The 101,264-nt window shown below is 72.1% G+C and carries 77 protein-coding genes, 1 tRNA gene and 1 pseudogene (1 of these 79 only partly in view); 34 read left to right on the plus strand and 45 right to left on the minus strand.

Annotated features, from left to right (window positions below):
• Positions 1-193 carry the 3' portion of an Lrp/AsnC family transcriptional regulator gene (locus tag AB0K67_RS11330; RefSeq protein WP_364056622.1) on the plus strand. 254 nt of this gene lie to the left of the window's left edge, so 193 of the gene's 447 nt are visible here — the last part of the coding sequence; its start codon lies beyond the left edge, outside the window; it ends in the stop codon at positions 191-193.
• A gap of 17 nt (positions 194-210) precedes the next feature.
• On the opposite strand, the gene AB0K67_RS11335 is transcribed toward AB0K67_RS11330, so the two are convergent.
• Positions 211-1,743 carry a hypothetical protein gene (locus AB0K67_RS11335; protein ID WP_364056625.1) on the minus strand — a complete coding sequence of 511 codons (1,533 nt, stop codon included), beginning with the start codon at positions 1,741-1,743 and terminating at the stop codon, positions 211-213.
• A gap of 110 nt (positions 1,744-1,853) precedes the next feature.
• Positions 1,854-2,507, minus strand: coding sequence for a nucleoside monophosphate kinase (locus tag AB0K67_RS11340; protein ID WP_364056628.1), 654 nt, complete (start codon positions 2,505-2,507; stop codon positions 1,854-1,856).
• 183 nt (positions 2,508-2,690) lie between these two features.
• Between AB0K67_RS11340 and AB0K67_RS11345 the strand changes: the two genes are divergently transcribed.
• From AB0K67_RS11345 to AB0K67_RS11370, 6 genes are all read left to right on the plus strand, one after another.
• A complete protein-coding gene (locus tag AB0K67_RS11345; protein WP_364056631.1) occupies positions 2,691-3,971 on the plus strand; it encodes a C39 family peptidase in 1,281 nt (426 codons plus the stop codon).
• Positions 3,972-4,170: 199 nt separating this feature from the next.
• Positions 4,171-8,640: a hypothetical protein gene (locus AB0K67_RS11350; protein WP_364057539.1), complete on the plus strand. Its 4,470-nt coding sequence runs from the start codon at positions 4,171-4,173 to the stop codon at positions 8,638-8,640.
• Between the two features lie 327 nt (positions 8,641-8,967).
• Complete coding sequence (locus AB0K67_RS11355) at positions 8,968-11,214, plus strand: pectinesterase family protein (protein WP_364056634.1); 2,247 nt, start codon at positions 8,968-8,970, stop codon at positions 11,212-11,214.
• An 86-nt stretch (positions 11,215-11,300) separates the two neighbouring features.
• Entirely contained in the window at positions 11,301-12,119 is an 819-nt protein-coding gene (locus AB0K67_RS11360) for a helix-turn-helix transcriptional regulator (protein ID WP_364056637.1), read from the plus strand.
• A 466-nt stretch (positions 12,120-12,585) separates the two neighbouring features.
• Complete coding sequence (locus tag AB0K67_RS11365) at positions 12,586-13,437, plus strand: oxidoreductase (RefSeq protein WP_364056640.1); 852 nt, start codon at positions 12,586-12,588, stop codon at positions 13,435-13,437.
• A gap of 9 nt (positions 13,438-13,446) precedes the next feature.
• Complete coding sequence (locus tag AB0K67_RS11370) at positions 13,447-14,169, plus strand: SDR family oxidoreductase (RefSeq protein WP_364056643.1); 723 nt, start codon at positions 13,447-13,449, stop codon at positions 14,167-14,169.
• A 693-nt stretch (positions 14,170-14,862) separates the two neighbouring features.
• Here AB0K67_RS11370 and AB0K67_RS11375 read toward each other — a convergent pair.
• From AB0K67_RS11375 to AB0K67_RS11385, 3 genes are all read right to left on the minus strand, one after another.
• Positions 14,863-17,574 (minus strand): hypothetical protein, encoded by a 2,712-nt coding sequence (locus AB0K67_RS11375; protein ID WP_364056646.1) that lies wholly within the window; start codon positions 17,572-17,574, stop codon positions 14,863-14,865.
• Positions 17,575-18,014: 440 nt separating this feature from the next.
• The gene (locus tag AB0K67_RS11380; RefSeq protein ID WP_364056649.1) at positions 18,015-18,860 is read right to left on the minus strand and encodes a discoidin domain-containing protein; all 846 of its coding nucleotides are present in this window, start codon (positions 18,858-18,860) and stop codon (positions 18,015-18,017) included.
• The gene (locus tag AB0K67_RS11385; protein WP_364056651.1) at positions 18,829-19,830 is read right to left on the minus strand and encodes a hypothetical protein; all 1,002 of its coding nucleotides are present in this window, start codon (positions 19,828-19,830) and stop codon (positions 18,829-18,831) included. The genes AB0K67_RS11380 and AB0K67_RS11385 overlap by 32 nt, the downstream gene beginning before the upstream one ends.
• A gap of 365 nt (positions 19,831-20,195) precedes the next feature.
• Between AB0K67_RS11385 and AB0K67_RS11390 the strand changes: the two genes are divergently transcribed.
• Entirely contained in the window at positions 20,196-21,203 is a 1,008-nt protein-coding gene (locus AB0K67_RS11390) for a hypothetical protein (RefSeq protein WP_364056654.1), read from the plus strand.
• A 347-nt stretch (positions 21,204-21,550) separates the two neighbouring features.
• Here AB0K67_RS11390 and AB0K67_RS11395 read toward each other — a convergent pair whose 3' ends face one another.
• From AB0K67_RS11395 to AB0K67_RS11415, 5 genes are all read right to left on the minus strand, one after another.
• Entirely contained in the window at positions 21,551-23,707 is a 2,157-nt protein-coding gene (locus AB0K67_RS11395; RefSeq protein WP_364056657.1) for a translation factor GTPase family protein, read from the minus strand.
• Between the two features lie 400 nt (positions 23,708-24,107).
• Positions 24,108-24,368 (minus strand): hypothetical protein, encoded by a 261-nt coding sequence (locus tag AB0K67_RS11400; RefSeq protein ID WP_364056660.1) that lies wholly within the window; start codon positions 24,366-24,368, stop codon positions 24,108-24,110.
• A 186-nt stretch (positions 24,369-24,554) separates the two neighbouring features.
• Complete coding sequence (locus tag AB0K67_RS11405; protein WP_364056663.1) at positions 24,555-27,062, minus strand: PEP/pyruvate-binding domain-containing protein; 2,508 nt, start codon at positions 27,060-27,062, stop codon at positions 24,555-24,557.
• A 1-nt stretch (position 27,063) separates the two neighbouring features.
• Entirely contained in the window at positions 27,064-27,783 is a 720-nt protein-coding gene (locus AB0K67_RS11410; protein ID WP_364056666.1) for a helix-turn-helix domain-containing protein, read from the minus strand.
• Between the two features lie 68 nt (positions 27,784-27,851).
• Positions 27,852-33,017, minus strand: a complete 5,166-nt coding sequence (locus AB0K67_RS11415) for a tetratricopeptide repeat protein (RefSeq protein WP_364056669.1) — start codon at positions 33,015-33,017, stop codon at positions 27,852-27,854.
• A gap of 122 nt (positions 33,018-33,139) precedes the next feature.
• Between AB0K67_RS11415 and AB0K67_RS11420 the strand changes: the two genes are divergently transcribed.
• The 3 genes from AB0K67_RS11420 to AB0K67_RS11430 all read left to right on the plus strand — a co-directional run bounded on the left by AB0K67_RS11420 (position 33,140) and on the right by AB0K67_RS11430 (position 34,895).
• Complete coding sequence (locus AB0K67_RS11420; RefSeq protein WP_364056672.1) at positions 33,140-33,685, plus strand: hypothetical protein; 546 nt, start codon at positions 33,140-33,142, stop codon at positions 33,683-33,685.
• A 57-nt stretch (positions 33,686-33,742) separates the two neighbouring features.
• The gene (locus AB0K67_RS11425) at positions 33,743-34,138 is read left to right on the plus strand and encodes a hypothetical protein (protein ID WP_364056675.1); all 396 of its coding nucleotides are present in this window, start codon (positions 33,743-33,745) and stop codon (positions 34,136-34,138) included.
• Between the two features lie 79 nt (positions 34,139-34,217).
• Positions 34,218-34,895, plus strand: coding sequence for a DUF6766 family protein (locus AB0K67_RS11430; protein ID WP_364056678.1), 678 nt, complete (start codon positions 34,218-34,220; stop codon positions 34,893-34,895).
• 52 nt (positions 34,896-34,947) lie between these two features.
• On the opposite strand, the pseudogene AB0K67_RS11435 reads toward AB0K67_RS11430, so the two are convergent.
• Positions 34,948-35,661: pseudogene (locus AB0K67_RS11435) on the minus strand (pyridoxal-phosphate dependent enzyme); the annotation flags it as partial.
• A 43-nt stretch (positions 35,662-35,704) separates the two neighbouring features.
• Here AB0K67_RS11435 and galK point away from each other — a divergent pair.
• Positions 35,705-36,820, plus strand: a complete 1,116-nt coding sequence (galK, locus tag AB0K67_RS11440; protein ID WP_364056681.1) for a galactokinase — start codon at positions 35,705-35,707, stop codon at positions 36,818-36,820.
• A 49-nt stretch (positions 36,821-36,869) separates the two neighbouring features.
• Here the strand turns inward: galK and AB0K67_RS11445 are convergent, their stop codons facing one another.
• From AB0K67_RS11445 to AB0K67_RS11455, 3 genes are all read right to left on the minus strand, one after another.
• Positions 36,870-37,646 (minus strand): enoyl-CoA hydratase-related protein, encoded by a 777-nt coding sequence (locus AB0K67_RS11445; protein WP_364056684.1) that lies wholly within the window; start codon positions 37,644-37,646, stop codon positions 36,870-36,872.
• Positions 37,647-37,694: 48 nt separating this feature from the next.
• The gene (locus tag AB0K67_RS11450; protein WP_364056687.1) at positions 37,695-38,933 is read right to left on the minus strand and encodes a nitric oxide synthase oxygenase; all 1,239 of its coding nucleotides are present in this window, start codon (positions 38,931-38,933) and stop codon (positions 37,695-37,697) included.
• 869 nt (positions 38,934-39,802) lie between these two features.
• A tRNA-Asn gene (locus tag AB0K67_RS11455) sits at positions 39,803-39,874 on the minus strand.
• 127 nt (positions 39,875-40,001) lie between these two features.
• Between AB0K67_RS11455 and AB0K67_RS11460 the strand changes: the two genes are divergently transcribed.
• Positions 40,002-40,319, plus strand: coding sequence for a YtxH domain-containing protein (locus tag AB0K67_RS11460; protein WP_364056690.1), 318 nt, complete (start codon positions 40,002-40,004; stop codon positions 40,317-40,319).
• Between the two features lie 113 nt (positions 40,320-40,432).
• Here AB0K67_RS11460 and AB0K67_RS11465 read toward each other — a convergent pair whose 3' ends face one another.
• Genes AB0K67_RS11465 through AB0K67_RS11475 form a run of 3 tightly spaced genes read right to left on the minus strand, consistent with a single transcriptional unit; the run spans position 40,433 to position 42,368 of the window.
• Positions 40,433-40,906, minus strand: a complete 474-nt coding sequence (locus AB0K67_RS11465; protein ID WP_364056693.1) for a hypothetical protein — start codon at positions 40,904-40,906, stop codon at positions 40,433-40,435.
• The gene (locus AB0K67_RS11470; protein ID WP_364056696.1) at positions 40,903-42,177 is read right to left on the minus strand and encodes a hypothetical protein; all 1,275 of its coding nucleotides are present in this window, start codon (positions 42,175-42,177) and stop codon (positions 40,903-40,905) included. Before AB0K67_RS11470 ends, AB0K67_RS11465 begins: the two co-directional genes overlap by 4 nt.
• Before the next feature lie 32 nt (positions 42,178-42,209).
• Positions 42,210-42,368, minus strand: coding sequence for a hypothetical protein (locus AB0K67_RS11475; protein WP_364056699.1), 159 nt, complete (start codon positions 42,366-42,368; stop codon positions 42,210-42,212).
• Positions 42,369-42,545: 177 nt separating this feature from the next.
• Here AB0K67_RS11475 and AB0K67_RS11480 point away from each other — a divergent pair, with 177 nt between their 5' ends.
• Entirely contained in the window at positions 42,546-43,721 is a 1,176-nt protein-coding gene (locus AB0K67_RS11480; RefSeq protein ID WP_364056702.1) for a hypothetical protein, read from the plus strand.
• 46 nt (positions 43,722-43,767) lie between these two features.
• Here AB0K67_RS11480 and AB0K67_RS11485 read toward each other — a convergent pair whose 3' ends face one another.
• Complete coding sequence (locus tag AB0K67_RS11485) at positions 43,768-43,959, minus strand: hypothetical protein (protein ID WP_364056705.1); 192 nt, start codon at positions 43,957-43,959, stop codon at positions 43,768-43,770.
• On the opposite strand from AB0K67_RS11485, the gene AB0K67_RS11490 reads away from it, so the two are divergent.
• Genes AB0K67_RS11490 through AB0K67_RS11515 form a run of 6 tightly spaced genes read left to right on the plus strand, consistent with a single transcriptional unit; the run spans position 43,949 to position 50,845 of the window.
• The gene (locus AB0K67_RS11490; RefSeq protein WP_364056708.1) at positions 43,949-45,895 is read left to right on the plus strand and encodes a tetratricopeptide repeat protein; all 1,947 of its coding nucleotides are present in this window, start codon (positions 43,949-43,951) and stop codon (positions 45,893-45,895) included. The two genes, AB0K67_RS11485 and AB0K67_RS11490, sit on opposite strands and share 11 nt — an antisense overlap.
• Positions 45,896-45,930: 35 nt before the next feature.
• Positions 45,931-46,731 (plus strand): protein phosphatase 2C domain-containing protein, encoded by an 801-nt coding sequence (locus tag AB0K67_RS11495; RefSeq protein ID WP_364056711.1) that lies wholly within the window; start codon positions 45,931-45,933, stop codon positions 46,729-46,731.
• Positions 46,724-48,010 (plus strand): VWA domain-containing protein, encoded by a 1,287-nt coding sequence (locus AB0K67_RS11500; protein WP_364056714.1) that lies wholly within the window; start codon positions 46,724-46,726, stop codon positions 48,008-48,010. The genes AB0K67_RS11495 and AB0K67_RS11500 overlap by 8 nt, the downstream gene beginning before the upstream one ends.
• Positions 48,010-48,663: an FHA domain-containing protein gene (locus AB0K67_RS11505; RefSeq protein WP_364056717.1), complete on the plus strand. Its 654-nt coding sequence runs from the start codon at positions 48,010-48,012 to the stop codon at positions 48,661-48,663. The genes AB0K67_RS11500 and AB0K67_RS11505 overlap by 1 nt, the downstream gene beginning before the upstream one ends.
• Positions 48,660-50,045: a hypothetical protein gene (locus tag AB0K67_RS11510; protein WP_364056720.1), complete on the plus strand. Its 1,386-nt coding sequence runs from the start codon at positions 48,660-48,662 to the stop codon at positions 50,043-50,045. Before AB0K67_RS11505 ends, AB0K67_RS11510 begins: the two co-directional genes overlap by 4 nt.
• Positions 50,042-50,845: a transporter substrate-binding domain-containing protein gene (locus AB0K67_RS11515; protein ID WP_364056723.1), complete on the plus strand. Its 804-nt coding sequence runs from the start codon at positions 50,042-50,044 to the stop codon at positions 50,843-50,845. Before AB0K67_RS11510 ends, AB0K67_RS11515 begins: the two co-directional genes overlap by 4 nt.
• 64 nt (positions 50,846-50,909) lie before the next feature.
• On the opposite strand, the gene rpoD is transcribed toward AB0K67_RS11515, so the two are convergent.
• Positions 50,910-52,046, minus strand: a complete 1,137-nt coding sequence (gene rpoD / locus AB0K67_RS11520; protein WP_364057542.1) for an RNA polymerase sigma factor RpoD — start codon at positions 52,044-52,046, stop codon at positions 50,910-50,912.
• A gap of 1,522 nt (positions 52,047-53,568) precedes the next feature.
• Positions 53,569-55,410, minus strand: coding sequence for a DNA primase (dnaG, locus tag AB0K67_RS11525; protein ID WP_364056726.1), 1,842 nt, complete (start codon positions 55,408-55,410; stop codon positions 53,569-53,571).
• 253 nt (positions 55,411-55,663) lie between these two features.
• Here dnaG and AB0K67_RS11530 point away from each other — a divergent pair, with 253 nt between their 5' ends.
• Positions 55,664-56,581 (plus strand): peptidoglycan DD-metalloendopeptidase family protein, encoded by a 918-nt coding sequence (locus tag AB0K67_RS11530; protein WP_364056729.1) that lies wholly within the window; start codon positions 55,664-55,666, stop codon positions 56,579-56,581.
• A 69-nt stretch (positions 56,582-56,650) separates the two neighbouring features.
• Here AB0K67_RS11530 and AB0K67_RS11535 read toward each other — a convergent pair whose 3' ends face one another.
• Positions 56,651-57,871, minus strand: coding sequence for a deoxyguanosinetriphosphate triphosphohydrolase (locus AB0K67_RS11535; protein WP_364056732.1), 1,221 nt, complete (start codon positions 57,869-57,871; stop codon positions 56,651-56,653).
• 101 nt (positions 57,872-57,972) lie between these two features.
• Between AB0K67_RS11535 and AB0K67_RS11540 the strand changes: the two genes are divergently transcribed.
• From AB0K67_RS11540 to AB0K67_RS11550, 3 genes are all read left to right on the plus strand, one after another.
• Positions 57,973-59,451 (plus strand): M48 family metallopeptidase, encoded by a 1,479-nt coding sequence (locus AB0K67_RS11540; RefSeq protein ID WP_364056735.1) that lies wholly within the window; start codon positions 57,973-57,975, stop codon positions 59,449-59,451.
• A gap of 249 nt (positions 59,452-59,700) precedes the next feature.
• On the plus strand, positions 59,701-60,381 hold the full coding sequence (locus tag AB0K67_RS11545) for a hypothetical protein (RefSeq protein WP_364056738.1): 681 nt from the start codon (positions 59,701-59,703) through the stop codon (positions 60,379-60,381).
• Between the two features lie 226 nt (positions 60,382-60,607).
• Complete coding sequence (locus tag AB0K67_RS11550) at positions 60,608-61,150, plus strand: GNAT family protein (protein WP_364056741.1); 543 nt, start codon at positions 60,608-60,610, stop codon at positions 61,148-61,150.
• 15 nt (positions 61,151-61,165) lie between these two features.
• Here the strand turns inward: AB0K67_RS11550 and AB0K67_RS11555 are convergent, their stop codons facing one another.
• The gene (locus AB0K67_RS11555) at positions 61,166-61,627 is read right to left on the minus strand and encodes a MarR family winged helix-turn-helix transcriptional regulator (RefSeq protein ID WP_364056744.1); all 462 of its coding nucleotides are present in this window, start codon (positions 61,625-61,627) and stop codon (positions 61,166-61,168) included.
• Positions 61,628-61,726: 99 nt separating this feature from the next.
• On the opposite strand from AB0K67_RS11555, the gene AB0K67_RS11560 reads away from it, so the two are divergent.
• Complete coding sequence (locus AB0K67_RS11560; protein WP_364056747.1) at positions 61,727-62,503, plus strand: alpha/beta hydrolase; 777 nt, start codon at positions 61,727-61,729, stop codon at positions 62,501-62,503.
• 119 nt (positions 62,504-62,622) lie between these two features.
• Here AB0K67_RS11560 and ppdK read toward each other — a convergent pair whose 3' ends face one another.
• From ppdK to AB0K67_RS11610, 10 genes are all read right to left on the minus strand, one after another.
• Entirely contained in the window at positions 62,623-65,259 is a 2,637-nt protein-coding gene (gene ppdK, locus AB0K67_RS11565) for a pyruvate, phosphate dikinase (protein WP_364056750.1), read from the minus strand.
• Between the two features lie 371 nt (positions 65,260-65,630).
• The gene (locus AB0K67_RS11570) at positions 65,631-66,812 is read right to left on the minus strand and encodes a HAMP domain-containing sensor histidine kinase (RefSeq protein ID WP_364056753.1); all 1,182 of its coding nucleotides are present in this window, start codon (positions 66,810-66,812) and stop codon (positions 65,631-65,633) included.
• A complete protein-coding gene (locus tag AB0K67_RS11575; protein ID WP_364056756.1) occupies positions 66,809-67,477 on the minus strand; it encodes a response regulator transcription factor in 669 nt (222 codons plus the stop codon). The genes AB0K67_RS11570 and AB0K67_RS11575 overlap by 4 nt, the downstream gene beginning before the upstream one ends.
• A 10-nt stretch (positions 67,478-67,487) precedes the next feature.
• Entirely contained in the window at positions 67,488-68,132 is a 645-nt protein-coding gene (locus tag AB0K67_RS11580; RefSeq protein ID WP_364056759.1) for a trypsin-like peptidase domain-containing protein, read from the minus strand.
• A 1,406-nt stretch (positions 68,133-69,538) separates the two neighbouring features.
• The gene (locus tag AB0K67_RS11585; RefSeq protein ID WP_364056762.1) at positions 69,539-70,483 is read right to left on the minus strand and encodes a VWA domain-containing protein; all 945 of its coding nucleotides are present in this window, start codon (positions 70,481-70,483) and stop codon (positions 69,539-69,541) included.
• Positions 70,480-71,439, minus strand: coding sequence for a DUF58 domain-containing protein (locus tag AB0K67_RS11590; protein WP_364056765.1), 960 nt, complete (start codon positions 71,437-71,439; stop codon positions 70,480-70,482). Before AB0K67_RS11590 ends, AB0K67_RS11585 begins: the two co-directional genes overlap by 4 nt.
• Entirely contained in the window at positions 71,436-72,503 is a 1,068-nt protein-coding gene (locus AB0K67_RS11595) for a MoxR family ATPase (protein ID WP_364056768.1), read from the minus strand. The genes AB0K67_RS11590 and AB0K67_RS11595 overlap by 4 nt, the downstream gene beginning before the upstream one ends.
• Positions 72,500-72,646 (minus strand): hypothetical protein, encoded by a 147-nt coding sequence (locus AB0K67_RS11600; protein WP_364056771.1) that lies wholly within the window; start codon positions 72,644-72,646, stop codon positions 72,500-72,502. The genes AB0K67_RS11595 and AB0K67_RS11600 overlap by 4 nt, the downstream gene beginning before the upstream one ends.
• A 274-nt stretch (positions 72,647-72,920) precedes the next feature.
• The gene (locus tag AB0K67_RS11605; protein ID WP_364056774.1) at positions 72,921-74,306 is read right to left on the minus strand and encodes a glycine--tRNA ligase; all 1,386 of its coding nucleotides are present in this window, start codon (positions 74,304-74,306) and stop codon (positions 72,921-72,923) included.
• Between the two features lie 89 nt (positions 74,307-74,395).
• On the minus strand, positions 74,396-74,725 hold the full coding sequence (locus tag AB0K67_RS11610) for an antibiotic biosynthesis monooxygenase family protein (RefSeq protein ID WP_364056777.1): 330 nt from the start codon (positions 74,723-74,725) through the stop codon (positions 74,396-74,398).
• 59 nt (positions 74,726-74,784) lie between these two features.
• Between AB0K67_RS11610 and AB0K67_RS11615 the strand changes: the two genes are divergently transcribed.
• Positions 74,785-75,168, plus strand: a complete 384-nt coding sequence (locus AB0K67_RS11615; protein ID WP_364056780.1) for a DUF6703 family protein — start codon at positions 74,785-74,787, stop codon at positions 75,166-75,168.
• Between the two features lie 12 nt (positions 75,169-75,180).
• Here the strand turns inward: AB0K67_RS11615 and AB0K67_RS11620 are convergent, their stop codons facing one another.
• The 6 genes from AB0K67_RS11620 to sucC are packed head-to-tail and all read right to left on the minus strand — an operon-like array spanning position 75,181 to position 82,123.
• A complete protein-coding gene (locus tag AB0K67_RS11620; protein ID WP_364056783.1) occupies positions 75,181-76,731 on the minus strand; it encodes an aldehyde dehydrogenase family protein in 1,551 nt (516 codons plus the stop codon).
• A gap of 14 nt (positions 76,732-76,745) precedes the next feature.
• Positions 76,746-78,467: a glyoxylate carboligase gene (gcl, locus tag AB0K67_RS11625; RefSeq protein WP_364056786.1), complete on the minus strand. Its 1,722-nt coding sequence runs from the start codon at positions 78,465-78,467 to the stop codon at positions 76,746-76,748.
• Positions 78,464-79,324, minus strand: coding sequence for a 2-hydroxy-3-oxopropionate reductase (locus AB0K67_RS11630; protein ID WP_364056789.1), 861 nt, complete (start codon positions 79,322-79,324; stop codon positions 78,464-78,466). The genes gcl and AB0K67_RS11630 overlap by 4 nt, the downstream gene beginning before the upstream one ends.
• Entirely contained in the window at positions 79,321-80,106 is a 786-nt protein-coding gene (locus AB0K67_RS11635; RefSeq protein WP_364056792.1) for a TIM barrel protein, read from the minus strand. The genes AB0K67_RS11630 and AB0K67_RS11635 overlap by 4 nt, the downstream gene beginning before the upstream one ends.
• On the minus strand, positions 80,103-80,990 hold the full coding sequence (sucD, locus tag AB0K67_RS11640) for a succinate--CoA ligase subunit alpha (protein WP_364056795.1): 888 nt from the start codon (positions 80,988-80,990) through the stop codon (positions 80,103-80,105). The genes AB0K67_RS11635 and sucD overlap by 4 nt, the downstream gene beginning before the upstream one ends.
• A complete protein-coding gene (gene sucC, locus AB0K67_RS11645) occupies positions 80,990-82,123 on the minus strand; it encodes an ADP-forming succinate--CoA ligase subunit beta (RefSeq protein ID WP_364056798.1) in 1,134 nt (377 codons plus the stop codon). The genes sucD and sucC overlap by 1 nt, the downstream gene beginning before the upstream one ends.
• Positions 82,124-82,212: 89 nt before the next feature.
• Between sucC and AB0K67_RS11650 the strand changes: the two genes are divergently transcribed.
• The 3 genes from AB0K67_RS11650 (at position 82,213) to AB0K67_RS11660 (ending at position 84,767) form a co-directional block, all read left to right on the plus strand.
• Entirely contained in the window at positions 82,213-83,466 is a 1,254-nt protein-coding gene (locus tag AB0K67_RS11650; protein ID WP_364056801.1) for an MFS transporter, read from the plus strand.
• Positions 83,467-83,709: 243 nt separating this feature from the next.
• Positions 83,710-84,447, plus strand: a complete 738-nt coding sequence (locus AB0K67_RS11655) for a GntR family transcriptional regulator (RefSeq protein WP_364056804.1) — start codon at positions 83,710-83,712, stop codon at positions 84,445-84,447.
• 143 nt (positions 84,448-84,590) lie between these two features.
• Positions 84,591-84,767: a hypothetical protein gene (locus tag AB0K67_RS11660; RefSeq protein WP_364056807.1), complete on the plus strand. Its 177-nt coding sequence runs from the start codon at positions 84,591-84,593 to the stop codon at positions 84,765-84,767.
• A 123-nt stretch (positions 84,768-84,890) separates the two neighbouring features.
• Here the strand turns inward: AB0K67_RS11660 and AB0K67_RS11665 are convergent, their stop codons facing one another.
• From AB0K67_RS11665 to AB0K67_RS11695, 7 genes are all read right to left on the minus strand, one after another.
• Complete coding sequence (locus AB0K67_RS11665; RefSeq protein WP_364056809.1) at positions 84,891-85,883, minus strand: TerC family protein; 993 nt, start codon at positions 85,881-85,883, stop codon at positions 84,891-84,893.
• Positions 85,880-86,368, minus strand: coding sequence for a hypothetical protein (locus tag AB0K67_RS11670; RefSeq protein ID WP_364056811.1), 489 nt, complete (start codon positions 86,366-86,368; stop codon positions 85,880-85,882). The genes AB0K67_RS11665 and AB0K67_RS11670 overlap by 4 nt, the downstream gene beginning before the upstream one ends.
• Positions 86,368-87,774: an Nramp family divalent metal transporter gene (locus tag AB0K67_RS11675; protein WP_364056813.1), complete on the minus strand. Its 1,407-nt coding sequence runs from the start codon at positions 87,772-87,774 to the stop codon at positions 86,368-86,370. The genes AB0K67_RS11670 and AB0K67_RS11675 overlap by 1 nt, the downstream gene beginning before the upstream one ends.
• 164 nt (positions 87,775-87,938) lie before the next feature.
• Positions 87,939-90,053, minus strand: coding sequence for an acetate--CoA ligase family protein (locus AB0K67_RS11680; protein WP_364056816.1), 2,115 nt, complete (start codon positions 90,051-90,053; stop codon positions 87,939-87,941).
• Positions 90,053-91,276 (minus strand): formyl-CoA transferase, encoded by a 1,224-nt coding sequence (frc, locus tag AB0K67_RS11685; protein ID WP_364056819.1) that lies wholly within the window; start codon positions 91,274-91,276, stop codon positions 90,053-90,055. Before frc ends, AB0K67_RS11680 begins: the two co-directional genes overlap by 1 nt.
• 13 nt (positions 91,277-91,289) lie before the next feature.
• Entirely contained in the window at positions 91,290-92,960 is a 1,671-nt protein-coding gene (locus AB0K67_RS11690) for a thiamine pyrophosphate-binding protein (protein ID WP_364056822.1), read from the minus strand.
• A gap of 99 nt (positions 92,961-93,059) precedes the next feature.
• Positions 93,060-94,310 carry a molybdopterin molybdotransferase MoeA gene (locus tag AB0K67_RS11695; protein ID WP_364056825.1) on the minus strand — a complete coding sequence of 417 codons (1,251 nt, stop codon included), beginning with the start codon at positions 94,308-94,310 and terminating at the stop codon, positions 93,060-93,062.
• Positions 94,311-94,509: 199 nt separating this feature from the next.
• On the opposite strand from AB0K67_RS11695, the gene AB0K67_RS11700 reads away from it, so the two are divergent.
• From AB0K67_RS11700 to fdhD, 5 genes are read left to right on the plus strand one after another with little or no spacing between them, the layout of a single operon-like run.
• Entirely contained in the window at positions 94,510-95,487 is a 978-nt protein-coding gene (locus AB0K67_RS11700) for a 2-dehydropantoate 2-reductase (RefSeq protein WP_364056828.1), read from the plus strand.
• A gap of 38 nt (positions 95,488-95,525) precedes the next feature.
• Positions 95,526-97,427, plus strand: coding sequence for a molybdopterin-dependent oxidoreductase (locus AB0K67_RS11705; RefSeq protein WP_364056831.1), 1,902 nt, complete (start codon positions 95,526-95,528; stop codon positions 97,425-97,427).
• A gap of 4 nt (positions 97,428-97,431) precedes the next feature.
• A complete protein-coding gene (locus AB0K67_RS11710; RefSeq protein WP_364056834.1) occupies positions 97,432-99,291 on the plus strand; it encodes an NAD(P)H-dependent oxidoreductase subunit E in 1,860 nt (619 codons plus the stop codon).
• Complete coding sequence (locus AB0K67_RS11715; RefSeq protein WP_364056837.1) at positions 99,288-100,130, plus strand: 2Fe-2S iron-sulfur cluster-binding protein; 843 nt, start codon at positions 99,288-99,290, stop codon at positions 100,128-100,130. Before AB0K67_RS11710 ends, AB0K67_RS11715 begins: the two co-directional genes overlap by 4 nt.
• Positions 100,123-100,995: a formate dehydrogenase accessory sulfurtransferase FdhD gene (gene fdhD, locus AB0K67_RS11720; protein WP_364056840.1), complete on the plus strand. Its 873-nt coding sequence runs from the start codon at positions 100,123-100,125 to the stop codon at positions 100,993-100,995. The genes AB0K67_RS11715 and fdhD overlap by 8 nt, the downstream gene beginning before the upstream one ends.
• Positions 100,996-101,264: the final 269 nt, after the last annotated feature.

The raw sequence follows: 101,264 nt of genomic DNA on the forward strand, positions 1-101,264 counted from the left end.
CACCGCCACCGACGTGCCGGAGGTGCAGGAGGTGTTCACGATCGCGGGCGACCCCGACGCGCTGATCCACGTACGGGTGCGCGACCTCGGCCACCTGCAGCAGGTCATCGACCGGCTGCGCAGGGCCGGGGACGTCACGGGCACCAAGACCCTGCTGGTCCTCGGCTCGTGGAGCCGCGACGTGCTGGGCTGAAAGCTCCGGGGCGCAGGTCAGGAGGTGCGCCTGTCCTGGTGGGAGAAGGAGCGCACGAGCAGGCCGATCGCGAGCAGCACCGCCACCCCCAGGCCCAGCATCCAGACCGACGCGCCGGTCACCGGGAGCTGCCCGGCCTCGTGGTGCGCGGGCGGCGGCACCTCGCCCGCGGCGGCGGGGGTGTCCCTGCCGCGCTCGCGGCGGTGCTCGTCCTGCTCCGCGTGCTCGTGCTTGCCGTCCTTGCGCTCCGCTTCCGGGGTCGCGGTGGGGGTGGGCTCGGGCGTCTCCTCCGCCTCCGTGGTGCTCTCCGGCTCCGGCGCCGCCGCCACGACCGTGTCGGCGCAGACGTGGTTGTCGGCGGTGTTCTCCTCGCCGTCGCCCGTGGTGACCGACGCGCAGATCGTCAGCGGGCCCGCCTCGTGCGGGGTCAGGCTGAAGGCGTACGTCCTGCTCTCCCCCGGCGCGAGCGGGCCGAGCGGGCAGGTGAGCGCGGGGCCGGTCTGCGGGCACTCCGCCGGGCGCTGCGCGATCGTCGCCCTGCCGCCGTCGGCCGGGTTGTGCAGGGAGACGTTCGCCGCTCGCGAGGGGCCGTGGTTGGTCACCGTCAGCCGGTACGGGACCGGCTCCCCGTGGCCCACCTCCTTCGGCGCGCCCTCCTGGCGTACCTCGACCTCCGCGACCGCCCGCGCCCTGGTCGTCAGCTCGGCCTCGTCGGGGGTCGCGTCGGGGGCGGTGACGGAGGCGCGGATGGCCAGGTTCGTACCGTTCCGCAGCGCCGGGTCCGTGGTGACCGGCAGCTCGAACGTCACGCTCTGCCCCGCCGGGAGCGCCATGCCGGGGCCGCCGCAGGTGAGCGTGCGGCCGGTGAGCCGGCAACCGTCGGGGAGCGGGCCCGGGGTGAGGTCGCGGTCGAGCAGGCCGGTGGCGACGACGCCCGTGGCGTCCGTGACGCCCGCGTTGGTGACGGTCAGGACGTAGGCCGCGTCGTCCCCGATGATCACGGGGTCGGGGGTGAGCTCCTGGGCGACGCGCAGGTGCGCCGGCACTTTGGGGGTCCCGGACGTGCTCGGCCTGGGTGCGGGCGGGCCGCCCCGCCGTCCTCCCTGTTCGCCGTCCTGTCCGTACGTCTGGTTCCAGCCGCGCGGGCCCGGCTGGCCGGGCAGCGGTCCGTACGGGGAGCTGCGCACGACGCCGTCCGGGCCGAGCGCGCTCTTGGCCGCGCTGCCGGGTGCGCGACCCCAGCCGGAGCCGCGAGCGGCCCAACCGGGTGCGGGACCGAAACCGGCGCCGCCGGCGGCCCCGCCGGACCGGGGACCGAAGCCCGGCTCACGAGCGGCCGCGCCGGACCGGGGACCGAGGCCCGGCTCACGGGCGGCTCCTCCGGGCGCGGACCGGCCCTTCTCAGCGGCGGGCCAGAGGTCGGCGTCCGGGACGGGTGCGTGTATCGCAGGCGGGGTGGAGTTCGCAGGAAGTGCCGTGGTCGCCGCCCAGGCGGCGCTGCCCAGCGCGGCGAGCGAAATGATGATCGCCGCGATCCCGGGCCTGCTCATGTCGTACCCCCGCCCTATGCGCTTGTCTCGACCCGGTGGCGATCCTCCTGCCGGCCGGTCAGGTCGCGGGGGCGGTCCGACCGCAACGATGCGCCGCCATGACCGACTCTTTAGCCGTCGCCCCGGTAGGGCGGCAGGTTGAAGCGGGCGCGGATGGTGCGCTGCACCTCCAGCTTGTCGGCGCGGGCGTCGATGGTCAGCACGTACTCCTTGCGCCGGAACAGTTCCAGCACCGGCCCGGTCTTGCCGTGGTAGTCGGCCAGCCGCCTGGCGAGCGCGTCGGGGGTGTCGTCCGGCCTGGTCACCAGCTCGCCGCCGCACACGTCGCAGCGGCCCTCCTCCTCGGGCCGGTGGGCGATGAGGTTGTAGTCCATGCCGCAGCGCGAGCACAGCCGCCGGGCCAGTACCCGCCTGCGCACCTCCTCGTCGGGCAGGTCGAGGTGGATGACGCCGTCGATGTCGTAGCTCTCCAGGAAGAACTCGGCCTGGCGGCGGTTGCGCGGGAAGCCGTCGATGATGAAGCCGTAGTTCCAGTCGTGCAGGTCGAGCCGGTCCTTCACGACGTCCTCCACGAGGTCGTCGCCGACCAGCTCGCCGGCCGCGACGAGGCGGCGTACCTGGGCGCCGAGCTTGGTGTGGTTCTTGACGTGCCAGCGGAAGATGTCGCCGACGCTGATGTGGACGAGGTCGAGGTCGCCGGCGAGCATGGCGCTCTGGGTGCCCTTGCCGCTGCCCTGCACCCCCATGATCACGTATTTCCGCATGTCGAGCGCTCCCGTCCTGTCGTAGGCATGCTCACCCGCGTATCGGCGATCATGCGCGGAGAGACGCACGAACCGTCGTGCGGGGACGAGGTGCCGCCCGATTACGTAGATCTGCCGATGGTTTTGCGCAGGCGGCGCGCATACTGTCGGCCCTGCCGAGCGCCTTCGAAGCAGGGTGGGTTCATGCGCGCGCTGACCGTGTTCCTGTCGTTCCGGTGGTTCCTGTCGTTCACGTCGCTCGCGTCCACGTGCGCCATGGCAGCGGCCTGCGCCGCCCCCGCGGGCGCGAGACAGGCCGCGGCGACGCCCGACGTGGTGTTCCAGCGGGCCGACTTCACCACGGGCACCGCCGAGGGCACGACGGCGTCGGAGGGGCTGGCGTTCGGGGAGGCCGCGGGCACGGTCTCCTACACCGACGCGCTGGGCACCAAGACGTGGGAGTACGCCCGCTGGACCGGCCCTGAGCAGGCCATCGGCTTCCCGGCCACCGAGCTGATCGCGTCGTGGACGGCCGACGTGCCGCCGGGGAGCTGGCTGCAGGTACAGGCCAGGGGCAGGAACGCCGGGGGCCTGACCCGGTGGTATGCGCTGGGCCGCTGGTCGTATGCGGAGGGCGACGTGCTGCGCACCTCGGTGCCCGGGCAGTCGGACGCGGATGCGAAGGTGGCCGTGGACACACTGGTCGCGGCGGCCGGCAAGCCGCTCAGCGGCTACCAGCTCCGGCTGACCCTCTATCGGCGGCCCGGCTCGGACGTCGTCCCCCGGGTGCGTACGTCCGGCGTGATGAGCTCCAACGTGCCCCGCCGCGAGAGCGTGCCGGTCAGCCCCGGCGGCGGCGCGTGGGGCAAGGAGCTGGCGGTGCCGCGCCGCTCCCAGAACATCCACAAGGGCCACTACCCCGAGTGGAACGGCGGCGGCGAGGCGTGGTGCAGCCCGACCTCGACCACGATGGTGATGGGTTATTGGGGCGTCCGGCCGAGCGAGCAGGACACCGCCTGGGTGTCAGGCTCCGACCCGAACCCCGAGGTCGATCACGCCGCGCGCTACACCTACGACCATGCCTACAAGGGCACCGGCAACTGGCCGTTCAACACCGCGTACGCGGGCCGGTACGGCCTCGACGGGTTCGTCACCAGGCTGCGCTCGCTGACCGAGCTGGAGCGGCTGATCAGCGCGGGCGTGCCGGTGATCACCTCGCAGTCGTTCAAGGAGGATGAGCTGCCGGGCGCGGGCTATGGCACGGACGGCCACCTCATGGTGGTCGTCGGCTTCACCGAGGACGGCGACGTGATCGCCAACGACCCGGCGTCGCCGAGCAACGCGGCCGTGCGCAGGGTCTATCCGCGGGCCGCGTTCGAGAACGTGTGGCTGCGCGGTTCGAGCAGCGGCGGGGTGGCGTACGTGATCCATCCGCGGGGTCACCGGCTGCCCGCCACGACCCCCGGGCTGCCGGCCAATTGGTGACGCAGATTGCCCGTCATGATGTGCCCGAATATGCGGGGATAACTGCTGGTCAGCGGGTGTTCGTGCCCCTCGACGGCCGCCCCGGAGCTGCGTACATTGTCATCCGACAAACGCCGAACTCGACGAGCCTTGCGCGGTGGAACGCCGGATGACCGAGGACGAACCAGCCACGATCGAGAAGACTCGGCCCGTGCGCGACATGCGATGGAACGGTCCACCGCTGCTGCTGTCCGACGCCGGGGCCCGGGTGCTGCTGGCCGGCACGGCCACGCACCGGCCCGCCTCCCGGCTGCCGCACGCGCCCGCCGTGGCCGCCACGCTCGACGACGTCGCCCGCTGCCTGGTGGAGCGGGCCGGGCTGTCCCCGGATCGGCTCGACGTGCTGCTCGACCCGGCCGGTCCGGCCGAGCTGGGCACGGCGCTGGAGCGGGCGGCGCGCGAGGCGACGAGCGTGCTGATGTTCCACTTCGTCGGCCATGCCCTGTTCGGGCCGGGCGACGAGCTCTACCTCGCCACCGGCGCCACCGCCGACCTGTCGGAGGGCACGGCGGGCTATCAGGCGCTGCCGTACGCGCTGGTGCGGCGGATCATGGCCGGGTCGCGGGCCGGGCTCGCGGTCGTGGTGCTCGACTGCTGCTTCAGCGGCGGCGGGCGGCCGGTGCCCGCCAAGCTCATGGAGCAGTCGCTGGCCTGGCCGGGGGCGTACGTGCTGGCCGCGACGAGCAAGGAGCCCAACTCGTGGGCGCTGCCCGGCGTGCGGCACACCGCGCTCAGCGGCGGGCTGCTGCGGCTGCTGCACGAGGGCGATCCTGAGGGGCCTGCCGCGTTCACGCTCGACCACGTGCACCACCGCCTGGCCCGGTCGCTGCCCGCCGCCGGGTTCCCGCGTCCCCGGCGGGAGGCGATCGAGCTGGAGGAGCTGCCGCCGCTGGCCGTCAACCCGGCCCACGCGGCGCCCCGGGTCCGGCAGCGGCCGGTGGCCACGCCCGGCGACCCCGGCAGCCCTTACCGGGGGCTGGCCGCGTACGGGGCCGAGCACGCCGGGGTGTTCGCCGGGCGTGAGGAGGCGACGCGGTCGCTGGTCGCGCGCGTCCGTCAGGCGCTGCGGGCGGCCCGGCCGCCGATGGTGCTCGGCGCGCAGGCGTTCGACGGCGCGGGGCCGCTCGTGCTCACCGGCCCTTCGGGGTGCGGCAAGACGTCGTTGCTGCGCGCGGGGCTGCTGCCCGCACTGAGGGACGAGGTGGGGCGGTGCATCGCGCTGACCCCCGGTGCCGAGCCGACGGCGGCGCTGGCCGCCGAGCTGGCCGCGCTGAGCGGCGCCGATCCCGTACGCCTGCGCGCGATCATCGAGTCCGACCCCGCCGCGGCCCGTCGCGGGCTGCCCGGACCCACGCTGGTGGTGGTCGACCAGTTCGAAGAGGTGTTCACCGCGTGCGGCGACGAGACGGCGCGGCGGCGGTTCGTCGCGGCGCTGGCCGAGCTGTCCGGGTCGGCGGCGGTGGTGATCGCGGTACGCGGTGACTTCTTCGCGCGCTGCGCGGCCTACCCGGGGCTGCTCCAGGCGCTGCGGCGGCCGGAGGTCGTGCCGCCGCTGTCGCCCGCCGGGGTGCGCAGGGTCATCGAGGAGCCGGCCGCGCGGGCCGGGCTCGCCGTCGAACCGGGGCTGGTCGAGCTGATCCTGGACGATCTGCGCCGGGTCGATGAGGACCCGTTGCCGAAGCTGTCGCAGGCGCTGCTGGCCACCTGGCGGCGGCGCACCGGCGGGGTGCTCACCATGGAGGGCTACCGCGCGGCCGGCGGGGTCGCGCGGGCGATCGCGATGAGCGGCGAGGAGACGCTGCGGGGGCTCGGCGCGGAGTTCGAGCCGGTGGCGCGCGGGCTGCTCGAACGTCTCGTCTTCGTGGACGAGCAGGCGGGCGCGCTGCCCAGGCGGGTGCCGGTGGCCGAGCTGAGCCCGGGGCCCGAGTCGGTGGCGGGGCAGGTGCTGGCCGAGCTGGTCAGGGCGCGGCTGGTCACCGTGGAGCGCGACGAGGCGCGGCTCGTCCACGAGGCGCTGGTGCGGGCCTGGCCCCGGCTGGCGAGCTGGGCGGAGGCGCGGCGGGCGCGGCTGCTCGTACGGGGGCGGCTGGCGGAGGACGCCGCCCTGTGGCGGGAGGACGGCAGGAACCCGTCGTACCTGTACGCCGGTGACCGCCTCGCCACGGCGGAGACCGTCGTCGGCCTCGCGCAAGCCGGCCGCCGTGAGACGGCGCGACGGGCGGAAAGCGCGGCGCGGCGGACGCGAACGGCCGGGGCGGACGCGCTCGCGCAGTGGGCCGAAGAGGACGTGCGGCGGGCCGGGGAGGGCGTGCCGGAGGCCGGCCAGGACGCACGGGACGTCCGTGATGCGAGCCCTATCGAGCGGGAGTTCCTGGTGGCCTCGCGCCGCCGCCAGGACCGCAGGAGGCTGATCGCCCGCGGCACCATCGCCGCGCTCTCCCTCCTCGTCCTGGTCGGGGCGGCGGGCGGCGTGGTGGCGGTGGTGCAGGGCGGCCGGGCCGACGCGCGGGCCATGGAGGCGGCGAGGATGCGCGACGAGGCGCTGTCCCGCGAGGTCGCGGCGGCGGCGAGCCGCGCGGGCGACACCTCGCTCGGCTCCCAGCTCGCGCTCGCGGCCTACCGCCTGTCGCCGACGCCGGAGGCGCGCGGCGCGCTGCTCGGCTCGCTCTCGCGTCCGATCGGGGCGCGGCTGATCGGCCACACCGCCCCAGTCGAGCAGGTGGTCTTCCGTCCCGACGGCCGCGTGGCCGTGACCGCGTCCGGCGACTTCACCGCCCGGCTGTGGAACGTCGCGGACCCGCTGCGTCCCCAGGCGCTGGGCGTGGTGGGCGGCCACATCGGCGGAGTGCGCGCGGCGGCGTTCGCCGAGGGCGGGAAGGTGCTGGCGACGGGGTCGGCCGACGGCACGGCCCGGCTCTGGGACGTCTCCGACACCGCGAGCCCGCGCCCGCTGGCCACGCTCGAAGGCCACAAGGAGCCGGTCGGCTCGGTGGCGTTCGCGCCGGAGGGCGACGTCTTGATCACCGCCTCTCCCGACGGCACGGCCCGGCTGTGGAACGTGACAAACCCCCGCAAAGCCGAGGAGCTGTCGGTCGTCCGCCAGGACGCCGACTTCACCGGGGCGGTCTTCAGCCCCGACGGCCGCACGGCCGCGCTGGCCACCGCCGCGGGCACGATCACGATCCTCGACGTACGCAGCCCCTCGACGCCGGTCACGCTGGCGATCCTGACCTCGACGCACGGCGGCCTGCGCGGGCTCGCGTTCTCCCCCGACGGCCGCACGCTGGCGGCGGCCTCGGCGACCGGCACGATCGAGCTGTGGGACGTCGCCGCCGCCGAGCAGTCGGGCACCGCCAAGGGCAGCGGCGCGGCGGTGCACGACGTCGCGTTCAGCCCCGACGGCACGCTGCTCGCCGCCGCCTCGGCGGACGCCGACGTCCGGCTGTGGAGCCTGGACGACCCGGCGGCGCCGGAGATGGTGGGGACTCTGGCCGGGTCTCCCGACGCGGTGACGGGGGTGGCGTTCAGCCCCGACGGGCGGCACCTGGCCACCTCGGGTGCCGACGGGATCGCCCGCCTGTGGAACGTCGCCGACGCCGCCCGCCTCACCCCCCGCGCCCGCCTGGCGCGGCACACCGGCGAGGTGAACGCGGTGGCGATCTCCAAGGGCGGCACCGTGCTGGCCAGCGCGTCCGACGACGACACGGTCCGGCTGTGGGACCTCTCCGACCCGGCGGCCGCCGTCCCGCACTCCACGCTCACCGGCCACACCGAGGCGGTGCTGACGGCGGCGTTCAGCCCCGACGACGACCACCTGGTGACCGCTTCGCGGGACGGCACCGCCCGTCTCTGGGACGTCTCATCGCCGGAGGCGCCCAAGCCGCTCGGCACGATCACCGGCGGCATCCGTTCGGCCGCGTTCGGGGCGGACGAGCGTACGGTGCTGACGACCTCGTCCGACGGCCGCGCGGCCCTGTGGAACGTCGAATCCCCCGCCGCGCCCGCCCGCCTCGCCAACCTCGGCCCCGCCGAGATCCGGCTGACCGCCGCCGCGTTCCGCCCGGACGGCAAGCTCGTGGCGACTGGCTCGGGCACCTCGTCCGTACGGCTCTGGGACGTCTCCAAGCCGGCCCGCCCGCGCTCGGTCGCCACGTTCACCGCGCACACCGGCGAGGTGCTCGGCCTGCGGTTCAGCGGCGACGGCGCGACGCTGGCCACCGCGTCGTCTGACGGCACGGTCCGGCTGTGGGACGTCTCCGACACCGCGAACCCGCGCCGCCTGTCGGAGCTGACCGGCCACGCCGCCGACGTGGTGAGCGTGGCGTTCGCGGCCGACGACCGCAGGCTCGTCACGGCCTCCGACGACCGGACCGTACGCGTGTGGGACGTGGTCGATCCGTCCGCTCCGGCGCTCTGGGCGGTGTTCGCGGGCTCGCGGCCGGTGCGCGACGCCGTGCCGGGACCCGACGGCACCGTACTGGCCGGCGCGTCGGGCAGCGCCGTACAGCTTCATGGGCTGAACGTGGAGCAGGCGAGCGCGCGGATCTGCGAAGAGGCCGGCACGTCGATCACCCGCGCCGAGTGGGACCGCCACTTCCCCGGCCGCCCGTACACGCCTCCGTGCCCCTGAAAAACGCCCGCCCGTACACGCCTCCGCGCCCCTGAAAAACGCCCGCCCGGACGCACCTCCCCGCCCCTGACAAGCGGCCGCCCGGACGCACCTGACGCCCCCGAGAAGCGCCCGCCTGTCCTCGCCTCCGCCCTCATGAGGAGCGGCGCCCGGACACGCCTCCGCCCCCTCAAGAAGCGGTTGCAATCGCTTGTTGCTGCAACTTCGCCTCGGAAGTGCAGTTTCACTGCAGGCCATTGACGAAGTGAGGGCTTTCGGCGAACGTTTCATGCAAACGATTGCCGCACGTCCCGAGGTTGCGCCATGCGACTTCCGTCACTCCCCCCATTGATCGCCCTGACGGTGATCGCCGCTCTCACCCCCCTCTCCCCCGCCACCGCCGCGACCGCTGGCAGGTCCACGATCGTGGTCGCCGCCGACGGCTCAGGCGACTACACGACCGTGCAGGACGCCGTGGACGCCGTGCCCTCCGGCAACCGGCGGCCGGTCACGATCCTGGTCCGCAAGGGCACCTACCGGCAGAAGGTCGTCATCCCGGCCGACAAGCCGTACATCACGCTGGCCGGCGACACCAAGGACCCGCGCGACGTGGTGCTCACGTACGACGTGTCGGCCGGCACGCCGAAGCCGGACGGCTCCGGCACGTACGGCACGTCGGGCAGCGCGTCGTACACGATCGAGGCCCCCGACTTCACCGCCCGCAACCTCACCTTCGAGAACGCCTACGACGAGGCCGCGAACGGCAACAGCCAGGCCGTCGCGGTCAGGACGACCGGCGACCGGCAGGTCTACGACAACGTCAGGTTCCTCGGCAACCAGGACACGCTGTACGCCAACACCCCGTCCGCCACGACCGTCGCCCGCCAGTACTTCCACAACTGCTACGTCGAGGGCGACGTGGACTTCATCTTCGGCCGCGCGACGGCGGTGTTCGACCGCTGCGTCATCAAGGCGCTGAGCCGGGGCAGCTCCGACAACAACGGCTACGTGACCGCCGCCAGCACCGAGATCACCAACCCGTACGGCTTCCTCATCTACCGCAGCCACCTGACCAGCAACGCGCCGGCCCGCACCTTCCATCTGGGCCGCCCGTGGCCGGCGGGCGGCTCGACCACGGCACGCGGGCAGGTGCTGGTGCGCGAGTCGTGGCTCGGCCAGCAGTTCAAGGACGCGCCGTGGACCGACATGTCGGGCCTGAACTGGCGGGACGCCCGCCTGTCCGAGTACCGCAATCACGGCCCCGGTGCCACCGTCAACGACGACCGCCCGCAGCTCGACCCGCGTGAGGCCGCGAAGTACACGCCTGAGCGCTACCTGGCGGGCCGCGACGGCTGGAACCCGGTCCGCCGGCCGAGCCCCGAGCCCAGGCCAGAGCCGGGCCGCGAGGTGCTGCCCAAGGGCGACGGCTGGGCGGCGGCCACGACCGGCACCACCGGCGGCTCGGCCGCCCGTCCCGAGGACGTGCACGTCGTCACGAACCGGACGCAGCTCATCGCCGCGCTCGGCGATCCCGCCGACAACACCCCGAAGATCGTGTACATCAGGGGCGCGATCGACGCCGACACCGACGCCGCGGGCAACCCGCTGACCTGCGACGACTACGCCGTGGACGGCTACAGCCTGGAGGCCTACCTGGCGGCCTACGACCCGGAGGTGTGGGGCCGCGACCGGGTGCCGTCGGGGCCGCTTGAGGATGCGCGCCGGGCGTCGTACGCGAAGATGGCCGAGCACGTCACGATCACCGTCGGTTCCAATGTCACGATCATCGGCCTGGGACGCGACGCCGCGCTGAAGAGCTTCGGCCTGCGCATCACGAACGCCGACAACGTGATCGTCCGCAACCTCACCATCACCGACACCGCCGACTGCTTCCCGCAGTGGGACCCGACCGACGGCGAGGAGGGCAACTGGAACGCCTCCTTCGACAACGTCGAGGTGTCCGGCTCGACCCACGTGTGGCTCGACCACAACACGCTGAACGACGGCGACAACCCCGACTCCGGGCAGCCGCGCTACTTCGGCCGGCCGTACCAGGTGCACGACGGGCTGCTCGACGTCGTACGCGGATCCGACCTCGTCACGATGTCGTGGAACCACCTCAGCGGCCACGACAAGGTGACGCTGATCGGCAACACCGACGACCCGGCACGCTACGACGAGCAGGACAAGCTGCGCGTCACCCTGCACCACAACTACTTCGAGGGCCTCGGGCAGCGCACGCCCCGGGTGCGGTGGGGACGCGTGCACGTCTACAACAACTACTACCGGGGCGGCGACACGCACGCGTACAGCATCGGCGTAGGCGCGGGCTCCAAGGTCTACGCCGAGGCGAACGCGTTCGACGGCATCGCCGCTGACAAGGTGCTCAGCGTGTTCGGCGGCACGGCCATCACCGCCAAGGGCAACCTGGTGAACGGGCGGACGGTGGACGTGGTGGCCGCGTACGAGGCCGCCACCGGCACCACGCTCGGCCGCGACGTCGGCTGGACCCCCGAGCCGGCTCCGCGCATGCACCCGGCGAACGCACTGCGGGGTCTGGTGCCGGCGGGCGCGGGCGCCGGCCACCGCCTGTGAACCCCCAATGATCGGCTCTGAGGGTGGGAGTATCACGCCCACCCTCAGAGCCTGTGAACAGGGCGTTCCTGGCCTAGCCTGAAGGCATGGAGACGGAGAACCTGCTCGGGCAGTTCCTGCGAGCGCGCCGCGAGCTACTCCAACCGGAGGACATCGGCATGCCGGTCGGCGCGCGCCGCCGCGTGTCGGGGCTGCGCCGGGAGGAGGTGGCGCAGCTCGCCGGAGTCAGCACCGACTACTACATCAGGCTTGAACAAGGCCGCGAACGGCACCCGTCGGACCAGGTGGTCGACGCGCTCGCCAGGGCGCTGGAGCTGGACGACGACGCCGCGGCCCACCTGCACCGCCTGGCCCACCCGGCCGTGGACAACCGCCGCACCGCCCGCGGTCCTGAACGCGTCGGCGACGCCCTGCTGCGCATGATGGCCGCCTGGCCGCAGACCCCGGCCGTGGTGCTGGGGCGGCGCCTGACCGTACTGGCCGCCAACACCCTGGGCAAGGCCCTGTTCGCCGGCCACACCTACAGCGACGACCTGGTACGGCTGGTCTTCCTCGACCCGGACGCGCGGACGTTCTATCCCGACTGGGAGCGAGCCGCGCTCAACACCGTGGGTGCGCTGCGCGCGAACATCGGCACCGACTACGACGACCCCGACCTGATCGAGCTGGTGGGCGAGCTGTCGCTGAAGAGCGCCGAGTTCCGCGAGCTGTGGGCCCGCCACGACGTCCGCCAGAAGACCCACGAGACCAAGCGAATCCACCACCCGCTGGTGGGCGAGCTGATCCTGCACTACGAGTCGCTGACCGTGAACAGCGCACCCGGCCGGCAACTCGTCGTCTACCAGGCCGAGCCCGGCAGCCCGTCGGAGGAGCGCCTGTCGCTGCTCGGCAGCCTCACCGCCTGACCCGCCTGTTTCCCTGCCTTGTGACCCGCCTGATTCCCGGCCCGATGACCCGCCTGATTCCCGGCCCGTGACCCGCCTGTTTCCCGGCCCGATGACCGGCACCGCTCGGCCAGATGCCCTGACCGGGCTCGGCCAGACGCCCTGACCGGCGCCGCCTGAGCCTGGACCGGGCGCTAGCCGCCGTCACATGCGTGCCTGACCGGCGCCGGATCCACATAGCCACCCGCACCGTCATCACCCGCACCGCTATTTGCGCGACCGCGGCATGACCGCCGCGTCGCCATCCCGGCATGCCCGCGTACCCGACGGCACGTCGGTTCGTCTGCCGCTGCGACGTACGAACCGGATGCACCGCCACGGCGACGGGTTCGCCACAACGACCACACAACGACCCACAACAACTCACAACGACTCACAACGACAACGAACGCGCCACGACAACAACCGCATTGGAGCTTCGCATCACATGAGCAAGCAAGACGGAACCCCTGTCTGGTTCATCACCGGATGCTCGTCCGGCCTGGGGCGGGCGCTGGCCGCCGCCGCCCTCGACCGAGGTCATCGAGCCGCCGTCACCGCCCGCTCGCCCGAGCAGGTCGCCGACCTGGTGGAGGCGCACGCCGGCCGCGCCATCGCCCTGCCTCTCGACGTCACCGACCGGTATCAGGTCGCGCGGGCGGTGGCTGCGGCGGAGTCGGCGTTCGGGCGTATCGACGTGCTGGTCAACAACGCCGGGTACGGCTATCTCGCCGCCCTGGAGGAAGGCGAGGACGACGAGGTCAGAGCGCTGTTCGAGACGAACGTGCACGGCCTGGTCGACGTCACCAAGGCCGTGCTGCCCGGCATGCGCGCCCGCCGTACCGGCCACATCGTGAACATCTCGTCGCTGGGCGGCCTGGCCGCGTTCGGCGCGACCGGCTACTACCACGCCACGAAGTTCGCCGTGGAGGGGCTGTCGGAGTCGCTCGCGGCCGAGGTAGGGCCGCTCGGCATCAAGGTCACGATCGTGGAGCCGGGCGCGTTCCGTACGAACTGGTCCGGGCCGTCGATGCGGCAGTCCAAGATCCGCATCGACGACTACGACGAGACGGCCGGTGCCCGGCGCGCGTCCACGCTGGCCACCTACGGCAAGCAGCCCGGCGACCCCGACCGCGCCGCCGCGGCGATCATCACGGCGGTCGCGTCGCCGGAACCGCCGCTGCGGCTGCTGCTCGGCAAGGCCGCCTACGACATCGCCACCGACCGGCTCACCACGTTGCGGGCCGGTTTCGACACCTGGCGCGAGCTGACGCTCAGCGCCGACTACCCGGCCTCCTAGGAGGAGACAGTGAGCAAGATCGTTCTCATCACCGGCGCGAGCAGCGGCATCGGCGAGGCCACCGCACGCCGCCTGGCCGCCGACGGCCACATCGTGGTGCTCGGCGCACGCCGCGAAGACCGGCTCGCGGAGATCGCGAAGGCCATCGAGGCGGACGGCGGCACCGCCGACGTCCGGCGGCTGGACGTGTCCGACCGCCAGGACGTCGCCGCCTTCGCCGACGAGGTCTTCGAGCGGTACGGCCGCATCGACGTGCTCGTCAACAACGCGGGCGTGATGCCGCTGTCCCGGCTGGACGCGCTGCTGGTGGACGAGTGGGAGCGGATGATCGACGTGAACGTTCGCGGCCTGCTGTACGGGATCGCCGCCGCGCTGCCCCACTTCAAGCGGCAGGGCTCGGGGCACTTCGTCACCGTCGCCTCGATCGGCGCGCACCAGGTGGTGCCGACGAGCGCCGTCTACAGCGGCACCAAGTACGCCGCCTGGGCCATCACCGAGGGCCTGCGCCAGGAGATGGACCCGTCGATCAGGGTCACCACGATCTCGCCCGGCGTCGTGGAGTCGGAGCTGGCCGACTCCATCACCGACCCGGGCGCCCGGGAGATGATGCGCACCTATCGGGCGAACAGCATCTCGCCGGACGCCATCGGCGGCGCCATCGCGTACGCCATCGGCCAGCCGCCCGACGTGGACGTCAACGAGATCATCATCCGGCCGACCCGGCAACGCTGAGACCTCCTTACCCACCCCTCATACGCCGCCCGCCTCCGTGGGAGTCACGCATCCGGCGGGCTTCACACCGCGCGCACGTGGCACTGGCCGAGGCTCAAGCCGAACCCACCCGCCCCGACCTCCGCCACCGGGCGTGCCCAACGCCAGATCGCCCCTGCGCCACTCACCCGGCTTCGGGCGGCCTCGCACCGGAGCGATCTCGTACCACCGGCACCCGCCCTCGGGCGGGCGTCCTTCCGGCAGGTCCCACCGGTCGCGGCCGGTGTGCGCAAGGGCGTCCCTTCGCCCCATCGCCGCGCGCTGTTTCACAGCCGCGCACTGTCGTTCCAGCTCCGCGCACGCCGCCCGCGCCTGGCACTGGGCGGCGCGCGTCCTCCCGGCAGCTCCCGCGCCGCCCGCACCTGACGCCAGGCGACGCGCGCCCATCCGGCAGATCCCGCCGCCCGCACCCGACACCAGGCGGCGCGCGCCACCCAGCAGGCCCCACACCGCCCACACCCGACACCAAGCGACGCGCGCCCATCGGCAGGTCCCGCTCGGCTCGCGCCTGGCACTGGGCGGCCCCGCCTTCAACACACCCTGTGCCAAGCCCACCTCCGGGCAGGGGCTCAGGAGGTGTGCCACGGCCTCGAGGGGTTCGCCTGGAAGGGCGGCTCGGCCGGCGGGTGGGCGTTGCCAGGTTCCTGGAGCCGGTCAGAGGTGGGGGCCGCTGTGCGGGAGGCCCTCGCCTTCCGGTTCGAGCGCGTACGCGATGCCCGCGTCGACGTCGCTGTCGAAGCCGGTGCGGTAGGCCGCCGCATACGCGCTGTCGCCGAGGGCGGCCCTGGCGTGCGTCTCGCACGCTCGCCTGGCCGCCACCCACTCGGGAACGCTGGCCTGCGCCTGGCCGTGGTTGCTCCACACTCGCTGGGCCAGCCCGAGCAGCCGGGCCGCGCGCCCGGCCTGCCCCGCCGCGCCGGCCGCCAGCGCCAGCAGATCGACGGTCAGCCCGATGCCGAAGCTGTCGTGCAGCCGCCGCTTGGTCCGTAAAGCCGCCTGCCCGTAGCGAACGGCGGCGGCCAGCCGTCCGCTGCTCAGCTCGGCCTGTCCGCGCAGGAAATCGCCGTGGGAACGCATGAGCTGCTCGCCGCGCCCGTCGCACAGCGTCCGCAGGTCCTCGAGTACGGCGATGGCCTCGTCGAGCCGCCCGGCCACGGTCAGCGCATGCGCCCGGCACAGCAGTGCGAGCAGGCCGGCGATGGTGGGCGGCTCGTCGTTCCACCGGTCGCGGTACGCGGGCTCTGACTCGGCCAGGACTCGCGCCAGGTCGCCGCGGATCACCCCGGCGGCCGACCTGAGCGCCCTGACGCAGGTGGCGGCGTACGCGCCGAACCCGCCCGGGACCAGGGCAGCACGCCCGTAGATGCCCGCGAGGTCACCGCCCGTGACGGGGTAGCCGCGAGTGCCCGCATGGCTGTAGCTCGCGGTAGAGGCCCCAGGAGCACCGGCGTCGCCGTAGATGCCGGCGCCATCGCCGGAGGTCGCAGCCGGACCTTCGAAAGCTGCGCGCGCGTGGCCGCCAGAGGTGGCAGCCGAACCGCCGGAAAGCGCACCTGGACCACCGAAGTTCACAGCCCAATCCCCGGGGGTCGCGGATAGGCCGCCAGAAGTCGCGGCCGCATCGCCGGAGGTTCCGGGCGGGCCACCAGAAGTCGGGGGCAGGCCACCGTAGGTCGAGGACGGACCTCCGGGAATCGACGCCGAGTCACTAGAAGCCGCAGGCGGGTGACCAGTAGTCGCGGACGGCTGGCCGGGAGGCGCAGGCGAATGGCCAGAAGCCGCGGACACCTGACCAGGCACCACAGACGAATGGCCAGAAGCCGCGGACACCTGACCAGGCACCACAGACGAATGGCCAGAAGCCGCGGCCACCTGACCAGGAACCGCAGGCGGATGGCCAGGAGTCGACTGGGGATCGCCGGAAGTCGTGCGCAGGTCGTGGGCGACGGTGGCGATCTGGGTGGCGCGGGTTTCGGCGCCGTGGGCGTCGCCCTGGGAGGCGGCCAGCAGGCCATCGGCCCACAGCGTCTGTACGAGGGCGGGTTCCGGGCGCCGGGCGAGGGCGAGCGCCTGCTGGAGGTAGTGGCGGCCCTCCTTGGCGTGGCCGCAGCCGTACCAGAAGAAGGCCAGCACGCCGGCCAGCTCGAGTGCGGGCGTGGCGTCCTCGGCGGCCAGCGCCACTTCAAGCGCCGCCCGCAGGTTGTCGTGTTCGCCGACCATGCGGTCGTACCAGGAAAGCTGGCCGGGCCCCAGCCAGCCGGCGGCGCCCTTGATGGCCAGCGACAGGTAGTGCTCGCGGTGGCGCTGCTTGAAACGTTCCTCCTCGCCGAGGTCGCGCAGCCGGCGGGCGCCGTACTCGCGCAGCGTGTCGAGCATGCGGTAACGCTCACCCGCGCCGGTCGGCAGCCACGTCAGCACCGAATCCTCGGCCAGGGCGTCGAGCAGCAGCCCGATCTCGGACTCCGGGAGCCGCTCGTCGGCGCACACCCGGCGGGCGGCCTCGGTGTCGAAGTCGCCGGCGAACACCGACAGCCGCGCCCACAGCAGCCGCTCGGCGGGCTCGCACAGCTCGTGGCTCCACCCGACCGCCGTGCGCAGGGCGCGGTGCCAGGGCGGGTCGTGCGGGCTGCCGGGGTCGGCGTCGAGGGCGGCGAACCGGTCGTCGAGCCGGTCGGCGAGGTAGCTGACGGGCAGGTCGCGCAGCCGGGCGGCGGCCAGCTCGATCGCCAGCGGGATGCCTTCGAGCCGCCGGCACAGGCGTACGACGGCCTCGGGGTTCTCGCTTCCCAGGTCGAAGCCGGGCACGACGTCGGCGGCGCGCTCGGCGAGCAGCGTCACGGCGTCGCCCACGAGCGCCGTGGTGCCGGCGGGCGGGACCGGCAGCGGCTCGATCACGACCAGCGTCTCGCCCGCCACTTCGAGCGGGCGGCGGCTGGTGGCGAGCACGCGCAGCCCCGGTACGGCGGTGAGCAGCGCGGCGACGACCTCGCCGCAGGGGCCGGCGAGGTGTTCGCAGGAGTCGAGGACGATCAGCAGCTCGCGTCCGGACAGGTGCTCGGCCAGCACCTCCGTCATGGGCCGGGCGGTCTGGTCGGCCAGCCGGAGCGCTCCGGCGATCGCGTGCGGAACGAGACCTCCGTCGTTCAACGCGGATAAACCCACCAGCCAGGCTCCCCCGCCGAACTCGGACCGCAGCTCGGCCGCCGCACGCAGAGCCACGCGTGACTTGCCGACGCCGCCGATGCCCGTGAGCGTCACCAGGCGGGAGTGGCGCACGGCGGTACGCACCACGTCCAGCTCGGCGCGGCGGCCGACCAGGCTGGTCAGCTCGGGTGGAAGGTTGCCCGCCTGCCACTTGCCTGCCATCGCGATCGCCACCCATCCGGCCGGGAGTGTGACAGCAGCTTGCCCCACGACGGCCTGCTCGGTCACCACAGGTAAGGGAGCAACTACTCCGCTGCTGGAGATGGTCCGCCCGGGCTGCGGGTGGCGTCAAGAGCGTTCCCCTTCCGGCAGGGGATCGGCAGGGGATCGGCAGGGGAACCTGCCGATCCGGCCGTGGAGGACGGAGAAAACGCTCGGCGGAGGGCTCGCCCACGGGCGTGCGCGATGGGTGAGGGGCGGGCGTTGGGAACCGGCGCCCGCCCCAAGTGAGGGGCGAGCGTGGGAACCGGCGCCCGCCCCAAGTGAGGGGCGAGCGTGGGAACCGGCATCCGCCCCAGGTGAGGGGCGGGCGTCGGGAACCGGCGTCCGCCCGGGGTGAGGGGCGGGGGCGCGCCCGCGGGCCTGGGCGCGCCCCCGCTTTCTCAAGTCCCGTAGGCCTTGACCTCCAAGAGGCCCACGGAACTGGTCCCGTTGCCGGTGAGCAGCACCCGCAGGCGGGTGGTGTTCACGGCGGTGAAGGTGACGGTGTTGTCGGCGTCCTTGGCCAGCGTGTACGCCGACGCGCCCGGCACGTCCGCGTACGCGCTGCCGTTCCAGTACTGCAGCTTCCACGACGCCGGCATGTCGATGCCCTGGTCGTCGTCGAAGAAGTACACCTCGGCCCGGTTCAGGGTGCGGGCGGACGGCCAGGTGAGCTCGACCCACTGCTGCCCGGTCTCCGGCCAGCGGCCCCAGCGCGGGTTCACGGTGTCGTTGGAGGAGGGCGGGTCGATGCCGTCGTTGACGGCGGCCACGCTCTCCCACGGCGAGGTGTACGACGCGGTGGCCACGGCCGACTGCGCGAGGTTGGACGGCTGCGGGGTGCCGCCGCCGCGGTTGTGCACCTTGATCTCGGTGAGCCCGGTACGCGCCCCGGAGACGGCGTTGAACACCACCCGCATCCGCTGAGCGTTCACGGCGTTGAACCGCACCACGTTGTAGTTGCCGCGCGGCGTCGCCGGGTTCTTGACCTGGGAGGAGGCGCTGACCCAGGTGCTGCCGTCGTGGTACTGGACGTCGTACGAGGCCGGCGCCCGGTAGGTGCCGCTGGCCTGGCGGCTGTCCTTGAAGTACAGCCGTACCTCGTCGAAGGTGCGGGCGGAGCCGAAGTTCAGCTCGTACCAGTCCTGGCCGGCGGTGGCGGTGCCGCCCCAGAACGGCTCGTTGATGGGGAAGCCGTCGACCGCGGTGGTCACGTCACCGGTGGCCGGGTCCCACGTGAACGGCACCAGGTCCGAGACCGTGGCGGCGCGGGTGCCGTTGACCGTAGATGGAGTAGCCCTCGGGCACGCCCGGGTAGCGGACCACGCCGTCGGCCGGGTCGTCCCAGACGATGGTGAGGTCGGCGTTGCGGTAGCGCAGGTTGTTGACCGTGAAGTGGGTCCAGCCGATGTGGATCGGCGACAGCTCCACCTTGGCGTCGTTGCGCGGCCGCAGCCCGGCGACGTCCTCGGTGATCGTCCAGTTGCTGCTGCCGAGGATGTTGTGGTGGATCCAGGAGCGGTACGTGATGGAGGAGCCGTTCCAGTCGGCCCAGAACTCGTTGGCGTCGGGCCACTGGGTGTTGCCGCCGATGTACTGCGCCCAGGCGTTCCAGGAGAGCAGCTTCTTGTACCAGGTGGCGTCGATCCACTCGTTGGGGTAGTTGCGCAGCACCGACGACAGCAGGCGGAACTGCACGGTGGAGTTGATGGTGGAGAAGTTGTTGCTGCCGGTGCCGGAGGCCGCCTTGTCGGCCTGGTTGGCGGTGTAGAAGGGGAAGATCGGGTACTGCGCCGGGTCGTCGAACAGGCGCAGCGCCTGCTTGTACGTCGCGGTGTTCGGGATCGCGCCGACCGCGAACGGGTAGTAGTTGTTGATCTCCTTCCACGGCACCCACTCGTTGGTGGACTTCAGGCGGTGCTCGAAGAGCTGCCGGTTGGGGTTCCAGAGAACGTTGAGTATGGCGTTCTGGATCCGGGTGGCGAGCGTGCGCATCTCGTTCGCCTTGGCGGTGTTGCCGGCCGCCTCGTACGCCTGCGCGGCGAGGAGCGCACCGCTGTACTGGTAGGCGGACTCGGCGCGGTCCATCCTGCCGGGCTTCCAGTGGAACGACACGGCGTCGGCGGTGGTGATCGGCGGGCCCGCGAGTGCGGGCCGCGGAGTGCCGAGGAGGAGCAGGAGTGCCGCGGCGACGGCCGCCGCCCATCGTCGTCTCATGTGGTGGCCCCTAGCTGGTTTATGTGAGCGCTAACATCATGGATTCGAGACTCCCTCAAAGGTTTTCGGGAAGATAGATCGGGCCGGTCAAGGCCGTCAATGAGCCGTTGCAACGTCCTGCATGTGCTCTGACATGCTCGATTCGGTGACCATGGGCGCCGATCTGGCGGCTCATGCTTGTTCACATTTTCGTATCACCGAAAAGGCTTTCGGTGTGTCGGCTGAGATCCCTTCGCGCTTGGCAATGGTCTTCGGTGCGTTTGCGCAGGTCAAAAGGGGTGGAACGGGGTGCGCGGCGTTGCCGGGAAGGTCGCACTTCTCGTGAGAAATTCCGAACAGTAGCTCCTGACCTTGAGGGACGTCTCATGGGACACGATCACCAGGACCGCCAGGTCAGCCGGCGACGGCTCATCACCGGCATCGGCTCGCTCGGCCTCGGCGGCCTCCTGACCGCGGGCGACCCCCGCGCGGCGGGCACGGTCGCCGACAGCTCGGCGGCGGGAACGGTCACGGGTAGCACGACGGCGCGGTCCGGCGACGGACCGGCTGCCCGGACCGGCACCGGATCGGGCGCCGGCTCCGCGACCGGCACCGGATCGGGCGCCGGCTCCGCGACCGGGACCGGCAGTGGAGCGGCCTCCGGCGCGACGTCCGCTGTGGGGCCCGCCGCCGGGTCCGCAGGCAGCGCCTTCGATCCCGATACGCACGCCAAGGCCCAGGCGCTGCTGTCCAAGGCACAGATGTGCAAGCTGACGCCCGGCACCAAGCAGGGCCCCTACTACTTCGAGACCGGCTCCGTACGCAGCGACCTGCGCGAGGACCGGCAGGGCGTGCGGCTGCGGCTGGCGCTCAAGGTGCAGGACGGCGCCACCTGCCGGCCACTGCCCGGCGCGGCCGTCGAGGTCTGGCACTGCGACGCCTCCGGCCTCTACTCCGGCGCCGAGCGGCAGTCGCGCCTGGTGCTGACCGGCGGGGACAAGGTGCGGGTCAGGCCCGGCACCGTGTTCACCGACATCACCCCGTCCGACGGGCGGCGCTACCTGCGCGGCGTGCAGCTCACCGACCGCGACGGCATCGTCCGCTTCACCACCATCTGGCCGGGCTGGTACCCGGGGCGTACCGTGCACGTTCACGTGATGGTCGTCGTCGGGGACCACCGGGCGCTGTGCACCGAGATCATGTTCGACGAGAAGCTGAACAGGAAGGTGCTCGCCACACCCCCGTACCGCGCGGGACACAAGCGGCCCAGGGACACCTTCAACGGCAACGACCCGATTTTCAGGGACGACATGCTGGCCTACGTCGTCGAGGACGGCGACGGCTACCTCGCCGCCGCCGTCCTCGCCACCGACCACGACGAACGCCCCGTCTGACCCACAGCGGTCGCCCGACCCACCTTCCGGTCCACACCGGCGCCTGGGCCGCCCCGGCATCCGGCCCACCCTCGATCCACACCAGCGCCCGGCCCGCCCCGGTCCACACCGGCGTCCGGCCTGCCCCGGCATCCGGCCCGCCCCCGGTCCGCACCGGTTGCACGGCCCGCGCCAGGTCCGCACCGGTGTCCGCCCCCTACGCGCGTCCGGGCACGCGCCGGAGCCCGGCGCCTACGGGTGGCCGGCCCGCGCATGGGCAGGCCCGGCTCGCACGGGTGCTCGGCTCCTGATGGGTGAGCCGGCCCGCACGCGAAGCCGCGCCCGCGTTCGGCCTACCCCCGCGCGGGCTACACCCGCCGCACGACATGCAGCAGGTACTCTTTCCTGTCGAGCGGGTTGTGGTCGGTACGTGGGCGTTCGGGGATCGGGCCGCGTACCGGCTCGTAGTGGGAGAAGGCGGACTCCAGCACGCCCTCACCCCGCGTCAGCCCCGGCAACCGCCGCTCCAGCTCGTGCACCCTGGCCGCCGGGATCTCGCCTTCCACCAGCGCCGCATGCCGGGTGCGCGGCACCGCGCCCAGCCTGGTCAGCACCGGCAGCACCGAGCTGAGCAGGTCGGGCGGCAGGTCGAGGCGGAAGCTGTGCATCGGCTCGTACACGGTGGTCCCGGCCTGGCGCAGCGCCGCCATCAGCACCAGCGGCACCAGGTTGCGGAAGTCGCCGGCGGTGCTCGACATGCTCTTGTCGAAGACGCCGCCGGAGTGGCTCTGCCTGGCCCAGTAGCCCGAGTGGGTCAGCGTGACCACGCAGTCCAGCACCTCCCAGCCGTGCAGGCCCTGCTTGAGCGTCTCGCGCACGGTCTCCTCGACCGTTCGCATGAACGCGTACGGCAGCGATCCCAGCTCCACCTCCAGCCGGAACTTCACTCCGCTGCCGGGCGGGCCGGGCTCGACCCGCAGGCCGACCGTCGCGAGGAACGGGTTCGGCTCCTTGCCGATCAGCTCGTACGCCGCCCCGGTGCCCGACGGGCGCTCGACGCAGATCGTGGTCGTCTCGCGGAACGTCACCTCCAGGCCGTACTCCTCGGCCAGCGTGTCCTGGATGACCTCCTTCTGCACCTCGCCGTAGAGCGAGACCGACACCTCCTGGCGTACGTCGTCCTGGCGCACCGCGATCAGCGGGTCCTGCTCGGCGAGCTGCGCGAGCGCGAGGTGCAGCGCGGCCCGGTCCTGCGGCCGCCGGGGCACCACCACGGTCTCCAGCGTCGGGGGCGCGAAGTACCCACCGCCCCCGCCGTCCCTTCCAGGGGCGGGGCCTGGGGGGCCGGGCGGGATGGCACGGCGGGACTCGGCGTGACCGTTGAGGCCCGGGCCAGGGTGGCCCAGGGGGTCGGCGCGGTGGGCGCCGGAATGACCGTTGAACCGCGAGCCGGCGTGGCCGGGCGGGACGGCGCGACAGGACTCAGCGTGACCGTTGAGGCCCGGGCCAGGGTGGCCGGCGAGGTGGACGGGGTCGCAGATGCGGACGTCCGTCAGGCCCCAGACGCGGGCGATGCGGCCCGCGGGCACCTCCTGCCGCCGCTGGTCCGTGCCGGAGTCGAAGACGCTGATCGCGGTGACCCTGCCCGCCCGATCTCCGAAGCGCAGCCGGTCGCGGACGCGCAGCGTGCCGCCGAACATCCGTACGTACGCGACCTTCTCCCCCGCCGGGCCCCGCTCGACCTTGAAGACGGTCCCCGACGGCGGCCCTTCCGGGTCGCCGGGCGCGGCGGGCAGCAGCTCGTCGATGCCCGCCATCAGCGCCTCCACCCCGGCCCCGATGATCGCCGAGCCGAAGAACACCGGGTGCACCGCGGCCTGCGCGGTCTGCGCCCGCAGCTCAGCGCGGAGCCGGTCGGGGGTGATCGAGCCCTCATCGGTCACGTACGCGGCCAGCAACGCGTCGTCCCGCCGGGTCAGGACGTCCAGTAGCCGGTCGGTGAAGGCGGGCTCGCCGTCGTACGGGGTGAACCCGGCCTCGGGAGTGCCGAGGTTCGCGGTCGTGCCCATGGGGACCACGGCCGGCGAGATCTTGACGGCCAGCTCGGCGAGCACGTCATCGGCGCGGGCGCCACGACGGTCGATCTTGTTGACGAAGACGAGCGTGGGGATGCCGAGGCGGCGCAGCGTACGCATGAGCACGCGCGTCTGCGCCTGCACCCCCTCCACGGCCGAGACGACCAGAATGGCGCCGTCGAGCACGTTGAGCACCCGCTCCACCTCGGCGATGAAGTCTGGGTGTCCCGGGGTGTCGATCAGGTTGACGGTGGTGCCGCCGACAGCGAACGAGACGACGGCCGACTTGATGGTGATGCCGCGCCGGCGTTCAAGTGCCAGGACGTCGGTCCTGGTGGTGCCGTCATCGACGCTGCCGGCCTCGTCGATGGCTCCGGCGGCGTACAGCAGCCGCTCGGTCAGGCTGGTCTTACCGGCGTCTACATGCGCCAGAATCCCCAAGTTGAGCACACGCAACGAACGTCATGTCCTTCGGTGAGACGACTCCTTCTTGCTGGGAAGACATGACAGTTGTGCGCATTTCCGCTCCTCGGGTCGGCCGGATCGCGATCCAGCACACCAAACGAGCACGACAGGCGGCAATCGAATTTCCGGTCTGGGCGCCTGCGCGCATGAAGTTTTCGGCCCCGCGGCTCCGCGGCTCCGCAGCCCCGCAGCCCCCGCGGCCCCCGCGGCCCGACAGGCCCCCAGTCCTTCGGCCCTCAGCCCGGCTGACCCTCACTCCCCCGCCCCTCGGCCCGGCTGACCCTCAGTCCCTCGACCCGACAGGCCCTCAGTCCCTCAGCCCGGCTAACCCTCAGCCCTCAACCGTGCTAATCCTCAGCCCTCAGCCCGGCTAACCCTCAGTCCCTCAGCCCGGCTGGCCCTCGGTTACCCAGCCCCAGCGGGTGCGGAGCCAGTTCAGCGTGGCGCGCCGTGACTGCTCGCGGCGGTCCTGGAGGTGCGGCGCGTGGGCGGGGCCGGGTTGCGCCGCCGTGCGCGTCCAGTAGCCGGCCAGCGCCACCAGCAGCGCGTCCACCTGCTCAGGCGGCGCGTCCCTGCCCAGGGGATGCGTGGTGAAGACCTCCTCGGGGTCGGGCTCGCCCAGGTCGGACTCCAGCAGCAGGCACACCAGGTCGGTCCAAGGCGGTCCGGCGCAGGCGCGGCCCCAGTGCGAACATGGCCATCTGGAACAGCGCGCAGTACTCCTCCGGCTCCCGTTCGTCCTCGAAGTTCGACTCTTCGATCACGCCATTCACGGGATCACACGCCGGCGGCCGAGACAACCGGTTCGACGCGGCTTTCCCTGCCGGATGCGCTACCGGAGCACCTCGACGGTGCCGCGTTCGCCGTCCACCCTGATCCGGTCGCCGTCGCGCACCCGCATGGTCGCGTTGCCGGTGCCGACGACGGCGGGGATGCCGAGTTCGCGGGCCACGATGGAGGCGTGCGACAGCGGCGCCCCCATGTCGGTGACGACGGCGGCGGCGCGGGGGAACATCGGGGTCCAGCCGACGTTGGTGAGCGTGGTGACGAGTATCTCGCCGGGCTGAAGCCGGTCGCCGTCCTCGGGCCCGGCGATCACGCGGGCGACGCCCTCGACCACGCCGGGCGCGCCGGGGAAGCCGGTGATGGCATCGCTCTCGGCCACGGAAGGCGCGGAAGGCGCGGTGGCGCGGGCGTCGTACAGGTCGGCGCGGCGGGCGGGGTCGGCGGCCCAGCGTACGGGGTCGAACGGCCCGACGATCAGCGCCGGGTACGGCGGCAGGGCCGCATACCGCTCGTACGTGGCCCGCCGCGACGGCACCTTCTCCAGGACGGACCGGTCGCCGCGCAGGAGATCGAGCAGCTCGTCCAGGTAGAGGTAGAAGACGTCGTCGCCGGCCCCGGACAGCTCGCCCGCCCGTACGGTGAAGGCGCGCAGCACCCAGAACGTGCGGACCGATTCGGAGCGTGCGGATTCCCGGTCGCGCACGACGGCGCTCCACCGCCGCACCCGCGCCCGCATCGGGGCGGCCTTGCGCGGGTGGCTGCGGGCGAAGCGGGCCCACGCCTCCTCCCTGGCGGCGCGCTGGCGTTCCAGCAGCGCCTCGGTGTCTTTCCGCAGGTCGCGCAGGCCGGCGAGCTGGGCGTCGATCCACTGCGCGTCCTCGCCGGGCCGCGGGAAGGACACCTCGAACTCGTGCGGGCCGCGATGCCCGTACGTGCGGGCGAACTCGTCCCTGCCGATCTCGCCGGCGGCCAGCTTGGACAGGCCGGTGAGCAGGCCCATGCTGGCCAGCCCGCCGTCGGCGTTGACGCCGGTCAGCATGGCTTCGGCGTCGATGTCGCCGACCAGGTCGCGCAGCCGGTGGCGGGTCATGACGAGGGTGGCGTTGCCCTGACGTCCTGCGGCCTCCAGCATCTGGAAGGAGGTGACCGCGTGCGGCCTGATCTCGCGTTCCCACAGGTCGGCCAGCTCGACGGGGGTGGCGGTGGCGGCGACGCGCTCGCGCAGCTCCTCGCACCGGGCGGGCGAGGCGGCGAGGAACGCGTGCATGGTCTTGATGTTGCGGCGGACGCGCCGCCGGATGCCGACGGCCACGGGCAGCACCCGCCTGATGATCTCCCACCGTGACAGGCCGACCAGCGGCACGTCCAGGCCGGGCGGCAGCTTGCCGAAGGTCTGCTCGATCGCGCCGAGCAGCCGCCGCACGCCGATGGCGGTGGCGACGGAGTGGACGACGCTGAGGTTCATGTAGAACCGGCCGCCGATGTTGCCGACGAGGTCGAAGCCGGGCAGGGTGCTCGCCGACATGGCCTCGGCGATGAACAGCCGCACGTACGACCAGGTGATGGGGGTCATCACGTCGGGGATGGCCTCGCCCAGGTTGCCGCCGGTCCACAGGTGGCCGCCCTTGAGGCTGTCGTTCCACTCCTCCAGCGGCGCGGGGAGCCCGGTGATGGGGCGGGCCTGGACGATGGCGAACGCGCCGTCGCGCCTGGCCCACTCGATGTCCATGGGGACGCCGTACAGCGCCTGGATGCGGGCGCCGAGCCCGGCCAGCGTCTCGGCTTCGGCGTCGTCAAGCACGGGCGCGGCGCGCCGCTCCTCGGGGACCGGGCGCTCCTCGGTGCCGGTGGCGGTGCGCACGGTCATGACCTTCTTGTCTCCGGTACGCGACTCGGCGACCCGGCCGCCGCGCACCGTGATCACGTCGGGCGTGACCTGCCCGCCGACGACGGCCTCGCCGAGCCCCCACGAGGCGTTGATGACGGTCGCGTCGCGGTCGCCGCTGACCGGGTCGGCGGTGAACAGCACGCCGGCCGCGTCGGCGTCCACCAGCTTCTGGACGACGACGGCCAGCGCCACGTCGTCGTGCGGCACGCCCTGCCGGTCGCGGTAGGCGATGGCGCGGGGGTTCCACAGCGAGGCCCAGCACCGCCTGACCGCGTCCAGCAGCGCGCCGGGGCCTTTGACGTTGAGGAAGGAGTCCTGCTGGCCGGCGAACGACATGCCGGGCAGGTCCTCGGCGGTGGCGGACGAGCGCACGGCCACGGGCACACCGTCGCCGAGCTCCGCGTACGCGCGCAGGATCGGTTCCGCGAGCCGCTCGGGCACCTCGCGGGCGGCGAACAGCGCCGGGATCGAGCCGGGGTCGCCGGCGGCGGCGCGCAGGATCTCGTCGCGGAAGCCCGCGACGAACGCGCGGTAGGCGTCGGTGGTGATGCAGAACCCACCGGGGACGGGCAGCCCGGCCCTGCTCAGCCGGGCCAGCGACGCGCCTTTGCCGCCGGCGGTGGCGAGGTCGGCGGCGGGGTCGTCGAGGGGGAGCACGGCGCGCATCTCATGCCTCCAGGGAAAGGGCCAGCTTGCGCTGGGCGGCCTCGGCCATGCCGTCGAGAAGGCGGCGGGTGGCGAGCGCGACGACCTGCTCGCCGCCGGGCGGCAGCGGTTCGCCGATGCCGAGCGCCCGGTCGATGGTGGTGGCGACCAGCTCGGCGATCCGCTCGTCGGGCAGTTTCGCGTCCTCGGGCCTGACGTCCGGCAGGAACAGGAACCCGTAGACGATCGAGGAGATGACGATCACCTGGTCGCGCGGCTCTCCGTGGACGGCGCCGATCGCGGCCAGCTCTTCGACGTACGCGTCGAGCGGCCCGCCGAGCGGGAGCTGCGGCCCGCTCTCGCGCTTGCGGCGGGCGAGCTTGCCGAGCACCTCGGAGTCACCGCGCAGCATGGCCCGCATGAGCGGCCTGCCGAGCAGCGTCAGCGCGAAGCGGCCGAACAGCTCGCCCGGCGTGGTGAACCCGCACTCGGGCTCGCGCTCGCGCAGCTCGGCCACCATGTGAACCCGCTCGCGCCGCAGCAGCGCGGTGAACAGCTCGTCGCGGGTCTTCCAGTGCAGGTAGATGGTGCCTTTGGCGACGCCGGCGCGCTGGGCGACGTCGTCGATCGTGGTCTTGTCGTACCCCCACTTGAGTATCAGCTCGGTGGCCGCGTCGAGGATCCGGTGCGCCCGTTCCAGCCGGCGCGCCGGATCCTGCGGTGGCCGTCCAGCCCTGCCCATGATGAACTCACCTCATTTGTTTGACCAAATGAGGTTATTCAGTCATTTAATTGTGCGCAAGCGGAGGCTCACCCGATCTTGCTGAGCAGCGCCTCCGCTTCGGGGGCGAACGACGGGTCGCCGGTCTCGACCGCCCTGGTCAGCAGGGTGCGGGCCAGGTCCAGGTCGCCGCGCTCGTACCGGATCTCGCCCATGCGGCAGGCGGCCTCGGCGACCAGCTCGGCCTGCTCGGTCAGCCCCAGCGTCAGCTCGTAGAAGCGCAGCGCCCCGTCGCGGTCGCCCAGCCAATAGCACAGCTCGCCGAGGTGCGCCGCCGCGAGCCCGGACTCGGAGTCGCCCGAGTCGATCACCCGCTGGTACCAGGTCAGCGCCTCGGGGAAGTCGCGCTCGCGCTTGGCCAGCGCGCCCAGGTACATCGCGGCCAGCGCGCTGATGTGCCCGTCCGCCTCCTCGGCCGCCCTGCGGTACCAGGCGCGCGCCTGCGCCGCGTCCTCGTCGTGGTACGTCTGCCCGAGCGCGATCATCGCCCGTGCCGCGAGGTCGGCGTCGCCGGACTCCAGCACCCGCAGGTAGACCTCGCGGCCCTCGTCCACCCGCCCGGCGTCGGCGAGGCGCTGGGCGTACAGGGTGAGCGCGGTCGGATCGCCGTCTCGCGCCGCCTCGCGCAGCGTGCGCAGCGACGCCTCCAGGTCGCCCTGCTGCTCCTGCAGCATGCCGAGCAGGCCGCCGAACACGCCGCGCGCCGGGCTTTCGGCGTCGCGCGCCTGCCGCTCGGCCAGGGAGTAGACGGCCTCGGTGTCGCCGTCGGCGTCCAGCAGCTCCAGGAGCCGCCCGTCCGCGACGAATCGCACGTCGGGGTCGTCGTGGCGGCTCAGCCGCTCGTACGTCTCCCGCGCCCGGCCCTTCTCGCCCAGCTCGGCCAGCCGCTGAGCCGCCTCCAGCTCCGCGTACGGGCCGGTCCCGGCCAGCGCGAAGTAGCCGGGCACCGCGTCGGGGTCGGCGCACCGGCCGCCCAGCGCGCGGGCGGTGTCGGCGGCCCGCTCGCCCATCAGCGCGAGCGCCCGCTGCGCCAGCGCGTGCTCGCCGCGCTCGCACGCCTCGTGCGACAGGCCGGTCAGCGACTCGATCCCCAGGTCGTCCACGGGGGTGCCGAGGGCCAGCGCGAACGCCTGGGCGGCGGCGCCGAGGTCGCCGTCCTCGTACGCGAGCACGCCGAGCCGCACGCCCGCGCGGCCCACGGCGGCCGGGTGCCGGGAGCCCGCCGCGACGCGCAGCTCGCGCGCGGCCCCTGCGCGGTCGCCCAGCTCCTCCAGCACGCCCGCCAGGTCCACGCGCAGGGAGGCGGCCAGCTCGCCGGGCGCGGCCTCGACGCCCCGCGCGAACGCGGCGGCCGCCTCCTCCTTGCGGCCCCTGAGCGCCAGCGAGGCTCCCCGCGCCCAGTGGCCCGTGGCCGCCGTCTCCGGGTCGCCGCTCTCCACCGCCAGGGCTGCCTCGGTCTCGAGTGTGTCGTGGTCCTGCTCGCGTACGAGGAGGGTGAGCAGCTCGCGGCGGGACTCCAGGTCGCCGCTCGCCGCCGCTCCCTCCAGCACCTCGCGGGCCCGCTCCGGCTCGCCGCGCTGCTGGAGCAGCCGGGCGGCCAGCGCTCCGGTACGGGGCAGCCCGGCCATCGCGGCCTCGACCGCGCCGTCCAGGTCGCCGCGGCGGTGGCGGACGATCGCGATGTCGTGCCAGGCCACGGCCGCCGCCTCCGGATGCTCGGCGGCCCGCAGGAAGAACAGCTCGGACCTGCAGTGGTCGCCGTCGGCGGCCAGCAGCGCGCCGAGCTCGAACGCGGCCCTCGCCTCGCCGTCCGCGACGAGCGGGCGCAGCAGCCGCTCCGCCTGGTCCCTGTCGAGGTCGGTGGCCACGTCCAGGACGTGACCGACCGCCTCGTCGCGTTCGGGCCCCTCGGGGATCTCGGCCAGCAGGGCGTGCACGCGGGCCACGTCACCGTCCCGCAGCGCGAACAGCAGCGCCGCCAGCGGACGCGAGCCGGTCAGCTCGGCCAGCGCCGCCTCCGCGCCCGCCCGATCGCCCTCGGCGTCCAGCACCCACGGCAGCTCGTCGGCCGCCGCCCTGCCGAGCAGGTGCCGCGCCGTCGCCCCGACCAAGCGCTGCGCCCGGCCCTTCGCCGGCACCGCCGTCCTGCCGTCCGGCGACGACGCCGTGCTGCTGCCCGTGGGCGCCGCCGTGCCGCCATCCGCCGCCGGCATCGATTCTTTGCCTTCCGCAGGCGCGGACGTGCCGGCGTCCGCCAGGGCCGCCGCGCGTTCCAGCGCGAACTCCGCCGACTCGGCGTCCCCGGCGGCCCGCAGGCTGCGGCCGGCGACGAGCATGGTCTCCGCCTCCGAGCCGGGGTCGAGGGCCGCCGCGCGTTCGAAGGCCGCCTTGGCCTCCTCCAGCTCTCCGGTCTCGGCCAGCAGCACGCCGAGCAGGCGCTCCGCACGCGCCGTCGCGGGCACCCGCCAGGGGCCGCGCACGTCCGCGCCGCGCTCCGGAGCGCCGTCCTGCAAGACAGCGCCGTCCTGCGAGACAGCGCCGTCCTGGGAGGCGAGGTCCCGGGAAGCGGGATCCTGGGAGGCGGCAGCGTCCTGGGCGGCGGCGGTCAGGGTGGCGAGGGCCGCAGGGGCGTCGCCGCGTTCGTGCAGCCGCTCGGCCACCAGCACCGGGCCGTCGGCGCCGAACGAGGCGGTCAGCCGCTCCAAAGCGTCCGGCACCCGGCCGGCGTCCACGAGCGTCCGCCCGAGCAGGAGCGCCGCGTCCCGGTCGTCGCCGGGCAGGCGGGAGAGCACGTTCACGGCCTCGTCGTGCTCCCCGAGGTCGTGCAGCAGCGCACCGGCCGCACGCAGCGCCAGCCGGTCCAGCTCCTCGTCCTCGCCCAGCCCCGCCAGGTACGCCATGACCGCCCCGCGCGGATCGCCCGCGTCGCTGCGCAGCGCGCCGAGCAGGCAGGCGGCGTGCTGGCGCGGCACCGGATGCCCGGACTCGACCGCCAGCGACAGCGCGCCGTCGGCCGCCTCGATCTCCCCGAGGTGCCGCCAGGCGCCCGCGCACTCGATGGCCAGCCGGGTCGCCATCGACCCCGCATCGCCCTCGGGCATCGCCCGCGCGGCGGCGGCGAAGTCCCGGTCGAGCACCAGCCTGCCGAACCCGCTCAGCTCGTCCGTCCCCAGGTCGAGCGCGGCCCGCGCGCCCGCCACGTCGTCCAGCCTGAGCCGGGTGACGGCCAGCGGCAGCGCGGCGCGCTCCGTCTCGCCCTCGGCGATGAGCCGTTCGTGCAGCCGGCAGGCGGCGAGCAGGTCGCCCTGCCGCTCGTAGATCTCGGCCAGCGCGGCGGCGGCCTCCAGCCGCAGCCCGCGGTGCGGGCCTTGGAGGACGCTTTCGTACGCCGCCCGCGCCCGCCCGGGATCGTCATCGGCCACCAGCCCGCCGAGCGTGGCGCCCACCCATGGGGCCAGCGCGGGATGCCCGTCGGCGTAGGCGCGTTCCAGCAGCTCGGTGGCCTGCCGCCGGTCGCTCAGCACCTCCTTGCCGAGCACCGCCGCGTACGACAGGGCCAGCGGGTCACCGCTGTTCGCCGCCGACAGGAACAGCTCGGCCGCCTCGGACGGGTCGTAGCCGGTGGAGACCAGCACGTGCGCGAAGACGGCGGTGCCGAGCGCCGCGACGGCCGGATCGAGGTGCTCGGTGGCGGCGCGGTAGCCGTGCAGGCCCTCGTCCCTGCCCAGCCACTGGTGGTCGAGCAGGGCGTTCAAGACGGGGTGCGGCTCCTCGCCGGAGGCGTGCAGCAGCTGCAGCAGGACCGCCGCCTGGAAGCCCTGCGGCACGTCGTCGCCCTCGGCCACGTACGTCAGCAGCTCGTCGGCCTGCTCGGGGTCGCCCTCGCGCAGCTCGAGCCCGGCCAGCGCGACCATGGCGCGCGGCGCCTGGACGGGCGCGCCGGAGTCGGCGGCACCGCGCAGCAGCCGCCTGGCCTCGGCCAGGTCGCCTTCGCGCAGCCTGGCCAGGCCCTCGTCGACGTCGTTGAGCGCCTGCTCGGTCACGGGGTCTTCGGGCGGCCGCCGCCGGGCGTCGTGTTCGAGCAGCAGCGTGGCCTTGAACGCGGTGTCGGGGTCGGCGTTCCCGGCCGCCAGCCTGGCCAGCTCCATGGCCTCGTCGCGTATCTCGGGCCGCTGCTCGATCAGCATGCCGAGCAGGGTGACGCAGGCGGAGGACCATTCGCACTCGCCCGCCTCCAGCACGGCCCTGATCGCGGCCAGCGCGGGTGCGCTCTCCCCCGCCTCGGTGTGGAGCTGCGCCAGGCAGGCCTGGGCCTGCAGGGCGTGCTCGCGATGGCCGCTGGCGATGACCCGGTTGAAGATCGCCCTGGTCTCCTCGTCGTCGCCGAGCTGCGCGGTGACCTTGGCCAGCTCGATGAGGGAGGGCAGCCGGACCTCGGGGTCGGGGTGCTCGGCGGCGACGCGGTAGGCGGCGGCGGACTCGGCGTACTCGCCGAGATCGACGAGCACCGCGCCGAGCAGGTTGTGCGCCATGGCGCGGTGGTCGGGGGTTCCGACGGCGATGGCGTGCTCGCAGACGGCGCGGGCCTCGGCGAAGTCGCCCGCGTCGGCGTACATGCGGTAGAGCTGGAACGCGGCCAGCGACACCACTTCGGGGTCGCCGCAGGTCAGCAGCGCGCGGTAGTCGTCCTCGGTCTCTGCGGCGTCGTACAGCTCCTTGGGCGGGGCCTGCGCGGGCGGGAACTCGGGCAGCTCGAGCCGGGCGGCCAGCTCGGCCACGGCGGGGCTGTCACACCGGCGGGCCCGTTCGAGCGCCTCCTGCGCGCCCGCCGCGTCGCCGAGCTGCGTGCAGACCAGGACCAGCGCCGTGTCGGCGAGCGCGGCCACCTCGAAGTCGGCGCCGTCCGAGGCGATCATCAGCACGCGGTGCGCCGCCGCCCACTCCTTGGCGTTGACGAGCATCATGCCCATCGCCATGGCCGAGCGCTGCCCGAACACCGGGTCGCCCGACTGGATCACCGCGCGGTGCGCCGCCTCCGCGCCGTCGAGATCTCCTTGCTCCTGCAACAAGCCGGCCAGCAGGTGGGACGCCTCGGGGTCCCCCGTCGCCGCGATCTGCCTGAACAGCGCGGCGGCCTGGTCGAGATCTCCGGCTCTCCAGTGGCTCATGGCCGCGTCGAGCTGCTCTGACGCCATTCCTCACTCCAAAGTCATCGAATATCGTGAAAAAGCTACACATGTGTCACTCACGTCACACCGCAATTGGAGATCTCCGGTACGCCCGCGAAGCGGACGGGGAGCGCCGTAGCGTAGAGCGCATGGGCAGAGCGTTCTGGATCGACCAGGAGTTCGACAGAGACCGTGATGGGCGCTATGCCGTGCACGTGAGGAAGAACCTCGACGAGTTCGAGTGGGGCGACATCGCGCCCGTACGGTTCGCCTGCACCGCGTGGCGGCTGGCCACGCCGCCCTCCCTCGACCCCGGCTTCGTCCGCTGGGACCGCCGCGTCCTCGAGGCCACCTGCCACCGCAACACCTGGGACGGCAGCCTGTACGCCCGGGTGCGCATCGTCTCCCCGCTGCCCGAGGAGCTGCGCCGCGACCGCACGTGGTGGCGCGACCGCGGCTGGACGGGCTGGCAGGAGACCTTCGGCCAGTACGTCGAACCCACCCAGCAGGACCTCGCCCGGCTGCCGTTCCTGCGCGCGTCCCTGCTGGTGGAGGCGCCGCTGCCGCTCGACGGCCTGCCGCCGGAGCCTGAAGGCCCGCACGAGGAGGTCGAGCAGAGCGCACACCGCGCGGTGACCGTGCTGGCCCGCGAGCTCGACGCCCTCGTCTCCCCGGTGCTCGCCCAGCTCGGCTGACCGGGCGTCTCGGGAGCCGCGCGCATGCGCGATCCTCCGCCGGGTAGCGGCAGGCGCATGAGACCGGTGATCGCCGTATCGGCCCTGACCCTGCCCCTTGCTCTGGGCGCGGGGACGGGCTGCGCCGTGGACACGGCCGCTCCCGCGCGCGCCGCGCTGCGCTTTTACGCCGCGCTCTCCGCCCACCGGGAGGAGGCCGCGTGCGCGCTGCTCGCCCGCAGGACCGCAGAGAGACTCCCCGACCGGGGCCAGAGCTGCGCCGACGCGCTGCGCGAGCTGCGGCTCGGCCCCGCAGGCGCGGTCACCGAGGTGAGCGTGTGGGGCGACGAGGCGCTGGTACGGCTGCGCGGCGACACGCTCTTCCTGCACCGCTACGCCGACGGCTGGCGGGTCAGGGCGGCGGGCTGCACACCGGCCGGCGACCTGCCCTACGACTGCGAGGTGGACGACTGATGCGCACGGTGTTCACGGTGACCCTGCTGCTGATCGCGGCCGGGCTGGTCTGGTTCTTCGTCCTGGGGTGGTCGCGGCTGTGAGGTGGATCAAGGAGAACTCGCTGGCGCTGACGTTCCTCGTGCTGTTCCTGCTCGCGGTGGCCGGGCAGGCGGTGGCGGGCCTGTTCCACTACAACGACGAGCAGACGGCCCAGGGCGGCGAGCCCGTCTCGCTGTGGTCGTACGTGGCCTCCTCGTCGTACGCCGTGAACGTGGCGGAGAACTGGCAGTCGGAGTACCTGCAGTTCTTCCTGTTCATCGTGCTGACGGTCTGGCTGGTGCAGAAGGGCTCACCGGAGTCGAAGGAGCCGGGCAGGGCGGGCCGGGAGTCCGACGAGGAGCAGCGCGTCGGCCGCCACGCGGACCCGGACTCCCCGCGCTGGGCCAGGGCGAAGGGGGCGCGCCTGTGGCTGTTCAGCAACTCGCTCGGGCTGGTGATGGGGCTGATCTTCCTGCTGTCGTGGCTGGCGCAGTCGGTGGCGGGGCATGCGGCCTACAACGCACAGCGGCTCAGCGGCCTGCGCGATCCGGTCACGTGGGGCTCGTACGTCACCTCGGGCGAGTTCTGGGACCGCAGCCTGCAGAACTGGCAGTCGGAGCTGCTCGCCGTGCTGTCGATGGTGGTGCTATCGATCTATCTGCGTCAGCGCGGCTCGCCCGAGTCGAAGCCGGTGGGCGCGCCGCACGCCTCGACCGGCGTGGGGGCTGACCGGTGATCACGGCGACGATGCGGGTGCCGGGCGCGAAGGCCCCCTGGCGGGCCAGGTCGACGATGCCGAGCATCATCTTGGCCACATAGATCCGCTCGAAGCCGTGGCGGGCGGCGAACGACTCCAGCTCGGGCGTCGTACGTGCGTAGCCGCCGAAGTGGTGGTCGAGGTCGATCGACCAGTTGCGCCACGTGCGCCCGTACGCCTCGCGCTGCAGCCTGGCCACCTCGTCCTCCAGGAACGCGGCCCCTTTCAGGACCGCGAACCCCAGCGCCCGCTTCCCTTCGGGCAGCCCCGCCGCGATGCCCGCCAGCGTGCCGCCGGTGCCGACCGGGCAGCAGATGACGTCGTAGTCGTCCTCGATCTCCCCCGGCAGCTCCGCGCACCCGCGTACGGCCGCCGCGTTGCTGCCGCCCTCGGGCAGGATCGTCACATCCTCGCCCCATTCGGCGCGCAGCCGCGCCAACACCTCCTCGGTGTGCTTGCGCCGGTAGGTCGCGCGGTCGAGGTAGGTGAGCTTCATGCCGCAGGCGGCGGCGCGGGCCAGTACGGGGTTGAGCGGCAGGTGCTCCTCGCCCCTGATGACGCCGATCGTCTCGATGCCGTGACGCGCACCCGCCTCGGCGACGGCCCTGATGAGGTTGGAGTAGGCGCCGCCGAACGTCAGCAGCCGCGCGTGCCCGAGGTTGTACTTCAGTTTGCGCGGCTTGTTGTCGTCGTGACGCAGGAAGACCCGGACCTGGCCAAGCGCTGGATCCAGGAACTCCTCCATGGCGCTAGTCTACGGACGGGTCCATGTTGAGGAGTGTTCGCTTATGCGCGTTGTTGAAGCTTTTCGTGCCGCCTTCGGTGCGGCCCCTCAAACCGTCTGGCGCGCGCCCGGCCGCGTCAACCTGATCGGCGAGCACACCGACTACAACGACGGTTTCGTGCTCCCGTTCGCAGTGCCTTGGGGCGTCACGGCGGCGCTCACCCCGCGCGCCGACGGCAGGATCCGCCTGCTGTCGCTCCAGTCCGCCGACGGCGAGCCGGTCGTCATGGAGACCCGCGAGGAGTCGCGCGGCTGGACCCGCTACGTCGTCGGCGTCCTCGCCATGCTCGGCGACCGCGTCGCCGGCGCCGACATCGCCATCGACGGCGACGTGCCGCAGGGCGCGGGCCTGAGCTCCAGCGCCGCCCTGGAGGTGGCCGTCGCCTCCGCGCTCAACGACGTGCACGACCTCGGCATGACGCCCATGGAGCTGGCGCTGCTCAGCCAGAAGGCGGAGAACGACTTCGTCGGCATGCCCTGCGGCATCATGGACCAGGCCGCCTCGGCCCTGTGCGAGGAGGGGCACGCGCTGTTCCTCGACTGCCGCTCGCTCGGCACCCGCTCCATCCCGCTCGACCTGGCCGCACACGGCCTGAGCATCCTCATCATCGACACGCAGGTTCACCACGAGCACGCCGGCGGCGAATACGCCAAGCGCCGCGCCGAGTGCGAGTCCGCGGCGCGCAAGCTCGGCGTGACCGCGCTGCGCGACGTCACCGACCTGGCCGCCGCGCTGGAGCGGCTCCAGGGCGACGAGCGCAAGCGCACCGAGCACGTCGTCACCGAGAACCACCGCGTCGAGGCGCTGGTCGGCCTGCTGCGCGCGGGCGCCGTCACGGAGATCGGCGCGCTGCTCAACGCCTCCCACCTGTCGCTCAGGGACAAGTACGAGGTGTCGGCGCCCGAGCTGGACGTCGCCGTCGAGGCCGCGCTGAAGGGCGGCGCGCGCGGTGCGCGGATGACCGGCGGCGGCTTCGGCGGCTCGGCCATCGCGCTGGTGCCGGTCGAGCGGCTGGAGAGCGTGCAGGAGTCGGTGTCGGCCGCCTACGCCGAGCGCGGCTTCCAGGCGCCGCGCTTCCTGCCCGCCACCCCGGCGCGGGGCGCCCACCGCGTCGCCTGACGTTCGCTGACCGGCCGTCTCTGCCGGGCCGCCCCGGAGAGACGGCCGGTCACAGCGGCGGGAAGTTCGGCGGGCGGCGCTCCAGGAAGCTCGCGACGCCCTCCGCGAAGTCCGGCCGCTCGAACGAGGCCAGCATCTCGTGCACGGCCGTCTTGGCCGACTCCTCCAGCGTGGCCTCCCAGTCGTGCCACACCTGCCGCTTGATCACCGCCATCGACGCCGGGGAGCTGTGCACGGCCAGCTCCCGCGCGTACGCCAGGACCTCCTCCATCAGCGACTCCCCCGGCACCGCCCGGTTGGCCAGCCCCAGCTCGTACGCCTCCCTGCCGGTGAAGACCCGCCCCGACAGCAGGACGTCCATGGCCCGCTGCTGCCCCATCACGCGGGGCAGCACCCACGCCAGCCCGTACTCGGCGACCAGTCCGCGGCGCGCGAACGCCGTCGTCCACTTGGCCTCCTCGGCGGTGAAGACCAGGTCGCAGACGAGCGCGTGCACCATCCCCAGCCCCGCGCAGGCCCCGTTGACGGCCGCGATGATCGGCTTGCGGATCGTCGTGGGGAACGTGTTGGGGCGCGGGTCGGGCGCCGCGTCGTACGAGCCGCTTCGGATCGCGCTCAGCGTCTTGAAGTCGGCGCCGGAGCAGAACCCCTTGCCCGCGCCGGTGACCACCACCACCCGCACGCCCGGATCGGACTCGGCCTCGGCCAGCAGGTCGAAGTAGCGCCGGCCCATCGCGTCGGTCCACGCGTTGAGCGTCTCCGGCCGGTTGAAGGTGAGGGTCAGCACGCCCTGGTCGTCGAGCGAGGAGAGCACGAGTTCCGCCATGCCCCCAACAGAACCATGTTCTAGCCCGGGAGGGCAAGGACACGGTGATCAGTCGTGGTGGACGAAGGTGGGGGTCAGGACGCGGGTGTCGTAGTAGCGATGGAAGACCGGGGTGGCGCTGCCGGACATCGGCGGCACGATCCACGACCAGTCCGCCGGGCAGACCCGGCCCGCCTTCTCCTCCCGTTCCAGGTGGGTGAGGAAGCGGCGCGACTCGGTGTGGTGGTCGGTCATGGTCACCCCGGCCCGCTCGAACGAGTGCAGCACCGCCACGTTCAGCTCCACCATGGCGTGGTCGCGCCACAGGGAGCGCTCGGTCGAGGTGTCCAGGCCGAGCCGCTCGGCCACCACGGGCAGCAGGTTGTACCTGGCCTCGTCGCCCAGGTTGCGCGCACCGATCTCGGTCCCCATGTACCAGCCGTTGAACGGCGCGCACGGGTAGCACAGGCCGCCGATCTCCAGGCACATGTTCGAGATGGCCGGTACGGCGTGCCAGCGCAGCCCCAGCTCCGCGAACCACGGGTACTCGGGATGCGTCAGCGGCACCTCCAGCACGGCGTCGCCAGGCAGGTTGCACAGCAGCGGGCGGCCGCGGCCCGGGTGGATGATCAGCGGCAGCACGTCGAACATGCCGCCCCCGCCCTGCCAGCCCAGCGCCTGCGCGGCCTCGGTGAGCGCCACGTTCGCCGGGTCGCCCACAACGCCGTCAGGGGTGCGGTAGCCGGCGTACCGGATGAGCTGATCGTTGACGATTCGCGGGGCGCGCATGGTGGGCGTGTCGGGCGGCAGCACGGTGATCGTCGGCCTGATCTTGCCCCGGCCGACGCCCTTCCCGGAGCCGGTGACTCCCCCGGCCTCTGCGCCGGGGCATCCGCCGGAGCCGGGGCCTGCGGCGGGACTCCTGCCGATGCCGGAGGCTTTGCCGGAGCCGGTGGCGGCGCGCAGGTGCGCGACGCACTCCAGCGCCACGCCCTCGGCCGTGTGCACGTCGCGGCGGTCGCGGACCTTGAGCGAACGCCAGTACAGCCGGCCGATGCAGCGGTTGCTGTTGCGCCAGGCCACCCGGGCGCCGAATTCCAGCTCCTCGTAGGTGTGCGTGTAGGTCCCGTAGCGGGCCACGTCTCTGGCCACGTCACGGAGCCTGGCCTGCAGGCCGCCGACCGAGGGGTTCTCGGCGTGGAAGAGCCTGATGAAGCGCTCCGCCTCGCGGAGGTCGATGGTGCGCCCGTTCACCGTCCTGGAGACGGGCGCGTCGAAGGGACGTAGGGACCTGATCCAGGTAGTCACGCGGCAACCAGCACTTCCCGGTCATCGGATCGCCCCGCCGATTCCGGGTCGGCGACACGTCCTGCCGGAGGCGCCCTCTCCCCGCCTCCACGACTTCTGCCCGCGGCTCCGGTCATGACGACCGGCTCCGCCATCCTGCCGCCCCGGCCCACGCCTTGTCCCGCGAATCACGAAATCCCGCCACCATCGCACTACATAACGTGAAAATCGGGACCCAGCCGCCTTTCCCCGCCGAGCAGACCAGGACCACCCCTCGGCAACGTGACCCAGATCACTCTCGAGAAGGCGCTCGATCAGGGGCCGGCGCACGCCGAATCGCCTCCCCACGAGACGTCCGAGCGCGCCGAACGTGACGCAGATCACGTCCGCGAGGACGGCCCGGCCGCTTCCGATCCGGCCCGGCGCGAGACGGTTCGCCGCCCCGGAAGGACTTCGGAGGGGCGCCGATGCCGCCCGGGGTGACGAAGATCACTTATCGTCGGGAGCCTGAGCGTCTCGAAGATCGGCGCAGCCGGCCGATATGGGCCATGTCGCCGCCGCGCATGAGCGCGTAGCCGATCACGGAGGAGGCGGCGGATTCCGCACGGCGCCCATCGGGCGGAGCGCTCGGCGACGGCGCGAAACCCCTGGAAACGGCGGCCGGGACCACGAGGGCCGGGCCGGACGGCCGTGGAAACGGCGGCCGGGACCACGAGGGCCGGGCCGAACGGCCCTGGAAACGACGGCCGGGACCACGAGGGCAGGGCCGGACGGCCGTGGAAACGACGGCTGGGACTGCGAAGACCGGGTCAGGAGGCGCTGCGAACGACTCAGGCCCCCTCACCCGTAGGTGAGAGGGCCTGAGTTACCAACCTCTTGGTTGGTGGCAGCTCCCGCGATTGGACTCGAACCAATAACCTGCCGGTTAACAGCCGGCTGCTCTGCCATTGAGCTACGCGGGATCGAACCGTTTGCCCACTTCGTCGGGGCTTTTCCGGCCCCTCCGCGGTGCGCACGAATAGATTAGCGCACTCTCGGAGTGCGTGTCGCATCGTGAGCGGGGTAGGCCCGAGACAGCGGAGGTGCAACATGCGTTATCGGATGACATTCGCTGTCGGTCTGGCGATCGGCTACGTGCTGGGCAGCCGCGCCGGCCGCGAGCGCTACGAGCAGATCAAGCAGGCGGCGCAGCGCGTCGCCGACAACCCCCGGGTGCAGGAAGTGGCCGGGATCGTCGGCGCGCAGGCGTCGAAGGTCGTGGGGAAGGCCAGGACGAAGGTGGGCGATCAGCTGCAGCGGCGGATCCCGTTCCTCGGCTCGCACGAGCATCAGCCCGACACGGGCACCGGCTGGCCGGATGAGGAGAACGTCGAGCCGAAGACCCGCGAGAGCGGCATCCCGTACTGACCGCTTCTCACGAAAGTTCGCAGAAGACGGCATGGGCGTGTGCGGGCGTACACCCCCGCACGCCTGAGCCCGCCCCGCCCATGCCGCTGAAGACCCCTGAAGACCCCTAAGGGTCAGACGCCCATGCTCCGCCGCACGCCCTCCAGGGCCTGCTCGGCCTGCGCGCGCAGGCCGGGGTCGTCGGGGTCGAGCCCGTCGTCGAAGACGAGCGTCCAGCCGAGCACCTCGCCACCGGGCGGACGCCGCGCCACCAGCCGCACCCCGCCCCTGCCCGGCAGGCTGACGTGCTTGTTGACCACGATCGTGGAGTTGACCCGCTCCCGGACGGTCTCAGGCAGCAGCCGCGGGTCGGCGATGAGCTCGTGGTACTGCTCGCCGCCGGTGGTGGTCAGGTGGATGCCGGTCTCGTCCCACGACGCCCGGTCGATCTCCTCGTACGGCACCCGCGTCCCGTCGGAGAGGTGGAGCGCGAGGTTGGTGGCCACCACGTGGCCGTCGGCGGATGCGGCGAAGGTCAGCACCCGCTCGCCGCGCTCCGTCTTCAACGAGGTGCGCACGTCGGCGGGCAACCGGCGGAAAAGACTCATTGCTCCACGTTATCCGCGAGCAGGTCGAGGGTGAGCGCCGCGCTCCAGGAGAAGTCCCGGCAGCCGCGCCCGCTGCCGTCGAAGGGGTCGAAGCACTCGCGGAACCCGGCCTGCCTGACCAGGCGCAGGGTGCCGTTGGCGAGCTGGCGGCCGAGGTGGTCGAGCGAGTGCACGGCGGCGGCCCTGCGCAGCAGCCAGTTGGTGTTCACCCAGGAGGGGCCCCGCCAGTAGCGGGTGCGGTCGAACTGGGCGGCGCGGATCTCGCAGCTCGGCACGGGGTAGCCGGACGCCCCCATGAACCTGGCCGATTCCAGCGTCTCGACGGCCGCCTGGAGGTGTCCTGCGGGCAGCTCGGGGTCGAGCAGCGGACCGAACGAGCCGACCGTGCACACCTTGATGAGCCGGTCCGTACGCAGGTCCCTGGCGTAGAAGCAGCCGTCCCAGAGACGGTCGAGCAGCCCCTGCCTGATGCGCTCGGCCCGCTCGGCGTGGGGTGCGGGGTCGGCGCCCGCGAGCGGCGCCAGCTCGGCCATGGCCTGGCAGGAGGCCAGCCAGATCCCGTTGAACATCGGGTCCTCGACCGCGAACGGATGCTCGTCACGCAGGTACTCAGGGCTGTAGCCGGCGTCGCGGTAGCGCATGGCGAGCCAGACGTAGCGGTCATGGTCGCCGCCTGGGTGGCGTTCCTCCATCTCGACGGCGCGGTTGCCGTACCGGGGGGCGGGGACGGCGGTGAGCGGCTCGTCCCATGCCGGGCTGTCGTCCATGCCCGACTCCCACGGGTGCACGATCGCGGCCAGCCCCGCGCCGCCGATGTCGCGGGTGGCGGCGAGGTAGTCGTGCTGGGCGGCGAGCGCCGGGTACGTCGCGCGGACGAACGCGGCGTCGCCGGTGTGGCGGTACAGCCACCACAGCGCCAGCCCGTGCAGGGGCGGCGCGGTGAGTCCCGAGGTGAGCACGCCGGGCGCGGCGTCGTGCTCCTGCGAGCGCCAGACGGAGGGCCCGGGGAAGTACGCCTCGCGGGTGTGGAAGACGATGTGGGGCACCATCCCGGTCGCCCATTGCCCGCGCAGCAGGCTGAGCAGCTCGTCGCGGGCCCGGTCCGGCCGGTGCCTGGCCAGGCCGATCACGATGAACGCGGAGTCCCAGCTCCACTGGTGTGGATAGAGCCCCGGCGCGGGCACGGTGCCCGTGCCCGTCCAGTTCGCCTCGAGCACGGCCAGAGCCTCGCGCCCGAGCGCGGCATCGTCTACGGCAGGCCGCGCCTCCATCTTCCAACTATGACCGGGGATCCGGCGGGATGCTACGTCCGCTTGAGCATCTTCGACACGAACGCGACGCCGAAGAGGACCAGGCCGATGACGAGCGCCCATTTGAGCAGGTCGAAGACGAATCCCACGAGGGGGCCGAGCAGGAAGAGCGCGGCGATGACGGCCGCGACGATCAGAAGTACACGTCCCATGTCCGAAACGCTAAGAGATCGTTAAGTCGTTTGCAGGCGGCCAGGGGTTAGATCAGGGACAAGTCAGGGGCGTCCCCGAGCTAAAGGAACTAAAGCCGTTGAACCGGCCGTTCAGCCGGTATAAACGGGGCTACGGGGGGCCTCCTCACGGGGAGCGTGATGAGCCTGGGACCACCAATGAGCCGCGAAGGCGCCGATCACGCCCTGCGTACGCGCGCCGACGAACGCGACCGCATCTCCGGCGACCTGCTCGACCTCGAGTCCCACACCACGTACCGGCTGCTGAAGGACGCGAAGCTGCGCGGCGCCACCGAGCGGCGCTGGGCCAAGGCGAGGGAGTCGCTGACCGCGCTGTGGTCGCTGTACGACGCCTACCGCGCCGTGCTGCGGGAGGCCGAGCAGGTCAGGGCGAGCCGCACCCGGCTGGGCGCGGAGCAGCTGGCCCGGCTCACCGAGCTGCTGGCGGGCGAGTCGGTGGTGCTGCGCGCCGCGGCCAAGCCGGTCGAGCGGCGCTCTTTACGCGGTGAGGCCGACGAGCGGCTGACGCTCGACGAGGCCGTGATCCGCATGGACACCGCCTTCCAGGAGGTCACGGGAGCGCTCAACGACATCGACGCCGTGTGGAACGCGCTGCTCCCCCGGCTCGATGAGGCCGCCGCCGACCTGCGCCGCATCAGGGAGCTGGCGCGCGAGCTGGGTGAGGACGACGATCCCGGCGCGGCGTACGCGGTCGAGGAGGCGGAGCTGGCGCGGCTGCGGTCGGCGGTCGTCGAGGATCCGCTCGGCCCGCCTATCGAGCAGGACCTCGACCGGGTGGCGGGCCTGCTGGCCGCCGGCCGGGCCGAGCACGAGCAGGCGGTGACGGTCAAGGCCGAGTACGCCCGGCGCAGGGAGGACCTGGTGGCCGCTCTCGATCGCGTACGCGCGGCCGAGAGCGAGGAGCGGCTGGCCCACGGCGCGGTCGTCGTCAAGATCGCCCTGCCGCCGCAGGCACAGCCGCGCAGCAGGGTCGAGCCGCTGGCGGCGGAGCTGGCCGCGCTCGACGTGTCCGCCGGCACCTGGGTGCTGCGGGCCAAGCGGCTCGCGGCCCTGGAGGACGAGGTGCGCGCCGCCGAGGAGCGGGCGCGCACCACCGCGAGAGCCCTGTACGGCCTGCTGGCGCGGCGTGACGAGCTGCGCGGGCGGCTCGGCGCCTGCCAGGCGATGGCCGTACGCAAGGGGCTGGCAGAAGACCCGGAGACGACCGAACGGTACGAGCTGGCGCGCGCCCTGCTCTGGACCGCCCCGTGCGATCTGACGCGGGCGGCCGCGGCCGTCGATGACTACCAGCGCGCGATCCACGGAGGTGAGTGATGAGCCGCTGCGCGCAGCCCGGCTGCACGGGCACGATCGAGGATGGCTACTGCGACCTCTGCGGCATGGCCGAGAGCCCGCCTCCGATCCCCGCGGCCGCGTCGCCGAGCATGTCGTCGAGCACGTCGCCGAGCACGTCGCCGAGCCCGGCGCCCGACCCGCTGCAGACCCGGCCGGTGAGCAGGTCGGTCAGCTCGCCGTCGGGCAGCGGCAGGTCACGGGCCGGAGTGCTGGCCACGATCGCCGACCTGCCGTCGGTGCCCTACCGCGACCCGGCGACGGCGGTGATGGCCGATCCGCAGGTGCCGGAGGAGAAGCGGTTCTGCGCGAACTCGGCCTGCGGCAAGCCGGTGGGCCGCTCCCGCGACGGGCGTCCTGGGCTGACCGACGGGTTCTGCAGGCACTGCGGCACCCAGTTCTCGTTCACGCCGAAGCTGGCCAAGGGTGACCTGGTGGGCGATCAGTACCGCGTGCTCGGCTGCCTGGCGCACGGCGGGCTCGGCTGGATCTACCTCGCCTCGGACGAGAACCTGGACGGCCGCTGGGTGGTGCTCAAGGGCCTGCTCAACACCATGGACCCCGAGGCGCTCAGGGTGGCGGAGGCCGAGCGCAGGTTCCTCACCACGGTCGACCACCCCAACATCGTCAAGATCTACAACTTCGTCCGCGCCGGCGGCCACAGCTACATCGTCATGGAGTACGTCGGCGGCCAGTCCCTGCACGAGCTGCGCCGCCAGGGCCCGCTGCCGCTGCGCGAGGCCCTCATGTACGGGCGCGAGATTCTGCACGCCTTCGGCTACCTGCACGAGCAGGGCCTGGTCTACTGCGACCTCAAGCCGGCGAACGTGATCAGGGTCGGCAAGGGGCTCAAGATCATCGACATGGGCGCGGTGCAGCCGTTCGGCTCGCCGGTGGGCTCGTCGTGGGTGACGCCCGGCTACCACGCCCCCGAGCTGGAGACGCGGCCGTCGTCGGTGGCCTCCGACCTGTACACGGTGGCGAGGACGCTGGCGGTGCTGGCGGTCCCCGGCTGGAGCCCGACGTCGGGCGGCGTGCCGAATCCGCTGCCCGACGACTGCGGGCACCCGTCGTTCACCCGGCTGCTGCGGCGGGCGACCGCGCCGGATCCCGCCGACAGGTTCCAGAGCGCGTGGGAGATGGAGGAGCAGCTCGTCGGCGTGCTGCGGGAGGTCTGCGCGCTCGAGGAGGGCGTGCCGTACCCGGCGATGTCGTCCCTGTTCGGCCCGGAGCGCACGGCGGTCGGGACGGCGCTGTCGGAGTCGCGCGAGCAGGTGTTCGGCCCGCTCGACCCGCGGGCGGCCGCGGCGGCGCTGCCGGTGCCGCTGACCGACCCTGGCGACCCGGCGGCGGGCGCGCTCGCCGGTCTGCTCGGCAGCGAAGGGCCTGAGCTGCTCGCCCAGCTCGCCGGGATGACGCAGACGCCGGAGACGAAGCTGATGCGGGTCAGGCTGCTGGCCGAGGACGTCTCGCCCGAGGCGCCGGCCGCGCTGGACGACCTCGACCACGAGCTGCCCGGCGACTGGCGGGTCACCTGGTATCGCGGGGTGTTCGCGCTGGCCGGCGGCCAGGCGGACATGGCGGTGGCGTGCTTCGACGCGTGCCTGTCGGCGCTGCCCGGCGAGCCCGCGCCGAAGCTGGCGCTCGCCTTCGCGCTGGAGTGCGCGGGCAGGCCCGCGGCCGGCTGGTACGACCTCGTCTGGCGCACCGACCGCGCCTACGTCAGCGCGGCGTTCGGGCTGGCCAGGTCGGGCCGGATGAACGTGCTGGACGAGGTGCCCTCGACGTCGGTCTACCGGGTGGCGGCGCAGGTGGCGCTGGCGGCCTCGGTCGTGCGGCGGCCGGACCTGAGCGGGCTCACGCCGTCCGATCTGGTGTCCGCCGTCGAGCGGGTGACCGGGCTGAAGGGCATCGACGGGCGGCAGCGCGACGTGCTCACCGCCGAGCTGCTGCGCGGGGCGCTGGACTGGCTGGAGACCGGCCCGCCGTCACCGCCGAAGGACCTGACGCTGGCCGGCGCGCCGTTCACCGAGCAGGGGCTGCGCCGGCGGCTCGAATCGATCTACCGCAGGCTCGCCGCGCACGCCGACTCGCGGCAGGAGCGGCACGCGTTCATCGACCTCGCCAACTCGGTGCGGCCCAGGACGTGGTGGTGATGGGCGGCAACGGGCCGGCCTGCCCGGTCTGCGACATGTCCGTCATGCCCGGCGACTCCTACTGCGAGGCGTGCGGGCATCCGCTGGGCTCGCCCACCTGCGCCTCGTGCGGGGCGGCGGCGGTGGACGCCGACGGCTACTGCGAGCGGTGCGGGCTGCGCCAGCCGACCGGACGCGACCACGCCGAGCTGGTGCTGCCGGGCGGCGCCGCCGCTTTGACCGACAAGGGGCTGCGGCGGGCCCGCAACGAGGACGCGGTGACGCTGCTGGAGGCGGGCGGCTCGGTGGTGACCGTGGTGTGCGACGGCGTGGGCAGCTCGCCCCGCGCCGACGAGGCGTCCGCGGTGGCCGTCGAGACCGCGGCGGCGGCGCTCGCCAGGGGGCTGCCGGAGGAGGAGGCGTTCGCGCTGGCCGGGCGGGCGGTGGCCAAGCTGGCGACCTCGCTGGACGACGCGCCCGCCTGTACGTACGTCTCGGCCGTGGCCGAGCCAGGCGGACGCGTGCGGCTGGCGTGGGCCGGCGACACGCGGGCGTACCTGCTGCCCGGCGGCGAGCTGCTGACCGAGGACGACGTGGTGGCGACCGGCGAGATCACCGCCTGGCTCGGCGCCGACGCCGACGGCGCGGCGCCGCACGTCCGCACCCTCACCCCGCCCAGGCCCGGCCTGCTGCTGGTGTGCAGCGACGGCCTGTGGCGCTACCTGGAGGGCTACGCCTTCCCCGCGTCCGGCACCCCGGTCGAGATGGCGCGCGAGATGCTGCGCCACGCGCTCGACTCCGGTGGCCAGGACAACGTGACCATCGTCGTGATCCCCCTAGGAGAGGCTCATGAGTGACCAGCCTGCCTTCACGCTGACCATCGACCAGAACAAGTACCTCCCTCTCGATGGCCGCGAGGTGCACGCGATCCTGACCGTCAGCGCGACGGGGGCGGCGACCGTCCAGGCGGCCTCGACGGAGGCGGCCGAGGTGATCATCGTGGACACGTCGGGCTCGATGAGCGGCAGCAAGATCCGCGAGGCCAGGATGGCGGCGACGACGGCGGTGCAGACGCTGCGCGACGGCGTGCACTTCGCGGTGATCTCGGGAACGAACCGGGCCAGGGTCGTCTATCCCACGAGCCGCGACGGCCTGGCCGTGGCGAACCCGGCGACCAGGGCCGAGGCCGAACGGGCCATCTCCAAGCTGACCGCGCACGGCGGCACCGCGATCGGCGCGTGGATCAAGATGGCGGGTCACCTGCTGACCGCGCACCCCTCGGCGATCAAACACGCGCTGCTGATGACCGACGGGCAGAACAACGAGGGCGAGGACACCTTCGCCAACGTGCTGGCGGCCTGGAGCGGCAAGTTCGTGGTGGACAGCCTGGGCGTGGGCGACGACTGGGTGCCGGCCGAGCTGCGCAAGGTGGCCGAGGCGATGCTGGGCACGTTCGACTTCGTACGCAACCAAGAGGACCTGCCGGAGTACTTCCGCAGGCTGACGCAGGCGTCGATGAGCAAGACCGTGGCGGAGCTGTCGCTGCGGGTGTGGACGCCGCAGGCGGCGCGGCTGAAGTTCGTCAAGCAGGTCTCGCCCACGCTGCTCGACCTGACCGGCAAGCGCACCGACGTCAACCCGCTGACCGGCGACTACCCGACCGGCTCGTGGGGGCAGGAGGAGCGCGAGTACCACATCTGCGTCGAGGTGCCGCAGGGGCAGATCGGCCAGGAGATCCGGGCGGGCTGGGTCAAGCTGGTACGCCCCGACACCCAGGAGGTCCTGGCCAGCGGCAACGTGCTGGCGCAGTGGACCGACGACCTGGCGGCGTCCACCCAGATCAACCGCAAGGTCGCCCACTACACGGGCCAGGCCGAGCTGCACGACCTGATCCAGGAGGGGTTGAGCGCCCGCGCGATGGGCGACGCCGACACCGCCACCGCGCGCCTGGCCAAGGCGCACCGGCTGGCCGAGGAGTCGGGCCGCGAGGACACCGCGCGGCTGCTGGAGAAGGTGGTGGAGGTCGATCCGGCCACCGGCACGGCGCGGCTGCGGCGCCACGTGGACAAGGCCGACGAGATCGAGCTGGACACCGGGTCGGTGCGCACCAGCCGGCTGCGGAAGGAGGGAAGCTGATGGCGACCTGCCCGCAGGGACACGCGTCGGGGGCCGACGACTACTGCGACGTCTGCGGCATCCAGATGGCCCCGCCGGCCCGGCCGGTGTCGCGGCCCCAGCCCCGAGCCCAAGCTCCCCAGCCTGAGACGCAGGCGCAGCCGGCCGAGAACTGCCCGATCTGCCAGACGCCCAGGGCGGGGCAGTTCTGCGAGGTGTGCGGCCACGACTTCACCGGCGCCACGCCGGCCCCCGTCCCCGTGACCGGCGTGCGGTGGGAGGCCGTCGCCGCCGCCGACCGGGCGTACTTCGACAAGGTCATCGCCGAGGGCGGGCCGGACGCCGCCGCGATGCAGTTCCCGCCGTACTGTCCCGAGCGTTCCTTCCCGCTGCTGGGCGAGCAGGTGCGCATCGGGCGGCGCAGCAGGGCCAGGAACATCACGCCCGAGATCGATTTGACCGGGCCGCCCGAGGACCCCGGCGTCTCCCACCTGCACGCGGTGCTGCTCGCGCAGCCCGACGGCGGGTGGCTGCTGGTGGATCCGGGCTCCTCCAACGGCACCCAGGTCAACGGCCGCACGCTGCAGACCAACGTGCCGACCAGGGTCGGCCCCGGCGACCGCATCCACCTGGGCGCCTGGACGGTCATCACCATCAGGGAGGGCACGCCATGACGATGGTGCAGACCCCGGCGGGCGCCGTCACCCGGGCACCCGCCGCTCCCCCGCCCGCGCGCCGGCGCAGCGTCCCCGGCCGGATCCGCCTCATCACCGGCGTCACGATCGTGTCGCTGGCTCTGCTGTTCGCCGCGCTCGCCGCCGGCGGCTCCAGTGCCCGCGAGGGGCTGCGGGTGATCGGCCGCGACGCCGGCCCGCAGGTCGTCGCCACCGCCGGGCTCTACCTGGCGCTCAGCGACATGGACGCGCAGGTCGCGAACGCGCTGGTGATGGGCAAGGACTACCCGCAGCAGCGGCAGGAGGCCACGAAGGCCTACGACAAGCGGCGGGCCGAGGCGGGAGCGGCGCTGCTGAAGGCGTACGAGCTGTCGCTCGACGACGAGGCCGAGCGCACGACCGTGCGGTCCATACTCGACGGTCTCGGCCGCTACGACATGCTCGCCGGTCAGGCGCTGCTGCTCGACGAGAAGGCGGGGCACGCGGCGGGACCGCCGCCCGAGGAGGTGGTGCGGACCTATCGGGAGGCCACCGACCTCATGCGGCAGGTGCTGCTGCCGCAGGCGTACAACCTGACGCTGGAGAACGGCACGATCGTGCGCGCCACCTACGACGAGAAGGCGTTGTGGGTGCCGCTGTGGCGGGCCGTCGTCGTGGTGACCGGGCTGATCGCGCTGGGCTGCCTGATCTGGCTCCAGGTGTTCCTGGCGCGCCGCTTCCGCCGCGTGTTCGGGCCCGCCCTGGTGGTGGCGACCGTGACGACGGCGGTGGCGCTGGGGTTCGGCGTGCACGTGCTCGGCCAGGACGAGCAGGCGCTGCGCACCGCCAAGAACACGGGGTTCGACTCGGTGCTGACGCTGGCCAAGGCGCGGGCGATCAGCAACAGCATGCAGGGCGACCAGAGCCGCGCTCTGCTGGACGAGGAGCGCGCCGACACCTACAAGCACACGTACTTCGACAAGTCGCTGTCGCTCGTCTTCTACGACGTCGGCAACCTGGACGCCTACCACGACCAGGTGACCGCGGGTTCCACGAACTTCCTCGGCATGCTGGGGCCCGAGCTCGTCGGCTCTCAGGGGCATGCGGTCTTCCGCGCGTACCAGGCGTTCCAGACGGAGGACGAGAAGTTCCGCGCGCTGGTCGACGAGAAGCGGACGAACGAGGCCGTCGCCGCCAGGATCGGGCCCGTCACGGGCGCGTTCACCGCCTACGACGACGCGCTGAAGGCGCTGGCCGGCACCCACCAGGGGGTGCTCGCACGGGCCACCGCGCAGGGCGAGGGCGCGCTCGACGACCTGTGGCGGCTGCTCCCCTACGCCATCGGCGCGATCGGGCTGCTGGTGATCGCCGGGGTGTGGCCACGACTCAAGGAGTACCGATGAAGCGAGTGCTGACGGTGGCGCTGCTCCTGGCCTCGGTGGCGGTCTCGGGCTGCGCTGCGGACGGGCGGGAGTCGATCCTCGACAAGGACCGGCTGGTCATCGGGGTGCGCTCCGACCTGCCGTCGGTCGGGTTCGAGCGTGCGAAGGGCACGTTCGAGGGCTTCGACGTGGACGTGGCCGCCTACATCGCCGGGAAGCTGGACAAGGAGTTCACCTTCCGCGGCGTGCTGGCCGCCGACCGGGAGAAGGTGCTCGCCGACGGGCGGGCCGACATGGTGCTGGCCACGTTCACGATCGATCAGGACCGCAAGCAGCGGGTGCTGTTCGCGGGGCCGTACCACATCTCGTACCAGGACATCCTGACCAGGCCGGGCGAACGGATCGGCGACGTGCGCGAGCTGGAGGGGCGCCGGATCTGCGAGGTGCAGGGCGCGAACGCGGCCCAGCGGGTCGTGGACGAGCGCGGGGTGAAGGCGCAGGTGGTGCCGGTGCGCGACTACGCCCAGTGCCTGGCGGCGCTGAAGAACCGCCAGGTGGACGCCGTCACCACCAACGACGTCATCCTGGCCGGGCTGGCCAAGCAGGACGGCTCGGGGCTGACGCTGAACAACGCCCAGTTCAACGAGCAGCGCACCGGCGTGGGGCTGCGGAAGGACGACGTGGCGGGCTGCGAGGAGGTCAACCGCGCGATCACCGAGATGTACCAGGACGGGACGGCCGAGAAGCTGCTGAAGAAGTGGTTCGGCGGGTCACTGCCCCTGGACACCGTCGCCGTGCCCCAGTTCGAGGGCTGCTCGTAACGGGCTCGAAGATGTAGGGGGCAGGGGAAAGGGGACGGCCGTGGCCGTCCCCCGTCGTCCCTGATCAGTCCAGGTAGTCCCGCAACATCTGCGCGCGCGTCGGGTGGCGCAGCTTGGCCAGCGTCTTCGACTCGATCTGGCGGATGCGCTCCCGCGTGACGCCGAACTCCCTGCCCACCTCCTCCAGGGTGCGCGGATGCCCGTCGGCCAGGCCGAAGCGGAGCTGGATGATGCGCTGCTCCCGGTCGGAGAGCGTGGCGAGGATGTCGTCGAGCTGGTCCTGCAGCATGATGAAGGCAGCGGCCTCCATCGGCACGACCGCGTCGGCGTCCTCGATGAAGTCACCGAGGTCGGAGTCCTCCTCGCCGATCGGCGACTGCAGCGACACGGGCTCCTGGGCGATGCGCTGGATCTCGACCACCCGATCGACCGGGAGGTCCATCTCCTTGGCGATCTCCTCGGGCACCGGCTCGCGACCGAGATCCTGGTGCAGCTGGCGTTGCACTCTGACCAGCTTGTTGATGGTCTCCACCATGTGCACGGGGATGCGGATGGTCCGCGCCTGGTCCGCGATGGCCCGGGTGATCGCCTGACGGATCCACCAGGTGGCGTACGTGGAGAACTTGTAGCCCTTGGTGTAGTCGAACTTCTCGACCGCCCGGATCAGACCGAGGTTGCCCTCCTGGATCAGGTCCAGGAACAGCATGCCGCGGCCCACGTACCGCTTGGCGATGGACACCACGAGCCTGAGGTTGGCCTCGATCAGCCGCTGTTTGGCCCGCGTGCCCTGCCAGACCAGCTCCCTGAACTCAGGGAAGGCCAGAGGCGAGACCCCGTTCGCCAGCTTGTCCTCGGCGAACAGGCCGGCTTCGATCGACTTGGCGAGCTCCACCTCCTCCTCAGCGGTCAGCAGGGGCACCCGGCCGATCTCCCGCAGGTAGATACGGACGAGATCGCTGGTCGGCGCCCGCTTGCCTACGTCCTCCTCATCGGCGCGGGTGGATTCCTCGTCGCCCTGTGGCTCGAGGACCTCCACGCCGTTCTCGGCGAGCATGCGCACGACGCGTTCCAGCGCGTCGGACGGCAGCTCGGATCGGTCAAGCGCGGCTGCGACGTCATCGACGGTTACGCTCCCGCGCTCCCTTCCTTTCGCGACGAGGTCCGCCACCTGATCTACGGATGGCGGTCCACTTGGCAGCACCGATGCACCCACGAAGGACAGTCTGCAGTATTGGTTCCATCAAATGGCAGACCCATTTTTGTCACCGAAGGTAAGACGATCGTCTTTGCCGAATTGAGATCGCAATAAGGTTTGGCCCGAGTTTGATCAGGAAAGTAAAGTCAATTACGCGGTCTGGGAATCACGCGCCCGGCGACGACGTCTGGCCGGACGCATCTCTTTCGCTGCCTTCTTCCCCGTTGCACGCCTGCTTTGTCCAGCATTGGACCGCGCCAAGTTTCCTGGTCAACCACCCGGTTTCGCTGCCAAGCCCGCTGCAAAACTGTTACCTGAGCGACGACTCTGAACACCGTTCAGCCCCCTCGAAACGCCGCGCGGGACGGCTCGGAGGGCGGCCCGGGATGCTCAGGGACCCCCGCACGCGGCGCACTCGCCCGGAATGGGCGAGCGGGGCCCCGCACATGGCCAGGCACGGGCTGGCGGGACGGGACGGGGCGTGGCAGGGCCGCCCGCACGACGGTCGCACAGGCTGCGAATGCTGCGCTCACGCCCCGTCAGGCAACCGCCCAGCGCTGCCGGTGGGAGCTTGCGTCCACCCGCCGAGCAGGCGCGCATCGCTGCCGGTGAGGCTTTCGCCCGCCCGTCGAGCAGGCGCGCATCGCTGCCGGTGAGGCTTTCGCCCGCCCGCCGAGCAGCCGCGAGAGCTGCCGTCGGGGCGCTCAGCCGCCCACGAAGCCGCTGCCCAGTGCAGGTGCCAGAGCGGTTCGGCCGTCCCGCTAGGCGGTCGCGCCGACCGTGCGCGATGGGGGCGCTCGGGTGGCCGCATCGCGCGACGCTGCCGCCGGGCCCGCTCAGACGGCTGTCCGCACACGCGTCGCGGGTGACCGGTGGCGACACGGCGAACGGGGAGCAGGACGCCACGCTCAGCCGCTCACGAGGCTGGCGCGCAGGCCGTGGGCAACGGTGTCCGGGCGCCCTGCTCGGCTGCCGTGCAAGGATGCGGGCTGGGGCTGCTCAGGTGGCCGGATCGCCCACAGCGGCGCGCTGGAGCCGCTCAGGCGGCCCACCTGCCACGCATCAGCGCCGCATACGAGAACCCTCAACCGCCCACAGGGCACCCGCACCGGCCACAGGGTAGGCCCGCGGGCAGGACCGGCTCAGCCGCCCGCGACACCGCCGCACATGGCGGTGAACGCTCGCCTGCGGGGGCCGTCGCGCGGGCGGCGAGCAGGCCCCTCATCCGCCCGTAGGACAGTCCCGCAGGTCAGCCGTGAGCAACCGCCGCGAGGCGCCGGTAAGCGGCGCCTCGCGGCCGGGGCAGGAAGCCGCCGGAAGTGGTCCGTTGCCCAGGCCACAGGCCCCACGGGGCAGCCGTCGCGAGGCCCCGGAAGCGGGGCTCCGTGGCCGAAGCAGGCGGCCGCCGGGATCGGCCCGTCCTCAGGCCACAGGCCACAGGCCACAGTGAGCCTGCTCCGTTCCGGGGGACGCCGTCGTTGTGGTGGTCAGCCGCCGCAAGAGGCCGGTGCGCGGCGGCCGAAGCGGGTCAGCCGCCGGCGAGGCGGTCGCGGAGGACGCGGCGGCGTTGTTCCAGTGCTACCAGCTCGCCGAACAGCTTGTTGTACTCCTGCTGCTCCTCCACCGGGTTGAGCCGCTGGATGCGGGACTTGACCTGGGCGATGGCGCGGTCGACCGGCATCGCCTCGGCGGCGGCCATGATGTCGTTGGCGTAGCGCTCCTCGGCGTGGGCGTCGGCGTGGATGGGCTCGACGGCGAAGCGGGTGACCAGCGCCCGCGTGCCCTCCTCGTGGGCGTGCTCCATGAGCCGGTCGACCCACTCGCGGCCGCCGTGGCCGGCCGAGACGACGCCGCCGGCGGCCATGATGACGCGGTGGAGCGCCGCGTGCTCGGGCGTGGTGAACGCGTCGGCCTCCAGCGCGTCGAAGCGCGGCCCGAGCAGCGCGGGCCGCTGCACGGCGAGCTTGAGCAGCTCGCCCTCGACCCGCGCGCTCGGATCGACGGGCGCCGCCTGCGGTGCGCGCCTGCGGCGGCCCTGCTGGGCGCCGGAGACCTCGGAGATGCGCTGCATGACGAAGCGTTCGTCCATGAACCCGAGCCAGCGGTCGAGGTCGATGGCGTAGCGCTTGCGCAGCCCGGCGTCCTTGATGCCGGCCACGATGGGCGCGGCGGCGTCGAGCGCGGCGATCTTGCCTTCGTTGCTGCGCAGGTCGTAGCGGGAGATCGTGCTCTTGATCGCGAACTGGAACAGCGGCTCGCGGCTCGCGATGAGGTCGCGCACGGCCGCGTCGCCCTGCTTGACGCGCAGGTCGCACGGGTCGAGCCCGTCGCTCTGCACCGCGACGTACGTCTGCGTGACGAATTTCTGCTCGTCGGCGAACGCCCGCAGCGCCGCTTTTTGACCCGCCTCGTCGCCGTCGAAAGTGAAGATCACCTCGCCGCGGAACTCGGCCTGGTCGAGCAGGAAACGCCGCAAAACCTTGATGTGCTCTTCGCCGAACGAGGTGCCGCACGTGGCCACGGCGGTGGGCACGCCGGCGAGATGGCAGGCCATCACATCGGTGTAGCCCTCGACGATCACGGCCTGCGCGCGCTTGGAGATCTCGCGCTTTGCAAGATCGATTCCATAAAGGACCTGGCTCTTCTTGTAAAGCGGCGAGTCAGGTGTATTGAGATATTTCGGGCCATCATCGGAATCGAGCAACTTACGTGCGCCGAAACCGATCACATCGCCCGTGGCGTCCCGAATCGGCCAGATCAGCCGGCCCCTGAACCGGTCGATGGGCCCGCGCCTGCCCTCCCTGGCCAGGCCGCCCTTCACCAGCTCGTCGACGGTGAATCCGCGGCCCAGGAGGTGGCGGGTCAGCGCCTCCCACTCGGCCGGCGCGTACCCGACACCGAACTTCTCGGCGTCGGCACGCTCGAAGCCGCGCTCGGACAGGAAGCGCCGCCCCGGAGCCGCCTCGGGGCTCATGAGCTTCTCGGCGTAGAACTCGGCGGCGATGCGGTGGGCCTCGATGAGGCGGGCGCGCTCGCCGTGGTCGCGCCTGGGGACGTAGCCGCCCTGCTCGTACTGGAGCTGGATGCCGGCCCGCTGGGCGAGCCGCTCGACGGCCTCCGTGAACGAAAGGTGCTCGATCTTCTCGACGAACGTGATCACGTCGCCGCCCTCGCCGCAGCCGAAGCAGAAGAACATGCCCCGCTCGGGCGTGACGTTGAACGACGGCGTCTTCTCGTCGTGGAACGGGCACAACCCCTTGAGATTGCCGCCCCCGGCGTTGCGCAACTGGATGTGCTCGCCGATCACATCGGCGATGGGAGAGCGCTCGCGCACGAGCGCGATGTCGACGTCACGGATCCGGCCAGCCACGCCGGGAAGTCTATTCCGCCCCACCGACGGTTCTGCTCGTCGTGGGTGTCCCCGGCATGGGGAGTGGGCCGCCCTGACATGGGAGTGCGGGTGTCCCCGGCATGGCAGATCACGGGTGTTCACGGCGCGGGAAACGGGGAGGTAGCGGAGGGTCACCACGCGGCTGCTAAAGGGGGAAAGCGGCAATGCGGGGGCTCCCGGTCGGCTACAAAGGTAAAGGTTGTCGGTGGAAACGGTGACACGGGTGGAGAACATGCGATCGGGGCTTATCGGACGTTGGGCGGCCGTCACGGGCGCCGTGCTGCTGACCGGTGCCTGCACCCAGGCCACTGGCCTCGCGGGAGTCGGCGTGGGCCGCTCGGCCACGCCTCCCGCCACCGTTCCCGCATCGGGCCCCGCCGGAGGGACGGCGGCCGAGCCGACGCCGACGGCGAGCCCCGCTCCGACCCCGGAGCACCAGGCGGCCGAGCGACCCAAGGGCGACGACCCGGTCAAGGTGCCGCCGCCGAAGCTGTCGAAGTACACCTACACCTTCCCCGTGAAGGGCTGTAAGGTCAGCTACCAGCGCAAACTCCTGGTGCTGCCCAAGACGACGATCTGGGCCAAGGAGGGCTGCTCGTTCGTCGCGCCCTTGGACGGCGTGGTCGACGAGGTCAACCTCACCGACAACTGGTCGCCCGCCACGGACGCGGGGGCGGCGCGCGAGGGCAAGTTCGTCACGATCATCGGGGCCGACGGCGTGCGCTACCTCGGCGGCCACCTCTCCTCCGTCGCCGACGGGATCAAGCCCGGCACGAAGGTCAAGGGCGGCCAGGTGCTGGGGAAGGTGGGCAGGTCGGGCAACGCCCGCGACACCGGGGCCAACCTCTACTTCGCGATCTCGTGGAAGACCGGCCCGGCCTACTGGTGGGTGCGCAGGGGCATGGTCAAGCCGTGGGACTACCTCGACGCCTGGCGTAAGGGCAACCGCACGCTCTCGCCCCGCGAGGAGACGCTGAAGCTGCGCAAGAAGCTGGGCGAGACCCCGCCCTGCACCGTGCAGTGCGTCGGCAAGGTGGTGGCGCCGGTGCAGACGACGACGTCCAGCACCCCGAAGCCGACGAGCAAGCCCAAGAAGCGCAAGCCGCGCGAGGAGGAGATCGTCACGCTCAACCCGACGACCGCTTCTTGAGGCGGATGGCCGTCTGAGCCTCGCGCGGTCAGCGTGAAAGGCGGCGGCGCAAGGCGACGGCCTGAGCGGTCAGCGCGAGAGGCGGCGGTGCCAGGCGACGGCCGAGGTGTCGGTGAGCGAGGCGATCTGGTCGATCACCACGCGTATGCGGGCCGGGTCGTCGGGCGCCTCGATGAACGCGGGCCTGAAGGCGGGCTCCAGCGTCTCCGGCGCGCCGAGCGTGATCAGTGAGGCCAGCTCGGTGATGAGGTCGCGCTGCCTGGCCTGGTTGGCGTGGTGGAACTCGGTGGCCATCACGTAGTGCGCGGTGACGCCCTTGAGCAGCGCGCACTCCAGCCGGGTGGCGCGCGGCACGACGAGGTCGGCGCGGTGCCGCGCCCCGTGCACCTCCTTGGTGGCAGCCTGCGCAGAGCGGCAGAAGCGGCCGATGAGACCGCTGGTCAGCGCCTTCAGCCCGGCCAGGTCGGCGAGCGTGGCCGCGAAGTGGCGGGGCCACAGCGGGTCGTCGATCAGCTTGGCGAAGACCTCCTCCAGCTCGTTGAGGTCGGCTCCGGGGGCGTACCAGGTGCGGGTGGTCTCGCAGACGTCGGCGCGCTCCCGGCGCGACCGCAGCGCCTCGGGGGTGACGTGCCCCGAGTGCAGGGCGTCCTCCAGGTCGTGTACGGAGTAGGCGACGTCATCGGCCCAGTCCATGATCTGCGCCTCGAAGCTCACCCGGCCATCGGGCGCGCCCTGCCTGATCCACTCGAACACCGGCAGGTCGTCGTGGTAGACGCCGAACTTGGGCGACTTGTCGCACGTCCAGGGGTACTTGATGGAGGCGTCGAGCGCGGCGCGGGTGAGGTTGAGCCCGGCGCTGCGGCCGTCCTCGGTGAGCACCTTGGCCTCCAGCCTGGTGAGCAGGCGCAGGCTCTGCGCGTTGCCCTCGAAGCCGCCGCATGAGGCGGCGAGCGCGTTGAGCGCGACCTCTCCGTTGTGCCCGAACGGCGGGTGCCCGAGGTCGTGCGCCAGGCAGGCGGTCTCCACCAGGTCGGGATCGACGCCGAGCGTGGCGCCCATCTCGCGGCCCACCTGGGCGCATTCGAGCGAGTGCGTGAGGCGGGTGCGCGGGATGTGCTGGCCGCCGCCGAGCGTCTCGACGGGGCCGACGACCTGCGTCTTGGCGGCCAGCCTGCGTAGCGCGGCGCTGTGCAGCACGCGAGCTCTGTCCCGTTCGAAGGCGGAACGCTGAGGATTGCCGGGTGGCTCGGGAACCCAACGCTCCTGGTCGTGCTCGTCGTAGTACGCCATATGTGCGGTGATTTTCTCCAGTTTCGTCTCTCCGCTAGTGTCAAGCCTCGCGAGAACCCCTTCCCCGGGAGCCCTCCCCCATGACGACAGCATTCCGAGCGGTGTTGGCCTTCACCCTGCTCGCCGGCTTCTACGTGCTGGTCGGCCTCATTCTGGCAGCCGCCGTCTTCTTCGACGTGCTGCTTTTCGTGGACTTCCACACCAATCTGGTCAAGTTCGCGGTCGTGCTGACGCTGGCGGCGGGCGCTCTCGTACGCGCGCTGGTGATGGTCAGCCGCCGCCGCGGGGGCGAGCAGCCGGGCGTGGCGGTGGGCCGCGAGCACGAGCCGGTGCTGTGGCAGACGGTCGAGGAGCTGGCCCAGCGCGTCCGTACGGCGCCGCCGGACGAGATCCGGCTGGTCCCCGAGGTGAACGCGGCGGTGTCGGAGGACACCAAGTTCCTCGGCATGAAGGCGACCAAGCGGCGGATGTTCATCGGCCTGCCGCTGTTGCAGACGCTCACCGTGGACGAGCTGCGCGCGGTGCTCGGGCACGAGCTGGGCCACTACAGCGGCGCGCACACCCGGCTGGGCGCGCCGGTCTACCGCGGCAGGGTCTCGCTGATCGCGACCGTCCAGGGCCTGCAGAACCACCCGTTCGTGCAGCGCCTGTTCACCTGGTACGCCAAGCTCTACCTGCGCATCTCCCAGGCCGTCTCGCGCAAGCAGGAGCTGGAGGCCGACCGGTTCGCGGTGGCGATCGGCGGCCGGCAGGCCATGGCGGGCGCGCTGCGCAAGATCCACGCGACGGCGGCGGGCTGGGCGCTGTACGCCGAGAACTACCTCGTCCTGACCGGGGCGGGCGGCGCCAGGCCGGCGTCCGTGTTCGGCGGGTTCCACGCGCTGATGAGCGACCCCGAGCGGCAGGCGCAGATCGCCAAGCTTGCCGAGCAGCCCGAGGAGGTCTCGCCGTACGACTCCCACCCGAGCCTGGCCGAGCGCCTCGCGGCCATCGAGCACCTGCCCGAACCGCAGCAGGTGCCGGACCCGCGCTCGGCGCTGACGCTGCTCGTCGATCCCAACGTGGCGGTGCAGGCCGTCGAGCAGTCGATGTGGAGCCCTGAGGCGCTGATGACGCTGCGCCCGGTGCCGTGGGAGGAGCTGGTCGCGCACGGCATGTACGCGGCGCGCAACGCCGAGGCCCTGCACGACCTGGCGATCGCGGGCCAGCAGGTGATGGGGGCCTCGCGGCCGTACCTGGACGCGGCGTTCGAGGCGATCGCCCGCGGGCGGCAGGCCGAGCTCGAGGCCAAGCTGCTCGAGCAGGGCTGGAACCCGTCGCCGACGCTGCTCGCCGGGGTGCTCGGCCAGGCGCTCGAGGCGGTGCTGATCCAGCTCGGCCAGGCCAAGTGGACGCTGTCGTGGTCGGGGCCCGCGCGACTGCTTTACGACGACGGCGAGGAGGTGGCGCTGTCGGAGTACGCCGCCCAGGTCGCGGCCAACCCGGCGGCGGTGCCCGGGCTGCGGCAGTGGCTCGGCGACCACGGCATGCGCCACGACTACGTGCCGATCGAGGAGCCCCGCCCGGCCGCCCTGCACTGACCCCGCCGCCGCACGCCACCGGCCTGGCAGCGCCCCATAGCGGCACCGGCGCCTGCCCCGGCAGCGCCTCGGTAGCGGCCCTCACATCACCCCGGCAGCGCCCCGGTAGCGGCCCCGGCACCGCCCCTGCACCCGCTGCGACACCGGACCTCGACGGAGATCGCCCCGAAAAATCGCCGATCCCTTGCCAGGTTGCGATCCGTGGCCTTACGGTCACCGTTAGCATACGGACGGCCTGGAGGAGGCCATGTGAGCAGGCAGGACGGCGGGGCCCGGGCGATGCTTCCGCACATCGCCTGGCGCCTGGAGGAGATGCTCGCGGCCATCGCCGAGCGCCGGCCGCGCGCGACGGGCGCGATCGAGCAGGCGCTGCGCAAGGTGCCGCGCCACTGGTTCGTTCCCTCACGCGGGCTGGTGCTCGAAGACGACGGCGCGCGGCCGATCGACCGCGACGACGATCCGACCGCCTGGTGGGACGCCGTCTACTCCGGACGGCCGATCGCCACGCCGAGCCCCAAGGGCTCGAGCTCCTACCGCTGCGTGATGCTCGCCCCGAGCTGTGTCGTCGACCTGCTCGAACTGCTCGATCCGCAGCCCGGTCAGCGGATCCTCGAGGTGGGCACGGGCAGCGGCTGGATCACCGCGCTGCTGTGCCGGCTGACGGGCGAGTCGGGCAGCGTGACGTCGGTCGAGGGCGACGCGGCGGTGGCCGAGGACGCGTGGCGGAACCTGGTGGCCGCCGGAGTGCGCCCCCACCTGATCGTCGGCGACCCGGCGCGCGGGTGCCCGGAGCGGGCGCCCTACGATCGGGTGCTCGCGCCGTCCGTCATGCCCGACACGTGGGTGTCGCAGGCGCGGCCTGGCGCGGTGATCGTCGGCGGGAACGACCGGGCGGCGATGCGGCTCGTGGTCCCTTCGGACGACGCCTGACCTCAGCGGGGAGTCGACCGGACCGTCACACTGCCCGCCTCCCCGCCGCCTGCCCGCCGGCGAGTACGCGCTGCTGCCCGGCCTGCCCGATCCTGAGCTGACCTCGCACGCCGCGCGCCGCCCTTCTTCTCCGGGGGCGGCGCGCCCGCCTGATGGCCGCGTCCGTACGGTTCTGGCCGGATTTATCCGGTTGACCGCGCGTACGGCCGGTCATGACGATGGCCAGGTGCAGATCGAATACAAGCGGCTGGCACCAGAGGACAACGAGAAGCTGGTCGATTTCCTGATGTCCAGCCCGTGGCCGTTCCACGCCAGCGTCCCAGAGCCCGACGCGATCAGGCAGCGGGTGGCGTCCGGTGTCTACGACGACGCCGACAACCGTACGTTCTGGCTGATCGCCGACGGCGAACGAGCGGGGCTGATCAGGCTGACCGACCTCACCGACCCCACGCCCATGTTCGACCTGCGGATCAGCTCCAAGTGGCGGGGACGCGGGCTCGGCAAGGCGGCGGTGCGCTGGCTGACGGAGTACCTGTTCAACGAGTTCCCGGAGATCCGGCGGGTGGAGGGGCAGACCCGCGGCGACAACGCGGCGATGCGGGCCGTCTTCCGCGCGTGCGGCTACATCAAGGAGGCCCACTACCGCGAGGCGTGGCCGTCTCCCGACGGGTCGGTGCACGCCTGCATCGCGTACGCGATCCTGCGCCACGACTGGGCCACCGGCACGACGACGCCCCTCGTCTGGGACGACGAGCCTGTACGAACGTGACCCCCTGCGGCCCGCTCAGTCCACGTCGACGTCGTCGAGCAGCCTGAGCAGCCGCGAGAGCACGCGCAGGCAGGCATCGACCTCGGCCTCGGTCAGGTCGGCGCCCACCTGCCGCAGCACCGCGCGTTCGCGCGCGATCACCGCGTCGATGGCGGCCCGCCCCTTGCCGGTCAGCCGGATCAGCGACGAGCGCTTGTGCGCCGGGTTGGGCACCGTCTCGACCAGCCCACGCGCCATCGCGTCGTTGGTCATGCGCTGTACGAACTGGCGGCTCAGCGCCTGCGCCCGCCCCATCTGCGGGACGGTCATGGGGCCGAGGTCACGCAGCATGTTGAGCACCGCCCGCACTCCGACCGACAGGCCCTCGATGGGCGCATCCTGCTCCACCTTGCGCTGGGCGCGCCGGTGGAGGGGGCCCACCAGGTCGAAGACCTCGGTGAGCCGGTCGGTCACCGGCTGCCGTGCCGCCTCACTCACCCTCCCATCATGACACCTCAGTTGTCATCCCGAACGCCTTCACCCGGCGATATGACACCTTAGTTGTCATTCTCACGCGAACATGACACCTTGGTTGTCATGATGGGTCTGTTCTGGATCGAGCGTGGCACCGGCATGCCCGTCGTCCTGCTGCACGGCGGCTTCCTCGACCACACGATGTGGGACGACCAGATCCCGGTGCTCTCCGAGCGCCACCGGGTCATCGCGTACGACGCGCGCGGCCACGGCCGCTCACCCAACGCCGACGGGCCGTACCGGCTGACCGACGACCTCGCCGCCCTGCTGCGCCACCTCGGCACGGGGCCGGCCGTGCTGGTGGGAGTCTCCATGGGGGCGGGACTCGCGGTGGACACGGCCCTCGAGCACCCCGACCTGGTGCGGGCCCTGGTGGTGACGGGGGCGGGGACGAGCGAGCCGTGCTTCGAGGACCCGTGGACCCTGCGGGCGCTGGCCGCCTGGCACGGCGCGATGGCCGCGGGCGACCTTGAGGGCTCGGTCGAAGGGCACCTGACGCTCGGCATCGGCCCTGGCCGCGACCCCGCCGGCCTCGACCCCGAGGTGGTGCGGCGGCTGCGCGCGATGGCGCGCGGCACGATGAGCAAGCATGCCGTGGGCGAGCCGGACCACGTCGTGCCCGTGACCGACACCTGGCGGCGGATCGGCTCGATCCGCGTGCCCGTGCTGGCCGTGCACGGCGCGCTGGACTCCCCCGGCCACATCGCGATGGCCGAACGGCTCGCCACCACGGCCGCCGGCGGGCGCTCGGTGACGATCGAGAACGCCGGCCACTACCCGAATATGGAACGGCCGGACGAGTACAACAGAGTCCTCGAGGACTTCCTCGCCTCGCTGTGACACCTCCCCACTCGGCACAGCAGAACGTGACAGCCGGGCTGGCTCTTGAAGGGGGATGGGCGGGACCGGCGTCGGCGCCCGCCGGGGATTCGGGCGCCGACGCCAGTGGTCTCAGCGGTTCAGCGGGTGTCGGAGTCGCTTTCGGACAGCGCCGCGCGCCCCGCCTCCAGCCGCGCCACCGGGATGCGGAACGGCGAGCAGGAGACGTAGTCGAGGCCCACATCGTGGCAGAAGTGCACCGAGTCGGGGTCGCCGCCGTGCTCGCCGCAGATGCCGAGGTGCAGATCCGGCCGGGCGGCCCGGCCCTCGGCCACGGCGATCTCGATGAGCCGCCCGACGCCGTCCCTGTCGATGCTCTCGAACGGCGACACCCCGAAGATGCCGAGGTCGAGATAGCGGTGGAAGAACGACGACTCGACGTCGTCGCGGGAGAAGCCCCACGTCATCTGGGTCAGGTCGTTGGTGCCGAAGGAGAAGAACTCGGCGGACTCGGCGATCTGGCCCGCGGTGAGCGCTGCCCTCGGCACCTCGATCATGGTGCCGATGAGCGCGTCCACGCCGGTCTCCGCGAGGATCTTGACGGCCTCCTCCCGTACGGACTCCAGCTCCTGGACGGTCGCCACCAGCGGGATCATGATCTCGGGACGCGCGCCAGGCACCTCCTTGGCGGCCTGGGCGATGGCCCTGACCTGCATCGCGAACAGGCCGGGGATGACCAGGCCGAGGCGCACGCCGCGCAGGCCCAGCATCGGGTTCTGCTCGTGCAGGCGCTTGACGGCGCTGAGCAGGCGGCGATCCTTCTCGGTGGCCTCCTGGGTGGCGGCCTTGACCGACAGCTCCACCAGGTCGGGCAGGAACTCGTGCAGCGGCGGATCGATGAGCCTGATGGTCACGGGGGCGCCGTCCATGGCGCGGAAGATGCCGATGAAGTCGGCCTTCTGCAGCGGCTCCAGCGCGTCGAGCGCGGCCTGGCGCTCCTCGTCGGTGGTGGCGAGCACCAGGTCCTCCACGAGCTGCCGCCGCTCACCGAGGAACATGTGCTCGGTACGGCAGAGCCCGATGCCCTGAGCGCCGAAGCGGCGGGCGCGGGCGGCGTCCTCGGGGGTGTCGGCGTTGGCGCGCACCCGGAGCCTGCGGGCGCCGTCGGCGTGCCGCATGATGCGGTCCACGGCCTTCACCAGGTCGTCCGCCGGTTCGGCGTCGCCCTCGAAGTACTCGACCACGGCCGACGGCACGACCGGGACCTCGCCGAGGAACACCTCGCCGGTGGTGCCGTCGATGGAGATGACGTCGCCTTCGGCGACCACCACGCCGCCGGGGGCGGTGAAGCGCCGCTCGGCGGTCTGCACCTCCAGCTCCTCGGCCCCGCACACGCACGTCTTGCCCATGCCGCGGGCCACCACGGCGGCGTGCGAGGTCTTGCCGCCGCGGCTGGTCAGGACGCCCTTCGCGGCGATCATGCCGGACAGGTCGTCGGGGTTGGTCTCGCGGCGTACCAGGATGACGTCCTCACCCTGCCCGGCCAGCTCGACGGCGCGCTCCGACGAGAAGACCGCCTTGCCGACCGCGGCGCCGGGAGAGGCGTTCATGCCCTTGGCGATCCGCTGCCTCTCCGCGCCGCTGTCGAAGCGGGGGAACATGAGCTGCGCGAGCTGGTCGCCGGTGACGCGGGTGACGGCCTCGTCCATCGTGATCAGGCCCTGGTCGACGAGCTGCGTGGCGATGCAGAACGCCGCCGCGGCCGTGCGCTTGCCCACCCGCGTCTGCAGCATCCACAGCTTGCCGCGCTCGATGGTGAACTCGATGTCGCACAGGTCCCGGTAGTGGTTCTCCAGCGTCTCCATGATGCCGAGGAGCTCGCGGTAGGAGTTCGGGTCGATGCGTTCGAGTTCCTGCAGGGGCATGGTGTTGCGGATGCCGGCCACCACGTCCTCGCCCTGGGCGTTCTGCAGGTAGTCGCCGTACACGCCCTGCCGGCCCGAGCCGGGGTCGCGGGTGAAGGCGACGCCGGTGCCGGAGTCGTCGCCGTAGTTGCCGAAGACCATCGCCATGATGTTGACGGCGGTGCCGAGGTCGGCGGGGATGCGCTCCTGGCGGCGGTAGAGAATGGCGCGCGGCGCGTTCCAGGAGTCGAAGACCGCCATGACGGCCAGCCGCATCTGCTCGCGCGGGTCGGACGGGAAGTCCTTTCCGGTCTGCTCGCGCACAATGCCCTTGTACGTCTCCACGAGCCGCTGCAGCTCGCCGGCGTCCAGGTCGGTGTCCTGGCGGCGGCCCTTCAGCCTGTCGAGCGCGTTCTCGAACAGGTCGCCGTCGATGCCGAGCACGGTCTTGCCGAACATCTGGATGAGCCTGCGGTAGGAATCCCAGGCGAAACGGTCGTTGCCGCCCGACTGCTTGGCGAGGCCGTGCACCGACTCGTCGTTGAGCCCGATGTTGAGTACGGTCTCCATCATCCCGGGCATGGAGAACTTCGCCCCTGAACGTACGCTCACCAGCAGCGGGTCGTCGGCCTGTCCGAGCTTCCTGCCCATCCGGGACTCCAGCGCCGCGAGATGCTCGGCGACCTCCTCTTCCAGGCCGTCGGGCAGGGAGCCTTCCGCCAGGTAGTGGCGGCACGCGTCGGTGGTGATCGTGAATCCGGGGGGAACGGGCAGCCCGAGGTTCGTCATTTCGGCGAGGTTGGCGCCCTTACCGCCGAGAAGATCTTTGAGATTCCTGTTGCCCTCGGTGAAATCGTAAACGTACTTGGCCACCACAGCTCCAATCGAACGCCTCTGAACCGGACTCTACCGGTGAAATTGATGATGAAACTGCACCCCTCCGTTAAGTCGTCGTTTGTGCTGGTAAACACGGTATGACAGGTCTAATCCAATTTGAAGGGTCATAGCCGAAGAATTGGATTAGACCAATTGGTTTACACCAATTCTTGAGAAAGGCGAGTGGCGGATGAGAAACAGGTCACACTGCTACTGGAAGGCGCTCGTCACCACCCGGCACAAAGGCTCGTCGGCCTGCTAAGCCATGTCGGGAACGCGGCGGTCACCCCGGGCCTGGGCGCGTCCGTACACACGAAAGGGCCGGCGCGTGACCCTCAGGTCGGGTCCCGCGCCGGCCCTGTCCCGTCTCAGGCCACAGAGCGCGCCAGCGGGTTCGTCTCAGGGGGCGCGTCTCCGGCGCCCTCGCTGGGCGGGAGCCAGAGCACGAACGTGGCGCCCTGGCCGAGCCGGGAGAAGACCGCCACGCGGCCCCCGTGCGACTCCACGATCTGCCGTACGATCGCCAGCCCCAGCCCGGTGTGCCGGTCGCGGCGGCTGGACTCGCCGCGCCAGAACCGGTCGAACACCCGCTGCTGATCCGCCTCCCGCAGCCCGGGGCCGTCGTCGCGGACCGCCGCCCACAACCAGCCGCCCATGCGGCCCGCGCCCACCCTGACCGTGCCGCCGGACGGGGAGAAACGAACGGCGTTCGACAGCAGATTCGCCACCGCACGCCGCAGCGCGTCGGCGTCGCCGATCATGCCGAGGCCGCTGCCGAGCTCGCGGACGATCGTCACGTCGCGGGCGGCCGCGGGAGCGGTGTACTCCTCGCACGCCTCCCCCGCCACCGTCGCCAGGTCGAGATCCGTGTCCGCGAACGCCGTGCCCTGCCGCCTGGCCGTGGCCAGCAGGTCCTCCACCAGCGTCGTCATCCGGGTGGTCGCGCGGTCCACGATGGCCACCGCCCGTGCCCGCTCCTCCTCGCTGGCGTCGGGAGAGGCGAGCACGGCGTCCACGTTCGCCCTGATGATGGTCAGCGGGTTGCGCAGCTCGTGCGAGGCGTCGTCGATGAGCTGCCGCTGCGCGCTGAACGCCTCCTCCAGCCGGTCGAGCATCGTGTCGATGGTGTCGGCCAGGTCCTTCAGCTCGTCGCGCGGGCCGCGCAACCTGATGCGCCGCGTCAAATCGGTGGCCTGGATCTCCTCCGCCGTACGGGTGATCGACCGCACCGGCCGCAGCACCCGGCCGGACAGCACCCAGCCGATGCCGAGGCTGGCGACGTACAGGCCGGCCAGGGTGAGCAGCGAGTACTCGCGCAGCGTCGCCAGCGTCGCGACGTTGACCGCGTTCTCGACCTCCTCCACGAACACCACTTCACGCCTGCCCAGGTACTGGTTGCCGCTGTAGGCCTTGGCGTACTGCGTCGTGATCGGCCGCTCCTGCGTCGTCTTCGACACGGCGAAATAGATGCCGCCGAGCACCAGCGCGGCCAGCACGAACAGCAGGCCCGAGTAGAGCACCGTCAGGCGGAAGCGGATGGTGTGGATCACGACACGGGCTCCTTGAGCCGGTAACCCCGGCTGATCACGGTCTCGATCAGGCCGTCCTCCTGGAGCTTGCGCCGCAGGTTGCCGACCGTGACCCGGACGGTGTTGGTGAACGGGTCGGCGTGCTCGTCCCAGACGTGTTCGAGCAGCTCCTCCGTGGAGACGACGTGTCCCGGCCTGGTCATCAGGTAGTGCAGCACGCCGTACTCCTTGGGCGTGAGCGCCAATGCCCGGCCGTTCAGCGTCACCTCGAGCCGGGCGGTGTCGATCCGCAGGCCGCCCACCTGGAGCACCGACGTGCCGCCCGTGATGTCCCTGCGCAGCAGCGCCCGCACCCTGGCCAGCAGCTCGGGGAACGCGAACGGCTTGACCAGGTAGTCGTCGGCGCCCTCGTCGAGACCTCTGACCCGGTCGTCCAGCCGGTCGCGGGCGGTCACCATGATGATCCGCACGCCCTTGCCCGCGGCGCGCAGCGACCGGCACAGCTCGAAACCGTCGCCGCCCGGCAGGTTCAAGTCGAGCAGCACCAGGTCGTAGGTGTTGACCTGCAGCCTCTCATGCGCGGCCGGGGCATCGTAGGCGACGTCCACCGCGTACCCGGCCCGGACCAGGCCGACGCGCATCGCGTCGACCAGGTCCTCTTCGTCCTCCACCACCAGCAGTCGCATACTTTGAACCCTAATTTCGGATGATGCGTTCAGCGATCGGCGCCGCCCTGTCGATCGGGATGGCGAACCCGATGCCGATGTTGCCTCCGCCCCTGCCCGCAGCGATCGCCGTGTTCACGCCGACGACCTCGCCTCGGGCGTTCACCAGCGGGCCGCCCGAGTTGCCGGGGTTGATGGAGGCGTCGGTCTGCACCGCCGTACGGCGGGCGCTGCCGAGGCGTACCTCCCGGTCGAGGGCGCTCACGATGCCGGCCGTCACCGTGCCCGACAGGCCCAGCGGCGAGCCGATCGCCAGCACCTGGTCGCCCACCGACAGGTCGGACGAACGGCCCAGCGTCGCAGGCGTCAGCTCGCCCGGGTAGTCCACCTCCAGGACGGCCAGGTCCTCGTCGCCGTCCGCGCCCGCCACCCTGGCCGTCAGGCGTCTGCCATCGGAGAGCACCACCGTCACCCGGGTGTTGCCCGCGACCACGTGGGCGTTGGTGAGAATGTGGCCGCGGTCGTCCACGACGAAGCCGGAGCCGCCCGCGGTGCGCGTCTCGATCGAGACCACGCTGGGCAGCACGCGGGCCGCCGTCGCGCTCAGCCCCGTCGGGGGTGTGGACGGTGCGGGCGCCACCCTCGGCAGCGCCGCCGGGGCCGCCGGCTCCTCCACCGGTCGCGTCCCCGCCAGGACCGCTGCGGCCCCGCCTGCTGCGGCTCCGGCGAGCACGGCCACCAGTGCTGCCGCCGCCAGCCCCCGTCCCCGGCCCGGAGCCGCAGGACCGGCCTGACCGCCTGTCCCGGCCATGCCTACCCCGCCCGCACCTGGTCCGCCTGCACCTGACCCACCTGCACCTGGCCCGGCCGCACCCGGTCCGCCTGCACCTGACCCACCTGCACCTGACCCGGCCGCACCCGGTCCGCCTGCACCTGACCCCGCCGCGCCTACCCCGGCCCCTGCTCCGGCCGCCCCTGCTCCGGCCGCCGAGGGGGCCGCCCACGAAGGCGCGGTTCCCGTCGCGTACGGCCCCGTGGGGTACTGGCCCGCAGGCGAGGCCCCCGCCGACGTCCCGCCTGCACCGGCCGACCCCAGAGGCGACGCACCCGCGTAGGGGGAGCCCGTGGCGGAGCGCCGCGACCGGGGCGGCAACGAGCTGGGCAGGTGCCCGGCGACCCACCCCGCCTGCACACCGGCACCACCGCCCGGCCCGCCGCCCGCGCCCGGCGGCCCTGCCGCGCCCGGTGCCCCTGAGCGCGGTGTCCCTCGCAAACCGGGTGCCTCTTTCGCCCCCAGCGTGCCTGCCACGCCTGTCCCGGGTGCGGGGCCCGAGCCCGAGCCGGGTCCCGCACCCGGCCCGGCTCCCAGCCCCACGGCGCGCAGCAGCCGGGACAGGACTCCCGTCCCAGCCCCAGACCCCGACGCGCCCGGCGCGCCTGTCGCGCCTGGCCCGGGTGCCGCGCCCTGGGCGGCACCGGCCCCCGACGTGGGGCCTGCCTCGGACCCGAGGCCCGCCCCGGACGTGGGGCCTGTCCCGGACGCGGGGCCTGCGCCTGTGCCGGTTCTAGCGTCTGGCTCGGCGCTCAGGCCCGTGCCGCGTCTCGGCTTCGGCAAGGCTCCTGGCCCTGACGCGGTACCCGGTCCCGGCCCGTGTTCCGCGCCAGCGGAACCCGCGGCAGCGGTGCCGGTGGTCCCTACGGCGAAGGCGCCTGCAGGCCCTGCAGCCGTGACGCCTACGGGCCCTGTGCCAAGGGTGCCGGCGGCGGAGGAGCCGACGGACCCTGCGGCGGAGAAACCCGAGGCGGAGGCACTGGAGGCCGAAGCGCCGGCGGCGGAGGAGCCGGCGCGTTCTGCGGCCGAGAGACCGGAAGCGGAGGAGCCGACGGGCCCAGCGGCGGCAGTGCCGGAAGCGGAGGTCCCGGGTGCGGGGGTGCAGCGGGGGAAGAGGCGGCGGGGCGCTTTCCCCTCGGGGCAGGACTCGTCGGCGGGTGATGCTGAAGGGGCGGCGGGCGGTACGGACGGACCCGGACGGACGGCGGGCGGAGTGCGGAAGTCGGGACCTGACGGCGAGCCGATGCCTTTCATGGCAGCCTCGAGAACCACAGCATCGACGTCACCGCCGCCACCAGCCCGCAGATCAGCCCCGCCGCCACGAACCACTGCCAAACCTCCTGACGCTCGGTGCGGTAGCCGACCGAGGTGCCGATGTCCTCGTAGACGGCCTGCAGCTCGTCCCCGCTCGCGGCCTCGTAGAAGCCGCCGCCCGCGGTCTCGGCGAGGCTCTGCAGCGCCGGCCCGTCCACCGGGACCGGTACGTCGCGCCCGGACAGGCTGATGACGCCGTCCGGGGTGCCGTACGCGATGGTGGTGACCGGGACGCCGCGCGCGGACGCCTCGGCCGCGGCCTCGCCCACGGTGCGGCCGGTGGTGTTGGAGCCGTCCGACAGCAGCACGATGTGCGCGGGCGGCGCCTCCTCCTCGCTGTCGAGCGCGGCGATCGCCTCCAGCGAGGTGAAGACGGCCTCGCCGATGGCGGTGCCCGAGTCGGTGCCGAGGCGTTCGAGCGCGGTCAGTACGGCCTGCCGGTCGGTGGTGGGCGGCACCGCGACGGAGGCCGAGCCGGAGAACGACACCAGCCCGAGATTGAAGCGTTCGGGCAGCCCTTGGACGAACTGGTCGGCCGCCCGCTTGGCCGCCTCGAACCGGTTGGGCGAGACGTCGGTGGCCCCCATGGACGCGGACACGTCGAAGGCCACCATGATGGTCGCCCGCTCCCGAGGCACCAGCACCTCGGCGGTCGGCCGGGCGAAGCCGACCACGAGCAGCGCGAACATGAGCAGCAGCGCCGCCGCGGGCACGTGCCTGCGCCAGCCGGGCCGGCGCGGCGCGACCTTGTCGAGCAGGTCGTAGTTGGCGAAGCGGACGGCGTACGCGGTCCTGCTGCGCAGCGCGACGATGACGTACGTGACCGCGAGCAGCGCCACCGGGATGAGCAGCAGCAGCCAGAGGGGCGCGATGAGGGTCACGCCGCGTCACCTCCTCCTCCGCTCATGGGAGCGTGTCCGTGCCTGGTGGGGCCGGCGGCCAGGGCGGCCAGGCGGCGCTGCCGCATGACGTGCCTGACCAGGTCGCGCACCCAGTCCCGGTCGGTACGCAGCCGCATGTGGGTCACCCCGGCCCTGCGCAGCCCGGCGGAGACGGCGTCCCGCTGGGCGAGCGCGGCCTCGGCGTACCTGCGGCGCAGCCGGGAGCTGCCGGTGGCGACCTCGCGCCGCCGTCCGGACTCCGGGTCGATCACCGTGAGGATGCCGACGTTCGGCAGCGTCAGCTCGCGCGGGTCGATCACCTCCACGGCCAGCACCTGGTGGCGGGCGGTGAGGCGGCGCAGCGGCGGCTCCCAGGTCTCGGGCGAGTCGAGGAAGTCCGACAGGACGACGACCATGCCGCGCCGCCTGGTCAGCCGCCCGAGGTGCTCGGCGGCGACGCCGAGCAGCGGCTCGGCCACGCCGGGCGGGGTGCGCGGCAGCGCGAACGCCGCCTGGAGCAGCGCCATCAGGTGCGGCCTGCCCGTCCTGGCGGGCAGCGTCCTGACCCCGCCGCCGTGCAGCACGTGGACGCCGATCCTGTTGCCGGTGCGCTGGGTGATGAAGCCGATCGCGGCCAGCGCGGACAGCGCGAGCTCGCGCTTCTCCATCGCGACGGTGCCGAAGTCCATGCTGGCGGTGGCGTCGAGCAGCGCCCATACCTCCAGCTCCCGGTCCGCGACCAGGTCACGGACGTGGGGCTCGTTCGTGCGCGCGGTGACGTTCCAGTCCATCCGCCGCACGTCGTCGCCCGGCCGGTACGCCCGCGACTCCGCGGGCTCGCTGCCCGGACCCGGCACCAGGCCCATGTGCTCGCCCTGGAGCAGCCCATCCAGCCTCCTCGTGATCGTCAGCTCGAGCCTGCGCAGCGCGGGCTCGGCCATCAGGTACGGCTTCATGCGGCGTCCGTTCTCATGTCCGGCCGCATGTCCGCCCGCATGTCCGCCCGCATGCCCGGCTGCGTGTCCGGCTGCGTGTCCGGCTGCGTGCCGGCCCGCTGCTGGGGAGTGACGACCGGCAGGGGCACCGCCGCCACCACGCGGTCCACGACCTGCCGGGGCATGACGCCGTCGGCCAGCGCGTCGAAGGAGAGCACGAGCCGGTGCGCCATGACGTCGTGCGCGAGATCGCGTACGTCCTCGGGCAGCACGTAGTCGCGCCCACGCAGCAGCGCGAGCGCCCGCCCTGCGGCCAGCAGGCCGAGCGTGGCCCTGGGGCTGGCGCCGAAGACGAGCTGCCGGCCCACCTCGGGGATGCCGTACCTGTCGGGGTCGCGGGTGGCGTACACCAGGCGGACGGCGTACTCGGCGACCGCGTGGTGCACGAAGACCTCCTCGGCCCGGCGCTGGAGTGCGATGACCTCCTCGGGGCCGAGGACGCGCTGGGGCGCGGGCGGGTCCACGCTCATGCGGTAGACGATCGCCAGCTCCTCCGATTCGCTGGGATAGTCCACGTCGATCTTGAGCAGGAAGCGGTCGCGCTGCGCCTCGGGCAGGTGGTAGACACCCTCGGACTCGATGGGGTTCTGGGTGGCGAGCACCAGGAACGGCCGGGGCACCTCGTACGTGGTGCCGCCGATGCTCACCTGCCCCTCGGCCATGATCTCCAGCAGCGCCGACTGCACCTTGGCGGGCGCCCTGTTGATCTCGTCGGCGAGCAGCAGGTTGACCATGACGGGTCCGAGCTCGACGTCGAACGTCTCGGACGACGGCCGGTAGATCCTGGTGCCGACGATGTCGGCCGGCACCAGGTCCGGCGTGAACTGGATGCGCGCGAACGTGCCGCCGGCCACCGTGGCGGTGGTCTCGGCGGCGAGCGTCTTGGCGATGCCGGGCACGCCTTCAAGCAGGCAGTGACCCTTGGCGAGAACGGCGACGAGCAGGCGCTCGACCATGTGATCCTGACCCACGATCACGCGCTTGATCTCGAACAGGGCGCGTTCGAGCAGTGCGGGGTCGGTCATGGCTGCACGCTCCCGTGCCGGCAGTCGTCCACGACGACCCGCAGCTCCAGGGCCGATGGCTCCGGTTCGGCGAACGCGGCGCCGCCCGTCATCATCAGCGCGGCCGCGGCGAGCAACGTAAGAGCGAAACGTGGTTTACGCATGAATCCCTCGTCCCTCGTATGTGCCGGTAATCGGCTTAGGACGAATGTCATCAGGCGACCGCGAAAAGCAGCGTAACCGTCGTCTTTATACAAATTTTCGGTGTACGCCCCGAGACGCCGACCTGCGCTCCGGGAGGCCGGCCGGTCTGCGCCCAGGAGGGACTCCGGGAGGCCGGTCTACGCTCCGGGATGCCGGTGTCACGCCCCAGGACGCCGCCCCCGCACAGGGACGTGAAAGGGCCGCCCGCCACAACGGCGAGCGGCCCTCGGCGGGTCAGTCGTTCAGGTGCTGGCGCAGGTAGGACTCGACGCCCTCGATGGAGATGCGTTCCTGGGCCATCGAGTCGCGCTCGCGGATCGTCACCGCGTTGTCCTGCAGGGTGTCGAAGTCGATCGTGATGCAGAACGGCGTGCCGATCTCGTCCTGGCGGCGGTAGCGGCGGCCGATCGCGCCCGCGTCGTCGAACTCGACGTTCCAGCGGCGGCGCAGCTGCGCGGCCAGGTCGCGCGCCTTGGGCGACAGGTCGGCGTTGCGCGACAGCGGCAGCACCGCGGCCTTGACCGGCGCGAGCCGGTGGTCGAGCCGCATCACCGTGCGCTTCTCCATGACGCCCTTGGCGTTGGGCGCCTCGTCCTCGCTGTAGGCGTCGAGCAGGAACGTCAGCGTGGCGCGGTCGACACCGGCCGCGGGCTCGATGACGTACGGGATGTAGCGCTCGCCGCTCTCCTGCTCGAAGAAGCTGAGGTCGACGCCGGACGCCTTGGCGTGGGCCGACAGGTCGAAGTCGGTGCGGTTGGCGATGCCCTCCAGCTCACCCCACTCCGAGCCGGCGAAGTTGAAGCGGTATTCGATGTCGACCGTGCGCTTGGAGTAGTGGGACAGCTTCTCCTTGGGGTGCTCGTAGAGCCGGAGGTTGTCCTTGCTGATGCCGAGGTCGGAGTACCAGCGGTAGCGCTCGTCGATCCAGTACTGGTGCCACTCTTCGTCGGTGCCGGGCTTGACGAAGAACTCCATCTCCATCTGCTCGAACTCGCGGGTGCGGAAGATGAAGTTGCCCGGCGTGATCTCGTTGCGGAACGACTTGCCGATCTGGCCGATGCCGAACGGGATCTTCTTGCGCGCCGACTGCTGGACGTTGAGGTAGTTGATGAAGATGCCCTGCGCGGTCTCGGGCCGCAGCCAGGCCAGGCCCGACTCGTCCTCGACCGGGCCGAGGAAGGTCTTGAGCAGGCCGCTGAACTGCCGGGGCTCGGTGAAGGTGCCCTTGTTGCCGCAGTTGGGGCAGGTGATGTCGGCCAGGCCGCCCTCAGGGGCCTTGCCGTTCTTCTCCTCGTACGCCTCGATGAGGTGGTCGGCGCGGAAGCGCTTGTGGCAGGACAGGCATTCGGTCAGCGGGTCGGTGAAGGTGTCGACGTGGCCGCTCGCGCGCCACACCTCGGGCGCCAGGATGACGGACGAGTCGAGGCCCACGACGTCTTCGCGGGACTGGACCATCGACAGCCACCACTGCCGCTTGACGTTGTTCTTCAGCTCGACGCCCAGTGGACCGTAGTCCCACGACGCGCGCAGTCCGCCGTAGATCTCGCTCGACGGGTAGACGAGCCCGCGGCGCTTGGCGAGGCTGACGATGGTGTCGATGACGTCGGTGCGTCGTGCCATTTTGGTTGATTCTCTTTCCGGCTGGAGGTCGGCGAGGGTGATTCGATGAGCTCCCAGCTTAGGGCACGGTCGGCTGCTCTCGCGCGCGACTAATCACTCGTCCCGGAGGAGGTGTCAGGGGCGTCCTGGGCGTCCTGGGCGTCATACGTGTAAACGTCCTCGTACGCGCTGGGCTCGTTCAGCATGAGGATCATCAGCGGATACATCACCATCCGGGCGGCCGACAGGGCCCTGCGGTAGAAGCCGGCGCCCTCCCATTCCGAGATCAGCGCCCACAGGTTGGGCTCGTCGACCGAGCGGGCGAGCCTGCCACGCCGGTAGCCGGGCTGCTGCGCGAAGGTGTCGAGGATGGTCTGGCCCTGCTTGACGAAGTCCTGGGACTGGGACTCTGGGACGGTGTATCGGATCACGGCGAGCACCCGACCAGCCTAGAGGTGCAGGCCCCACGAGTCGCGCGAACTCCCGTAGGCTTCGCGGCGTGGCCCCTGAGAAGAGGCGCGCGGACAAGCGCGACGACATCCGCGGCGGCAAGCAGCGCCCGCTGCCGCCGGGCGAGCAGTTCTTCACGCCGGGCGCGACCGGGCTGCGCAAGGCGGTGGAGCAGCGCAGCGCGGTGCCGATCACATACCTGTTCACGCAGGTGCCCCGCTGGGTGACGCCGGCGGTGATGGTGATGCTGCTGCTGGCCGGGTTCGCGGTGACCAACCCGCTCGGCGGCGTGGCGGTGCTGCCGGTGCTCGCGTTCATCGGCTGGCTGGCGTATCTGTCGTGGCCGTCGCTGGGCGCGGGCGGCAAGCTGCTGCGGGTCGCCATGCTGACGTTCCTCGTCCTGCTGGCGGCGACCCGCTTCGGCGCGCTCTGACACCTCAGGTGGTCAGGGCAGCAGCGTGTAGCCGGGGAAGTTGCCCGGCAGGCGCTCGTCGTCCGAGCCGCCGGAGACGGGAACGGTGACGGCGCGGACGAGCAGCTCGCCGCCCACGAACGCGCCGCGCCACGACGCGCCGAGCCCGCCGAACAGCTCCTCGCGGTCGCCGCGCGAGCGCGGCCGGTTGTGCCCGACCTTGAACGCGCGCACCTCGGGCGCGAGCCGCTGGAAGGTCGCCTCCTCATCGCACGACAGGGTGGCGACGAGGGCGCCGTTGCTCGCGTTCATGGCGGCCAGCAGCTCGGCCTCGGTGTCGACCAGCACCATCGTGTCCACGGGCCCGAACGGCTCGGCGTGGTGCAGCGGCGACGACGGGGGCGGGTTGAGCAGCGCCGTCGGTGCGAAGTACGCCGAAATATCCTGACCGGGGAGGAAGCATCCGTCGTCGAGTGCGGCCCGGTACACCGGCACCCCGCCCCTGGCCACCGCCTCGTCCACCTGATCGGCCAGTTCCTTGGCCTTGGAGGCGTTGATGAGCGGGCCGAAGTCCAGCTCCGGCAGCGGGTCGCCGGCCTCGGCCACGGCCAGCGGATGCCCGAAGCGCAGCGAGCGCACCGCCTCCAGGTAGGCGGCCAGGAACTCGTGGAAGAGCGAGCGCTGCACGACGAAGCGCGGGTAGGCGGTGCAGCGCTGCTTGCCGTAGTCGAAGGTGGCGCGGATCTGCCTGGTGAGCAGGTCCCAGTCGCCGTACTCCCACACGCCCCAGCAGTTGAGCCCCTCCTGCTCCAGCACGTGCCGCCGGCCGAGCCCGCCGAGCCCGGCCAGCGAGGTCGCCACCTTAGCGCCGGCGTCCCTGCCGCCCACGAACGACACGCAGCCCAGCGCGGCCGAGCCGACGAGCACCGGGGACAGCTCCGCCCCTCCCCCGCTGACCAGCGTGAACGGCAGCCCCTCGCGCACGGCCAGCGCGCAGGCCAGGGTGAGGCAGCACAGCCCGCCGTCGGTGGGCGTCTTGGCGATCACCGCGTTGCCCGCGAGCGCCTGCACGAGCATGGCGTGCATGAGCACGCTCATCGGGTAGTTCCAGCTCGCGATGTTGCTGACCGGGCCCGGTAGCGGGGCGCGCCCGGCCACCATGCGGTCGATCTCCTCGACGTACCAGCGGACGCCGTCGAGGCAGCGGTCCACGTCGGCGCAGGCCGTCCTCCACGGCTTGCCGATCTCCCAGACCAGCAGCAGTGCCAGCAGGTCGCGGTGGGCGGCCATCGACTCCACGGCCGCCGCCACCATGGCCTTGCGCTCGGCGAGCGGCGTGTGGCGCCAGCGGCGGTGCTCGTCGACCGCGCCCGCCACCGCCCGGCCGGCGCCTGCCCTGTCGAGCCGGGGCGGTCCCGCGATGGCGGTGCCGTCGAGCGGCGAGAAGCCGGGCACCGGACGCCCGTCGCGGTGCCAGATGCCGCCCCAGTGGTTCAGCACGCGGTCGTCGTGAAAGGCCTCGGGGGCGACGCGGCGGCACCGCTCGTACGCCTCCTGCCAGGACGTCCCTGGTTTGAGCCGCATGGTGACCTCCCTCCTCAGTCCGACCAGTCGGCGGTGATGAGCTCGGGCAGCGGCTCGAACTCCTCGACGGCGTCGAGCGCCGGCCCCATGGCGGCGTCGGCCTCGCGTTCCACCATCACCTCCACCAGCACCGGCAGCCGTTCGCGCGCCGACTCCGCGCTCGCCCATGCCAGCGCGTCGCGGATGTCGCCGGGCAGCTCCACCCGGCGCGCCGGGCAGCCGAACGCCTCCATCGCCTTGACATGGTCGATGCCGCCCTCCCCGTAGTGCAGATCGACGGCGTAGTTCATGCCGTACGGGAGCTCCGCCTGCCTGATGAGCCCGAGATACTCGTTGTTGATCATGACGATGACGAACGGCACCCGGTACTGCGCCGCCACCGCAACCTCCTCCATGAGGAACTGGAAGGAGTAGTCGCCGGCCACCGCGACGACCTGCCGCTCGGGATGGGCGAGCTTGACGCCCATGGCGGCGGGCACCTCCCAGCCCAGCGGCCCGGCCTGCCCGCAGACCAGGTAGCGGCGCGGCAGGTACGTCCTCTGGAACTGGCCCGACCAGATCTGGTAGAGCCCGATCGCGGTGACGAACGTGGTGTCGCGCGGGAAGTACTCGTTGATCTCCTTGAACACCCTGGGCGGCTTGATCGGCACCTCGTCGAAGTCGTCTCTGCGGGTGAGCGTGCCGCGCAGCTCGGCGACCCGGCGCACCCACCTGCCCGGCTCGCGCGGGCCGCCGCGGCGGCGTGCCTCGTCGCGCAGCCCGGCGAGCACCGGCCTGGCGTGCCCGACGACGCCGAGGTCGGGCTCGAAGACCCGGCCGATCTGCAGCGGGTCGATGTCCACGTGCACGAACCTGCGGCCGCGCCGGTAGACGTCGAGGTCGCCGGTGTGCCGGTCGCCGAAGCGGGCGCCCACGGCCAGCACCAGGTCGCTCTCCAGGAACGCGGCGTTGCCCCACCGCGTCTGCGTCTGGATGCCGGCCATCCCGGCGAACAGCGGGTGGTCCTCGGGGAAGGCGCCCTTGCCCATGAGCGTCACCTGCACCGGCACCTGAAGGTGCTCGGCCAGCGCGCGCAGCTCGTCGCACGCGTTCGCGATGATCACGCCGCCGCCGGCCAGGATGATCGGCCGCCTGGCCTCCTCGACGAGGTCCATGGCCGCGCGCACGGACCGGGGCAGCGGCTCGGGCACGGGGACGGGCAGCGGCGCGTCCAGCTCCCGGTCGTACCGGCAGGTGCCGCGCTGCACGTCGATCGGCAGGTCGATGAGCACAGGACCGGGACGTCCCGAGCGGGCGACCCTGAACGCCTCCCTGAACACCCACGGCGCCTGCGCGGGCTCCCTGAGCTGCACCGCCCACTTGGTCACCGGCCTGGCGACCTCCACGATGTCCACCGCCTGGAACGCCTCCTGGTGCAGCTTGGTGCTGGCGGCCTGGCCGGTGACGCAGATGAGCGGGATCGAGTCGGCGAGCGCCGTGTAGAGGCCGGTGATCATGTTGGTGCCGGCGGGGCCCGACGTGCCGATGCAGACGCCGACGTTGCCGGTCGCCCGGGCCCAGCCGTCGGCCGCGTGGGTGCCGCCTTCCTCGTGCCGTACGGTGATGTGCCGGATCGAGCTGTGCTGGAGCGCGGCGTACAGCGGGAGGATGGCCGCGCCCGGGATGCCGAAGACGGTGTCGACGCCCTCCGACTCCAGCACCGCGACCACGGCCTCCATGCAGGGCACTCGCTTCATGCGTTCAGCCTTTCGATCACCTTGAGCAGGGCGGAGTGGTCGAGCGAGCCGTGCCCCTGCGCCCTGGCCGCCGCGACGAGCTGGGCGACCTGCCCGGTGAGCGGCAGGCTGACCCCGGCGGCGCGGGCCGCGTCCAGGGCGATGCCCATGTCCTTGTGGTGCAGGTCGATGCGGAAGCCGGGGGTGAACTCCCGTTTGACCATGGTGTGGCGCTTGAGGTCGAGGATCCGCGAGCCCGCCAGGCCGCCGGCCAGCACGTCGAGCCCGGCCGCCGGATCGACGCCCGACGCCTCCAGCAGCACGATCGCCTCCGACACCAGGCCGTAGATGCCGCCCACGACGAGCTGGTTGGCCGCTTTGACGGTCTGTCCCGCCCCTGCCGGGCCCACGTGCACGACGGTCGTGCCGAGGCGCTCCAGGACCGGCCTGGCGGCCTCCACGTCCTCGGGCGCGCCGCCCACCATGATCGACAGGGTGCCGTCCACGGCGCCGCGCTCGCCGCCGCTGACCGGGGCGTCGAGCGCGCGTACGCCGACGGCCGCCGCCCGCCTGGCCACCTCGCGCGAGGTCTCCGGCTTGATCGTGCTCATGTCGATGTAGAGCAGGTTCGGCTTGCCGTACTCGATGACGAGCGGCGCGACCTCCTCCACCTGCGGCGAGTCGGGCAGCATGGTGATCACCACGTCGGCGCCGGCCACCGCGTCGACCACGCCCGTCGCGCCCTTGCCGCCGCGTCCGGCGAGATGCTCCACGCGCGCGGGGCTGACGTCGTAGCCCTTCACGGCGAATCCGGCCTTGAGCAGGTTGGCCGCCATCGGGCCGCCCATGATCCCCAAGCCGATGAACCCGATGTTCATGTGCGCCTCCAGTCGAACGCGCCCGGCCCCTCGTGCCGGTACTCCAGGCCGACGTGGCCGCGGTAGCCCGCCGCCGCCAGCCGCTCGAAGATCTCCCCGTACGGCATCCGCCCGCTGCCCGGCGCTCCCCTGCCGGGGTCGTCGGCGATCTGCACGTGCCCGAACGCGCCGGCGTGCCGGTCGATGAGCGCGAGCACGTCCTCGCCCATCCTGTGCAGGTGGTACAGGTCGGCGAGGAACGCCACGTTGGGCCGGTCCACCTGGCCGATCAGCTCGAACGCGGCGGCCGACGAGGTGATCGGGTAGTGCGGGTTCTCGTGGCCGTTCAGCGCCTCGACGACGACGGTCGCGCCGATGTCCGCCGCCGCGTCGGCCGCCCTGCGCAGGTTGGCCACCGCGAGATCCCTGTCGGTGCCGGGGTCGTTGCCGTACAGGGCGTTGAGCACCGTGCAGCCCAGCTCGCCGGCCAGGCGTACGGCGGCGTCGATATTCGCCTGGAAGCGGGCCGAGCCGCCGGGCCTGGCCAGCAGGCCGCGCTCGCCCGCCGCCATGTCGCCGGCGTCGAAGTTGAGCGCCACCAGGCGCACCCCGGCGTCCTCGACGGCCGCGCGCAGCGCGGCGAGCTCGGCGCCGCTCGGGTCGGGACCGCCGAACGGCCACCACAGCTCGACCGCGCCGAACCCGGCCTTGGCCGCCGCTGCGGGGCGTTCCAGCAGCGGCAGGCCGGTGAACAGGATCGACAGGTTGACGTCGAACGCGACCCCTTCGGGAACCCGGATCACGACGCCGCCGCCCTGGACAGGGCCGAGCGCAGCAGCCGCGCCGTCTCCGACGGCGTCTTCCCGACCCGTACGCCGACCGCCTCCAGCGCCTCCTTCTTGGCCTGCGCCGTCCCCGACGAGCCGGACACGATCGCGCCGGCGTGCCCCATGGTCTTGCCCTCGGGCGCGGTGAAGCCCGCGACGTAGGCGACGACGGGCTTGGTGACGTGCTGCTCGATGTAGGCGGCGGCCCGCTCCTCGGCGTCGCCGCCGATCTCGCCGATCATCACGATGGCGTCGGTGCCCGGGTCGTCCTGGAACGCCTGGAGGCAGTCGATGTGCGTGGTGCCCACGACCGGGTCGCCGCCGATGCCGACGGCGGTGGAGAAGCCGAGGTCGCGCAGCTCGTACATGAGCTGGTAGGTGAGCGTGCCCGACTTGGAGACCAGCCCGATGCGGCCGGCGGAGGTGATGTCGGCGGGGATGATCCCGGCCGACGACTGTCCCGGGCTGATGAGTCCCGGGCAGTTGGGCCCGATGATCCTGGTGCGCCCGCGCGCCAGCGCGCGGAGGCGTACGGCGTCGTGCACCGGCACGCCCTCGGTGATGACCACGCAGAGCGGCACGCCCGCCTCGATCGCCTCCTCCACGGCCGAGGCGGTGAAGCGCGGCGGCACGAACACCACCGACACATCGGCCCCGGTCTCGGCGACGGCCTCGGCCACCGAGCCGAACACCGGCACCGTGCGCTCGCCGAAGTCCACCGAGCGCCCGCCCTTGCCGGGGGTCACGCCGGCCACCACGTCGGTCCCCGCGGCGAGCATGCGGGCCGTGTGCCTGCTGCCTTCCGCGCCGGTCATGCCCTGCACGAGCACCCGGCTGTCCTTGGTCAGAAAGATCGCCATTACGCACCTGCCGCGAGTCGTGCCGCCATCTCGGCGGCGCCGTCCATGGTGGAGACCTGGCGTACCGCCGGGTGCCTGGCCTCGCTGAGAATGCGCCGGCCCACCTCGGCGTTGTTGCCGTCGAGCCGTACGACGATGGGCCTGCCGTTACCGCGGTCGCCGAGGAGCCGCAGCGCGGTGACGATGCCGTTGGCCACGGCGTCGCAGGCCGTGATGCCGCCGAAGACGTTGACCAGCACCGACCGCACGTCGGGGTCGGCCAGGATGATCTCCAGCCCGTCGGCCATGACCTGGGCGGAGGCGCCGCCGCCGATGTCGAGGAAGTTGGCCGGGTTCGCGCCCGCGCCCGCCACCACGTCGAGCGTGCTCATGACCAGGCCCGCACCGTTGCCGATCACGCCGACCGTGCCGTCCAGCTTGACGTAGTTGAGCCCCTTGGCCCTGGCTTGGGCCTCCAGGCCGTCGGACCGCTCGGCGTACTCCTGCCGGTCGTGCCGGAAGGCGGCGTTGTCGTCGAGCGTGACCTTGCCGTCGAGCGCCACGATGCGCTGGTCGGTGGTGCGGATCAGCGGGTTCACCTCGACCAGCAGCGCGTCCTCCGCGACCAGCACCTGCCACAGCTTCTCCAGCACCTCGGCGGTCTGCTCGGGCAGGCCCGCCTTGGCCGCGAGCAGCCGCGCGGTGCCGGCGCCCACCCCTGTCGCCGGGTCGATCGGCAGTTTCACGATGGCGTCGGGGTCGCGCGCCGCCAGTTCCTCGATCTCCATGCCGCCCTGTGCCGACACCATGGCGAGGAACGCGCCTTCCGCCCGGTCCACCAGGAAGGCGGCGTAATACTCCTCGAACGGCACGGTCGCGGCCTCCACCAGCACCCGGCGGGCCGTGTGCCCCTTGATGTCCATGCCGATCACGCGTTCGGCCTCCGCCTGGGCCGCGGCCGGCCCCGCCGCCGGTCTGATGCCGCCCGCCTTGCCCCGCCCGCCGGTCTTCACCTGGGCCTTGATGACAACGGGCGTGCCCAGCTCCGCCGCGATCGCGCGGGCCTGTTCCGGAGTGGCCGCGACCCGGCCGGCGGGGACCGGGATCCCGTGACGCCCGAAGAGCTCCTTCGCCTGGTACTCGTACAGGTCCATTCGAGCCTCCTTTGTAGACGGTATACCGTATGGAGTATTCGCCGTCTAGGGTCTCGACAGGCTCCGGCATTCTGGATATTCCATACTGTATGGAGAATGCAATTAAAGACTGGCGGGGGCGCTCGTACCTCCCTGGACCCGTCCCCGCCGACCGCGTGTGCATGTTCCGGCTGGCCCTGGCCTCGATGGCGGTGATCAGCCCGCTCCAGTACGGCTACGCCGCCCTGCACACCCGCCAGGCGGGCGGCCTGACGCTGCTCGCCGTCTGGATCGCCTGCCAGGCCGCGGGTGCGCTGCCCGCGCTGCACCTCGTACGCCGCAGGCGGCTCGGCGTGCGGCCGTGCCTGGCGGCCGGAGCCGCGCTCACCGGGCTCGGCCTGGCCACCGCCGGGCTCACCTCCGGCCTGTCACCCGCCGCGCTCGCCGGGTACGCGGTGCTCGGCGGCCTCGGCGCCGGCCTGGTGTACGGGGTCTGCGGCGAGGTCGTCTCCTCCTGGTACCCCGAACGCCCCGCCGCCCGCGTCGGCCTCATCACCGGCGCCTTCGGTTACGGCGCCGTGCCCCTGCTGCTGTGGGCCGGGCCGTTCCCCGCGGCCACCGGCGCCGCGTTCCTGGTCACCGCCGCGGTCGCGACGGCCGTGCTCGCCACCGCCGCCCGGCATCTGCGCCTGCCTCCTCCCCTGTGGTGGCCGCAGGACGTGGACCCGCGCAGCCACGCGCTCGACGCGGCGCGCCTGCGCACGGCGCCCGAGTCGGCCAAGCAGTTCGGCCTCGCGCAGGCGCTGCGCACCCGCACGCTGCCCGCGCTCGCGGTGATGCTGGTCTGCGCGGGCGCGGTCTCGGTGCTCGACGTGATCGTGGTGGCCGCCACCGGCGCGTGGGGCGCGGTGGCGCTGCTCGTCGCGCTCAACGGCGCGGGCCGGGCGGTCGCCATGCGCGCCTGCGAGCTGTACGGCCGCCGGCGGGTGCTGTCCGCCGTGTTCTGCGCGCTCGCCGCCGGTCAGGTGCTGCTCGCGGTGGCCGCGCAGACCGCCTACGAGCGGCCGGGCGGCACGCTCCTGCTGTGGCTCGGCGCGATCGCCGCCGGGCTCGGCGGCGGCGCGTTCTACCCGCTGCTCGCCGGCCTCGTCCGCGAGCTGTTCGGCGCGGAGCGGGCCACCGAGATCCACGCCGTGGTCTACAGCGCGAAGGCGGTGGCGGGGGTGATGGCCGCGGGGCTCGCGTACATCGCGCTCACCGCCCCCGGAGCCGCGCTGCTGGCCGCCGCCGCGCTGGCGGCACTGCCCGCGCTGGCGACGCCCCGCCTGCGCATCCCCGGCCTGCCCGCCACCATCCCGCTGTGACGAAGCCCTCCGCACCCTCCCGGACACCGTCCCCCGGCACCCTCCCGGACGCCGCCCCCGGGACCCTCCCGGACGCCGCTCCGGCACCGTCCTCAGCACCACCCCCGAACCGTCCCTTCACACCGTCCCTACCGACCACCGTGATGACGCACTGTGATGAGACTCACGGGCGAGCGGAACCCCAGGACGGTATGCTGTAGGCAGTCGACCAAAAACCGAATTCCAGCCCTGGAGACGTGACCCATGTTGCTGTCGGATCAGGCCGGTCAGACGGCGGCCCCGAAGATCCCCCGTCCGGCGACGCTCCGCGAGAGCGTCATCGAGGCTATCCAAGAGCTCATCGTCTCCGGGCAGCTCAAGCCGGGCCAGCACCTCGTCGAGAGCGAGCTGGCCGAGTTGCTCGGCGTCTCCAGGCAACCGGTCCGCGAGGCGTTGCAGCAGCTCAGCGGTGAGGGCTGGGTCGATCTCTTCCCCGGCCAGGGCGCGTTCGTGCACGTCCCGACCGTCGAGGAGGCCGACCAGCTGCTCGCCGTACGCGCTCTGCTGGAGACCGAGTCGGCGCGCCTTGCGGCCAAGCACGCGGGCGAGGACGGCGTGAAGCGGCTGCGCGAGCTGTGCGCGCGCGGCATCGCCGCCGTGCAGTCCGACGACGTCGAAGCCGCCGTTGCCACCAACTCCGAGCTGCACGCGCTGGTCACCGACCTGTCGGGCAACAAGGTGCTCGCCGAGCTGGCCGCCCAGGTGGCCAGGCGGGTGCGGTGGTACCACACGCCGGTGGCCCGCCAGCGCGGCATGGCCTCGTGGGAGGAGCACTCCGCGCTCATCGACGCCATCGAGGCCGGTGACGAGCGGCGCGCGGCCAAGATCATGCGCGAGCACACCGAGCACACGCGTACCTCGTACATGAAGCAGCGCGAGAACGAGCCGGTCGAGCCCGCGCCCAAGCCGGTGCGCCGCCGCCGCACCCGCCAGGCCGGCTGAGCGCTTCCCTTCCACCGCGCAGTGCCCCGGATCGGGCCCGGCCCGCGGGAACGGTCCCGGTTGACGTGACGTTCACACAAGCCCACGTGCTCCGAAACACCTCGGGCAGAGGATGGAGCCACACCGATTGGAGGTGCATGACGATGAAAGCGTTCTTCCGCTTTCTCCTCGGTGATCCGCCCGGTCAGGCGGCGGACGGCCGGGCCATCGGCATCGGCCTGAGCACCGCGCTCAGGAAGCACTACTCCGCCGACGACGCCGACCGCCATCTGCGCGAGTGGAGCAAGGACATCGACATCCGCAGAAGCCCCCGGCACTGAGTGCCGTCAGCGAGCACCCCCCACCCGGGCTCAAGCCGTCGAGACACCGTCGCCGGCATGATCGGCGGCAGGGGGGCGGCCACCCTCGAAAGCAGCGGCCTCCGCCCCCGCGTCCGGCGCGGATCAGCGTTCCGCGGCCGGCTCCGGCTCCTCCTCCGATTGCTTCGCCTTCTCCGCCTTGGCATCGCGTGCCGACTTGATCAGGCTGAGCACCGTCGTCACGGCGAGAGTGCCGACGATGACCCCGAGTGACACCAGGATCGGGATCTCCGGCGCCCACGAAACCCCGTCGTGGTGCAGGGCCTCCAGGATCAGCTTCACCCCGATGAAGGCCAGCACGACCGACAGGCCCTTGCTGAGGTAGACCAGCCGGTTCAGCAGTCCTCCGATCAGGAAGAAGAGCTGGCGCAGCCCCATGAGGGCGAAGGCGTTGGCGGTGAAGACCAGGTACGGCTCCTTCGTCAGCCCGAAGATGGCCGGGATGGAGTCCAGCGCGAACAGCAGGTCGGTGGTCCCGATGGCGACCATGACGATCAGCATCGGGGTCACCATCCTGCGGCCGAGGTGCACGGTCAGGCGGGCCCCGTAGTAGGTGTCCGTGGTCGGCAGCACCCGGCGCACCGTGCGCAGCGCGACGTTCTCGGAGAACTCCGCCTCCTCGTCCTCCTCGCCCATCAGCTTCCACGCCGTGTAGACGAGGAAGGCGCCGAAGACGTAGAAGAGCCAGTCGAACCTCGACACCGCCTCCGCGCCGGCCGCGATGAAGCCGCCCCGCAGGATCAGCGCCAGCACGATGCCGATGAGCAGCACCTTCTGGCGGTACTCCCTGGGCACCCGGAAGCGGCTCATGATCAGCAGGAAGACGAAGAGGTTGTCCACGCTGAGCGAGTACTCGGTGATCCACCCGGCGAAGAACTCGCCGCCGTGCGACGGGCCCGACAGCAGAAGCAGCCCTGCCCCGAAGGCCACCGCCAGGCCGACGTAGAAGCTCACCCAGGCCACGCACTCCGTGAACGAGGGCTCGTGCGGGTTCCGGGCGACGAGGTAGAAGTCGACGGCGAGTACGACGCAGAAACCGCCGATCGTGGCCAGCCAGATCCACAAGGGCAGGTTCACCTACGCGCTCCCTTCCTCGCCTGCATCATCCGGGCGTAACGGATGTACTGGTCGAGCAGCTCCTTGGCGGCGGGGTTGCCGCCGGCCACCCGGACCAGCCAGTGCGGCATGAGCCGCTCGTGCATCCACAGGAAGCCGATCGCGAAACCGAGGCTGATCATCGCCTGGTACGCCAGGAACAGCGGCACACCGTCGGCCATGCCGGCCCCGGCCACGCTCTCCTGCAGCAGGCGCGAGAGGGGAAAGGCCACCATCCAGTAGAGGCCGACGGGCCCGAACGTGCCCGGCCGGAACACGCGGTGGGCCAGGAGCACGCCGTACATGCCGCCGAAGAAGGCGAGCGGTACGGCGAGCGCCAGGGCCGACAGCGCGGCCATCCCGATGGGCTGTCCCGCGAGCAGGATCAGCCCACCGGCCATGGCTCCGGCGACGGCTCCGATCGACGCCCCTGGCAGGGCGAGCTCGAAACTGTGCCGACCGGTCATCAGCCCACGACCACGCCGTAGGCGAACAGGCTGTAGAAGAGCATGCCCAGGTAGAACACCGCGCCCAGCCCGATGATCGCGTTCGCCCACCACTTGGGCCTGATCGGTTTGGGCAGCATGCGGTTGTTCACCAGAAGCAGGGTGACGCAGTACGCGCCCATCGCGAACGTCGACAGGAACGCCAGCGTGTCCAGGATCCCGCTGGGACCGTCGGCGGGGCCGAACAGCAGGATCAGAATGCCGAAGATGATCACGCCCCAGAGGAAGATGCCGTACAGGCGGGACATGCCCAGCTTCTTGGCACCGGGAATGAAGTGGTAGGTCATGTCGGCCTGGCCGCGCGAGAACGAGTCGAACAGGCCCAGCGTCGCGTTGAGGCCGATCAGGGCGATGAACCCGAGGAACACGACCCCGAGCACCGAGCTGCCCGCCGAGGAGACGGCGTTGGCCATCGCGGTCAGCGCCACCTCACGGTCGTCGGCCATGAGCGCCGAGCGCACGGCCGGGTCGATCCGTACCGCCGCCTGGGCGATCACCGTGAAGGAGATGGTGACCAGCATGGTGATGCCCCAGAAGAGCAGCAGCGCGTCGAAGGTGACCCAGCGCCGCCAGCCCTTCCACTTGGCCATCTCGGCCGGGTCGGAGGTGTCGAACATGTACCCGCGGCTCTCCTGCTCCTCCTGGGCGCCGGCGTGGCGCAGCCCGACCACCTTCGGCTGGTGCACGCCCATGCCGGCCCCCGAGTCACGCAGGTGCAGCGTGTACCACATCTGCTGCATGCCCGAGGGGCCGGCGAAGGCGCAGGCGCCGACGATGACGGGGAACCAGGTGGCCGTCATGGCCTCAGGAGGCAGGTAGCCGAAGGAGAACATGCCGGTGATCGTGGACACCACGTCTCCCCAGGAGCCGACCATGGCCGCGACCACGGCCGTGCCGAGCACGAGCGCCCCGATCAGCAGGGAGAGCACGTTCTCCAGCAGGTTGTAGATCACCTTGGCGAGGGTGAAGACCACGCCGACGAGGACCAGCCCGGCGATCGCGGTCACCACCCAGGGGATTCCGGTGATCTCCTCGAACGCCGCCGCGCCTGCGGACAGGTGGCCGGGCCAGATGTAGACGGCGATGGCCACCACGAAGAAGAACCACATCAGCGGCTTGAACACCCTGGCCGCGCCGGAGAAGATGCTCTCCCCCGTGGCCATGGCGTAGCGGGCCATCTCCAGCATGACCACGGCCTGGAGCGTGACGCCGATCAGGAACAGCCACCTGATCTCGGGCCCGAACAGCAGCACCAGCCGGGGCCACATGTACGACTCGCCCATGCCCACGCCGAGCGCGACGAGGAACACCGTCGGCCCGATGAGGTGCACCGAGGGAGGCGCGTCGGGGAGCTTCCTGATGGGCATCGGCGCCAGCCGGCCCGCTTTCCATACTCGTCGATCCTCGACCGGCGGCGTGGCCGTCGCCGGTGGTCTGTTCGATGTGTCCACCTACGGACCTCCTGGGGGGTTTGTTGCCTTCCTCTGCGCCCCGAATTGCCCCCTCGCCTGGTACTGCTGCGGCTCGGCTCTTAGCCCAGCAGCCCGGCCGCCCTGGCCCAGCGGTACTTCGCACCGAGGACCGCCACGGGCTTCTCCGTCGTGTACGGGTACGCGACCACGCCGCGCTCGAACAGGTACTCGCTGGCCTCCTCAACCTCGGTGTCGCCGGCCAGTGACGCCACGACCGGCTTGATGTTGCCCTTCGCCCGCTCCTCGGCCACCACGCGGGCGATCAGCTCGGCGAAGACCATCGGCGGCGTCACGATCGTGTGCCAGTAGCCCAGGACCAGCGCGTGGATGCGCTCGTCGGACAGGCCGAGCCGCACCGTGTTCTCGTAGGTCGAGGGCGGTTCGCCGCCGGTGATGTCGATGGGGTTGCCCGCCGCTCCGAACGGCGGGATGTAGGCGCGGAACGCCGCGTCCAGGTCGCCGGGGATGTCCATGAGGGTCAGCCCGGCGTCCACGATGGCGTCGGACAGCAGCACGCCGGAGCCGCCCGCGCCGGTGATGATGACGACGTTCTCGCCCTTGGGCGCCGGCAGGATCGGCAGCGCGCGGGCGTACTCCAGCATGTCGTTCAGCCCGGGCGCGCGTACCACGCCGGCCTGGCGCAGGATGTCGTCGTAGACCTTGTCGTCGCCGGCCAGCGCGCCGGTGTGCGAGCCCGCGGCCCGCGCGCCCATGGCGGTGCGCCCGGCCTTGAGCACGATGACCGGCTTCTGCTTGACCACGCGGCGGGCGGCCTCGACGAAGCCGCGCCCGTCCTTGAGGTCCTCCAGGTGCATGGCCACGGCCTGGGTGTTGTCGTCCTGCTCGAAGAAGGTGAGCAGGTCGTCCTCGTCCACGTCGGCCTTGTTGCCGACGCCGACGATCGCCGACACGCCCATCTTGGTGGTGCGGCTGAAGCCCAGGATGGCCATGCCGATCCCGCCGCTCTGCGAGGTCAGCGCCACGCTGCCGCGCACGTCGTACGGCGTGCAGAAGGTCGCGCAGAGGTTCTCCGGCGTGTAGTAGTAGCCGTAGATGTTGGGGCCGAGCATGCGCACGCCGTGCCTGCGGGCGATCTCGACGATCTCCTTCTGGCCCTCCACGTTGCCGGTCTCGGCGAACCCCGACGGGATCATCACCGCGCCGGCGACGCCCTTCTGGCCGGCCTCCTCCAGCGCGGCGGCCACGAACTTGGCGGGAATGGCGAAGACGGCCACGTCCACGTCGCCCGGCACGTCGCCGATGCTCTTGTACGCCGTGAGCCCCATGATCTCGTCGGCCTTGGGGTTGATCGGATAGATCCGCCCCTGGTAGCCGCCGTTGATGAGGTTGCGCATGACCGAGTTGCCGATCTTGCCGGTCTCGGCGGAGGCGCCGATGACGGCGACCGAGCGCGGCTTGAAGATGCGGTTCATCTGCCGCAGGATCTCCTCGCGCGGCAGGCGCTCGGCCTCGGGCGCCGGCTGCCCGATGAGGATGCGCACGTCGGCGGCCACGGCGCCGTTCGCGTCGGCGAAGACCGGGTTGAGGTCCACCTCGACGATCTCGGGGATGTCGGTGACCAGCCGGCCGACCCGCTCGATCAGCTCGGCCAGCGCCCGGCGGTCGGCGGGCTCGGCCCCGCGCGCGCCCTTGAGCACGTCGGCCGCTCTGAGGTCGTCCAGCATCTTCAGCGCATCATCGCCCGAGACCGGGGCGAGCCGGAAGGTCACGTCCTTGAGCACCTCGACGAGCACGCCGCCCAGGCCGAAGGCCACGACCTTGCCGAAGGTGGGGTCGGTGACGGCGCCGACGATGACCTCGTGTCCGCCGCCCACGAGCTGCTGCACCTGGACGCCGTCGATCCTCGCGTCCGGGTTGTAGGCGCGGGCGCTCGCGAGGATCTTCTCGTAGCCCTCGCGCACCTCGTCGGCGCTCTTCAGGCCGACCAGCACGCCGCCGGCGTCCGTCTTGTGCAGGATGTCGGGGGAGACGATCTTCAGTACGACCGGGAACCCGATCTCCCCGGCCAGCCGGGCGGCCTCGTCGGCCGAGGTGGCCAGGCCCTCGCCGGGGGTGGCGATGCCGTACGCCTGGCACAGCTTCCTGCCCTCCGGCGCCGTCAGGGCCGTACGCCCTTCGGCCAGCGCCTTGTCGATGACGTCCCTGGCAGGCACTAGATGACTCCGTTCGTCTTGAGTTCGGCCAGCTCTTCGGGGCTCACGCCGAGCTCGCCGTAGATCTCCTGGTTGTGCTCGCCGAGCAGCGGCGGGGTGCGGACCTCGACCGGCGAGTCGGAGAGCTGCAGCGGGCTGCCCACGGTGACGAACTCGCCGCGCTCGGGGTGATCGACGGTGACGACGATGCCCTCCTCGCGCAGGCTCTGGTCCTCCACCAGCTCCTTGGTGGACAGGATCGGGCCGCACGGGATGTTCTCGGCGTTGAGCCGGTCGAGCACCGTCCACTTGTCGTGGCGGATCGTCCACTCCTCGATGAGCTGGAACATCTTGTCCAGCTTGGGCAGCCGGGCCTCCGGCGTCGCCCACTCGGGGTCGTCGGCCAGCTCGGGACGGCCGATGATGTGCGCGATCGGCTTCCAGCCGACCGGCTGGACGATGACGTAGATGTAGTCGTTCGGGCCGCCGGGCGCGCAGCGCACCGCCCAGCCGGGCTGGCCGCCGCCGCTGGCGTTGCCCGAGCGCGGCACCTCGTCGCCGAACGTCTTGTTCGGGTACTCGCGCAGTGGCCCGTGCGCCAGGCGCTGCTGGTCGCGCAGCTTCACCCGGCACAGGTTCAGCACGGCGTGCTGCATGGCCACCTGCACCCGCTGGCCGCGACCGGTCTGGTTGCGCTGGTAGAGGGCGGCGAGGATGCCGGCGACCGCGTGGATGCCGGTGCCCGAGTCGCCGATCTGGGCGCCGGTGGCCAGCGGCGGGCCGTCCTCGAAACCGGTCGTGCTCATCGAGCCGCCCATCGCCTGCGCGATCACCTCGTACGCCTTGAACTTGGCGTAACGGCCGGGGCCGAAGCCCTTGATCGAGGCGTAGATGAGGCGCGGGTTCAGCTCCTGGAGGCGCTCCCAGGGGAAGCCCATGCGGTCCACCGCACCGGGGCCGAAGTTCTCCACCAGGATGTCGGCACGCTTCACCAGCTCGGTGAAGATCTCCTTGCCACGCTCGGTCTTCACGTTGAGCGTGATGCTGCGTTTGTTGCAGTTCAGCATCGTGAAGTAGAGGCTGTCGACGCCGGGTACGTCGCGAAGCTGCTGCCGGGTGATGTCGCCGGTCGGGGCCTCCAGCTTGATCACGTCGGCGCCCAGCCACGCGAGCATCTGGGTGGCCGACGGGCCCGACTGGACATGGGTCATGTCAAGGACGCGGACACCTTCGAGAGCCGTCATCTGCACCGTTTCCCTACTTGTACATGGTCTGGTTCATGGTTCCGGGGGCGTAGACCTCTGGGTCGACCCAGACGTTGATGAGCGAGGGCTTGCCGGACTCGCGGGCCCGCTCCAGCGCCGGCCGGATCTCGGCGGGGTCGCGGACCTCCTCGCCGTAGCCGCCGAGCAGCTTGGCGAACTCGCCGTAGCGGACGTCGCCCAGCGTGTTGCCGACGCGGGCGCGGTCCTGGCCGTACTTGGCGGCCTGGCCGTACCTGATCTGGTTCATCGAGGAGTTGTTGCCGATGACGCCGATGAACGGCAGGTCGAAGCGGACCATGGTCTCGAAGTCCCAGCCGGTGAGGCTGAAGGCGCCGTCGCCGAAGAGGCACAGCACCTCCTTGTCGCGGCGGGCCTGCTTGGCCGCCATCGCGAAGGCCATGCCGACGCCGAGCGTGCCCAGCGGGCCCGGGTCCATCCAGTGGCCGGGCGACTTGGGCTGGACGACCTGGCCGGAGAAGGTGACGATGTCGCCGCCGTCGCCGATGTAGATCGTGTCCTCGGTGAGGAACTCGTTGATCTCGTGGACCAGGCGGTAGGGGTCGATGGGCCTGGCGCCGGAGAGCTGGCGGGGCAGCCGCTTCTCGTACGCCTGGGTCTCGACGGTGCGCAGCTCGTCCATCCACTCCTTGCGGCGGGCGGCGCTGTTGTCGATGCGGCCGCTCGCGGCCTGCGCGACGGCCGACAGGATGAGGCCGGCGTCGCCGACGATGCCGAGGTCGATGTCGCGGTTCTTGCCGACGGTGCGGTAGTCGAGGTCGATCTGCACGACCTTGGCCGTCGGCGACAGGCGCTTGCCGTAGCCCATGCGGAAGTCGAACGGGGTGCCGACGATGATGATGAGGTCGGCCTCGGTGAAGGCGTAGCGGCGGCTGAGCTGGAAGTGGTGCGGGTCGCCGGGCGGCAGCGTGCCGCGGCCCGAGCCGTTCATGTACGCCGGGATGTTCAGCGTCCTGACGAAGTCGATGGCCGCGTCGGTGGCCCGGCACGTCCAGATCTGGGTGCCGAGCAGGATGCACGGCTTCTCGGCGTGCGCGATCATGTCGGCCAGCCGCTCGATGGCCTCGGGGTCGCCCTGCTGGCGGGTGGAGGCGCGGTAGTGGCCGGGCTTGGGGATGCGCGCCTTCTCCAGCGGCACCTTCGCGTCGAGCACGTCGCGCGGGATCTCCAGGAACGACGGCCCCGGAGCGCCGTGGTAGCACTCGCGGAAGGCCATGGAGACCATGTCGGCCACCCGCTCGGTGCCGGGGACCGTCGCCGCGAACTTGGTGATCGGGCTCATCATGTCCACGTGCGGGAGGTCCTGCAGTGAGCCCATCTTGTGCTGGCTCAGCGCTCCCTGGCCGCCGATGAGCAGCATCGGGCTCTCCGCGCGGAAGGCGTTGGCCACGCCGGTCACCGCGTCGGTGGTGCCCGGCCCGGCGGTCACGACCGCGCAGCCGGGCTTGCCGGTGATGCGCGCGTAGCCGTCGGCTGCGTGTGCGGCCACCTGCTCGTGTCGTACGTCGATGACCTCGATGCCCTCATCGACACAGCCGTCGTAGATATCGATGATGTGGCCGCCGCAGAGCGTGTAGATCACGTCCACGCCCTCGGCCTTGAGCGCCTTGGCTACGAGATGACCACCGGAGATCGTTTCCGACATCGTGCAACCCTTTCCTGGCGACGAGCCTCGCTGTCTTCCGCATACTGCATACCGTATGAACGCAATGGTTACTCTCTCCGGAAGGGCGTGTCTAGGCCCCTAGGGCAACTCGATCAGCTCGACCTGTTCGCCGGACCACCCCGGCGGCACCACGGCCAGCGCGTCCGCCAGCGCCGCGCCCCACAGCGAACCCGGCCGGTCATGCCCCACCGGGACCGCGCCCCGCCCCGACCACCTGACCGGCACCAGCCGGGTGTCGCGCGGGTGCGGGCGCACCTCGCCGGACAGCGCGCTCGTCTGCGCAGGCGCGGGCGAGCAGGTCAGCTCGCGCAGGATCGGGACGAGCAGCGTCATGGCGGCGCCCAGGGCCGCGAACGGGTTGCCGGGCAGGCCCACCACGAGCCGGCCGTCGGCCAGCCTGGCCAGGAGCTGCGGGTGCCCGGGGCGTACGGCGACGCCGTCCACGAGCACGTCCGCGCCCAGCTCCGCCAGCACCGCGCGCAGGTGGTCGGCAGGCCCCTTCGACGACGCCCCGCACACGACCACCACGTCCGGCCCGCCTGAGGACTCGCCGCCTTGGGAGCCCCCGCCCGGCGTCCCGGCCCCCGGCTCCGCCCATCCGCCCGGCGTCCCGGCCCCCGGCTCCGCCCATCCGCCCGGCGCACCGGCGAGCGCGGCGCGCAGCGGGGCCGGGCCGTCGGGCAGGCGGACCGTCCCGGTGACCCGGCCGCCCGCCCACTCGACGAGACCCGGCAGGAACGGCCCGATCGCGTCGCGCACCCGGCCGGGCGCGGGCAGCCCGGCGTCCACCACTTCGTCGCCCGTGACCAGCACCGCGACACCCGGGCGGGGGCGCACCTCCAGCACGTCGTGGCCGAGCGCGGCGGCCAGCCCGAGCGTCACCGGCGTCACCACCGTCCCGGCGGCCAGCACGACGGCGCCTTCGGAGATGTCCTCGCCCCTGCGCCTGATGTGCTTGCCCGGCACGACGGGCCCGCCGATCACTCCGCTCCGGGACAGGTCCGCGTGCTCGTACGGCATCACCGCCTCCGCGCCGGCCGGCACCGGCGCGCCGGTGGCGACCTCGACGGCCTCCCCCGCCCGCAGCTCGCCCGCGTACGGCGCTCCTCCGGCCAGCACCCGCCCCACCACGCGCCAGGGTCCGGCGCCCGCGACCGCGTACCCGTCCATCGCCGAGACGTCCGCGCCCGGCACTGCGACCAGCGCGCGCAACGGCACCGCCAGCCGGCAGCCGAGGGCCTCTCCAAGAGGCACCGCCGAGGGCTTCGAAGGGCATGCCGCACTCGCCGCGAGGGCCCGTGCCGCGGGCCATGTCATCGCTTCCACCACTGATCCATGCCACAAAACGGTCACAGGCACACTCCTTGACCCTCGTTTTTCCATACTGTATACCGAATGCACGGTGGGGAGTGTCCAGCGATCCCGCCGCAAGCACGGGGCCCCCGTACTTACGGCCGGGTCGCCTTTTAGCGACTGCCGCTGCCACGGGGCTCCGTGCTTACAATCCGACGCGAGAACGGAGCGCAGCATGAAGGTCGCTGTTCTTGGCGCCGGCGCCATCGGCGCATACGTGGGGGCCGCCCTCCACAGGGCGGGAGTCGAGGTGCACCTCATCGCCCGAGGCGCCCACCTCGAGGCGATACGCCGCGCCGGTGTGCGGGTGCTCTCCCCCAGAGGCGACTTCACCGCCCATCCCCATGCCACCGGCGACCCCGCGGAGGTCGGCCCGGTGGACCACGTCTTCCTCGGGCTCAAGGCCAACGGCTACGCCTCGGCCGGCCCCATGATCCGCCCGCTCCTGCACGAGACGACCAGCATCATCGCCGCGCAGAACGGCATCCCGTGGTGGTACTTCCACGGGCTCAAGGGCCCGTACGAGGGCTACCGCATCGAGAGCGTCGACCCGGGCGGCGCGGTGTCGGCCGCGCTGCCCCTGGAGCGCGCCATCGGCTGCGTGGTCTACGCCGCGACGGAGATCGCCGAACCGGGCGTGATCCGCCATCTCGAAGGCACCCGTTTCTCCATCGGCGAGCCGGACGGCCGGCTGTCGGAGCGGTGCCTGTCCTTCAGCCGGGCCGCCGTCGCGGGCGGGCTGAAGTGCCCGGTGGAGCGCGACCTGCGCAAGGACGTATGGATCAAGCTGATGGGGAACATCGCCTTCAACCCCATCAGCGCGCTGGCCCGGGCGACGATGGCCGGGATCTGCCGCCATGACGGCGCGAGAGAGCTGGTCGTGGCCATGATGCGGGAGACCGTGGAGGTGGCCCGGCGGGTGGGCTGCGATCCGGGGATCTCGATCGAGCGCCGCCTGCGCGGGGCGGAGAAGGCGGGCGAGCACAAGACGTCCACCCTCCAGGACCTGGAGAAGGGCAAGCCGCTGGAACTCGACGTGCTGCTGGCCGCGGTGGTCGAGCTGGCCGATCTGACAGGAGCGGAGGTGCCGACCCTGAGGGCGATCCACGCGGTGAGCGACCTGTTGAACGAGAACCTTGTCCGTGCGGGGTAGCCCGGAATACCGTAGATTGTATACAGAATGGAGGGATCATGGGATATGACCGCCTGACCCATCCACTGGTACGCGAAAACGGCGTGCTGCGCAAGGCGTCGTGGGAGGAGGCGCTGGAGGCGGCAGCCGAGGGCTTCCGCCGCAACATAGAACGTCACGGCCCCGACAGCTTCGCGATGCTGTCCTGCGCCCGCTCCACCAACGAGATGAACTACATCGGGCAGAAGTTCACCCGCGTGGTCGTCGGGACCAACAACGTGGACTCCTGCAACCGCACCTGCCACGCCCCGAGCGTGGCCGGCCTGTCGGCGGTGTTCGGCAGCGGCGGCGGCACCTCCTCCTACCAGGAGGTCGAGGACACCGACGTGATCGTGATGTGGGGTTCGGCGGCCCGCAACGCCCACCCCATCTTCTTCCAGCACGTGCTCAAGGGCATCCGCAAGGGCGCCAGGATGTTCGCCGTCGACCCGCGCCGCACCGGCACCGCCCAGTGGGCCGACCTCTGGCTCGGGCTCAACGTCGGCACCGACATCCCCCTCGCGCACGCCATCGCCCGCGAGATCATCCACGCGGGTCTGCACAACAAGGCGTTCATCGAACGGGCCACCGTCGGCTTCGAGGAGTTCGCCGCGTCCGTCGAGCCCTGGACGCTGTCAGCGGCCGAGCAGGTCACCGGCGTGCCCGCCGGCGCCATCCGCGAGCTGGCCCACGCCTACGCCCGCGCCGACCGCGCCCAGCTGTGCTGGACGCTCGGCATCACCGAGCACCACAACGCGACCGACAACGTCCGCGCACTGATCAACCTGGCCCTGCTCACCGGCCACGTCGGCCGCTACGGCTCCGGCCTGTCCCCCCTGCGCGGCCAGAACAACGTGCAGGGCGGCGGCGACATGGGCGCCATCCCCAACCGCCTGCCCGGCTTCCAGGACATCCTCGACCCCGCCGTACGCGAGCGCTTCGAGGCCGCCTGGGGCCGCCCCATCCAGCCCCGCTACGGCTACCACCTCACCCAGATGCTGGAGGCCATGGGCGAGGGCAAGGTCACCACCTGCTACATGATCGGCGAGAACCCGGTTCAGTCCGAGGCCGACTCGCTCGCCTGCATCAAGCGCCTGTCCATGCTCGATCACCTGGTCGTCCAGGACATCTTCCTCACCAAGACCGCCCAGATGGCCGACGTCGTGCTGCCCGCCAGCGCCGCCTGGTGCGAAGCCGAGGGCACGTTCACCAACAGCGAGCGCCGCGTCCAGCGGGTGCGCAAGGCGCTCGACCCGCCGGGCGAGGCCCGCGACGACATCTGGATCGTCTGCGAGATCGCCCGCAGGCTCGGCCACGACTGGCACTACGACAGCGCCGAAGAGGTCTGGAACGAGCTGCGCTCCCTGTCGCCCATCCACCGCGGCATGACGTACCAGCGGCTGGAAGAGCACCAGGGCATCCAGTGGCCGTGCCCGTCGGAGGACTCCCTGGAGCCGCCCTACCTGCACGGCAGGCTGTGGGAGACCGACCCGGCCAAGCGGGGCGACCCCGCGCCGTTCGCGGTGCTGCGCCACTCGCCGCCGGTCGACCTGGTGGACGAGGAGTACCCGCTGCGGCTGACCACCGGGCGGCGGCTCGACTCGTACAACACCGGCGTGCAGTCCTCCGGCTTCCCCTCGCCGCTGCGCCGCGGCGAGACCATCGAGCTGTGCCCCGAGGACGCCGAGAAGCTCGGCGTCGTCCAGGGCGAGGAGGTGCGGATCACCTCGCGGCGCGCCTCCGTGGTCGCCCCCGTGCACATCGACCCCGGGCTGAGGCCGGGGCTGGTGTTCATGACGTTCCACTTCCCCGACGAGGTGGACACCAACTCCCTGACCATCGAGGCCACCGACCCGATCGCGGGCACGGCGGAGTTCAAGGCGGCCGCGGTCAGGGTCGAGAAGCTCGTCAAGGCCGGGTGAGCAGATGGACCTGAGATTCCGCGACGCCAAGCCCACCGACGAAGAGCGCGCGGCGGTCGACGACCTGCTCGGACCGCCGCCCACCGCGTGGACCGGCGGCACCCGTACCGAGACCGACCTGCGGGTCGCCGTCCGGCCCGAGGACGCCCGCGACATGCTGCTGCCCGCCCTGCACGCGGTCAACGACCGCGTCGGGTGGATCAGCGAGGGCGCGCTCGACTACATCTGCCGGCGCCTGACCATCCCGCCGTCCGAGGCGTACGGGGTGGCCACCTTCTACTCGCTGTTCTCCGTCAAGGAGCGGCCCAAGCGGGTGCTGCACGTCTGCACCGACCTGGCCTGCCAGGCCAGGGGCGCGCAGGCCGTACGCGACCGGGTGCAAGAGCGCTTCGGCCCGCCCGGCACGGACTGGCACGAGAGCCCCTGCCTCGGCCTGTGCGAGCGGGCCCCCGCCGCGCTCGCCCTGGAGGCCGGCGTGCCGCACCGGGCCGAGGTGTACGCCCCCGCCACCCCCGGCACGATCACCACCATCACCGGCACCACCATCACCGGCACCACGGTCACCGGCACCACGCCCGGCTCCAACGGCCACGCGCCCGCCGTCCACGTCGCCGGCGAGACCCCCGTCGAGAAGGCCGTGCCGCAGGCCGGCGACCCGGACCTCGTGCTGCTGCGCAGGATCGGGCAGGTCGATCCGGCCAGCCTCGACGACTACCGGGCGGCCGGCGGCTACACCGCGCTGCGCCGCGCCTTCGAGCTCGGCCCCACCGGGGTGATCCGCGAGGTGCTGGAGTCCGGCCTGGTCGGCAGGGGCGGCGCGGCCTTCCCCACGGGGCGCAAGTGGGAGGCCACCGCCCGCCAGCCCGACCACCCCCACTACCTGGTGTGCAACGCCGACGAGAGCGAGCCCGGCACGTTCAAGGACCGGGTCGTGATGGAGGGCGACCCGTACGCGCTCATCGAGGCGATGACGATCGCCGCGTACGCCACCGGCTGCACCAGGGGCTACCTCTACATCAGAGGCGAGTACCCGAGGGCGACCGCGCGGCTGCAGCACGCCATCGCCACCGCGCGCTCGCGCGGGCTGCTCGGCGACGACATCCTCGGCAAGGGGCTGTCGTTCGACATCGAGCTGCGCAGGGGCGCGGGCGCGTACATCTGCGGCGAGGAGACCGCGATCTTCAACTCCATCGAGGGGCGGCGCGGCGAGCCCCGCAGCAAGCCGCCCTTCCCCGTGGAGAAGGGCCTGTTCGGCAAGCCCACCGTGGTCAACAACGTCGAGACGCTGGTCAACGTGCTGCCGATCCTGGAGCGCGGCGCGCAGGCGTACGCGGCGGCCGAGCCCAAGCTCTTCTGCGTCTCCGGCGCGGTCGAGCGGCCCGGCGTGTACGAGCTGACCTTCGGCGCCACCCTGCGCGAGCTGCTCGACATGGCCGGCACCACCGGCACCATCAGGGCCGTGCTGCTCGGCGGGGCCGCCGGGGCGTTCGTCACCGACCTCGACATCCCGCTCACCTTCGAAGGCACCAGGAACGCGGGCGCCACCCTCGGCTCCGGCGTGGTGCTCGTCATCGACGACAGCGTCGATCTCAAGGCGCTGCTGCTGCGCATCGCTGCGTTCTTCCGCCACGAGTCCTGCGGGCAGTGCGTGCCCTGCCGGGTCGGCACCGTACGGCAGGAGGAGGCCCTGCGGCGCCTCGCCCGCCGCGTCGATCCGAACCGGCCGCGCGGCGACGACGACCCCGACCTGGTGCTGCTGCGCGAGGTCGGGCAGACCATGCGCGACGCCTCCATCTGCGGCCTCGGGCAGACCGCCTGGAACGCCGTCGAATCGGCCATCGACCGTCTGGGAGTGTTCACATGATCCCGCTCCAGCCGCCCCGCCGGCTCATCGACGTCGAGATCGACGGTGAGACCGTACGCGTGCCGGAGGGCTCCACGATCCTCGACGCCTGCCAGGCGGCGGGCAAGGACGTCCCCACCCTCTGCTACGGCGACACCCTCACCCCGAAGAACGCCTGCCGGGTCTGCGTCGTGGAGGTGGAGGGCGCGCGCACGCTCGCGCCCGCCTGCTCCAGGAAGGCCGAGCCCGGCATGAAGGTCGGCACCGACACCGAGCGCGCCCGGCAGAGCCGCAAGGTCGTGCTGGAACTGCTCGGCTCCTCCGTCGACCTGTCCACCACGCCGCGCGCCGCCGAATGGACCGAGCAGTACGGCGCCGACCCCGCCAGGTTCGGCGACGACGCCGCCACCGTCGAGCAGCCCGCGAAGATCGACAACGACCTGTACGTCCGCGACTACAGCAAATGCATCCTCTGCTACAAGTGCGTGGACGCCTGCGGCGACCAGTGGCAGAACTCCTTCGCCATCTCCGTCGCGGGGCGCGGCTTCGAGGCCGAGATCTCCACCGAGTTCGACGCCCCGCTCACCGACTCGGCCTGCGTCTACTGCGGCAACTGCGTCGAGGTCTGCCCCACCGGGGCGCTGTCGTTCAAGACCGAGTACGACATGCGCGCGGAAGGCACCTGGGACGAATCCCGCCAGACCCAGACCACCACCATCTGCAGCTACTGCGGCGTCGGCTGCAACCTCACCCTGCACGTCCAGGACAACAAGATCGTCAAGGTGACGTCGCCGCACGACAACCCCGTCACGAAGGGCAACCTCTGCGTCAAGGGCCGCTTCGGGTACGGCTATGTCTAGGGTCACCGTCAAACGGCGCATCCTGCGGGTGAAGGACGCCGCCCGGGTACGCAAGGTCGACGCGCTGGCCGCCGAAGAGCCGCTGGAGATCCGGCTGAACGGCACCCCGCTCACCGTCACCATGCGCACGCCCGGCGACGACTTCGACCTGGCGGCCGGCTTCCTCGTCAGCGAGGGAGCCGTCGCCTCGCCTGACGACATCTCCACCATCCGCTACTGCGCCGGGGCCACCGTCGACGGGCAGAACACCTACAACGTCCTCGACGTGCGGCTCGCCCCCGGCGTACCCGAACCCGAGCCGCGCAACTTCTACACCACCTCCTCGTGCGGCGTCTGCGGAAAGGCGTCGCTCGAGGCCGTACGCACAGTGGCGCGCTGGAACGCGGGCGATGACCCGGTCGAGCTGGCGCAGACGACTGTCGCGAGCCTGCCGGACCGGCTCCGCGCCGCCCAGCGGGTCTTCGACAGGACCGGGGGCCTGCACGCGGCCGGCCTGTTCACGGCCGACGGCGAGCCGCTGTGCGTACGCGAAGACGTCGGCCGGCACAACGCCGTCGACAAACTGCTCGGCTGGGCGCTGCGCGAAGGACGGCTGCCGCTGCGCGGCACCGTGCTCATGGTGTCCGGGCGGGCGTCGTTCGAGCTGGTGCAGAAAGCCGTCATGGGCGGGGTGCCGGTGCTCGCCGCGGTCTCGGCGCCCTCCTCGCTCGCCGTCGAGCTGGCCGCCGACGAGGGACTGACGCTCATCGGGTTCCTGCGCGGGAACTCGATGAACGTCTACACGGGTGAACACCGGCTGAGCGCCCGTGAAAGCGTCACCTCGGGCGCCGGCAACGGCTCTGCCGGCGCACTCCCACCGGGGTGATGAAACGGGATGCCGCACGACCCGCCGGGCCCCCAGCGGAGTCGTGCGGCAGCCCTGTTTGATTTGCCGCACTCCGTGCGGCGGCTCGCTCGCTCTTGACGCCACCGTCCTCCCCCGCTCTGGTCGCTACGCTCCCGCCGCTCCTCCAGACGACGGCGGCTCCCTCGCGGGTCTGATTTGCCGCACTCCGTGCGGCGGCTCGCTCGCTCTTGACGCCACCGTCCTCCCCCGCTCTGGTCGCTACGCTCCCGCCGCTCCTCCAGACGACG

The organism is Nonomuraea sp. NPDC052634, assembly GCF_040678535.1.
Lineage (GTDB): Bacteria > Actinomycetota > Actinomycetes > Streptosporangiales > Streptosporangiaceae > Nonomuraea > Nonomuraea fastidiosa.

Excerpts from the sequence above, each read along its gene's own strand:
- AB0K67_RS11465 (WP_364056693.1), bottom strand. The coding sequence starts at position 40,906 with ATGAGTCTTTTCCGCCGGTTGCCCGCCGACGTGCGCACCTCGTTGAAG.
- AB0K67_RS11705 (WP_364056831.1), top strand. The coding sequence starts at position 95,526 with ATGGGATATGACCGCCTGACCCATCCACTGGTACGCGAAAACGGCGTG.
- AB0K67_RS11390 (WP_364056654.1), top strand. The coding sequence starts at position 20,196 with ATGGGACACGATCACCAGGACCGCCAGGTCAGCCGGCGACGGCTCATC.
- AB0K67_RS11605 (WP_364056774.1), bottom strand. The coding sequence starts at position 74,306 with ATGGCACGACGCACCGACGTCATCGACACCATCGTCAGCCTCGCCAAG.
- AB0K67_RS11475 (WP_364056699.1), bottom strand. The coding sequence starts at position 42,368 with ATGGGACGTGTACTTCTGATCGTCGCGGCCGTCATCGCCGCGCTCTTC.
- AB0K67_RS11715 (WP_364056837.1), top strand. The coding sequence starts at position 99,288 with ATGATCCCGCTCCAGCCGCCCCGCCGGCTCATCGACGTCGAGATCGAC.
- AB0K67_RS11340 (WP_364056628.1), bottom strand. The coding sequence starts at position 2,507 with ATGCGGAAATACGTGATCATGGGGGTGCAGGGCAGCGGCAAGGGCACC.
- AB0K67_RS11630 (WP_364056789.1), bottom strand. The coding sequence starts at position 79,324 with ATGAACATCGGGTTCATCGGCTTGGGGATCATGGGCGGCCCGATGGCG.
- AB0K67_RS11415 (WP_364056669.1), bottom strand. The coding sequence starts at position 33,017 with ATGGCGTCAGAGCAGCTCGACGCGGCCATGAGCCACTGGAGAGCCGGA.
- AB0K67_RS11655 (WP_364056804.1), top strand. The coding sequence starts at position 83,710 with ATGTTGCTGTCGGATCAGGCCGGTCAGACGGCGGCCCCGAAGATCCCC.
- AB0K67_RS11420 (WP_364056672.1), top strand. The coding sequence starts at position 33,140 with ATGGGCAGAGCGTTCTGGATCGACCAGGAGTTCGACAGAGACCGTGAT.
- AB0K67_RS11535 (WP_364056732.1), bottom strand. The coding sequence starts at position 57,871 with ATGGCGTACTACGACGAGCACGACCAGGAGCGTTGGGTTCCCGAGCCA.
- AB0K67_RS11650 (WP_364056801.1), top strand. The coding sequence starts at position 82,213 with ATGGAGAATGCAATTAAAGACTGGCGGGGGCGCTCGTACCTCCCTGGA.
- AB0K67_RS11530 (WP_364056729.1), top strand. The coding sequence starts at position 55,664 with ATGCGATCGGGGCTTATCGGACGTTGGGCGGCCGTCACGGGCGCCGTG.
- AB0K67_RS11425 (WP_364056675.1), top strand. The coding sequence starts at position 33,743 with ATGAGACCGGTGATCGCCGTATCGGCCCTGACCCTGCCCCTTGCTCTG.
- AB0K67_RS11345 (WP_364056631.1), top strand. The coding sequence starts at position 2,691 with ATGCGCGCGCTGACCGTGTTCCTGTCGTTCCGGTGGTTCCTGTCGTTC.
- AB0K67_RS11700 (WP_364056828.1), top strand. The coding sequence starts at position 94,510 with ATGAAGGTCGCTGTTCTTGGCGCCGGCGCCATCGGCGCATACGTGGGG.
- AB0K67_RS11350 (WP_364057539.1), top strand. The coding sequence starts at position 4,171 with ATGCGATGGAACGGTCCACCGCTGCTGCTGTCCGACGCCGGGGCCCGG.
- AB0K67_RS11335 (WP_364056625.1), bottom strand. The coding sequence starts at position 1,743 with ATGAGCAGGCCCGGGATCGCGGCGATCATCATTTCGCTCGCCGCGCTG.
- AB0K67_RS11660 (WP_364056807.1), top strand. The coding sequence starts at position 84,591 with ATGAAAGCGTTCTTCCGCTTTCTCCTCGGTGATCCGCCCGGTCAGGCG.
- AB0K67_RS11575 (WP_364056756.1), bottom strand. The coding sequence starts at position 67,477 with ATGCGACTGCTGGTGGTGGAGGACGAAGAGGACCTGGTCGACGCGATG.
- sucC (WP_364056798.1), bottom strand. The coding sequence starts at position 82,123 with ATGGACCTGTACGAGTACCAGGCGAAGGAGCTCTTCGGGCGTCACGGG.
- AB0K67_RS11675 (WP_364056813.1), bottom strand. The coding sequence starts at position 87,774 with ATGCCCATCAGGAAGCTCCCCGACGCGCCTCCCTCGGTGCACCTCATC.
- AB0K67_RS11710 (WP_364056834.1), top strand. The coding sequence starts at position 97,432 with ATGGACCTGAGATTCCGCGACGCCAAGCCCACCGACGAAGAGCGCGCG.
- AB0K67_RS11600 (WP_364056771.1), bottom strand. The coding sequence starts at position 72,646 with ATGCGTAAACCACGTTTCGCTCTTACGTTGCTCGCCGCGGCCGCGCTG.
- AB0K67_RS11595 (WP_364056768.1), bottom strand. The coding sequence starts at position 72,503 with ATGACCGACCCCGCACTGCTCGAACGCGCCCTGTTCGAGATCAAGCGC.
- AB0K67_RS11510 (WP_364056720.1), top strand. The coding sequence starts at position 48,660 with ATGACGATGGTGCAGACCCCGGCGGGCGCCGTCACCCGGGCACCCGCC.
- AB0K67_RS11410 (WP_364056666.1), bottom strand. The coding sequence starts at position 27,783 with ATGGGCAGGGCTGGACGGCCACCGCAGGATCCGGCGCGCCGGCTGGAA.
- frc (WP_364056819.1), bottom strand. The coding sequence starts at position 91,276 with ATGACGGCTCTCGAAGGTGTCCGCGTCCTTGACATGACCCATGTCCAG.
- AB0K67_RS11500 (WP_364056714.1), top strand. The coding sequence starts at position 46,724 with ATGAGTGACCAGCCTGCCTTCACGCTGACCATCGACCAGAACAAGTAC.
- AB0K67_RS11590 (WP_364056765.1), bottom strand. The coding sequence starts at position 71,439 with ATGAAGCCGTACCTGATGGCCGAGCCCGCGCTGCGCAGGCTCGAGCTG.
- AB0K67_RS11405 (WP_364056663.1), bottom strand. The coding sequence starts at position 27,062 with ATGCGCGCCGTGCTCCCCCTCGACGACCCCGCCGCCGACCTCGCCACC.
- AB0K67_RS11560 (WP_364056747.1), top strand. The coding sequence starts at position 61,727 with ATGATGGGTCTGTTCTGGATCGAGCGTGGCACCGGCATGCCCGTCGTC.
- AB0K67_RS11480 (WP_364056702.1), top strand. The coding sequence starts at position 42,546 with ATGAGCCGCGAAGGCGCCGATCACGCCCTGCGTACGCGCGCCGACGAA.
- AB0K67_RS11495 (WP_364056711.1), top strand. The coding sequence starts at position 45,931 with ATGTCCGTCATGCCCGGCGACTCCTACTGCGAGGCGTGCGGGCATCCG.
- AB0K67_RS11690 (WP_364056822.1), bottom strand. The coding sequence starts at position 92,960 with ATGTCGGAAACGATCTCCGGTGGTCATCTCGTAGCCAAGGCGCTCAAG.
- AB0K67_RS11375 (WP_364056646.1), bottom strand. The coding sequence starts at position 17,574 with ATGGCAGGCAAGTGGCAGGCGGGCAACCTTCCACCCGAGCTGACCAGC.
- fdhD (WP_364056840.1), top strand. The coding sequence starts at position 100,123 with ATGTCTAGGGTCACCGTCAAACGGCGCATCCTGCGGGTGAAGGACGCC.
- AB0K67_RS11460 (WP_364056690.1), top strand. The coding sequence starts at position 40,002 with ATGCGTTATCGGATGACATTCGCTGTCGGTCTGGCGATCGGCTACGTG.
- AB0K67_RS11385 (WP_364056651.1), bottom strand. The coding sequence starts at position 19,830 with ATGAGACGACGATGGGCGGCGGCCGTCGCCGCGGCACTCCTGCTCCTC.
- sucD (WP_364056795.1), bottom strand. The coding sequence starts at position 80,990 with ATGGCGATCTTTCTGACCAAGGACAGCCGGGTGCTCGTGCAGGGCATG.
- AB0K67_RS11360 (WP_364056637.1), top strand. The coding sequence starts at position 11,301 with ATGGAGACGGAGAACCTGCTCGGGCAGTTCCTGCGAGCGCGCCGCGAG.
- AB0K67_RS11515 (WP_364056723.1), top strand. The coding sequence starts at position 50,042 with ATGAAGCGAGTGCTGACGGTGGCGCTGCTCCTGGCCTCGGTGGCGGTC.
- AB0K67_RS11670 (WP_364056811.1), bottom strand. The coding sequence starts at position 86,368 with ATGACCGGTCGGCACAGTTTCGAGCTCGCCCTGCCAGGGGCGTCGATC.
- AB0K67_RS11365 (WP_364056640.1), top strand. The coding sequence starts at position 12,586 with ATGAGCAAGCAAGACGGAACCCCTGTCTGGTTCATCACCGGATGCTCG.
- AB0K67_RS11620 (WP_364056783.1), bottom strand. The coding sequence starts at position 76,731 with ATGCGGCTCAAACCAGGGACGTCCTGGCAGGAGGCGTACGAGCGGTGC.
- gcl (WP_364056786.1), bottom strand. The coding sequence starts at position 78,467 with ATGAAGCGAGTGCCCTGCATGGAGGCCGTGGTCGCGGTGCTGGAGTCG.
- AB0K67_RS11505 (WP_364056717.1), top strand. The coding sequence starts at position 48,010 with ATGGCGACCTGCCCGCAGGGACACGCGTCGGGGGCCGACGACTACTGC.
- galK (WP_364056681.1), top strand. The coding sequence starts at position 35,705 with ATGCGCGTTGTTGAAGCTTTTCGTGCCGCCTTCGGTGCGGCCCCTCAA.
- AB0K67_RS11445 (WP_364056684.1), bottom strand. The coding sequence starts at position 37,646 with ATGGCGGAACTCGTGCTCTCCTCGCTCGACGACCAGGGCGTGCTGACC.
- AB0K67_RS11470 (WP_364056696.1), bottom strand. The coding sequence starts at position 42,177 with ATGGAGGCGCGGCCTGCCGTAGACGATGCCGCGCTCGGGCGCGAGGCT.